Source organism: Microbacterium sp. MMO-20 (assembly GCF_037147735.1).
In the GTDB taxonomy this organism is placed as follows: domain Bacteria; phylum Actinomycetota; class Actinomycetes; order Actinomycetales; family Microbacteriaceae; genus Microbacterium.
In genome coordinates this window covers 56,283-170,104 of sequence record NZ_JBBCUU010000003.1, presented here as the reverse complement: position 1 = coordinate 170,104, position 113,822 = coordinate 56,283, and the positions used below count along the sequence as shown (strand labels likewise).

At 69.6% G+C, this 113,822-nt stretch carries 110 protein-coding genes and 2 tRNA genes (2 of these 112 cut by a window edge); 62 read left to right on the top strand and 50 right to left on the bottom strand.

All coding sequences use genetic code 11. The features are described 5' to 3' along the window. From WFI52_RS14185 to WFI52_RS06710, 16 genes are all read left to right on the top strand, one after another. Positions 1-268 carry the 3' portion of a hypothetical protein gene (locus WFI52_RS14185; RefSeq protein ID WP_442927714.1) on the top strand. It extends 140 nt beyond the left edge of the window, so only the last 268 of its 408 coding nucleotides appear in the window; its start codon lies beyond the left edge, outside the window; the stop codon is at positions 266-268. Between the two features lie 190 nt (positions 269-458). Continuing rightward, positions 459-3,557: a type I restriction endonuclease subunit R gene (locus WFI52_RS06780; protein WP_336626246.1), complete on the top strand. Its 3,099-nt coding sequence runs from the start codon at positions 459-461 to the stop codon at positions 3,555-3,557. Positions 3,558-3,564: 7 nt separating this feature from the next. Next, positions 3,565-3,951, top strand: coding sequence for a hypothetical protein (locus WFI52_RS06775; RefSeq protein WP_336626245.1), 387 nt, complete (start codon positions 3,565-3,567; stop codon positions 3,949-3,951). 63 nt (positions 3,952-4,014) lie between these two features. Continuing rightward, on the top strand, positions 4,015-4,557 hold the full coding sequence (gene pyrR, locus WFI52_RS06770; RefSeq protein ID WP_336626244.1) for a bifunctional pyr operon transcriptional regulator/uracil phosphoribosyltransferase PyrR: 543 nt from the start codon (positions 4,015-4,017) through the stop codon (positions 4,555-4,557). Further along, positions 4,554-5,534 carry an aspartate carbamoyltransferase catalytic subunit gene (locus tag WFI52_RS06765; protein WP_336626243.1) on the top strand — a complete coding sequence of 327 codons (981 nt, stop codon included), beginning with the start codon at positions 4,554-4,556 and terminating at the stop codon, positions 5,532-5,534. Before pyrR ends, WFI52_RS06765 begins: the two co-directional genes overlap by 4 nt. After that, positions 5,531-6,838 (top strand): dihydroorotase, encoded by a 1,308-nt coding sequence (locus WFI52_RS06760; RefSeq protein ID WP_336626242.1) that lies wholly within the window; start codon positions 5,531-5,533, stop codon positions 6,836-6,838. The genes WFI52_RS06765 and WFI52_RS06760 overlap by 4 nt, the downstream gene beginning before the upstream one ends. Then, a complete protein-coding gene (locus tag WFI52_RS06755) occupies positions 6,835-7,392 on the top strand; it encodes a PH-like domain-containing protein (RefSeq protein WP_336626241.1) in 558 nt (185 codons plus the stop codon). The genes WFI52_RS06760 and WFI52_RS06755 overlap by 4 nt, the downstream gene beginning before the upstream one ends. Next, the gene (gene carA, locus WFI52_RS06750) at positions 7,389-8,546 is read left to right on the top strand and encodes a glutamine-hydrolyzing carbamoyl-phosphate synthase small subunit (RefSeq protein ID WP_336626240.1); all 1,158 of its coding nucleotides are present in this window, start codon (positions 7,389-7,391) and stop codon (positions 8,544-8,546) included. Before WFI52_RS06755 ends, carA begins: the two co-directional genes overlap by 4 nt. Further along, entirely contained in the window at positions 8,546-11,848 is a 3,303-nt protein-coding gene (gene carB, locus WFI52_RS06745; RefSeq protein WP_336626239.1) for a carbamoyl-phosphate synthase large subunit, read from the top strand. Before carA ends, carB begins: the two co-directional genes overlap by 1 nt. After that, the gene (gene pyrF, locus WFI52_RS06740; RefSeq protein WP_336626238.1) at positions 11,845-12,672 is read left to right on the top strand and encodes an orotidine-5'-phosphate decarboxylase; all 828 of its coding nucleotides are present in this window, start codon (positions 11,845-11,847) and stop codon (positions 12,670-12,672) included. Before carB ends, pyrF begins: the two co-directional genes overlap by 4 nt. Then, the gene (gene gmk / locus WFI52_RS06735; protein WP_336626237.1) at positions 12,672-13,568 is read left to right on the top strand and encodes a guanylate kinase; all 897 of its coding nucleotides are present in this window, start codon (positions 12,672-12,674) and stop codon (positions 13,566-13,568) included. The genes pyrF and gmk overlap by 1 nt, the downstream gene beginning before the upstream one ends. Before the next feature lie 85 nt (positions 13,569-13,653). After that, positions 13,654-13,908, top strand: coding sequence for a DNA-directed RNA polymerase subunit omega (gene rpoZ, locus WFI52_RS06730; RefSeq protein WP_292861607.1), 255 nt, complete (start codon positions 13,654-13,656; stop codon positions 13,906-13,908). 134 nt (positions 13,909-14,042) lie between these two features. After that, a complete protein-coding gene (metK, locus tag WFI52_RS06725; RefSeq protein ID WP_336626236.1) occupies positions 14,043-15,233 on the top strand; it encodes a methionine adenosyltransferase in 1,191 nt (396 codons plus the stop codon). A 16-nt stretch (positions 15,234-15,249) separates the two neighbouring features. Beyond that, positions 15,250-17,259 carry a primosomal protein N' gene (locus WFI52_RS06720; RefSeq protein WP_336626235.1) on the top strand — a complete coding sequence of 670 codons (2,010 nt, stop codon included), beginning with the start codon at positions 15,250-15,252 and terminating at the stop codon, positions 17,257-17,259. A gap of 40 nt (positions 17,260-17,299) precedes the next feature. Beyond that, positions 17,300-18,232, top strand: coding sequence for a methionyl-tRNA formyltransferase (gene fmt, locus WFI52_RS06715; protein ID WP_336626234.1), 933 nt, complete (start codon positions 17,300-17,302; stop codon positions 18,230-18,232). Further along, positions 18,229-19,626, top strand: a complete 1,398-nt coding sequence (locus WFI52_RS06710) for an RsmB/NOP family class I SAM-dependent RNA methyltransferase (protein WP_336626233.1) — start codon at positions 18,229-18,231, stop codon at positions 19,624-19,626. Before fmt ends, WFI52_RS06710 begins: the two co-directional genes overlap by 4 nt. A gap of 58 nt (positions 19,627-19,684) precedes the next feature. On the opposite strand, the gene WFI52_RS06705 is transcribed toward WFI52_RS06710, so the two are convergent. Continuing rightward, a complete protein-coding gene (locus WFI52_RS06705; RefSeq protein WP_336626232.1) occupies positions 19,685-20,962 on the bottom strand; it encodes a hypothetical protein in 1,278 nt (425 codons plus the stop codon). A gap of 120 nt (positions 20,963-21,082) precedes the next feature. Here WFI52_RS06705 and rpe point away from each other — a divergent pair, with 120 nt between their 5' ends. Further along, on the top strand, positions 21,083-21,742 hold the full coding sequence (rpe, locus tag WFI52_RS06700) for a ribulose-phosphate 3-epimerase (RefSeq protein ID WP_336626231.1): 660 nt from the start codon (positions 21,083-21,085) through the stop codon (positions 21,740-21,742). A 41-nt stretch (positions 21,743-21,783) separates the two neighbouring features. On the opposite strand, the gene glsA is transcribed toward rpe, so the two are convergent. Beyond that, a complete protein-coding gene (gene glsA, locus WFI52_RS06695; RefSeq protein WP_336626230.1) occupies positions 21,784-22,956 on the bottom strand; it encodes a glutaminase A in 1,173 nt (390 codons plus the stop codon). Between the two features lie 56 nt (positions 22,957-23,012). On the opposite strand from glsA, the gene WFI52_RS06690 reads away from it, so the two are divergent. The 13 genes from WFI52_RS06690 (at position 23,013) to pyk (ending at position 37,644) form a co-directional block, all read left to right on the top strand. Beyond that, positions 23,013-23,276: a phosphoribosyl-ATP diphosphatase gene (locus tag WFI52_RS06690; RefSeq protein ID WP_336626229.1), complete on the top strand. Its 264-nt coding sequence runs from the start codon at positions 23,013-23,015 to the stop codon at positions 23,274-23,276. Positions 23,277-23,326: 50 nt separating this feature from the next. Next, positions 23,327-24,169 carry an ATP phosphoribosyltransferase gene (gene hisG / locus WFI52_RS06685; protein ID WP_336626228.1) on the top strand — a complete coding sequence of 281 codons (843 nt, stop codon included), beginning with the start codon at positions 23,327-23,329 and terminating at the stop codon, positions 24,167-24,169. Then, positions 24,169-24,933, top strand: a complete 765-nt coding sequence (hisF, locus tag WFI52_RS06680) for an imidazole glycerol phosphate synthase subunit HisF (protein WP_336626227.1) — start codon at positions 24,169-24,171, stop codon at positions 24,931-24,933. Before hisG ends, hisF begins: the two co-directional genes overlap by 1 nt. Further along, a complete protein-coding gene (gene hisI / locus WFI52_RS06675) occupies positions 24,930-25,283 on the top strand; it encodes a phosphoribosyl-AMP cyclohydrolase (RefSeq protein ID WP_336626226.1) in 354 nt (117 codons plus the stop codon). The genes hisF and hisI overlap by 4 nt, the downstream gene beginning before the upstream one ends. After that, complete coding sequence (locus tag WFI52_RS06670) at positions 25,280-25,876, top strand: Trp biosynthesis-associated membrane protein (protein WP_336637401.1); 597 nt, start codon at positions 25,280-25,282, stop codon at positions 25,874-25,876. Before hisI ends, WFI52_RS06670 begins: the two co-directional genes overlap by 4 nt. A gap of 76 nt (positions 25,877-25,952) precedes the next feature. Continuing rightward, positions 25,953-26,180 carry a DUF6704 family protein gene (locus WFI52_RS06665; protein ID WP_442927712.1) on the top strand — a complete coding sequence of 76 codons (228 nt, stop codon included), beginning with the start codon at positions 25,953-25,955 and terminating at the stop codon, positions 26,178-26,180. 2 nt (positions 26,181-26,182) lie between these two features. Next, positions 26,183-26,959 carry an indole-3-glycerol phosphate synthase TrpC gene (gene trpC, locus WFI52_RS06660; protein ID WP_336626224.1) on the top strand — a complete coding sequence of 259 codons (777 nt, stop codon included), beginning with the start codon at positions 26,183-26,185 and terminating at the stop codon, positions 26,957-26,959. After that, positions 26,956-28,218: a tryptophan synthase subunit beta gene (gene trpB / locus WFI52_RS06655; protein WP_336626223.1), complete on the top strand. Its 1,263-nt coding sequence runs from the start codon at positions 26,956-26,958 to the stop codon at positions 28,216-28,218. Before trpC ends, trpB begins: the two co-directional genes overlap by 4 nt. Further along, positions 28,215-28,997 carry a tryptophan synthase subunit alpha gene (gene trpA, locus WFI52_RS06650; RefSeq protein ID WP_336626222.1) on the top strand — a complete coding sequence of 261 codons (783 nt, stop codon included), beginning with the start codon at positions 28,215-28,217 and terminating at the stop codon, positions 28,995-28,997. Before trpB ends, trpA begins: the two co-directional genes overlap by 4 nt. Before the next feature lie 43 nt (positions 28,998-29,040). Beyond that, on the top strand, positions 29,041-30,009 hold the full coding sequence (lgt, locus tag WFI52_RS06645) for a prolipoprotein diacylglyceryl transferase (protein WP_336626221.1): 969 nt from the start codon (positions 29,041-29,043) through the stop codon (positions 30,007-30,009). A 91-nt stretch (positions 30,010-30,100) separates the two neighbouring features. Further along, the gene (gene gltB, locus WFI52_RS06640; protein WP_336626220.1) at positions 30,101-34,687 is read left to right on the top strand and encodes a glutamate synthase large subunit; all 4,587 of its coding nucleotides are present in this window, start codon (positions 30,101-30,103) and stop codon (positions 34,685-34,687) included. Beyond that, positions 34,680-36,149, top strand: coding sequence for a glutamate synthase subunit beta (locus WFI52_RS06635; RefSeq protein WP_336626219.1), 1,470 nt, complete (start codon positions 34,680-34,682; stop codon positions 36,147-36,149). The genes gltB and WFI52_RS06635 overlap by 8 nt, the downstream gene beginning before the upstream one ends. A 46-nt stretch (positions 36,150-36,195) precedes the next feature. Next, positions 36,196-37,644 carry a pyruvate kinase gene (pyk, locus tag WFI52_RS06630; protein WP_336626218.1) on the top strand — a complete coding sequence of 483 codons (1,449 nt, stop codon included), beginning with the start codon at positions 36,196-36,198 and terminating at the stop codon, positions 37,642-37,644. A 60-nt stretch (positions 37,645-37,704) separates the two neighbouring features. On the opposite strand, the gene WFI52_RS06625 is transcribed toward pyk, so the two are convergent. Beyond that, positions 37,705-37,785 (bottom strand) — tRNA-Leu (locus WFI52_RS06625). Between the two features lie 57 nt (positions 37,786-37,842). Here WFI52_RS06625 and WFI52_RS06620 point away from each other — a divergent pair. Continuing rightward, entirely contained in the window at positions 37,843-38,463 is a 621-nt protein-coding gene (locus WFI52_RS06620) for an ANTAR domain-containing response regulator (protein WP_336626217.1), read from the top strand. Positions 38,464-38,514: 51 nt separating this feature from the next. Here the strand turns inward: WFI52_RS06620 and WFI52_RS06615 are convergent, their stop codons facing one another. Continuing rightward, the gene (locus WFI52_RS06615; RefSeq protein WP_336626302.1) at positions 38,515-38,880 is read right to left on the bottom strand and encodes a hotdog fold thioesterase; all 366 of its coding nucleotides are present in this window, start codon (positions 38,878-38,880) and stop codon (positions 38,515-38,517) included. Between the two features lie 180 nt (positions 38,881-39,060). Between WFI52_RS06615 and polA the strand changes: the two genes are divergently transcribed. From polA to WFI52_RS06585, 6 genes are all read left to right on the top strand, one after another. After that, on the top strand, positions 39,061-41,700 hold the full coding sequence (gene polA, locus WFI52_RS06610) for a DNA polymerase I (protein ID WP_336626216.1): 2,640 nt from the start codon (positions 39,061-39,063) through the stop codon (positions 41,698-41,700). A 56-nt stretch (positions 41,701-41,756) separates the two neighbouring features. Next, complete coding sequence (locus WFI52_RS06605) at positions 41,757-43,430, top strand: DUF885 domain-containing protein (protein WP_336626215.1); 1,674 nt, start codon at positions 41,757-41,759, stop codon at positions 43,428-43,430. Positions 43,431-43,478: 48 nt separating this feature from the next. Next, a complete protein-coding gene (locus WFI52_RS06600) occupies positions 43,479-44,516 on the top strand; it encodes an LLM class flavin-dependent oxidoreductase (RefSeq protein ID WP_336626214.1) in 1,038 nt (345 codons plus the stop codon). 9 nt (positions 44,517-44,525) lie between these two features. After that, complete coding sequence (locus WFI52_RS06595) at positions 44,526-45,929, top strand: MFS transporter (protein ID WP_336626213.1); 1,404 nt, start codon at positions 44,526-44,528, stop codon at positions 45,927-45,929. A 43-nt stretch (positions 45,930-45,972) separates the two neighbouring features. After that, entirely contained in the window at positions 45,973-46,734 is a 762-nt protein-coding gene (locus tag WFI52_RS06590) for an SGNH/GDSL hydrolase family protein (RefSeq protein ID WP_336626212.1), read from the top strand. Positions 46,735-46,841: 107 nt separating this feature from the next. Continuing rightward, the gene (locus WFI52_RS06585; RefSeq protein ID WP_336626211.1) at positions 46,842-47,102 is read left to right on the top strand and encodes a DUF6458 family protein; all 261 of its coding nucleotides are present in this window, start codon (positions 46,842-46,844) and stop codon (positions 47,100-47,102) included. Between the two features lie 14 nt (positions 47,103-47,116). Here WFI52_RS06585 and WFI52_RS06580 read toward each other — a convergent pair whose 3' ends face one another. After that, positions 47,117-48,364, bottom strand: coding sequence for an MFS transporter (locus tag WFI52_RS06580; protein ID WP_336626301.1), 1,248 nt, complete (start codon positions 48,362-48,364; stop codon positions 47,117-47,119). 144 nt (positions 48,365-48,508) lie between these two features. Between WFI52_RS06580 and WFI52_RS06575 the strand changes: the two genes are divergently transcribed. Beyond that, positions 48,509-49,171 (top strand): dihydrofolate reductase family protein, encoded by a 663-nt coding sequence (locus WFI52_RS06575; RefSeq protein ID WP_336626210.1) that lies wholly within the window; start codon positions 48,509-48,511, stop codon positions 49,169-49,171. Positions 49,172-49,182: 11 nt separating this feature from the next. Here WFI52_RS06575 and WFI52_RS06570 read toward each other — a convergent pair whose 3' ends face one another. After that, a complete protein-coding gene (locus WFI52_RS06570) occupies positions 49,183-49,674 on the bottom strand; it encodes a DUF2087 domain-containing protein (RefSeq protein WP_336626209.1) in 492 nt (163 codons plus the stop codon). Positions 49,675-49,792: 118 nt separating this feature from the next. On the opposite strand from WFI52_RS06570, the gene WFI52_RS06565 reads away from it, so the two are divergent. Then, on the top strand, positions 49,793-50,713 hold the full coding sequence (locus WFI52_RS06565; RefSeq protein WP_336626208.1) for an AEC family transporter: 921 nt from the start codon (positions 49,793-49,795) through the stop codon (positions 50,711-50,713). Positions 50,714-50,813: 100 nt separating this feature from the next. Further along, positions 50,814-51,365, top strand: coding sequence for an HdeD family acid-resistance protein (locus WFI52_RS06560; RefSeq protein WP_336626207.1), 552 nt, complete (start codon positions 50,814-50,816; stop codon positions 51,363-51,365). Between the two features lie 83 nt (positions 51,366-51,448). On the opposite strand, the gene WFI52_RS06555 is transcribed toward WFI52_RS06560, so the two are convergent. Next, positions 51,449-52,213: an SDR family oxidoreductase gene (locus tag WFI52_RS06555; RefSeq protein ID WP_336626206.1), complete on the bottom strand. Its 765-nt coding sequence runs from the start codon at positions 52,211-52,213 to the stop codon at positions 51,449-51,451. 120 nt (positions 52,214-52,333) lie between these two features. On the opposite strand from WFI52_RS06555, the gene WFI52_RS06550 reads away from it, so the two are divergent. From WFI52_RS06550 to WFI52_RS06535, 4 genes are all read left to right on the top strand, one after another. After that, positions 52,334-52,831, top strand: coding sequence for an NfeD family protein (locus WFI52_RS06550; RefSeq protein ID WP_336626205.1), 498 nt, complete (start codon positions 52,334-52,336; stop codon positions 52,829-52,831). After that, on the top strand, positions 52,831-53,820 hold the full coding sequence (locus tag WFI52_RS06545; protein ID WP_336626204.1) for an SPFH domain-containing protein: 990 nt from the start codon (positions 52,831-52,833) through the stop codon (positions 53,818-53,820). The genes WFI52_RS06550 and WFI52_RS06545 overlap by 1 nt, the downstream gene beginning before the upstream one ends. Then, positions 53,817-54,593 (top strand): glycerophosphodiester phosphodiesterase family protein, encoded by a 777-nt coding sequence (locus tag WFI52_RS06540; protein WP_336626203.1) that lies wholly within the window; start codon positions 53,817-53,819, stop codon positions 54,591-54,593. The genes WFI52_RS06545 and WFI52_RS06540 overlap by 4 nt, the downstream gene beginning before the upstream one ends. Before the next feature lie 131 nt (positions 54,594-54,724). Next, positions 54,725-55,099 carry an RNA polymerase-binding protein RbpA gene (locus WFI52_RS06535; protein WP_336626202.1) on the top strand — a complete coding sequence of 125 codons (375 nt, stop codon included), beginning with the start codon at positions 54,725-54,727 and terminating at the stop codon, positions 55,097-55,099. Here the strand turns inward: WFI52_RS06535 and lnt are convergent. The 9 genes from lnt to WFI52_RS06490 form a co-directional block, all read right to left on the bottom strand. Beyond that, positions 55,089-56,741: an apolipoprotein N-acyltransferase gene (lnt, locus tag WFI52_RS06530; RefSeq protein ID WP_336626201.1), complete on the bottom strand. Its 1,653-nt coding sequence runs from the start codon at positions 56,739-56,741 to the stop codon at positions 55,089-55,091. The two genes, WFI52_RS06535 and lnt, sit on opposite strands and share 11 nt — an antisense overlap. Continuing rightward, positions 56,738-59,224: a DEAD/DEAH box helicase gene (locus WFI52_RS06525; RefSeq protein WP_336626200.1), complete on the bottom strand. Its 2,487-nt coding sequence runs from the start codon at positions 59,222-59,224 to the stop codon at positions 56,738-56,740. The genes lnt and WFI52_RS06525 overlap by 4 nt, the downstream gene beginning before the upstream one ends. Further along, positions 59,221-59,970, bottom strand: a complete 750-nt coding sequence (gene tatC, locus WFI52_RS06520; RefSeq protein ID WP_336626199.1) for a twin-arginine translocase subunit TatC — start codon at positions 59,968-59,970, stop codon at positions 59,221-59,223. The genes WFI52_RS06525 and tatC overlap by 4 nt, the downstream gene beginning before the upstream one ends. A 68-nt stretch (positions 59,971-60,038) precedes the next feature. Next, positions 60,039-60,320 (bottom strand): Sec-independent protein translocase subunit TatA, encoded by a 282-nt coding sequence (gene tatA / locus WFI52_RS06515; protein WP_336626198.1) that lies wholly within the window; start codon positions 60,318-60,320, stop codon positions 60,039-60,041. Positions 60,321-60,383: 63 nt separating this feature from the next. Then, positions 60,384-61,352, bottom strand: coding sequence for a helix-turn-helix transcriptional regulator (locus WFI52_RS06510; protein ID WP_336626197.1), 969 nt, complete (start codon positions 61,350-61,352; stop codon positions 60,384-60,386). Further along, a complete protein-coding gene (locus tag WFI52_RS06505) occupies positions 61,349-62,353 on the bottom strand; it encodes a helix-turn-helix transcriptional regulator (RefSeq protein ID WP_336626196.1) in 1,005 nt (334 codons plus the stop codon). The genes WFI52_RS06510 and WFI52_RS06505 overlap by 4 nt, the downstream gene beginning before the upstream one ends. Before the next feature lie 58 nt (positions 62,354-62,411). After that, positions 62,412-63,329, bottom strand: a complete 918-nt coding sequence (locus tag WFI52_RS06500) for a peptidylprolyl isomerase (RefSeq protein ID WP_336626195.1) — start codon at positions 63,327-63,329, stop codon at positions 62,412-62,414. 4 nt (positions 63,330-63,333) lie between these two features. Then, entirely contained in the window at positions 63,334-64,392 is a 1,059-nt protein-coding gene (locus WFI52_RS06495) for a tRNA (adenine-N1)-methyltransferase (protein ID WP_336626194.1), read from the bottom strand. Then, positions 64,389-65,117 carry an HAD family hydrolase gene (locus WFI52_RS06490; protein ID WP_336626193.1) on the bottom strand — a complete coding sequence of 243 codons (729 nt, stop codon included), beginning with the start codon at positions 65,115-65,117 and terminating at the stop codon, positions 64,389-64,391. Before WFI52_RS06490 ends, WFI52_RS06495 begins: the two co-directional genes overlap by 4 nt. A gap of 84 nt (positions 65,118-65,201) precedes the next feature. Here WFI52_RS06490 and WFI52_RS06485 point away from each other — a divergent pair, with 84 nt between their 5' ends. Continuing rightward, positions 65,202-66,104, top strand: a complete 903-nt coding sequence (locus WFI52_RS06485; RefSeq protein ID WP_336626192.1) for a proteasome assembly chaperone family protein — start codon at positions 65,202-65,204, stop codon at positions 66,102-66,104. On the opposite strand, the gene WFI52_RS06480 is transcribed toward WFI52_RS06485, so the two are convergent. The 6 genes from WFI52_RS06480 to WFI52_RS06455 form a co-directional block, all read right to left on the bottom strand. Continuing rightward, complete coding sequence (locus WFI52_RS06480; RefSeq protein WP_336626191.1) at positions 66,098-66,928, bottom strand: undecaprenyl-diphosphate phosphatase; 831 nt, start codon at positions 66,926-66,928, stop codon at positions 66,098-66,100. The genes WFI52_RS06485 and WFI52_RS06480 overlap by 7 nt on opposite strands. Before the next feature lie 44 nt (positions 66,929-66,972). Then, a complete protein-coding gene (locus WFI52_RS06475) occupies positions 66,973-68,292 on the bottom strand; it encodes a M20/M25/M40 family metallo-hydrolase (protein WP_336626190.1) in 1,320 nt (439 codons plus the stop codon). A gap of 106 nt (positions 68,293-68,398) precedes the next feature. Further along, positions 68,399-68,483, bottom strand: a tRNA-Leu gene (locus WFI52_RS06470). An 86-nt stretch (positions 68,484-68,569) separates the two neighbouring features. Then, positions 68,570-69,658 carry a VIT1/CCC1 transporter family protein gene (locus tag WFI52_RS06465; RefSeq protein ID WP_336626189.1) on the bottom strand — a complete coding sequence of 363 codons (1,089 nt, stop codon included), beginning with the start codon at positions 69,656-69,658 and terminating at the stop codon, positions 68,570-68,572. An 82-nt stretch (positions 69,659-69,740) separates the two neighbouring features. Further along, on the bottom strand, positions 69,741-70,193 hold the full coding sequence (locus WFI52_RS06460) for an SRPBCC family protein (RefSeq protein WP_336626188.1): 453 nt from the start codon (positions 70,191-70,193) through the stop codon (positions 69,741-69,743). A 53-nt stretch (positions 70,194-70,246) separates the two neighbouring features. Beyond that, positions 70,247-72,112, bottom strand: a complete 1,866-nt coding sequence (locus WFI52_RS06455) for a DEAD/DEAH box helicase (RefSeq protein WP_336626187.1) — start codon at positions 72,110-72,112, stop codon at positions 70,247-70,249. Between the two features lie 75 nt (positions 72,113-72,187). Between WFI52_RS06455 and WFI52_RS06450 the strand changes: the two genes are divergently transcribed. Next, positions 72,188-73,057: an SGNH/GDSL hydrolase family protein gene (locus WFI52_RS06450; protein ID WP_336626186.1), complete on the top strand. Its 870-nt coding sequence runs from the start codon at positions 72,188-72,190 to the stop codon at positions 73,055-73,057. A 29-nt stretch (positions 73,058-73,086) separates the two neighbouring features. Here WFI52_RS06450 and WFI52_RS06445 read toward each other — a convergent pair whose 3' ends face one another. Then, positions 73,087-73,893 (bottom strand): TrmH family RNA methyltransferase, encoded by an 807-nt coding sequence (locus WFI52_RS06445; protein ID WP_336626185.1) that lies wholly within the window; start codon positions 73,891-73,893, stop codon positions 73,087-73,089. A gap of 83 nt (positions 73,894-73,976) precedes the next feature. On the opposite strand from WFI52_RS06445, the gene WFI52_RS06440 reads away from it, so the two are divergent. Both WFI52_RS06440 and WFI52_RS06435 read left to right on the top strand, forming a co-directional pair. Further along, positions 73,977-74,843, top strand: a complete 867-nt coding sequence (locus tag WFI52_RS06440) for a Sir2 family NAD-dependent protein deacetylase (protein WP_336626184.1) — start codon at positions 73,977-73,979, stop codon at positions 74,841-74,843. A 63-nt stretch (positions 74,844-74,906) separates the two neighbouring features. Then, the gene (locus WFI52_RS06435) at positions 74,907-75,524 is read left to right on the top strand and encodes a histidine phosphatase family protein (RefSeq protein ID WP_336626183.1); all 618 of its coding nucleotides are present in this window, start codon (positions 74,907-74,909) and stop codon (positions 75,522-75,524) included. Between the two features lie 2 nt (positions 75,525-75,526). Here WFI52_RS06435 and WFI52_RS06430 read toward each other — a convergent pair whose 3' ends face one another. Further along, entirely contained in the window at positions 75,527-76,708 is a 1,182-nt protein-coding gene (locus WFI52_RS06430; protein ID WP_336626182.1) for an acyl-CoA dehydrogenase family protein, read from the bottom strand. A 126-nt stretch (positions 76,709-76,834) separates the two neighbouring features. Between WFI52_RS06430 and WFI52_RS06425 the strand changes: the two genes are divergently transcribed. Further along, entirely contained in the window at positions 76,835-77,449 is a 615-nt protein-coding gene (locus WFI52_RS06425) for a TetR/AcrR family transcriptional regulator (protein WP_336626181.1), read from the top strand. A gap of 24 nt (positions 77,450-77,473) precedes the next feature. On the opposite strand, the gene WFI52_RS06420 is transcribed toward WFI52_RS06425, so the two are convergent. The 3 genes from WFI52_RS06420 to pdhA are packed head-to-tail and all read right to left on the bottom strand — an operon-like array spanning position 77,474 to position 81,019. Continuing rightward, complete coding sequence (locus tag WFI52_RS06420; protein WP_336626180.1) at positions 77,474-78,895, bottom strand: dihydrolipoamide acetyltransferase family protein; 1,422 nt, start codon at positions 78,893-78,895, stop codon at positions 77,474-77,476. Beyond that, the gene (locus WFI52_RS06415; RefSeq protein WP_336626179.1) at positions 78,892-79,902 is read right to left on the bottom strand and encodes an alpha-ketoacid dehydrogenase subunit beta; all 1,011 of its coding nucleotides are present in this window, start codon (positions 79,900-79,902) and stop codon (positions 78,892-78,894) included. The genes WFI52_RS06420 and WFI52_RS06415 overlap by 4 nt, the downstream gene beginning before the upstream one ends. Position 79,903: 1 nt before the next feature. Next, complete coding sequence (pdhA, locus tag WFI52_RS06410) at positions 79,904-81,019, bottom strand: pyruvate dehydrogenase (acetyl-transferring) E1 component subunit alpha (protein ID WP_336626178.1); 1,116 nt, start codon at positions 81,017-81,019, stop codon at positions 79,904-79,906. Positions 81,020-81,195: 176 nt separating this feature from the next. On the opposite strand from pdhA, the gene WFI52_RS06405 reads away from it, so the two are divergent. Continuing rightward, positions 81,196-81,699 (top strand): Lrp/AsnC family transcriptional regulator, encoded by a 504-nt coding sequence (locus WFI52_RS06405; RefSeq protein WP_336626177.1) that lies wholly within the window; start codon positions 81,196-81,198, stop codon positions 81,697-81,699. On the opposite strand, the gene WFI52_RS06400 is transcribed toward WFI52_RS06405, so the two are convergent. Then, entirely contained in the window at positions 81,617-82,738 is a 1,122-nt protein-coding gene (locus WFI52_RS06400) for an EamA family transporter (RefSeq protein ID WP_336626176.1), read from the bottom strand. The genes WFI52_RS06405 and WFI52_RS06400 overlap by 83 nt on opposite strands. A gap of 55 nt (positions 82,739-82,793) precedes the next feature. On the opposite strand from WFI52_RS06400, the gene WFI52_RS06395 reads away from it, so the two are divergent. Next, positions 82,794-83,354 (top strand): CGNR zinc finger domain-containing protein, encoded by a 561-nt coding sequence (locus WFI52_RS06395; protein WP_336626175.1) that lies wholly within the window; start codon positions 82,794-82,796, stop codon positions 83,352-83,354. Here WFI52_RS06395 and WFI52_RS06390 read toward each other — a convergent pair. Continuing rightward, positions 83,314-84,216, bottom strand: coding sequence for an alpha/beta fold hydrolase (locus tag WFI52_RS06390; protein WP_336626174.1), 903 nt, complete (start codon positions 84,214-84,216; stop codon positions 83,314-83,316). The genes WFI52_RS06395 and WFI52_RS06390 overlap by 41 nt on opposite strands. Before the next feature lie 66 nt (positions 84,217-84,282). On the opposite strand from WFI52_RS06390, the gene WFI52_RS06385 reads away from it, so the two are divergent. Further along, positions 84,283-85,077 (top strand): exonuclease domain-containing protein, encoded by a 795-nt coding sequence (locus tag WFI52_RS06385; protein ID WP_442927711.1) that lies wholly within the window; start codon positions 84,283-84,285, stop codon positions 85,075-85,077. A gap of 71 nt (positions 85,078-85,148) precedes the next feature. Here the strand turns inward: WFI52_RS06385 and WFI52_RS06380 are convergent, their stop codons facing one another. The 3 genes from WFI52_RS06380 to glgA form a co-directional block, all read right to left on the bottom strand. After that, positions 85,149-85,400, bottom strand: coding sequence for a type B 50S ribosomal protein L31 (locus WFI52_RS06380; RefSeq protein ID WP_336626172.1), 252 nt, complete (start codon positions 85,398-85,400; stop codon positions 85,149-85,151). Between the two features lie 96 nt (positions 85,401-85,496). Further along, positions 85,497-86,288 (bottom strand): ABC transporter ATP-binding protein, encoded by a 792-nt coding sequence (locus WFI52_RS06375; RefSeq protein WP_336626171.1) that lies wholly within the window; start codon positions 86,286-86,288, stop codon positions 85,497-85,499. Between the two features lie 10 nt (positions 86,289-86,298). Beyond that, on the bottom strand, positions 86,299-87,492 hold the full coding sequence (gene glgA / locus WFI52_RS06370; RefSeq protein WP_336626170.1) for a glycogen synthase: 1,194 nt from the start codon (positions 87,490-87,492) through the stop codon (positions 86,299-86,301). 46 nt (positions 87,493-87,538) lie between these two features. Between glgA and glgC the strand changes: the two genes are divergently transcribed. The 3 genes from glgC to WFI52_RS06355 are packed head-to-tail and all read left to right on the top strand — an operon-like array spanning position 87,539 to position 90,203. Then, positions 87,539-88,783 carry a glucose-1-phosphate adenylyltransferase gene (gene glgC / locus WFI52_RS06365; RefSeq protein ID WP_336626169.1) on the top strand — a complete coding sequence of 415 codons (1,245 nt, stop codon included), beginning with the start codon at positions 87,539-87,541 and terminating at the stop codon, positions 88,781-88,783. 30 nt (positions 88,784-88,813) lie between these two features. Continuing rightward, positions 88,814-89,449, top strand: a complete 636-nt coding sequence (gene serB / locus WFI52_RS06360) for a phosphoserine phosphatase SerB (protein ID WP_336626168.1) — start codon at positions 88,814-88,816, stop codon at positions 89,447-89,449. 58 nt (positions 89,450-89,507) lie between these two features. Continuing rightward, on the top strand, positions 89,508-90,203 hold the full coding sequence (locus tag WFI52_RS06355; protein ID WP_336626167.1) for an alpha/beta fold hydrolase: 696 nt from the start codon (positions 89,508-89,510) through the stop codon (positions 90,201-90,203). A 12-nt stretch (positions 90,204-90,215) separates the two neighbouring features. Here WFI52_RS06355 and fabG read toward each other — a convergent pair whose 3' ends face one another. Beyond that, entirely contained in the window at positions 90,216-90,926 is a 711-nt protein-coding gene (gene fabG, locus WFI52_RS06350; protein ID WP_336626166.1) for a 3-oxoacyl-ACP reductase FabG, read from the bottom strand. A 104-nt stretch (positions 90,927-91,030) separates the two neighbouring features. On the opposite strand from fabG, the gene WFI52_RS06345 reads away from it, so the two are divergent. From WFI52_RS06345 to WFI52_RS06330, 4 genes are read left to right on the top strand one after another with little or no spacing between them, the layout of a single operon-like run. After that, positions 91,031-91,669, top strand: coding sequence for a DUF4190 domain-containing protein (locus WFI52_RS06345; protein ID WP_336626165.1), 639 nt, complete (start codon positions 91,031-91,033; stop codon positions 91,667-91,669). Positions 91,670-91,724: 55 nt separating this feature from the next. Further along, complete coding sequence (locus WFI52_RS06340; RefSeq protein ID WP_336626164.1) at positions 91,725-92,096, top strand: DUF3099 domain-containing protein; 372 nt, start codon at positions 91,725-91,727, stop codon at positions 92,094-92,096. Then, positions 92,093-92,353 carry a hypothetical protein gene (locus WFI52_RS06335; RefSeq protein ID WP_336626163.1) on the top strand — a complete coding sequence of 87 codons (261 nt, stop codon included), beginning with the start codon at positions 92,093-92,095 and terminating at the stop codon, positions 92,351-92,353. Before WFI52_RS06340 ends, WFI52_RS06335 begins: the two co-directional genes overlap by 4 nt. Beyond that, the gene (locus WFI52_RS06330; protein ID WP_336626162.1) at positions 92,350-93,258 is read left to right on the top strand and encodes an SURF1 family cytochrome oxidase biogenesis protein; all 909 of its coding nucleotides are present in this window, start codon (positions 92,350-92,352) and stop codon (positions 93,256-93,258) included. Before WFI52_RS06335 ends, WFI52_RS06330 begins: the two co-directional genes overlap by 4 nt. 38 nt (positions 93,259-93,296) lie before the next feature. On the opposite strand, the gene abc-f is transcribed toward WFI52_RS06330, so the two are convergent. Continuing rightward, positions 93,297-94,895: a ribosomal protection-like ABC-F family protein gene (gene abc-f, locus WFI52_RS06325; RefSeq protein ID WP_336626161.1), complete on the bottom strand. Its 1,599-nt coding sequence runs from the start codon at positions 94,893-94,895 to the stop codon at positions 93,297-93,299. Positions 94,896-95,130: 235 nt separating this feature from the next. Between abc-f and WFI52_RS06320 the strand changes: the two genes are divergently transcribed. After that, the gene (locus WFI52_RS06320) at positions 95,131-95,763 is read left to right on the top strand and encodes a biotin transporter BioY (protein WP_336626160.1); all 633 of its coding nucleotides are present in this window, start codon (positions 95,131-95,133) and stop codon (positions 95,761-95,763) included. 72 nt (positions 95,764-95,835) lie between these two features. On the opposite strand, the gene WFI52_RS06315 is transcribed toward WFI52_RS06320, so the two are convergent. Genes WFI52_RS06315 through sufB form a run of 12 tightly spaced genes read right to left on the bottom strand, consistent with a single transcriptional unit; the run spans position 95,836 to position 107,501 of the window. Beyond that, entirely contained in the window at positions 95,836-96,891 is a 1,056-nt protein-coding gene (locus tag WFI52_RS06315; protein WP_336626159.1) for an ABC transporter substrate-binding protein, read from the bottom strand. Next, positions 96,888-97,757 (bottom strand): ABC transporter ATP-binding protein, encoded by an 870-nt coding sequence (locus WFI52_RS06310; protein WP_336626158.1) that lies wholly within the window; start codon positions 97,755-97,757, stop codon positions 96,888-96,890. The genes WFI52_RS06315 and WFI52_RS06310 overlap by 4 nt, the downstream gene beginning before the upstream one ends. Beyond that, positions 97,754-98,770 carry a FecCD family ABC transporter permease gene (locus WFI52_RS06305; RefSeq protein ID WP_336626157.1) on the bottom strand — a complete coding sequence of 339 codons (1,017 nt, stop codon included), beginning with the start codon at positions 98,768-98,770 and terminating at the stop codon, positions 97,754-97,756. Before WFI52_RS06305 ends, WFI52_RS06310 begins: the two co-directional genes overlap by 4 nt. Further along, positions 98,767-99,804 (bottom strand): FecCD family ABC transporter permease, encoded by a 1,038-nt coding sequence (locus tag WFI52_RS06300; protein WP_336626156.1) that lies wholly within the window; start codon positions 99,802-99,804, stop codon positions 98,767-98,769. Before WFI52_RS06300 ends, WFI52_RS06305 begins: the two co-directional genes overlap by 4 nt. After that, positions 99,801-100,736, bottom strand: a complete 936-nt coding sequence (locus tag WFI52_RS06295) for a siderophore-interacting protein (protein WP_336626155.1) — start codon at positions 100,734-100,736, stop codon at positions 99,801-99,803. Before WFI52_RS06295 ends, WFI52_RS06300 begins: the two co-directional genes overlap by 4 nt. Before the next feature lie 39 nt (positions 100,737-100,775). Next, entirely contained in the window at positions 100,776-102,146 is a 1,371-nt protein-coding gene (locus WFI52_RS06290; RefSeq protein WP_336626154.1) for an MFS transporter, read from the bottom strand. Then, positions 102,143-103,315 carry a MalY/PatB family protein gene (locus WFI52_RS06285; protein ID WP_336626153.1) on the bottom strand — a complete coding sequence of 391 codons (1,173 nt, stop codon included), beginning with the start codon at positions 103,313-103,315 and terminating at the stop codon, positions 102,143-102,145. The genes WFI52_RS06290 and WFI52_RS06285 overlap by 4 nt, the downstream gene beginning before the upstream one ends. 56 nt (positions 103,316-103,371) lie before the next feature. Then, positions 103,372-103,701, bottom strand: coding sequence for a metal-sulfur cluster assembly factor (locus WFI52_RS06280; RefSeq protein ID WP_336626152.1), 330 nt, complete (start codon positions 103,699-103,701; stop codon positions 103,372-103,374). Between the two features lie 9 nt (positions 103,702-103,710). Beyond that, entirely contained in the window at positions 103,711-104,481 is a 771-nt protein-coding gene (sufC, locus tag WFI52_RS06275; protein WP_336626151.1) for a Fe-S cluster assembly ATPase SufC, read from the bottom strand. Between the two features lie 13 nt (positions 104,482-104,494). After that, entirely contained in the window at positions 104,495-104,824 is a 330-nt protein-coding gene (locus WFI52_RS06270) for a non-heme iron oxygenase ferredoxin subunit (RefSeq protein WP_336626150.1), read from the bottom strand. Next, positions 104,821-106,083, bottom strand: a complete 1,263-nt coding sequence (sufD, locus tag WFI52_RS06265) for a Fe-S cluster assembly protein SufD (RefSeq protein ID WP_336626149.1) — start codon at positions 106,081-106,083, stop codon at positions 104,821-104,823. The genes WFI52_RS06270 and sufD overlap by 4 nt, the downstream gene beginning before the upstream one ends. Next, on the bottom strand, positions 106,083-107,501 hold the full coding sequence (sufB, locus tag WFI52_RS06260) for a Fe-S cluster assembly protein SufB (protein WP_336626148.1): 1,419 nt from the start codon (positions 107,499-107,501) through the stop codon (positions 106,083-106,085). Before sufB ends, sufD begins: the two co-directional genes overlap by 1 nt. A 255-nt stretch (positions 107,502-107,756) precedes the next feature. On the opposite strand from sufB, the gene WFI52_RS06255 reads away from it, so the two are divergent. Together WFI52_RS06255 and WFI52_RS06250 are read left to right on the top strand one after the other, a co-directional pair. Continuing rightward, positions 107,757-108,725 carry a COX15/CtaA family protein gene (locus WFI52_RS06255; RefSeq protein WP_336626147.1) on the top strand — a complete coding sequence of 323 codons (969 nt, stop codon included), beginning with the start codon at positions 107,757-107,759 and terminating at the stop codon, positions 108,723-108,725. An 84-nt stretch (positions 108,726-108,809) separates the two neighbouring features. Further along, positions 108,810-109,289: a dinucleotide-utilizing enzyme gene (locus tag WFI52_RS06250; RefSeq protein ID WP_336626146.1), complete on the top strand. Its 480-nt coding sequence runs from the start codon at positions 108,810-108,812 to the stop codon at positions 109,287-109,289. Positions 109,290-109,354: 65 nt separating this feature from the next. On the opposite strand, the gene holA is transcribed toward WFI52_RS06250, so the two are convergent. The 4 genes from holA to leuS all read right to left on the bottom strand — a co-directional run. Further along, a complete protein-coding gene (holA, locus tag WFI52_RS06245) occupies positions 109,355-110,389 on the bottom strand; it encodes a DNA polymerase III subunit delta (protein ID WP_336626145.1) in 1,035 nt (344 codons plus the stop codon). 9 nt (positions 110,390-110,398) lie between these two features. Continuing rightward, complete coding sequence (locus WFI52_RS06240) at positions 110,399-112,783, bottom strand: ComEC/Rec2 family competence protein (protein WP_336626144.1); 2,385 nt, start codon at positions 112,781-112,783, stop codon at positions 110,399-110,401. Beyond that, the gene (locus WFI52_RS06235; RefSeq protein WP_336626143.1) at positions 112,780-113,376 is read right to left on the bottom strand and encodes a ComEA family DNA-binding protein; all 597 of its coding nucleotides are present in this window, start codon (positions 113,374-113,376) and stop codon (positions 112,780-112,782) included. Before WFI52_RS06235 ends, WFI52_RS06240 begins: the two co-directional genes overlap by 4 nt. Positions 113,377-113,475: 99 nt before the next feature. Further along, positions 113,476-113,822, bottom strand: partial view of a leucine--tRNA ligase gene (gene leuS, locus WFI52_RS06230; RefSeq protein ID WP_336626142.1) — the end only. Its footprint extends 2,239 nt past the window's final position; the window shows 347 of its 2,586 coding nt (coding positions 2,240-2,586); its start codon lies off the right edge, out of view — the gene reads right to left on this strand; its stop codon occupies positions 113,476-113,478.

The following is a 113,822-nucleotide window of genomic DNA, read 5'->3' as shown; positions in this document are numbered from 1 at the left end:
GTGGATCAGTGAAGGAACACAGCGCGGGTTCGTGCTCATGGCTAAGGATCACCGCGTTGCCAGCCGTCCCCTTGAGGCGAGAGCGATTTATATGAGCGACGCGCGGGTCGTCGCATACGCGCGCGGCGATCTCACTGCAGATCAAATGGGGGACCCATGCATGAAATACTCAACCGGGATTCACCGGCTGGCGGCGGTTCAGGCGCCTTTCGTCTTCTCGTTAGCGCAGCACGGTCTCCGACGAAAGCGGTTGAACTGGCCGATCTGACGGGGGGGCGGGGCTCGCCATGCCGATAGCGTGAGGGCATGCTGGGCAGGATCGACGTCAGTGGTTTCGATACGCGCGCTGCGCGCGCTACTCAACCACCGGAGGGTGGCGCGACGCGCGCTACTCAGTTGCCGGAGGGTCGGGCTGGGCGCGCTCCTCAGCGACCGGCGCAGACGAGCGAGGAGTCGCGATGAGCACGCAGTACGCCGAGACCGAGTTTCAGAAGCTCATCGTCGCCCACCTCGCGGCGCACAGGTGGGCGGTCGGTACGTCCGATCGCTACGACCGCGAGCGTGCGCTCTACCCCGATGATGTCTTCGCGTGGCTCGCGCTCGACGACGAGAAGAACCTGCGCAAGATCGTCGCCGGCGACGACGACGCGAGAGGCCGTACGCGCGTGCTGGATCGGCTGGCGGCGTCCCTCGCGGCCAAGGAGAGCGACGGCGGCGGCACCCTCACCGTCCTGCGGAAGGGCTTCGACGTCGTGGGCGCCAAGCGCTTCCGCATGATCCAGCTGCCGCCCGCCGACGACCGCAACCCCGCGATGACGGCCCTATACGCGCAGACGATCCTGCGGGTCGTGCCCGAGCTGCGCTACTCGACCAAGAAGGGCGACCGTCTTGACCTCGCGTTCTTCGTCAACGGCATCCCCGTTGCGACCGTCGAGATCAAGACCAACTTCGCGCAGAGCCTCAGCGCCGCGATTGCGCAGTACAAGCACGACCGCCATCCACAGGGCGAGCCGCTGCTCACCGCCGGGCGCGGAGCCCTCGTGCACTTCGCGCTCACCCAGGACAAGATCGCGATGACCACCAAGCTGCAGGGCGAGGCGACCTCGTTTCTGCCGTTCAACCGTGGACACGACGGTGGGGCCGGCAACCCCCCGAACGGTGACAAGCCGCGCACGGCGTACTTCTGGGAAGACGTGCTCGACCGTGACGCGTGGCTGCAGATCCTTACCAAGTTCGTCTACACGAACCACGAGAAGCAGACCGACCCGCTCACCGGAAAGGTCACGACGCGCACGCAGATCCGCTTCCCTCGGTTCCACCAGTGGCGCGCCGTCACGGCCCTCACCGCCGCCGCGCGCGCCGACGGATCCGGCCTGAAGTACCTGATCCAGCACTCTGCCGGGTCGGGCAAGACCGACTCGATCGCATGGACGGCGCATCGCCTGGCATCGCTCCACACACCCGCGGGGGAGAAGGTCTTCGATTCGGTCATCGTCATCGCGGACCGGCAGGTGCTCGACCGGCAATTGCAGGATGCGGTCGACCAGCTTGTGACCGTCACCGGCACCTTCCAGGCGATCACGCGCGGCTCGGAAGGCTCGAAGACCACCCAACTTGCCACAGCGCTGGCCTCCGGCGTGCCGATCATCGGCGTGACGCTGCAGACCTTTCCGCACGCGCTGAAGCAGATCCGCGAGAAGGGGGGCGTGCTCGCGGGCAAGCGGTTCGCGGTCATCGCTGACGAGGCGCACTCGTCGCAGACCGGCGCTGCCGCGAAGGCGGTCAAAGACCTGCTCTACCTCGGGGAATCCGTCGACGTCGACGACGAACCCGGCGCCGACCAGGATGCCCTCGTCGCGATGGCGTCGCACGCCGACGACGACCGGCGCATCAGCTTCTTCGCCTTCACGGCAACACCGAAAGCGAAGACCCTTGAGCTCTTCGGCACGCCGGGCTCTGACAGCAAGCCGCACCCCTTCGACCTGTACTCGATGAAACAGGCGATCGAGGAGGGATTCATCCTCGACGTGCTGCGCAACTACACGACGTACGACATGGCAGCCCGCATCGCGAAGCGCGCTGCGAAAGGCACCGACGAGGCCAACGGCGACGAGATCGACGTGCGCACCGGCACCCGCGCGCTCATAGGCATGGTCGAACTGCACCCCACCAACGTCGCCTCGAAGGTGTCGGAGATCATCACGCACTTCCGTGAGGTTGTGCAGCCGCAACTCGGCGGGCGCGCGAAGGCGATGATCGTCACCTCGTCGCGTGCGGCGGCGGTGCGCTATGCGCGTGCGTTCGAGAAGCTCGCCGCGGAGCGAAACCTGCCACTCCGGGCTCTCGTCGCCTTCTCGGGTGAGGTGCCCGACCCCGACGTCACCGCTCTGCCCGGAGTCGCCCAAAAGGTCGTGACCGAGGCATCCCTGAACCCCTCCCTCAAGGGACGCGACCTCGCCGACGTCTTCGCCCAGCCCGACCACCACGTGCTGATCGTCGCGAACAAATACCAGACCGGGTTCGATCAGCCGCTGCTCGTCGCGATGTACGTCGACAAGCAGCTGTCGGGCATTGCAGCCGTCCAGACCCTGTCGCGCCTGAACCGCACGACTCTCGGCAAGACCGAGACCTACGTGCTCGACTTCGTCAACGACCCGGCGATCATCCAGGCCGCGTTCCAGGAGTACTACGAAGAGGCGCGCATCGAGACCGCGTCCGACCCCGACCTCGTCCTGAACCTCGTGAACAAGCTCGACGCGATCGGTGTCTTCACGTGGGCCGAGGTCAATCAGGTCTGGGCCGACTGGACGACTCTCTCGGGTGCCGCAGGTGCGGCGCACAACGCACTGTCGGCGCACCTCGATCCGGCGGTCGATCGCTTCTCCGCACGCTGGCTCGCGGCGAGCGACGACGAGGAGCGCGAGCGCCTCATCGACTTCCGTGCGACCCTCTCGCAGTACGTCACCCTGTACGCGTTCTTCTCCCAGGTGCTCCACTTCGGCGACCCGCGCTACGAAAAGCTCTCCGTCTTCGCCGACCTCCTCGCTCGGCGCCTCCGGGCCCTCGATGACGGAGGGAGCAGCGAGGTCGTCGACGTCTCGGACGTTGTGCTTACGCACTACAAGCTCGAGAAGCTCAAGCAGGAAGACATCGCGCTGACCGCCGGCGATGCCGAAGGACTGCGAGGTATCACCGAGGCCGGCATGGCGGCGCTCCGCGAAAAGGAACGAGCTTCGACATCCGAGCTCATTGAGAAGGTCAACAGATACCTCGGCGACCTCGACGCGAAAGACGAGTACAAGGTCGGACTCATCGAGACGCTCCTCGCCGAGGCAGCGGAAGACGCCGGGCTCGCCGAGCAGGCGAAGAACAACACCGTCGTTGACTTCGCGAATTCTCCCGCCCTGCGCATCGTGCTCTCCGATGCGCTCTGGCAGCACGAGAATGCCAGCGCTGAGGTGATCGCGGCGGCGCGGAGGATGAGCGAGGCTGACCTCGTGCAGATGATGATCGAATGCGGCCTGTACGAGCGGCTCCGCGCTCGGCCGGCGAGTTGAGCACGCCATGAAGATCACCCCTCTGGATCTCGCCGACATCTTCGTCTACGTCGTCGTCTTGAACCTCGTGGCGCAGTTCTTCCCGGGCGTCGTGAGCGAGAGCTTCGCCACGTCGCTGCTGACCGCGATCATGCTCAAGGGCGTGCTCGAGGTCGTGCTCCTGGTCAAGAAGTCGGTGCTCTCGCGTCTGCGCGCGGCATCCCGGCCGCTCCAGCGAGCGACCTCGATCGCGATGCTCGTGCTGATCCTGCCCGGCAGCAAATTCGTCCTCCTCTGGCTCGAAGACCTCCTGTTCGGCGACGCCGTCAGCCTCGGCGGCTTCTGGTCGGTCACCCTCCTCGTCTTCGCGTTGACCGGTGCGCGCGCGGGTGTGCGGGCGCTCTTCGTCCGGTAGGCTGGAATGCGATACACCCGCAACCTTTAACCCCGTCCCGTGAGGCGGAGAAGGGAGCAGCGCATGGTCACGCCCGACTCCGTTCGGACGGTGATGCACGCCGCCGACATCGCCCGTGCCCTGACTCGGATCTCGCACGAGATCGTCGAGTCCAACAAGGGCCCCGACGACCTCGTACTCCTCGGCATCCCGACCCGTGGCGTCACGCTCGCGGATCGTATCGGCGGTCTCCTCGCCGACATCTCGGGAACCACCGTGCCGGTCGGAGCGCTCGACGTCACGATGTACCGCGACGATCTGCACCGCAACCCGACGCGCGCGCCGCATCCGACGTCCATTCCCGCGGGCGGAATCGACGGAAAGACGGTCGTGCTCGTCGACGACGTGCTGTTCTCCGGCCGGTCGATCCGCGCCGCGTTGGACGCGCTCGGTGACATCGGCCGCCCGGCCGCCGTGCGCCTCGCGATCCTCGTCGACCGCGGGCACCGGGAGCTCCCGATCCGCCCCGACTTCGTCGGAAAGAACCTGCCCAGCGCCCGCAGCGAGCGTGTCAACGTGCACCTCGCCGAGACCGACGGCATCGAAGAGGTGACGATCGCATCATGAGGCACCTCCTCGACACCAAGACGCTCAGCCGCGCGTCCGCGCTGCAGATCCTCGACGTCGCCGAAGACATGCGCGACACGCAGTCGCGCGAGGTCAAGAAGCTGCCGACGCTGCGCGGCAAGACGGTGGTCAACCTCTTCTTCGAAGACTCCACGCGAACGCGGATCTCCTTCGAGGCCGCCGCCAAGCGCCTCTCCGCAGACGTCATCAACTTCTCCGCGAAGGGTTCGTCGGTCAGCAAGGGGGAGTCCCTCAAGGACACGGCCCAGACGCTGCAGGCGATGGGTGCGGATGCCGTCGTCATCCGCCACGGCGCGTCAGGGGCTCCGCGCACGCTCGCCACCAGCGGCTGGATCACCGCCGGCGTCGTCAACGCCGGCGACGGCACCCACGAGCATCCGACGCAGGCTCTTCTCGACGCGTTCACCATCCGCAAGCGCACGTTCGGCGACGACAGTCGGGGGCGGGATCTCAGCGGCATCCGGGTCGCGATCGTCGGCGACATCCTGCACTCGCGCGTCGCGCGCTCGAACGTGTGGCTCCTCGCGACGCTCGGTGCGCATATGACGATCGTCGCGCCGCCCACCCTCGTGCCGCAGGACATCTCGGCGTGGCCGGTCGAGGTGTCCTACGACCTCGACGACGCGATCGGCGCCGGCCCCGATGCGATCATGATGCTCCGCATCCAGCTCGAGCGGATGAGCGCCGCCTACTTCCCCACGGAGCGCGAGTATGCGCGTCGCTGGGGGCTCGACCGGGCGCGCCTCCAGGCACTGCCGGAAGGTAGCATCGTCATGCACCCCGGACCCATGAACCGCGGGCTGGAGATCTCCGCCGACGCCGCCGATTCGCCGCGTTCGACCGTGCTGGAGCAGGTCGCGAACGGCGTCTCGGTGCGCATGGCGGCGCTCTACCTGCTGCTGGCCGGCGAACGGAACGAACAGCGCGACACGACGACGCAGGAGGACGCCCGATGACGTACCTGATCAAGGGAGCCCGCCTGAGCGGCGGGGATGCCGCGGACCTGCTCATCACGGACGGCGTGATCGTCGAGGTCGGCGCCGGCCTCTCGCGCGCGGGTGCGACCGTGATCGACGCCGACGGGCTCATCGCCCTGCCGGGGCTCGTCGACCTGCACACGCATCTGCGCGAGCCCGGCTACGAGGCATCCGAGACGATCCTTTCGGGGTCGCGCGCCGCTGCGGCGGGCGGGTACACGACCGTGTTCGCGATGCCGAACACCTCTCCCGTCGCCGACACGGCCGGTGTCGTCGAGCAGGAGCTCGCTCTCGGCGAGGCCGCCGGCTACGTCCACGTCCAGCCGATCGGCGCCGTGACGGTCGGACAGAAGGGCGAGCGCCTCGCGGAGCTCGGAGCGATGGCGTCGTCCCGCGCGCGTGTGCGCGTCTTCAGTGACGACGGATTCTGCGTCTTCGACCCGCTCATCATGCGACGCGCGCTGGAATACGTGAAGGCGTTCGACGGCGTCGTCGCGCAGCACGCGCAGGACCCCCGCCTGACCGAGGGCGCTCAGATGAACGAGGGGACCGTCTCGGCCGAGCTGGGGCTTGCGGGCTGGCCCGCCGTCGCCGAGGAGGCGATCATCGCGCGGGACGTGCTGCTCGCCGAGCACGTCGGCTCGCGCCTGCACGTGTGCCACCTCTCCACCGCCGGATCGGTCGACATCATCCGGTGGGCGAAGAAGCGCGGTGTGAACGTCACTGCCGAGGTCACGCCCCACCATCTGCTCCTCACCGAGGAGCTGGTGCGCGGGTATGATGCGCGCTTCAAGGTCAACCCGCCGCTCCGCCGCGACGAAGACGTGCGGGCCGTCCGGGAGGGCCTGGCCGACGGCACGATCGACATCGTCGCGACCGACCACGCGCCGCACCCCGACGAGTCCAAGTCGTGCGAGTGGCAGGCGGCCGCGAACGGCATGGTCGGCCTCGAGTCGGCGCTCCGTGTCGTGCACGAGGCGATGGTCGCCACGGGCCTGCTCGACTGGGCCGGCGTTGCCCGCGTCATGTCGGCCGCGCCCGCGCGCATCGGTCGCCTCGCCGACGCCGGAACGCCGCTCGAGGCCGGTGCACCCGCGTCCCTCACGCTCTACGACCCGTCGCCGGCCCGCGTCTTCTCGAGGAACGATCTGCGGGGGAGCAGCGTCAACTCTCCGTACCTGGGCCGGGAGCTTCCCGGTGACGTGCGCTGGACGCTCTTCCGCGGCGCGGTGACGGTCGCCGACGGCGCCGTGGCCGAGTCGATGACGGCGGTCGACGCGTGACCCGCGAGGGCGCACTCCTCGTGATCCTCGCGGTCGTCGTGGTGCTGATCGCGCTCGGCGTGCTCGCCTGGCGACGCCGCACTCGACGTGACGGCGACCTCCGGGCCCCCGTCGGTGAGATCCCGACCGGCGCACGGGCGACATCGGCCGCTTCCGGCTTCTACGTCGCCACGACGCCCCACGACGAGCCGCTCGAGCGCCTCGCGATCGCCGGGCTCGCCTTCCGGTCGCGGGCCGACGTGACGGTGACCGATCACGGGATCGCGTTGGAGCTCCCGGGCGCCGCTCCGCTCTTCATCCCGGTCGCTCAGATCGCCGGCGTCGACCTCGCGCGGGTCGCGATCGACCGCGTCGTGGAGCCCGGCGGCCTCGTCCGCCTCACCTGGCGGGCGCAGCACGGCGAACACGACAGCCGGCTCGTCGACACCTACCTCCGGCCCCAGGATGCCTCGGCGCGCGCGCTCGCGGACGCGATCGCCGCGACGTTGCCGCTCGCCGCGGCATCCGACCCCCACACTTCACCCACCGACACTTCGACGGGAACCGACGCATGACCCCCATCGCCTCCTTCATCACCGACCCCGCCGTCCTCGTGCTCGAGGACGGGTCGCGTCACCCCGGCCGTGCCTATGGTGCGCGCGGCGTGACCCTCGGCGAGGTCGTCTTCGCGACCGGCATGACCGGCTACCAGGAGACCCTCACCGACCCCTCCTACGCCGGCCAGATCGTGCTTCAGACTGCTCCGCACATCGGCAACACCGGGATGAACGGCGAAGACCCCGAGTCGCGCCGCATCTGGGTCGCCGGCTACATCGTGCGCGATCCCTCGCGCGTCGTGTCCAACTGGCGCGCCGACGAGTCGCTCGATGATGCGCTCGTCCGCGACGGCATCGTCGGCATCTCGGGGGTCGACACGCGCGCCATCACGCGTGTCCTGCGCTCGGCGGGCTCGATGCGCGGCGGGGTGTTCTCCGGCAAGGCCGCCGCGCTGGATGCCGAGGAGCAGCTGCGCCTCGTCCGCGAAGCCCCGGAGATGTCGGGCCAGAACCTCTCCGCCGAGGTGTCCGTCGCCGCCGCCGAGGTCACGCCGGCGACGGCCGAGCGGATCGGTAACCTCGCCGTGCTCGATCTGGGCGTCAAGCAGGCCACGATCGACAACCTCGCCGCGCGCGGCTTCGACGTGCACGTGCTGCCGCAGTCGGTGACGATCGACGAGATCCGCGCGATCGATCCGGTCGCGGTGTTCTACTCCAACGGTCCCGGCGACCCCGCGGCGTCCGACGACCACGTCGCGCTCCTGCGCGCGGTGCTGGATGAGCGCCTGCCGTTCTTCGGGATCTGCTTCGGCAACCAGTTGCTCGGTCGTGCCCTCGGATTCGGCACCTACAAGCTGCCGTTCGGTCACCGCGGCATCAACCAGCCCGTCCTCGACAAGCAGACCGGGCGCGTGGAGATCACGGCGCACAACCACGGTTTCGCCGTCGATGCGCCGCTCGAGGGCGAGGTGGACTCGCCGAACGGCTACGGCCGCGTCGAGGTGAGCCACATCGGCCTCAACGACAACGTCGTGGAGGGTCTGCGTGCCCTCGACATCCCCGCGTTCAGCGTGCAGTACCACCCCGAGGCCGCCGCCGGACCGCACGACGCCAACTACCTGTTCGATCGCTTCGCCGATCTCGTTCGCTCGACCCTGGAGGCCAGCAAGTAATGCCCAAGCGCGACGACATCAAGAGCGTCCTCGTCATCGGGTCGGGCCCGATCGTCATCGGCCAGGCCTGCGAGTTCGACTACTCCGGCACCCAGGCGTGCCGCGTGCTCCGCGAGGAGGGCGTGCGCGTCATCCTCGTGAACTCGAACCCGGCCACGATCATGACCGACCCCGACTTCGCCGACGCGACGTACATCGAGCCGATCACCCCGGCGGTCATCGAGACGATCATCCAGAAGGAGAAGCCCGACGCGATCCTGCCGACTCTCGGCGGCCAGACGGCCCTCAACGCCGCGATGGCCCTGCACGAGCAGGGGATCCTGGAGAAGTACGGCGTCGAGCTCATCGGAGCGAAGGTCGACGCGATCCGCAAGGGCGAGGACCGTCAGATCTTCAAGCAGCTGGTGCTGGATGCCGGGGCGGACGTCGCCCGCTCGGTCATCGCCCACACGATGGACGACCTGCTCGCCGGCGCTGCCGAGCTCGGCTATCCGCTCGTCGTCCGGCCGTCCTTCACGATGGGCGGGCTCGGTTCGGGCTTCGCGTACGACGAGGACGACCTCCGCCGCATCGGCGGTGCGGGCCTGCGCGACTCGCCGACCACCGAAGTGCTCCTCGAGGAGTCGATCCTCGGCTGGAAGGAGTACGAGCTCGAGCTCATGCGGGACACCGCCGACAACACGGTCGTCGTCTGCTCGATCGAGAACGTCGACCCCGTCGGCGTGCACACGGGCGACTCGATCACCGTCGCACCCGCCCTCACCCTCACCGACCGCGAGTATCAGAAGCTCCGCGATATCGGCATCGACATCATCCGCGCCGTCGGCGTCGACACGGGCGGCTGCAACATCCAGTTCGCCGTCGACCCGGCGACCGGCCGCATCATCGTCATCGAGATGAACCCGCGCGTGTCGCGCTCGTCAGCGCTGGCGTCGAAGGCCACCGGGTTCCCGATCGCGAAACTCGCCGCGAAGCTCGCGATCGGCTACCGCCTCGACGAGGTCCCGAACGACATCACGCAGGCGACGCCGGCGAGCTTCGAGCCGACGCTCGACTACGTCGTCGTGAAGGTGCCGCGGTTCAACTTCGAGAAGTTCCCGAACGCCGACACCACGCTGACGACCACCATGAAGTCGGTCGGCGAGGCGATGGCGATCGGTCGCAACTACACGACCGCGCTGCAGAAGGCGCTGCGCTCGCTCGAGAAGCGCGGATCGAGCTTCCACTGGGGTCCGGAGTCGCGCAGCGTCGAGGAACTGCTCGAGATCGCGAAGAAGCCGACCGACGGCCGCATCGTCGTGCTGCAGCAGGCCATGCGGCTCGGCGCCACGGTCGAGCAGGCCTTCGAGGCGACGAAGATCGACCCGTGGTTCCTCGACCAGATGGCCCTCATCAACGAGGTCGCCGCGTTCGTGCAGAAGGCTCCTGAGCTGGATGCCGCGACCCTCCGCCTCGCGAAGGAGCACGGCTTCTCGGATGCGCAGCTCGCCGAGCTCCGCGGGGTCTCGGAGTCCGAGATCCGCGGCATCCGCCACAGCCTCGGCATCCGGCCCGTCTACAAGACCGTCGACACCTGCGCGGGGGAGTTCCCGGCGCTGACCCCGTACCACTACTCGAGCTACGACTACGAGACCGAGGTCACGCCCTCCGAGCGGCAGAAGGTCGTCATCATCGGCTCGGGGCCGAACCGCATCGGGCAGGGCGTCGAGTTCGACTACTCGTGCGTGCACGCGTCGTTCGCCCTCGCCGACGCGGGGTTCGAGACCATCATGGTCAACTGCAACCCCGAGACCGTCTCGACCGACTACGACACCTCCGATCGCCTCTACTTCGAGCCGCTGACCCTCGAGGACGTGCTCGAGGTTCTGCACGCGGAGAGCGCATCGGGTGAGATCGTGGGTGTCGTCTGCCAGCTCGGCGGCCAGACGCCGCTCGGCCTCGCGAAGGGGATCGAGGAGGCGGGCTACACGATCCTCGGCACCTCGCCCGCCGCGATCGACATCGCGGAGGAGCGCGAACTCTTCTCGCAGCTACTCGACCGCGCGGGGCTCATCGCCCCGCGCCACGGCACGGCCACGGACGAGGCGGGTGCCATCGCGATCGCCGAGGAGATCGGGTACCCGGTGCTCGTGCGCCCGAGCTTCGTGCTCGGCGGCCGCGGCATGGAGATCGTGTACGACACCGAGAGCCTGCGCGACTACTTCGTGCGCACGGCCGGCGAGGTCGTCATCGAAGAGGGCAAACCGCTTCTCGTCGACCGGTTCCTCGACGACGCCGTGGAGCTCGACGTCGACGCGCTCTACGACGGACACGAGCTCTACATCGGCGGCGTCATGGAGCACCTCGAAGAGGCCGGCATCCACTCGGGTGACTCGTCGTGCACCCTGCCGCCCGTCTCGCTCGGCCGCACCGAGATCGACCGCGTGCGCACCGCGACCCTTGCGATCGCCGAGGGCGTCGGTGTGCGTGGCCTGCTGAACGTGCAGTTCGCGGTCTCGGCGGGCGTGCTCTACGTCATCGAGGCGAACCCGCGCGCGAGCCGCACGGTCCCGTTCGTCTCGAAGGCCCTCGGCATCCCCCTTGCGAAGGCAGCGAGCCGCATCATGGCGGGCGCGACGATCGCAGAGCTCAAGGACGAGGGTCTCCTGCCGGCACAGGACGGGTCGCGTGTTCCGCTCGACGCGCCCGTCGCCGTCAAGGAGGCGGTGCTGCCGTTCAAGCGGTTCCGCACCGCCGACGGTCACACCGTCGACTCCGTCCTCGGCCCCGAGATGCGCTCGACCGGCGAGGTCATGGGAATCGACCGCGACTTCCCGACGGCGTTCGCGAAGAGCCAGGCGGGCGCGTACGGCGGGCTCCCGACCTCGGGCACCGTCTTCCTCTCCGTCGCGGACGACGACAAGCGTGCCGTGATCCTGCCGGCGCACCGGCTGCAGGAGCTCGGCTTCCGCCTGACCGCGACGGAAGGCACCGCCGAGATCCTCGCGCGCAACGGCATCCGCGTCGACGTCGTGAGCAAGTACTCCGACACGCAGGAGTCGGGGGAGCGCAACGTCGTCGACCTCATCAACGCGGGCGAGATCGACATCGTCGTGAACACGCCCTCGGGGGGAATCGCGCGCGCCGACGGCTACGAGATCCGCGCGGCGGCGGTCGCGGCCGACAAGGCGCTCTTCACGACGATGGCGGTGCTGGGCGCCGCGGTGAGCGCCCTGCCGGTGCTGCGGGAGGGCTTCGACGTGAAGAGCCTGCAGGAGTACGCGCAGGATCGCGCCGAGCGCCTCGCGGAGGTCGGTCGGTGAGCTTCGGCGCGCGGCTGCGGGTCGCGCTCGACACGCACGGACCCCTGTGCGTCGGGATCGACCCGCACGAGGCGCTGCTGCGCGCGTGGGGGCTGGATGCCTCGGCATCCGGGGCCCGCGAGTTCGGCCTGCGCACGGTCGAGGCCGCAGCGGGTCGGGTGGGCATCGTGAAGCCGCAGGTCGCCTTCTACGAACGCTACGGCTCGGCCGGGTTCGCGGCGCTCGAGGACGTGATGGCAGCCGCGCGCACGGCGGGGCTCCTCGTCATCGCCGACGCCAAGCGCGGCGACATCGGCACGACGATGGACGGCTACGCCGCGGCGTGGCTCGTCCCCGGTGCTCCGCTCGAGTGCGACGCGGTGACCCTCAGCCCCTACCTCGGCACGGATGCTCTGCACGGGGCGCTCTCCACGGCGCTCGAGCACGACAAGGGCGCGTTCGTCCTCGCCGCGACGAGCAATCCCGAAGCCGCGGCCGGTCAACAGGCACGGATCGACGACGAGGAGACGGTCGCCGAGCGCGTCGCGCACGATGTCGCGGCGCGCAACATCGGGGCCCCCGGTTCGCTCGGCTCGGTCGGACTCGTCGTCGGTGCCACCGTCGATCGGCGTGCTTTCGGCCTCACCGACATCGTGCTCGCCGGCACGCCGATCCTCGCGCCGGGGTTCGGCGCGCAGGGTGCCGAGCCCGCCGACCTCGGCCGCCTGTTCGGCTACGTCGCGTCGCAGGTGGTCGCGAGCGAGAGCCGGAGCGTCTTGTCCGCCGGGCCGGAGCGCCTCGCGGCGCGCATCGAGGAGCGCGTCGCGCTGTACCGTAGAGGGTGATGATCCAGACGCGCCGCCCACCCGAGGTCGACCGCGCCGCGGCATCCCGACGTGCCGTTGCGGCGCGCCGGGAAAGAGCGGCCCTGAAGAAGGACGTCGCGATGCGCGTCCTGTCGGCACAAGAGTTGCTGCGTCGCGCCCAGGAGCACCCCGATACGCCCGCCGGCGCCATGCGCGTCACCGAGTTCCTCACCGCGCTTCCGGCGATCGGCGAGGGCAAGCGCGACCGGATCCTCGCGGAACTCGGCATCGCCCCCGTCAAGCGGCTCGGTGGCCTGGGGCCGCGCCAGCGTGTCGCGCTCGCGCACTGGCTCGACGAGCGCTTCCCCGTTCCGGCTCCGCGTGCGGGTCGCAGCCGCCTCGTCGTCCTCGCCGGCCCGACGGCCGTGGGCAAGGGGACCGTCGCCGCCCACATCAAGGAGCATCACCCCGAGATCCTCCTCTCGGTCTCCGCGACGACCCGCGCTCCGCGTCCGGGCGAAGTGGACGGCGAGCACTACTTCTTCGTCGACGACGCGGAGTTCGACCGCCTCGTCGCGAGCGGCGAGCTGCTCGAATGGGCCACGGTGCACAACGCGTACCGGTACGGCACGCCGAAGGCCCCCATCGAGAAGGCCCTCGCCGAGGGGCGTACCGTCCTCCTCGAGATCGACCTCCAGGGGGCTCGTCAGGTGCGCGCCGCCGCGCCCGACGCGGCTCTCGTCTTCCTGCTCCCGCCGACCTGGGACGAGCTCGTCCAGCGGCTCGTGGGCCGTGGGACCGAAGACGAGGAGGAGCGCGCGCGGCGTCTGCGCACAGCCAAGACCGAGCTCGCCTCGCAGGGCGAGTTCGACTACGTCGTCGTCAACGACGACGTGGCCCGTGCCGCCGCAGAGGTCGCCGCGCTCGCGCGCTGATAGAATGGTCGGATGCCGCGGCATCCTGCGGCTCGCGAGTTTTCCACCGCACGCTTTCACCGCCATCCGATCCTGGAGGTTCATCATGGCCGGACGTGACAAGGGCATCATCGACCCGCCCATCGACGCTCTCCTCGAGAAGGTCGACTCGAAGTACCAGCTCGTCATCTACGCGTCCAAGCGCGCGCGTCAGATCAACGACTACTACTCGGACCTGCACGAGGGCAACCTCTTCGACAACGTCGGACCGCTCGTCGACTCGTCGGTCGAGGACAAGCCGCTGACCATCGCGCTGCACGAGATCCACGAGGACAAGCTGCGCCTTCGTCAGGCCGAGTGATCCGGATGCCGCGGAGCCGCTGACGCTCCGCGGTGTCTGCCATGCCCGCGTGTCCCCGGATGTCGTGCGTTCGCACCGATGTCGGGGACCGCGGGCATGATGGTGTCCGTGCCCGCTGAATCCTGGAGATCCCGATGAGTCTGCGCCTGTTCACCTCCGAATCCGTCACCGAGGGGCACCCCGACAAGATCTGCGACCAGATCTCCGATTCGATCCTCGACGCCCTTCTCGCGGAGGACACGGGGAGCCGTGTCGCCGTGGAGACCCTCGTCACGACAGGCCTCGTGCACGTCGCCGGCGAAGTGCGCACCGACGGCTACGTCGACATCCCGGGCATCGTGCGCCGAGTCGTCAACCGCATCGGGTACACCTCGAGCGAGACCGGATTCGACGGCGACTCGTGCGGCGTCACGGTATCGATCGGCGAACAGTCGAGCGACATCGCCGCCGGCGTCGACACTGCGATCGAGCATCGTGAGGGCGGTTCGGACGACCCCGTCGATGCGCTCGGCGCGGGTGATCAGGGCATCATGTTCGGGTACGCGACGACCGAGACGCCGCAGCTCATGCCGATGGCGATCTGGACGGCGCACCGCCTCGCGGAGCGCCTCACCGACGCCCGCCGGTCGGGTGCGCTCGGCTTCCTCCGCCCCGACGGCAAGACCCAGGTCACCCTCGGGTACGACGGTGCCGTGCCGCGCACCGTCGACACGGTGGTCCTCTCGACGCAGCACAATCCCGACATCTCGCTCGCGGCGCTCCGCGCCGCCGTGCAGGCCGAGGTCATCGACCCGGTGCTCGCGACGACGGGGCTCGACCTGTCGAACGTGCGCTACGTCATCAACCCCGCGGGGCCTTTCGTCACCGGCGGCCCGAAGGGCGATGCGGGTCTCACCGGGAGGAAGATCATCATCGACACGTACGGAGGCGCGGCCCGCCACGGCGGTGGCGCCTTCAGCGGTAAGGACCCGTCGAAAGTCGATCGCTCCGCTGCCTACGCGATGAGGTGGGTCGCGAAGAACGCTGTGGCCGCGGGCCTTGCCGAGCGGCTGGAGGTGCAGATCGCCTACGCCATCGGCCGCGCTGAGCCGGTGGGGCTGTACGTCGAGACGTTCGGCACAGGCGCCGTCGACGACGAGACGATCACGAGGGCGATCCGCGACGTCTTCGACCTGCGACCCCAGGCGATCATCGACGACCTCGACCTCCTGCGCCCCATCTATGCGCAGACTGCGGCGTACGGCCACTTCGGCCGGGAGCTCTCCGACTTCACGTGGGAGCAGACGACGCGCGTCGACGAGCTGCGCGCGGCTGCCCGGCTCTGACCGCGCGGTACGCGCCATGCCCCTCGTCGCGCGCGTCCTGATCGACTCGCCGCTTCCGCAGCTCGATCGGCTGTTCGACTACGCGGTTCCCGCCGCGCTCGAAGCCGATGCGGTGCCGGGCGTCCGCGTCAAAGTCCCACTTCGGACCGCCGGGCGCGTCGTCGAAGGGTACCTCGTCGAGACGGTGGATGCCGCAGACGCCACCCGTACGGCGAAGCCCCTCTCCGAGGTCGAGGCGATCGTCTCACCGGTCGCCGTGCTGCCGCCCGCGCTCTACGCGCTCGCGCGGCGGGCCGCCGACCGTGCGGCGGGATCAGCGAGCGACGTCCTGCGGCTCGTGATCCCGAAGCGCATGGTGCGCGCGGAGAAGGCATGGCTCGCGGCCCGCGACGCGGGGGAGGGCGCAACCGCCGCCGAGGTCGACGAGGCCGCGACGGCGTGGGCCGACGGGATCCTCTCGGGGTATCCCGACCTGCTCCCGGCCCTGTCCGCCCGGGCGCGCATCGCGCTCGACGCGCCACCGCGGCCGGCAGCAGCAGGCGCCACCCCCGTGGGGGCCTGGTCGGAGGTCGTGGCAGCGATCGCCCTCCATACGCTCGGGCGCGGTCAAAGCACGCTCATCGTCGTCCCGGACCAGCGCGACGAGGATCAGGTGCTCGCGGTCCTCGCCGCGCGACTTTCGGGCGATGCGATCGTCCGCGATGATGCCCGACGCCCCGGACCCGAGCGTTACGCCACGTACCTGCGCCTTCTCGGGGGAGCACCCGCGGTCGTGGTCGGCAATCGGTCGACGGTGTATGCGCCGGCACCGGACGTCGGTGCGGTGATCGTCTGGGACGACGGCGATCCGCATCTCGCCGAACCGTTGAGCCCCGGCATCCACGCGCGCGATGCGGCGCTCGTGCGACAGGAGCTCGAAGAGTCGGCGCTTGTCTTCGCGGGGCACACCCGCACGAGCGATGTCGAGAGACTCGTCCAGATCGGGTGGGTCCGCGATGTCCCCGCGCACCGGCGCGAGAGCCCGAGTGTCGTTCTCTCCGCAACGCGCGAGGGTGAGTCCCGAGGTCAGCGCGTGCCGTCGGCGGCCTTCGCGTCCGCGCGCGCCGCGCTCGAGACCGGCCCGGTGCTCGTCCAGGTCGCTCGCCCCGGCTACGCGCCCGTGCTCGTGTGCGCCCAGTGCCGTACGCCGGCGCGTTGTCCGCACTGCACCGGTCCGCTACGCGCCCGCCGTCCTGGCGCGGCGCCGGACTGCACATGGTGCGGTCGCACCATCTCGTCGTGGTCCTGCGCACACTGTCAGTCGACGACGCTGCGTATGGCCTCGTCGGGGAGCGAGCGCACGGCGGACGAGCTGGGCCGGGCGTTTCCGAACACCCGGGTCATCCTCGCCGACGGCGATCATCCGGTGATCTCCGTCGATGCACGACCCGCGCTCGTCGTTGCGACGCGAGGCGCCGAGCCGCACGCCGACGGCGGGTATCACGCCGTGATCCTCCTCGACGGCGACCGGATGCTGCTCGCCGAGCAGCTGCGCATCGGCGAGTCGGCGCTGCGCTGGTGGTCCAACGCCGCGGCGCTCGCGCGTCCCGGGGCTCCCGTGCATCTCGTGGGTGTGACGGGGCCGGTCGCGCGGGCGCTTGCAACGTGGACCCAGCCGGCCTACGCCCGTGCCGAGCTCGTCGACCGCGCGCCGCTGCATATGCCGCCGACCGTGCGGGTCGCTGCGGTCGAGGGGTCGCCGGTGGCGGTGCAGTCGGCGCTGCACGCGCTCCGCGAAGCGGTGCCCGCACTGGATGCCACGGCGATCCTCGGGCCGGTAGCGCAAGAGGCCGATCCGAGAAATGACGGGGGTGTCCGCGCGCTGGTGCGCTTCGACTACGCGCTCGGCCGCGTCGTTGCGGAAAGCCTGCGCGCGTCGGTCGTCGCCGACGCGCTGCGGGGCCGCCGAGCGCGGGCTCGAGGAGACCGCTCTGCGGCGCGGACTACCCTGAGAGTGCGACTCGACGTCCCCGAGCTCGATCTCTGACCCGCGGACGACGTCCCTTCCGACCCCCTTCAGGAGACCCATGCGCATCGTCTTCGCCGGCACGCCGGCGCCCGCGGTTCCCTCGCTGCGCGCTCTCGCCGCATCGGCCCACGAGGTCGTCGGTGTCGTGACGCGTGCCGACGCGCCGATCGGCCGCAAGCGCGTGCTCACGCCGTCGCCCGTCGCGCAGGCCGCCGGGGAGCTCGGTCTGCCGATCATCAAGGCGGACCGCCTCGACGCCGCCGCCACGGAGGAGATCACTGCCCTCGGCGCCGATCTCGGCGTGATCGTGGCGTACGGCGGACTCGTGCGCGAGCCGCTCCTGTCGACGCCGACGCACGGCTGGATCAATCTGCACTTCTCGTTGCTGCCGCGCTGGCGTGGTGCGGCACCCGTGCAGCGGGCGCTCATCGCGGGCGACCGCACGACGGGCGCGGCCGTCTTCCAGCTCGTACCGCAGCTCGACGCCGGCGATGTGTACGCGCAGCTGCGCTACGACATCCCGCGGGGCGCCACGGCGGGCGAGGTGCTCGATGCCCTCGCCGAGCGCGGAGCCGCCCTCATCGCGGGTGTCGTCGACGACATCGCGTCCGGTGGCGCTCACGCGCTGCCGCAGACGGGAGAGCCGACGCTGGCGCCCAAGCTCACGCTCGCCGACGGCGCGCTCGACCTCGAAGACCCCGCCGACGCGGTCCTCGATCGCTATCGTGGCACGACGCCCGAACCGGGCGCCCACGTCGTCGTTGATGGGCAACGCCTCAAGGTGCTCGCGGCGCTGCGCGGCCCCGACGAGCCGCTCGATCCTGGCGCCTTCGCTGCCGTCGGCAGAGACATCCTCCTCGGTACGGGGGAGGGGACGCTCCTCGTGAAAACGGTCCAGCCCGCGGGAAAGGGTCCCATGGCCGCGGCGGACTGGTGGCGCGGGCTCCGCGGCGGGACGCCGCGCGCTGAGCTCGGGGCGCAGCGCCGATGAGCTCGCGCGGCGGCGCCGATGAGCGCGCACGGCCGGCGACCGGGCGTACCCCGCGGTGGGTCGCCTACGACGTGCTGCGCGCTGTGCACACGTCCGACGCCTACGCGAACCTTCTCCTGCCGCGTGCGATCGCGCGCGCCGGGCTGTCCGGCGCAGACGCCGCTCTCGCCACCGAGCTCGCGTACGGCACGCTTCGACGCGAGGGAACGTACGACGCGATCATCGCGGATGCCGCCGGTCGACCCGTCTCGGCGGTCGAGCCTGCCGTGCTCGACGCGCTGCGGCTCGGTGCGCACCAGCTGCTCGCGATGCGCACCCCGTCACACGCCGCGGTGAACGAGACCGTTCGACAGGTGCGCCAGGCAGCTGGATCCTCCGCATCGGGGTTCGCCAACGCGGTCCTGCGTCGCATCTCCGAGCGCAGCCGAGAGGAATGGCTCGAACGGTTGGATGCCGCGGCGCGCTCCGACGACGAACGGCTCTCGGTGCGCTACGCCCACCCCGTGTGGGTCATCCGCGCGTTCCGTCGCGCGTTGGCCGCGGAAGGCCGCGCAGACGAACTCGAAGCCCTCCTCGACGCCGACAACGCCTCGCCGACCGTGACGCTCGCGGCTCTTCCCGGTCTGGCCGAACGTCCGGCCGACGCGACTCCCACGCCGTACTCGCCGATCGGATTCCGCTCGGCCGGGGGAGACCCCGGCGCGGTCGTCGCGGCATCCGACGGTCGCGTCCGCGTGCAGGACGAAGGCTCCCAGTTGGCGGCCCTCGCCCTCGCCCGCGCCGTTCCGGTTACGCCGGGAGAGGTGTGGCTCGACCTCTGCGCCGCCCCGGGCGGGAAGACCGCGGTGCTGGCCGCAGAGGCCCTCGCACACGGTGCCCGTCTCGAGGCCAACGAGCTCTCGCCCGCACGAGCCGGGCTCGTCCGAGACTCCGTCGCGGGCGTGCCGCTCGACGTCCGGGTGTCGGAGGAGGACGGCCGCGTCCGTGCGGGGCGCGGGCGGTACGACCGCATCCTCGTGGACGCGCCGTGTACGGGTCTCGGCGCCCTGAGGCGCCGGCCGGAAGCGCGGTGGCGCAAGCAACCTGCGGACGTTCCCGCGCTCGCATCACTCCAGACCGCGCTCCTGGACGCGGCCGTCGGCGCGCTCAAGCCGGGAGGCATCGTTGCGTACGTCACGTGCTCACCGCACCTCGCAGAGACCGCGGGCATTGTGGCGGAGGTGCTTCGCACGCACGCGGACACGCTGGATGAACTGGACGCCCGCGCGGTCGTCGCCGCCATCTCGAACGCGGAGATCGATCTCGCGGATGCCGGAGCATCGCGTCGCGCACAGCTCTGGCCGCACCGGCACGGAACCGATGCGATGTCGATCTCGCTGCTGCGACGCCGCTGAAACCGTCGGGACGGAACTCACCGAGGTCGGGCGGACACACCTCATTCCCGCGTCGGCATCAATCCCAGCGGACGACGGGCGGCTCTGTCGCCATGTCGACGAGCGGCGATCCCAGCGTGGGCAGGAAGAGGAACGTGCACCCCGTCTGGCGCTGCCCGTTCACTTCGCAGTCGGCGGTCACGTCGAGTCCACCCAGGTACGGCGCCCGCACCTGAGTCGGGTCGCCGAAGATCTCCTCGGGCTCGAGGTTCGCGAGGGTCGCCTGCGTCTCGGCGCGGAGCGTGCGTGTGACGGTGCCATCGATGATCTTCGTGCCGTCGCTGAGGACGTCCGGCAGGTCGATGCCGCAGCCGGCGACGAGGCTCTTGGAGGCGATGCACGTGGTGACCGCGTCGTTCACGGCGCCACGGAAGGTCGTCAGACCTGCGTCGCTGAGCTCGACATCCGCGTCGAACTCGGCGGAGTAGTCATCCGGGTCGCTGACGATCGTGGTGGTCGTCCCGGTGAGTGCGTAGTTCGCGTTGTCGATCGCGAGTTCCACGACGCCGGGGAAGACCGTGATCGTGTCGGAGTCAATCGCGACACCGTTGACCGTGGGGTTGAGCCCGGAGAAGTCGTCGCCCACGTAGATGTCGATCGTGCCGCGACCGAGCGTCCACGAGCCATCGCGCTCGAAGTCGACGGCCTCGAACTGTCCGCTGACCTGCTCCCCGCCGATCGTGTACTCGACGGTGACGGGGACGGAGTACGCCGTGCGGGATGCCTCGGATGCCGTGACGACGACGTCCGCGATCGGACCGGCCGCGGCAGAAGCGGCGAGCGCCTCATCGGTCAGGAGGGTCGTGTCCGCCGGCTTCGCATCGAGGTACGACAATGCCTTTTTGCTGTCGCCCGCCGTGAGGGCGGCGAAGTAGTCCGACACGACCTCCTGGGGGCCGGCGGTCGATCGTCCCGGACCCACCGCGCGGACGGCGAAGACGATGCCCAGGACCACCGCGAGGACGACCACGAGGCCGCCGGCGATGATCCCGATCAGTGCGCCCGTCGGGAGCTTCTTTCCCGGTGGCGGCGTGCCCGTGCCGGGGAGCGGCTGCGGCGAGGCCGCGTACGGCGCCTGCGGTGAGGTCGCGTACGGTGCCTGCGGCGAGGTCGCGTACGGCGTCTGCGGCGCGGAAACGTCGTTCGTCTGCGGAGCGGCGGGGACGTAGGGCTGCTGCGGAGTCGTTTCGCGCAGCACCCACTGGCCGGCCGGCGCATCCCAGCGGTACGCGCCGGACACCCATTCGCCGCGTGCCGCGTCCCACTCGGGCTTCGGCCCGCCTGTGCTCTCACTCATCCGTCGTCCCCCGTGTGCATTCATGTAATCTCGCGTAGGTCGCAGCCGCGACGGTATGAACATACCGGCCCGACCACTCGTCGTGGCGCAGGGCCCCCGGTGACTGTGGATAATGGGCGCGTGGCACGCATCAACCCCAGCATCCTGTCCGCCGACTTCGTCAACATGCAGGCTGACCTCGAACGGATCGGGGATGCCGACTTCGTCCACGTCGACGTCATGGACAACCACTTCGTGCCGAACCTCACGTTCGGCCCCCAGATGGTCGAACGGATCCAGGCCACGAGTCCCGTGCCCCTGGATGTTCATCTGATGATCACGGACCCCGACCGCTGGGCGCCGGGGTACGCGGAGATCGGTGCGGCATCGGTGACGTTCCATCTGGAGGCCGCTGCCGATCCCGTCACTCTCGCCCGGCGCCTCCGAGGCATCGGTGCGCGCGCCGGGGTTGCGGTGAAGCCCGCGACCCCGGTCGAAGGGCTCTACGACGTGCTCGACGAGTTCGATCAGATCCTCGTGATGACTGTCGAGCCGGGCTTCGGGGGCCAGTCGTTCATGCCCGACCAGATGCCCAAGCTCGCCCGTCTGCGTGACGAAGCCCGCCGGCGGGGATCCGAGGTCTGGCTCCAGGTCGACGGCGGCATCTCCGAGTCGACGATCGCGCAGGCGGCCGAAGCCGGTGCGGACACGTTCGTGGCCGGCTCCGCCGTCTTCGGCGCAGCCGATCCTGCGCTGGCGATCGCAGCGCTGCGCTCCACGGCTTCCGCCCATACTCACTGAGGCCGACGCGCACCTCACCCTCTCGCCGACGCGACGGCGGTTCAGTCCTCGATCTCCACGGTCCCGCCGAGCGCGGCGACCTGCTGGCGGACGACAGCGAGCGCGGCGGGGTGCATCTGCGTCACCCCGCGAAGGTCGACGGTGAGGGGAATCGCATCGATGTCGACGTGGATGCCGCGCAGCTGAGCGAGCACCCGCTCCGCACCGCTGAAGGAGAGCTCGCCGTCAAGCGTCACGCGGACCCCGCCGGTGTTGTCGCGCACGATGGCGACGCGCGGCGCCGCGATGGCCTCGTGCTCGTCGAAGACATGCATCCCGAGACCGTCGGAGAGCCTTTCCAGGGTGGCGCTCGCGCGCGTGCTGTTCCCGTGGGCATCCAGACGCGGACTCATGACGCCGACGCCGAATTGGGAGGGCGCGACGGCGATGATGCCACCCGACACTCCGCTCTTGGCGGGAAGCCCGACGCGGAGCAGCCACGATCCGGACCCGTCGTACATCCCGCAGCTGGTCATCACCGAGACGACATCGCGCGCGGTGCGCGCGGTGATGACGCGCTCACCGGTCACCGGGTTCCGCCCGCCGAACGCCAGTGTCGCCGCCATCACCGCGAGATCCGCGACGGTCACGAGCAGTGAGCACTGCCGGAAGTACGCCTCCACCACGTCGTGCGGGTCGCCGTCGATGAGGCGATACGAGCGCAGCAGGTGCGCGAGCGCGCGATTGCGGTGGCCGGTGGCCGACTCAGAGGCGTAAACGGCCTCGTCGGTGGTCAACTCGCGGCCAGCGAACCGCGACAGACCCGCGACGATGGCCGCCACTCGCGCCGAAGGATCCGCCCGAGCGACGAGGGCCGTCGTGGCGATCGCGCCGGCGTTGATCAGGGGGTTGGCCGGGCGCCCCGTGCTCGGCTCCAGGCTGATCGCGTTGAACGGCTCACCGCTCGGCTCGACCCCGACGTGACGGATCACCTCGTCCCGGCCGAGCTCGTCGAGGGCCAGCGCGAAGACGAACGGCTTCGAGATCGATTGGATGGTGAAGGCGAGCTCGGCATCTCCGGCGGCGACGACGCCGCCGGCAGGTCCGGCCACCGCGACGGCCAGTCGATCCGGCGCTGCGCGGGCGAGTTCGGGAATGTAGTCGGCGACCTGCCCGGCATCCAAGCCGCGGACATCGTCCAGGACTCCTTCGAGCAATCGTCGGACCGGTTCCATGCGTTGACGATATCGCTGCGAGAGCGTGACCCCTCCGGGACCGGTAGCCTGTCAGGGTGAAGACGTTCGACGGCCTGTTCGCGGAGCTGACCGCCACGGCGGCCTCCCGCCCCGAAGGATCCGGCACGGTTGCGCAGCTCGATCGCGGTGTCCACGCGATCGGCAAGAAGATCGTCGAAGAGGCCGCCGAGGTCTGGATGGCCGCCGAGTTCCAGTCAGACGCCGAGACGGCCGAAGAGATTTCGCAGCTGCTGTATCACCTGCAGGTGCTGATGCTCGCGAAGGGCCTCACGCTCGAAGACGTCTACCGACATCTCTGAGCGCGCTCCCTTCCTCTCTACAGCCGCCCTGAACCGAAAGCTCACTCGACATGCTGCGAATCGCCGTGCCGAACAAGGGGTCGCTTGCCGACACCGCCGCCGAGATGCTCGCCGAGGCCGGATACACCGGCCGTCGCGACCCCAAGGATCTCCACGTCATCGACCCCGTCAACGAGGTCGAGTTCTTCTACCTGCGGCCGAAGGACATCGCGACCTACGTCGGGTCGGGCGCGCTCGACGTCGGCATCACCGGTCGTGATCTTTTGCTGGACGCCCGGATGCCGGGTGCTCGCGAGATCGAACAACTCGGCTTCGGCGGCTCGACGTTCCGCTTCGCCGGCCCTCCCGGCCGCTTCCACGACATCAGCGATCTCGAGGGCCTCCGGGTCGCGACCGCCTACCCGGGGCTCGTCGACGGATTCCTCGACGAACAGGGCGTCGCGGTCGATCTCGTGCCGCTCGACGGTGCCGTGGAGTCCGCCGTGCAGCTGGGCGTCGCGGATGCCGTGGCGGATGTCGTCTCGACCGGCACGACGCTGCGCCAGGCCGGGCTGGAGATCTTCGGACCCGTGCTTCTGGAGTCGGAGGCCGTCCTCATCGGCGCTCCCGTGGAGGCGGACGGCACGGAGACCCTGCTGCGACGCCTCCGCGGAGTCATGGTCGCGCGTCGCTACGTGCTGATCGACTACGATCTGCCGGCCGACCTCGTCGACACGGCCGTCGCGCTCGCACCCGGGATCGAGTCGCCGACGATCTCGCCGCTGCGCGACCCCGCGTGGGTCGCGGTGCGCGTCATGAGCCCGCGGAAGACGGTGAACCAGGTGATGGACGCTTTGTATGCCATCGGCGCGCGCGCGATCCTCGTCACCGCCATCCACAACGCGAGGCTCTGATGTCGCTCGCGTGTCGTGTCATCCCGTGTCTCGACGTCGCCGCCGGCCGCGTCGTCAAGGGCGTGAACTTCGAGAACCTGCGCGACATGGGCGACCCCGTCGAGCTCGCCGCCCTGTACTTCGCTCAGGGAGCCGATGAACTGACCTTCCTCGATGTGACGGCGACGGTGGATGACCGTGCGACGACATACGACGTCGTGCGCCGGACGGCCGAAGAGGTCTTCATCCCGTTGACAGTCGGCGGGGGAGTGCGCTCTGCCGACGACGTCGCGCGACTCCTCGGTGTCGGCGCCGACAAGGTCGGGGTGAACTCGGCCGCGATCGCACGTCCCGATCTCATCGGAGAGATCGCCGACCGGTTCGGCGCGCAGGTGCTCGTCCTCTCTCTCGACGTCAAGCGCGCTCCCGGCACCCGATCCGGGTTCGTCGTCACGACGCACGGAGGTCGCACGCTCACCGAGCTCGACGCCCTCGACTGGGCGCGCGAGGCGATCGACCGCGGTGCGGGGGAGCTCCTCGTCAACTCGATCGACGCCGACGGCACGAAGGACGGGTTCGACCTCGAGCTCGTCGCCCTCATGCGGGAGATCTCGTCGGTCCCGGTGATCGCCTCGGGTGGCGCCGGGGCCGCACGCGACTTCGCCCCCGCCATCCACGCGGGAGCTGACGCGGTGCTCGCGGCATCCGTCTTCCATTCCGGTGAACTCTCCATCGGCGACGTGAAGGATGCTCTGGCATCCGGCGGAATCGAGGTGCGGCGATGACCGACGACATCCGGATCGACCGCGTCGCCTGGAACGCCGATGGGCTGGCCCCTGCGATCATCCAGCAGTACGACACCCGCGAGGTGCTGATGCTCGGTTGGATGGATGCCGAGGCTCTGCGCCGCACCCTGACCGAGGGCCGCGTCACGTTCTGGTCGCGCTCGCGGCAGGAGTACTGGCGGAAGGGCGACACTTCCGGCCACGCGCAGTACGTGAAGGGCGCACGCCTGGATTGTGACGGCGATGCGCTCCTCATCTCCGTCGAGCAGGTCGGCGCCGCGTGCCACACCGGCGACCACACCTGCTTCGATGCCGACGACCTTGCGCCCATCACGGGCACCGCGCCGTGATCGCCCGCGCGCGATTGACCAGCGTGCTCGCGATCGTCGTCGGCGGCGCGATCGCGATCATCTCCTCGACGCAGACGTGGCTGGAGGTCACGCTGCGCGCGGGAGCGAATGAGCCCCTGCCCGTGCCCGGCGCATCGGCGATGCCGGTGCTCGCGCCCCTCAGCCTCGCCGCGCTCGCTCTGGGACTCGCGTTGACGGTCGTCGGCCGGGCGCTCCGCTACGTCTTCGGCGTGCTCGGCGTCGTCATCGGTGGGGCAGTCCTCATCGCCGCCGCCCGCATCGCGCTGGAGCACCCGACCGATGCCGTGGCCACCGTCGTGACGGCGTCGACGGGGCTTTCCGGGGCCGATGCCGTCGCCGATCTCGTCGACGTCGTCACCGGCACGTTCTGGCCCTTCGCCGCTGCGGTGGCGGGGCTTCTGATCCTCGTCGGCGGCGCTTTCACGCTCGCGACGGCGCACCGGTGGCGCTCGGGCGGCCGTCGCTACCAGCGCGAGCCGGTCACGGGGCACGCCGACTCCGGGTCGCGCCCGCAGGACGCGATCGACGCGTGGGACGACCTGTCGCACGGCGACGATCCGACCGCCCGCTAGACTCGGAGACGAGCCGCCCGCGTCAGAACGGCGCCACAACAGTGCCACCGCAGTGCCTCACGGCAGAAGGAGAATCATGAGCAGCATCGACGACCCCGGCCACGGACACTCCCCGGCCGCTTGGACCGCCGTTGTGATCATGCTCGTCGCCGTGACCCTGGGCACCGTGTTCTTCTTCTTCGACATGCCGGTCCTCGTGTGGGCGTCGTTCGGCCTCCTCGTGGCGGGCGCGATCGTCGGCTGGGCGCTGGCCAAGGCCGGTTACGGCGCGCGCGGCCCGAAGTACTCGCCGAAGCAGCACTGATCATGCTGGCAGACCTCACCGCGGGTGCGGTGGAGGATGCCGAGGCCCGCGCCGCGCTCAGGCCGCTCGCCGAGGTGGAGCGCGCCGCGCTCGCTCAGGGACCGGCGCTCGACGCCCTCGCCGCCCTCGCTCCCGCCGACCGCGTCAAGATCATCGCCGAGGTCAAGCGCGCGAGCCCGTCGCGCGGCGACCTGGCATCCATCCCCGACCCGGCCCTCCAAGCCGCGCGCTACGAGCAGGGGGGCGCCTCGGCGATCTCCGTGCTCACCGAGGGACGGAAGTTCAAGGGTTCGCTCGCCGACCTCGAAGCGGTGAAGAGCCGCGTGCGCCTGCCGGTCCTCCGCAAGGACTTCATCGCGACCCCGTACCAGATCCTCGAGGCGCGGGCCTCCGGTGCCGATCTCGTGCTGCTCATCGTGGCCGCCCTCGAGCAGCCGCTCCTGCGGGAACTGCATTCCCTCGTGACCGAGCTCGGCATGACGCCTCTCGTCGAGACCCACTCGCGGGAGGAGCTCGAGCGTGCGGCCGACCTGGGCGCCCGACTCATCGGCGTGAACGCGCGGGACCTCTCGACCTTCGAGCTCGACCGCGACCTGTTCGGCTCGCTTGTCGAGCGCTTTCCCGCGGATGCCGTGAAGATCGCCGAGTCCGCGGTGCTCTCTCCCTCCGACGTCGCGCACTACCGGGAGGCGGGCGCCGACGTCGTCCTCGTGGGTGAGGCGCTCGTCACCAACGATCCGGTATCCACTCTGCACGCATTCCTCGAGGCGGGATCATGACCAGCTTGCGCGACCAGCACGGTCCGTTCTTCGGCGACTTCGGCGGGCGCTACATGCCCGAGTCGCTCATCGCCGCGATCGATGAGCTGACGGCGGAATACGAGGCTGCGAAGGCCGACCCCGCCTTCGAGGCCGAGTTCGAAGCGCTCCTGCACTCCTACGCCGGGCGACCTTCGGCGCTGACCGAGGTGCCGAGGTTCGCGCAGCACGCGGGCGGGGCGCGCATCTTCCTCAAGCGCGAGGACCTCAACCACACGGGCTCCCACAAGATCAACAACGTGATCGGGCAGGCGCTCCTCACGAAGCGTCTCGGCAAGACCCGCGTCATCGCCGAGACCGGCGCCGGCCAGCACGGTGTCGCGACCGCGACGGCGGCGGCTCTGTTCGGCTTCGACTGTACGGTCTACATGGGCGAGGTCGACACCGAGCGGCAGGCGCTCAACGTCGCACGCATGCGTCTGCTCGGCGCCGAGGTCGTGCCCGTGACGACCGGGTCGCGAACGCTCAAGGACGCGATCAACGAGGCGTACCGCGACTGGGTTGCCTCGGTCGAGACGACGAACTACATCTTCGGCACGGCGGCCGGGCCGCATCCGTTCCCTGCGATGGTGCGCGACTTCCAGAAGATCATCTCCGAGGAGGCACGCGCGCAGCTTCTCGACGAGACGGGGCGACTGCCGGATGCCGTCGTCGCCTGTGTCGGCGGCGGCTCCAATGCGATCGGCATGTTCGACGCCTTCCTCGATGACGCCAACGTGCGTCTGTACGGGGTGGAAGCGGCCGGCGACGGCGTGGATACGGAGAAGCACGCGGCTTCCATCGAACGCGGGCGACCAGGCGTGCTGCACGGGGCTCGAACGTTCGTCCTGCAGGACGAGGACGGGCAGACGGTCGAGTCGCATTCGATCTCGGCCGGTCTCGACTATCCGGGCGTCGGTCCCGAGCACTCCTGGCTCGCCTCCATCGGTCGCGCCGACTACATCCCCGCGACCGACACCGAGGCGATGGAGGCGCTCCGTCTGCTCAGCCGCACGGAGGGCATCATCCCCGCGATCGAGTCGGCGCATGCCCTCGCGGGTGCGCTGCGGCTCGGGCGGGAGCTCGGGCCGGACGCGATCATCGCCGTGAGCCTCTCCGGACGGGGCGACAAGGACATGGACACCGCGGCCCGTTGGTTCGGACTGTACGACGAGGGCGCCAGCCCGGTCGAAGAGCCCGCCGCCACCGACGGCGCCAAGGGGGAGGGGACCGAACTGTGAGTCGGGTCACGGATGCCATCGACGCGGCTCACGCGGATGGACGCGGCGCCTTCGTCGGGTACCTCCCGATCGGCTACCCCGACCTCGATACCTCGGTCGAGGCGGCCGTCGCTCTCGCAGAGGCCGGCGCCGACATCCTCGAGCTGGGACCGCCGTACTCCGACCCGGTCATGGACGGTCCCGTCATCCAGGAAGCGACCGGTGCTGCCCTGGCCGCCGGGTTCCGGCTGCGCGACACCTTCACCGCGGTGCGCGCGATCGCCGAGCGCACCGACGTGCCGATCCTCGTCATGACGTACTGGAATCCCGTCGTGCAGTACGGCGTCGACCGCTACGCCGACGATCTCGCCGCCGCTGGCGGCGCGGGACTGATCACTCCCGACATCACCCCGGATGCCGCCGCCGACTGGATCGCCGCGTCCGAGCGCACGGGACTCGATCGTGTCTTCCTGGCCGCGCCCACCTCCACCGACGAACGGCTCGACCTCATCGTCCGCTCGTCGACGGGCTTCGTCTACACGGTCTCGACGATGGGGATCACGGGGGAGCGGGCGGAACTGGATGCCGCGGCGCGGACCCTCGTCGCACGCCTGCGCGACCACGGCGCGGAGCGTGCGTGCGTCGGCATCGGCATCTCGACGCCCGACCAGGTCGCCGGGGTCATGGAGTATGCCGACGGCGCGATCGTCGGTACAGCGCTCGTGCGAGCGCTGCGCGACGGGGGCGTCGACGGGCTCTCCGCCGAGGCGCGCGCTCTCGCATCCGGCACCCGCCGCTGACGCGGCGCGGGGGAGGCGCGACGGGCGAAGTAGACTTCCCCTCGTGCTTTCCACCGCCTCCGTCGCCGCGTCGATTCCGAGCCCCTCGATCAGCTCGTTCCAGATCGGCCCGCTGACGATCCACTTCTACGCCCTCTGCATCCTCACGGGGATCGTCGTCGCTGCGATCATGACCAATCGCCGCCTGACCAGACGCGGAGCCGAGCCGTGGGTCGTGATCGACATCTGCCTGATCGCCGTCCCCCTCGCGATCATCGGCGCCCGCATCTTCCACGTCGTCACCCACTGGGGCTTCTATTTCGGCGACGGTAAGGACATCTGGGCGATCTTCCGCATCTGGGAGGGTGGCATCGCGATCTTCGGTGCCCTCATCGGCGGCGCGATCGGCGCCTGGCTCGGCTGCAAGTGGACCGGCATCCGGTTCTGGACTTTCGCGGACGCCCTTGCACCGGGGCTTCTCCTCGCGCAAGCGCTCGGACGTTTCGGCAACTGGTTCAACCAGGAGCTCTACGGCCTCCCCACCGACCTCCCCTGGGGCCTTGAGATCGACTATCCGAACGCGGCGTGGCCCGCGGGGCTTCCCGAGGGCACCCTCTTCCACCCCACGTTCCTCTACGAGGTGATCTGGAACACGCTCGGTGTCATCTTCCTCCTGTGGGCGGGAAAGCGGTTCACGCTGCAGTGGGGACGCCTGTTCGCCCTCTACCTCGTCTGGTACAGCGCGGGCCGCGTCGTCTGGGAGAACATCCGCATCGACCCGAGCGAGGTCTTCTTCGGTCTGCGCACCAACGTCTGGGCGGCGATCTTCGGCGTCGTGATCGGAATCGTCATCTTCTTCGTGCAGAAGCGCCGCCACCCGGGACGGGAGCCCTCGCCGTACCAGCCGGGACGCGAAGGCAGCCGCAGAGGGAATGTACAATCGCAGAACACCGACGAATTCGTCGACGTCAGCGCACCCCCGACGTCCGATACCGTCGCGGACACTGCCACAAGCGCCGTCGCCTCGAAGTAGCACCCCGCTACACACTCTGCTTGACACACACCCTGCTTGACACCGGGCCGACGTCGTCCCCACGGCAGCAAGATCATTGAGGACGGTAGGTATGGCACCGAGCCCCCGTCGTGAATCGACGTCCACGTCGCCCGGAAGCTTTCCCGCAAAGCAGGGCATGTACAACCCCGCTTTCGAGAAGGATGCGTGCGGACTGGCGATGGTCGCCACGCTCCGCGGCGAGCCCGGGCACGACATCGTGTCTCTCGCCCTGGAGGCGCTGCGCAATCTCGAGCACCGCGGCGCGATCGGTTCGGACGCGGGTACCGGCGACGGCGCCGGCATCCTCACGCAGATGCCGGATGCCTTCCTGCGTGCGGTCGTGGACTTCGACCTCCCGCCCGTCTGCGAGTACGCGGCGGGCCTGGCGTTCCTTCCGGTGGACGAGGAGGCCCGCGCGGCCGTCAAGGCCGGGGTCGCGCACATCGCGGCCTCCGAAGGTCTGACCGTCCTGGGCTGGCGCGTCGTGCCGACCGATGACACGCACCTCGGCAAGCTCGCGCATGCCGCTCAGCCGGCCTTCGAGCAGCTTTTCGTCTCACGTCCCGCCGTCGGCGATGCGCCCGCACTGTCGGGGATCGACCTCGATCGTCGGGTCTTCCGACTGCGCAAGCGCGCCCGCCGCGAGCACGACGCGTACTTCGTGTCGCTGAGCTCGCGGACGCTCGGCTACAAGGGCATGGTCACGACGCTTCAGCTGGAGCCGTTCTACCCCGACCTCTCCGACGAGCGCTTCGCTTCGGAACTCGCCGTCGTGCACTCGCGGTACTCGACCAACACGTTCCCGTCGTGGCCGCTCGCGCAGCCCCTGCGCATGCTCGCGCACAACGGTGAGATCAACACCGTCGGCGCGAACCGCAACTGGATGCGCGCGCGGCAGTCGCAGCTCGAGTCCGAGCTCATCGGCGACATCCGTCCGCTCCTGCCGATCTGCACCGAGGGAGCGAGCGACTCGGCATCCTTCGACGAGGTCCTCGAGCTTCTCACCCTCACCGGCCGCAGCCTCCCGCACGCCATCATGATGATGGTCCCGGAGGCGTACGAGAAGCAGGCCGACATCGCGCCGGACCTGCGCGCGTTCTACGAATACCACTCGATGCAGATGGAGCCGTGGGACGGCCCCGCCGCGCTCATCTTCACGGACGGCACGCTCGTCGGTGCGACGCTCGACCGCAACGGACTGCGCCCTGGGCGCTGGACCGAGACGACCGACGGCATCGTCGTCATCGGCTCGGAGACGGGCGTGCTCGACTTCGCTCCGGAGCGCATCAAGCGCCGCGGGCGGCTGCGCCCGGGGCGCATGTTCCTCGTCGACACGGCGCAGCGTCGGATCATCGAGGACGACGAGGTCAAGCGCGACCTCGCGACCCTCGAGCCCTGGCAGGAGTGGCTGGATGCCGGTCGCGTGCGCCTCAAGGATCTTCCCGAGCGCGAGCACATCGTGCACCCGATCGCGTCGATCACGCGTCGCCAGCGCACCTTCGGGTACACGGAGGAGGAGGTCCGCATCCTCCTCACCCCGATGGGACAGAACGGCGCCGAGCCCCTCGGTGCGATGGGCTCGGACGCGCCGATCGCCGTCCTGAGCGAGCGCCCGCGCCTCCTGTTCGACTACTTCGTGCAGCAGTTCGCGCAGGTGACCAACCCGCCGCTCGACTCGATCCGCGAAGAAGTCGTGACATCCCTGGCCCTCGGCCTGGGCCCGGAGCGGAACCTGCTGGAATGGGGACCGGAGCACACCCGCACGATCACACTCGACTTCCCCGTGATCGACAACGACGAGCTCGCGAAGCTCCAGAACATCGACAAGGCGCTGCCGGGTCGTCGCTCCGTCACGGTGCGGGGGCTCTACCACTTCGACAAGGGCCCCGACGCCCTCGAGAATCGCCTCGACGAGATGTGCGCCGAAGTGGATGCCGCGATCGCGCAGGGCGCCGAGTTCATCATCCTGAGCGATCGTGACTCGAACAAGGACCTCGTCCCGATTCCGTCCCTGCTCATGCTCTCCGCGGTGCACCACCACCTCATCCGCCAGGAGAACCGGATGAAGGTCGGACTCGTGGTCGAGGCGGGCGACGTGCGCGAAGTGCACCACGTCGCGACCCTCATCGGCTACGGCGCCTCGGCGATCAACCCGTACCTCGCGATGGAGACCGTCGAGTACCTCGTGCGCGCGGGCTTCATCACCGGTGTGACACCCGAGAAGGCGGTGCGCAACCTCATCTACGCGCTCGGCAAGGGCGTGCTCAAGATCATGTCGAAGATGGGCATCTCGACGGTGTCGTCGTACGCGGGCTCGCAGGTGTTCGAGGCGGTCGGCCTGTCCGACGCATTCGTCGAGAAGTACTTCACGGGCACCGAGACGAAGCTCGGCGGCATCGGCATCCGTGAGATCGCCGCGGAGAACCAGGCGCGCCACGATTACGCCTATCCCGAGGACGGTGCCGCGCGCGCCCACGAGCGTCTCTGGACCGGCGGCGAGTACCAGTGGCGTCGTGACGGTGCGCCGCACCTGTTCACGCCCGACACGGTGTTCCGCCTGCAGCACGCCACGCGCGCCCGCCGGTACGACATCTTCCGCGAGTACACGAAGCTCATCGACGACCAGGCGGCGGAGCTGAAGACGCTCCGCGGCATGTTCCGACTCAAGACCGGCGAGCGCCCGCCCGTGCCGATCGACGAGGTCGAGCCGGTCGAGTCGATCGTGAAGCGATTCTCGACGGGTGCGATGAGTTACGGCTCGATCTCGAAGGAGGCGCACGAGACCCTCGCGATCGCCATGAACTCGATCGGCGCGAAGTCGAACACGGGCGAGGGCGGCGAGGACGTAGAGCGGTTGCTCGACCCCGAGCGACGCAGCGCCATCAAGCAGGTGGCATCCGGCCGCTTTGGCGTGACGAGCATGTACCTGACGCACGCGGACGACATCCAGATCAAGCTCGCCCAGGGCGCGAAGCCCGGCGAGGGCGGACAGCTGCCTCCCGGCAAGGTGTACCCCTGGATCGCACGGACGCGCGGCGGCACGCCCGGCGTCGGCCTCATCTCGCCGCCGCCGCACCACGACATCTATTCGATCGAGGACCTCAAGCAGCTGATCTTCGATCTGAAGCGCGCGAACCCGGCGGCCCGCGTGCACGTGAAGCTCGTCAGTCAGTCGGGCATCGGTGCGGTCGCCGCGGGGACGGCGAAGGCCCTCGCCGACGTCATCCTCGTCTCCGGCCATGACGGCGGCACGGGGGCGAGCCCTCTGAACTCGCTCAAGCACGCCGGCACGCCGTGGGAGCTGGGGCTTGCCGAGACGCAGCAGACGCTCATGCTCAACGACATGCGCGACCGCGTCGTCGTGCAGGCCGACGGCCAGCTCAAGACGGGGCGTGACGTCATCGTCGCGGCGCTGCTCGGAGCCGAGGAGTTCGGTTTCGCGACGACCGCGCTCGTCGTCGAGGGCTGCATCATGATGCGCGTCTGCCACCTCGACACGTGCCCGGTGGGCGTTGCGACCCAGAACCCCGTTCTGCGCAGCCGCTTCACCGGCAAGCCGGAGTTCGTCGTCAACTTCATGCAGTTCCTCGCACAGGAGGTGCGCGAGTACCTCGCCGAGCTCGGCTTCCGCTCGCTCGACGAGGCGATCGGTCGCAACGATCTGCTCGACGTGAACGGCGCGATCGAGCACTGGAAGGCATCCGGCCTCGACCTCACACCGATCCTCGATGGGCCCGCGTTCGCCGAGGACGCCCCGCGTCGTCACGCACGCGAGCAGGACCACGAGCTCGAGAAGCACTTCGACGTACAGCTGATCGAGCAGGCTCAGGACGTCATCGCCCACGGCGGTCACTTCGAGATCTCCCTGCCCATTCGCAACACCGAGCGCGCCGTCGGCACCATGCTCGGCAACCGCGTCACCCTCGCGCACGGCGAGCACGGGCTGCCCGCCGGGACGATCGAAGTCAACCTCGCCGGTTCGGCGGGGCAGTCGTTCGGCGCGTTCCTTCCGGCCGGGATCACGCTGCGGCTGGAAGGAGACTCGAACGACTATGTCGGCAAGGGTCTCTCCGGCGGACAGATCGTCGTCCGGCCGCCGCGGGATGCCTCCTTCGATGCCTCCCGCAACGTCATCGCCGGAAACGTGATCGGCTACGGCGCGACCCAGGGCACCCTGTTCCTGCGCGGCGTCGTGGGGGAGCGGTTCCTCGTGCGCAACTCCGGTGCAACGGCGGTCGTGGAGGGTGTAGGCGACCACGCACTCGAGTACATGACCGGCGGTCTCGCTGTGATCCTCGGGCCCACGGGGCGCAACCTCGGCGCGGGCATGTCCGGCGGCGCAGCCTACGTCTACAAGCTCGATCGCGACCTCGTCAACCGCGAGGCCCTCGCCTCGGGAGAGCTCGAGCTGCTCGAACTCGGCTCCGGCGACGTCGAGATGCTGCGCGACCTTCTCGAGCGCCACGTCGCCGAGACCGGATCGACGCTCGCCGCGTCCCTGCTGGACGACTTCGAGGCGGAAGCCGACAACTTCGTCCGCGTGATGCCGCGCGACTACGCCGCGGTGCTCAAGACCCGTACCGATGCCGTCGCCGAGGGGCTCGACCCCGACGGCGACGTCGTCTGGACCCGCATCCTGGAGGTGACCGGTGGCTGACCCGAAGGGCTTCCTGAAGAACACCGAGCGTGAGCTCCCGGCGCGCCGGCCGGTTCCCGTGCGCATCATGGACTGGAAAGAGGTGTACGAGCCGGGCGACTCGGCCGTACTCCGTCGTCAGGCAGGACGCTGCATGGACTGCGGCATCCCGTTCTGTCACCAGGGATGCCCCCTGGGCAACCTCATCCCGGAGTGGAACGACCTCATGTGGCGCGGCGAGGGTCGCGCCGCGATCGAACGCCTGCACGCGACGAACAACTTCCCCGAGTTCACGGGGCGGCTGTGCCCCGCGCCCTGCGAGTCGTCGTGCGTGCTGGGGATCAACCAGCCCGCCGTCACGATCAAGCAGATCGAGGTCACGACGATCGATGACGCCTTCGCGAACGGCTGGGTCGAGGCGGAGCCGCCGGCGCGTCTGACCGGCAAGACCGTCGCGGTCGTGGGATCGGGTCCCGCCGGCCTCGCCGCCGCACAGCAGCTGACGCGCGCGGGCCACACGGTCGCCGTCTTCGAGCGCGACGACCGCATCGGGGGACTTCTGCGTTACGGGATCCCCGACTTCAAGATGGAGAAGCGCCACCTCGAGGCACGACTGCGCCAGATGCAGGACGAAGGCACGCGCTTCCGCGCGGGCGTGGAGATCGGAGTCGACATCACGTGGGCGGACCTGCGCGCGCGGTACGACGCCGTGGTGATCGCCACCGGCGCCACGGTGCCCCGCGAGCTCGCCATCCCGGGCCGCGACCTCGAGGGCGTGCACTTCGCGATGGAGTACCTCATCGAGTCGAACAAGGCTGTCGCGGGTGACCAGGTGCCGCAGCAGATCCACGCCGAGGGCAAGCACGTCATCGTCATCGGCGGCGGCGACACCGGCGCCGACTGCATCGGCACGGCGCACCGACAGGGCGCGCTGAGCGTGACCAACCTCGCGATCGGCAAGCAGCCGCCTGCGGCGCGGCCCGACCACCAGCCGTGGCCCACCATGCCGACCCTCTTCGAGGTGTCCTCGGCGCACGAGGAGGGCGGCGAGCGGACATACCTCGCATCGACCGTCGAGTTCCTCGGCAACGAGGCGGGCGAAGTCCGGGCGCTCCGGCTCGCGGAGACGGAGTATCTGGCGGACGGCCGACGCGTGCCGAAGAGCGGCACCGAGCGGGAGATCCCCGCCGATCTCGTCCTCATCGCGATGGGGTTCACCGGCCCGGAGCGCAGCGCGCTCGAGGACCAGCTGGGTACCGTGTTCACGGGCCGCGGCAACGTCGAGCGCGGTGACGACTACCAGTCGACCGCACCCGGCGTGTTCGTGGCCGGCGACGCCGGTCGCGGCCAGTCCCTGATCGTCTGGGCGATCGCCGAGGGACGGGCCGCGGCGGCCGCCGTGGACGAGTACCTCATGGGGCGGACGGCCCTGCCGTCTCCGGTGCGCCCGACCGACGTCGCCATCGGCCTGCAGCCCGCGTAGGCTGAGGTCAACCCCCGAAAACCGAAGACAGACCGGAGATCAGTCAGTGAGACGCGCGAAGATCGTCGCCACCCTGGGCCCCGCCACCGAGTCGTACGAGATGATCCGCGCGATCATCGATGCCGGCGTCGACGTGGCCCGCATGAACCTGAGCCACGGCTCCTACGCCGAGCACGAGGTCCGCTTCGCCAATGTGCGCAAGGCCGCGGAGGACGCCGGCCGCGCCGTCGCGATCCTCGTCGACCTGCAGGGTCCGAAGATTCGCCTCGGAAAGTTCAGCGACGGCCCGCACGACCTCGCCGTGGGCGACATCCTGCGGATCACCACCGACGACGTCGTGGGCACGCGCGACCTCGTGGGCACGACGTTCAAGGGCCTCGCCGACGACGTCAAGCCCGGCGATTTCCTCCTGATCGACGACGGCAAGGTGCGCGTCCAGGTCGAGAGCGTGGACGGGCCGGTCGTCACGACCCGCACCGTCGTCGCCGGCACGGTGTCCAACAACAAGGGCATCAACCTGCCCGGTGTCGCCGTGAGCGTCCCCGCCCTCTCCGAGAAGGACGAGGAGGACCTCCGCTGGGGTCTGAAGGCCGGCGCCGACCTCATCGCCCTCTCGTTCGTCCGGGATGCCGCGGACATCAGCCGCGTGCACGAGATCATGGCGGAGGAGGGGCGCAAGATCCCCGTCATCGCGAAGATCGAGAAGCCGCAGGCCGTCGACAACCTCGAGGAGATCATCGACGCGTTCGACGGCATCATGGTCGCGCGCGGCGACCTCGCTGTCGAGCTGCCCCTCGAGGCGGTTCCCGTGGTGCAGAAGCGCGCTGTCGAGATGTGCCGACGCATGGCCAAGCCCGTCATCGTCGCGACGCAGATGCTCGAGTCGATGACCCACGCCCCGGTGCCCACGCGCGCCGAGGCATCCGACGTCGCCAACGCCGTTCTCGACGGCGCCGACGCGGTCATGCTGTCCGGGGAGACGAGCGTCGGCGACTACCCGGTCGTCACGGTGCAGACGATGGCGCGCATCGTCGAGTCGACCGAGGAGCACGGCCTCGAGCGCATTCGTCCGTTCAACGCCAAGCCGCGCACCCAGGGCGGTGTCATGACCCTCGCGGCCAACGAGGTCGCGGAGTTCATCGAGGCGAAGTACATCGCGATCTTCACCGAGTCGGGCGACACGGCGCGACGCATGTCGCGGCTTCGCCCGGGGATCCCCATGATGGCATTCGCCGTCGACCCGGCGATCCGTCGCCGGATGGCGCTCACATGGGGCGTGCAGTCGACCCTGGTCGAGCACGTCGCCCACACCGACCTCATGTTCATCCAGGTGGACGAGTTCTTCCTCGGCAAGGGTCTCGCGAAAGAAGGGGACAAGGTCGTGGTCATCTCCGGGTCCCCTCCCGGCATCATCGGCGGCACGAACGACATCCGGGTCCACCGGATCGGCGACGCTGTGCACGGCAACGCGCCGATCTACCAGGCCGAGAAGTAGGCCGGAGGCGCGGAGAGGGCGGATGCCCGGGGGAGAGCCCCGGGCATCCGCCCTTCGTCGTGCCGGTGGTGGGAGTCGAACCCACACGTCCGAAGACAACCGAGTTTGAGTCGGTCGCGTCTGCCATTCCGCCACACCGGCGCACGCGCATTCGACACTATCGCAGGTGCGCCCTTCTCCTGGCTCTAGGATGGACGAGTGACTGAGCAGGAATTGACCCCCGCCTCGAACCCGACCTCCCCGCGCCGCGTCGTCGTCGCCGAGGACGAGTCGCTGATCCGCCTCGACATCGTGGAGATCCTCCGCGACAACGGCTTCGATGTGGTCGGTGAGGCTGGCGACGGCGAGACCGCTGTTCAGCTCGCCACGGAGCTGCGCCCCGACCTGGTCATCATGGACGTGAAGATGCCCGTCCTCGACGGCATCTCCGCCGCGGAGAAGCTCAGCAAGAATCACGTCGCGCCTGTCGTGCTCCTGACTGCGTTCAGTCAGAAGGAACTCGTGGAGCGCGCGAGTGAGGCCGGCGCCCTCGCGTACGTCGTCAAGCCGTTCACGCCCAACGATCTGCTGCCCGCGATCGAGATCGCTCTCGCCCGCTACGAGCAGATCATCACGCTCGAGGCCGAGGTCGCCGATATGGTCGAGCGCTTCGAGACCCGCAAGCTCGTGGACCGCGCGAAGGGCCTCCTCAACGAGAAGATGGGCCTGTCCGAGCCCGAGGCGTTCCGGTGGATCCAGAAGGCATCCATGGATCGCCGTCTGACGATGCAGGACGTCGCCAAGGCGATCATCGAGCAGCTGTCGCCGAAGAAGGCCTGACCACCGCTCGGAGGATGCCGAGCAGGGGATGCCGAGCGGGGGGATGCCGCGTCAGAGGTCCTTGATCATGTTCGTGATCCGGATCGTCGAGCAGCGGCGTCCCTGATCGTCCGTCACGACGATTTCGTGCACCGTCAGCGAGCGGCCGAGGTGGATGGGCGTGCAGACGCCCGTCACGATGCCGCTCGTCGCCGAACGGGTATGGGTGGCGTTGATGTCGATGCCCACAGCGAGGCGGTCGGGCCCCGCGTGCAGGTTCGCCGCCATCGACCCGAGCGATTCGCCGAGGACGACGTACGCGCCGCCGTGCACGAGCCCCACGGGCTGCGTGTTGCCCTCCACCGGCATCGTCGCCACGGCGCGCTCGATCGAGAACTCGACGAACTCTATCCCCATCCTCTCGGCCAACGCGCCCATTCCGCGTCTGCTCACCCATTCGAGGCCGTCGGGGCATTCGAGGCCATCGGGGCATTCGAGGCCGTCGGGGCATTCGAGGCCATCGGGGGTCTGCGGCGTACGCTCAGCGGTCATCGTCCACCTTCGGATGCGATCGGATGCGGAGAAGTCGGTGTCGCACCCCGCGTCTAGGCTGGCAGGGTGACGGACTCCTCGAAGCCTACTCTTCTCGTCGTCGACGGCCATTCGCTCGCGTACCGCGCCTTCTTCGCACTCCCGGTCGACAACTTCTCCACGAAGGACGGGCAGCACACGAACGGGATCTACGGCTTCCTGTCGATGTTCGTGAACCTCGTGAAGGCGGAGCAGCCGACGCATCTCGCGGTCGCGTTCGACACATCGCGGCATTCTTTCCGCACCGACGAGTACCCCGAGTACAAGGCCAACCGCTCGGAGTCGCCGGCCGAGTTCAAGGGCCAGATCCCGCTCCTGCAGGAGTGCCTTGCTGCGATGAACGTCCCCGTCCTCACGAAGGACGGCATCGAGGCTGACGACATCCTCGCCACCCTTGCGACCGAGGGCGCCGCGCAGGGGTTCGAGGTTCTCGTCTGCTCCGGCGATCGCGACACCATCCAGCTCGTCACCGACGACGTGACGCTGCTCTACCCGAGCGTGCAGGGCGTCTCGCAACTCAAGCGGTACACGCCGGACGCGGTCGTCGAGAAGTACGGCCTGGCCCCCGCGAACTATCCCGACATCGCGGCTCTCGTCGGCGAGACGAGCGACAACCTGCCGGGTGTGCCCAAGGTGGGGGAGAAGACCGCCGTCAAGTGGCTCACGCAGTGGGGAAGCCTCGATGCGCTCCTTGCGAACGCCGACAAGATCACGGGCGTCGTCGGTGGCAACCTTCGGGACCACCTCGACGACGTGCGCCGCAACCGGCAGCTCAACGCGCTCCTGCGCGATGTCGAACTGCCCGTGGGGCCGGCCGACCTCGCACTGCAGCCGATCGATGCGCAGGCGGTGCGCGACATCTTCGCCCGGCTCGAGTTCCGTACGCTGCTGCCGCGCGTGTTCGAGGCCATGGCGACGGATGCCGAGGACATCGCCGCGGCATCCGCTCCCGCGGTCGTGGCTCCGGTGCCCGCCGAACTCGACGGCCCGGCCTTGGCCGCATGGCTCGACGCGCACACCGGCGAGCTGGCCCTGCACCTGACGGTCGAGGGCGGGCTGCCCGCCCGCATCGGCGTGGCCGGGACCACGGAAGCCGCGGAGGCCAGCTGGACGGACGATGTCGCTGCGAGCCTACGACCGTGGCTCGAAGGCGACAGCGCCAAGATCGTCACCGACGCGAAGCCGCAGATCAAGGCCCTGCGCCGCGCGGGGGTGCGCCTCGGTGGTCTCGCTTTCGATCCGATCCTCGCCGGTTGGCTGCTGCGCCCGAGCTTCCCCGACAAGGGCCTCGGTGATCTCGTCGATCGCTACCTCGACGAGAAGCTGCCCGAGGCCGACCCCACCCAGCTCGTCCCCGAGACCGAGGGCGCGACGCCCGCTCAGCTCGCGTGGTTCGCGGTGCGGGTGAGCGCGCGGATCCGTGAGGAGATGCCCGCCTCCGTGGCATCCGTGCTCACCGACATCGAGCTGCCGACGCTCGACACTCTCGCCGACATGGAGCTCGCGGGCGTCGCGATCTCGCACGCGAAGCTCTCCGAGTTCTCCGGCGAACTCGCCGCCCGCGCCGACGACATCGCGCAGCGCGCCTACGCCGAGATCGATCGCGAGGTGAACCTCGGCTCGCCCAAGCAGTTGCAGGAGGTGCTCTTCGAGCAGCTCCAGCTGCCGAAGACGCGGAAGACGAAGACCGGCTACTCGACGGATGCCGCCGTGCTCGCGGACCTGCAGGAGTCGAACCCCCACCCCTTCCTCGACCTCCTCCTGCAACATCGCGAGGCGACGAAGCTGCGCCAGATCATCGAATCGCTCGACGTGTCGATCGGTCCCGACGGACGCACGCGCACGACGTACCTGCAGACGGGCAGCCAGACGGGGCGCCTGTCGAGCACCGACCCCAACCTGCAGAACATCCCCATCCGCAATGAGGAGTCGCACCGCATCCGCGCGGCGTTCGAAGTGGGCTCGGGGTACGACACGCTCCTCACGGCCGACTACTCGCAGATCGAAATGCGCATCATGGCGCACCTCTCCGGCGACGCCGGCCTCGTCGAAGCCTTCAACTCGGGAGAGGACCTGCACCGATTCGTCGGCGCGCGGGTCTTCGGCGTCGAGCCCGCCGACGTGACCCCCGCGATGCGCACCAAGGTCAAGGCGATGAGCTACGGGCTCGTCTACGGGCTCTCCGCTTTCGGGCTGTCGAAGCAGTTGCGCATCGACCAGTCCGAGGCCAAGCAGCTCATGATGGAGTATTTCGCGCGGTTCGGAGCCGTTCGCGACTACCTGCGCGAGTCGGTGCAGCAGGCGCGGGTCGACGGCTACACCGAGACGATCTTCGGTCGCCGGCGACCGTTCCCCGACCTTGCCAGTCCGAACCGCGTCTTGCGCGAGAACGCGGAACGTGCGGCGCTGAATGCCCCGATCCAGGGGTCGGCGGCCGACATCATGAAGATCGCCCTGTTCCACATCCACGATCAGCTGCGCGCAGAGGGGCTGCGTTCGCGCGTGCTGCTGCAGATCCACGATGAGCTCGTCGTCGAGGTGGCGCCGGGGGAGTGGGACGCCGTCGAAGAGATCGTCACGCAGCGGATGGGGGATGCCGCGGACCTCACCGTGCCGCTCGATGTGCAGATCGGGCGTGGGCCCGATTGGGACGTCGCCGGGCATTGATGGCAGCCGCGCGTCCGGGAACCCGGTCCCGCGGCCCGTGGGATTAGGCTCGAGGGATGACTGACGCACAGCGAACCCCGTCGCCGATCGATCAGATCGCAGAGGCATGGGTCGACACGATCGCCGAGCTCTCTCCATCGACGGCGACGTACATCGGCCGCAGCGAGCACAACCGACGCCTGGACGATCTCTCGCTCGCTGGCCACGAGGCCCGGCGCGCCGCCGCGGCGGCGACGCTGGAGGCCATCGAGGCGACCGAGGCGATCGACGATGTGGACACCGTCACTCGCGCCGACCTCTCCGCGGAGCTTCGTCTGCAGCTGGCCCTCCACGAGGCCGGCGCGCACCTGCGCGACGTCAACGTGATCGCGTCCCCGGCGCAGGACGTCCGAAGCGTCTTCGACCTCATGCCCACGGACACGGTGGAGGACTGGGACGTCATCTCCGACCGCCTCCGTGGTGTGCCGGTCGCGCTCAGCGGCTACGTGCAGACGCTGCGCGAGGGCATCCGGACGGGTGTCGTGCCCGCGCGTCGACAGGTGCGCGAAGTCATCACGCAGATTGCGCGCTACACGGCCGACAACGGCTTCTTCGCGGAGTTCGCGCACGAGGCTGCGCCCGCCGAGGGGCATCTGCCGGCATCCCTCGCCCGCGCGCTGTCCGAGCATGCCGGGGCCGCGCGTGTCGCCTACGACGAGCTGGCCGGGTTCTTCCGTGACGAGTTGCTGCCTGCCGCAAGCGAGGAGGACGCCGTCGGCCGCGAACTCTATGCGCTGCATTCCCGCCGCTTCCTGGGAGCGGAGATCGACCTCGACGAGACGTACGAGTGGGGCGTCGCGGAGCTCGCTCGCATGGTCGCCGAGCAGGAGGCGATCGCGGGCGAGATCCTTCCCGGCGCGAGCGTCGAAGAGGCGGTGGCGTTCTTGGAGCAGGACGAGTCCCGCAAGCTCCGCGGTACCGCCGCGCTGCAGGAGTGGATGCAGGCGACGAGCGACCGTGCGGTCGCCGAGCTCGGCGAGACGCACTTCGACATCCCACAGGAGATCCGGCGCCTGGAGTGCATGATCGCCCCGACCAACGAGGGCGGCATCTACTACACGGGACCGACCGACGACTTCTCCCGCCCGGGCCGCATGTGGTGGTCTGTGCCCGAGGGCGTCGATTCCTTCGACACGTGGCGTGAACTCACGACCGTCTATCATGAGGGCGTCCCGGGTCACCACCTGCAGATCGCGCAGGCCGTCTACAACCGCGCTGAGCTCAACTCGTGGCGGCGCCTGCTCGCCGGATCGAGCGGGCATGCCGAGGGGTGGGCGCTGTATGCGGAGCGCCTCATGGAGCAGCTCGGCTATCTCGACGACCCCGCCGATCGGCTCGGCATGCTGGACGGCCAGCGGATGCGCGCTGCGCGCGTCGTCCTCGATATCGGCGTGCACCTGGGCAAGCCGCGACTCGATGGCGAAGGCACGTGGGACGCGGAGTACGCGCTCGAGTTCATGCGGCGAAACGTCAACATGTCGGACGAGTTCATCCGGTTCGAAGTGAACCGCTACCTCGGCTGGCCGGGTCAGGCGCCGTCATACAAGGTCGGCCAGCGCATCTGGGAGCAGATCCGCGACGATGCCGCGGCCCGCGAGGGCGACGACTTCGACATCAAGCGCTTCCACATGCGCGCGCTGCGCCTCGGTGGCGTGGGCCTCGACACGCTGCGGATGGCGCTGGCCGAGTGACGCGAGGACGCCGGGAATGCGGCATCCTCTCTCGTCGTTCCCATTCACATGCATGAAGTGAAACTGGGTCTGCACACGTTCGGTGACGTCACTCTGAATGACGACGGCACCCGCACCAGCGACGCGCAGACGATTCGCAACATCGTCGACCAGGCCGTGCTGGGTGATGAGCTCGGCCTCGCCTACTTCGGTGTGGGGGAGCATCACCGGCACGAGTTCGCGGTGTCGAGCCCTGAGATCGTGCTCGCTGCCGCCGCGGCACGCACGTCGCAGATCCACCTCGGCACCGCTGTCACCGTCCTCTCCAGCGATGATCCGGTCCGCGCGTACGAGCGTTTTGCAACGCTGGATGCCGTGTCGGGGGGACGCGCGGAGGCCATCGTCGGGCGCGGATCGTTCACGGAGTCGTTCCCGCTGTTCGGCTACGACCTGCGTGACTACGAGGTGCTCTTCGACGAGAAGCTCGACCTCTTCGCGCGGCTGCGCGACGAGCAGCCTGTGACGTGGGAGGGGACGACACGCGCTGCGCTCGAGGGCGCCGACGTCTACCCGAAGACGGAGAGCGGCTTCCCTGTGTGGGTGGGAGTCGGCGGCACGCCGTCCTCGGTCGTGCGCACCGCGCGATACGGATTCAACCTCATGCTCGCGATCATCGGCGGTGCCCCGGCGCGATTCCGGCCGTTCGTCGACCTCTACCACCGCTCGCTGGAGCAGTTCGGCCGTGACCGGCTGCCGATCGGCGTGCACTCACCCGGGCACATCGCCGACAGTGACGAGCAGGCGTGGGAGGAGCTCTACCCGGCGATGGAGGAGAACCGCAACGCGATCGGTGCCGAACGAGGCTGGCCGCCGTACAGCCGCCTGCAGTTCCAGCACGACGTCGGTCCCGACGGCGCTCTGTTCGCCGGATCTCCTGAAACGGTGGCGCGCAAGATCGCCGCGGCCGTTCGCGCGCTGGGCGTCGATCGGTTCGACCTGAAGTACGCCAACGGCACCATGCCCCACGCGACCCTGATGCGCTCGATCGAGCTCTACGGAACGAGAGTGGCGCCGATGGTGCAGGAGCTGCTGGCGAAGCCTGAGTAGCATTCCCTCATGACGGATGCGAGAGCGCCTGAGCGCGGGAGTGCCCGTGCCGACGCATCGATCGGTAGGCGACTGGACGCGCTTCCCTTCACGCGCGCGCACGTGAAGGTGCTCACCGGCTCCGGGCTCGGCTGGGCACTCGACGCCATGGACGTCGGGCTCATCTCGTTCGTCATCACGGCGCTTATCGCACAGTGGTCCTTGACCGGGGAACAGGCTTCCTGGATCGCATCAGCGGGCTTCGTCGGCATGGCCGTCGGTGCCGGTGTCGGCGGGCTCCTCGCCGACAGGTTCGGACGGCGCTCGGTGTTTGCTGTGACGCTGCTCGTGTACGGCGTCGCGACGGGGGCGAGCGCCCTCGTCGGCGGGTTGGCCGTGCTCATCGCGCTCCGCGTTGTCGTGGGACTGGGACTCGGTGCCGAGCTGCCCGTCGCGAGCACGTACGTCAGCGAACTGGCGCCGGCCCGCATTCGCGGTCGGGTGATCGTCGTCCTCGAGGCGTTCTGGGCCGTGGGTTGGACGGCAGCCGCGCTCATAGGGTATCTCGTCATCCCCGCCGCAGCAGACGGCTGGCGGTGGGCGTTCGCGCTCGGCGCGATCCCCGCGTTCTACGCCCTCATCGTGCGGTGGGGACTGCCGGAATCGCCCCGGTGGCTCGCGCGACGGGGACGCCTCGCGGAGGCCGACCAGGTCGTGGCGCGGTTCGAGGCGAACGCGCTGGGCGCACCCGCACCCGTCACACCGCCGCCGTCACTCCGCCCCGCCGTCTCGGCGGCATCGGCTGAGCGCGAAGAAGCCGCGATGCCGTCGTCCGCTCGGCGACTCGCCGGGCTCTGGACGCGGGAGTTCCGCGTGCGCACGGCTGCGCTCTGGGTCGTCTGGTTCTGCGTCAACTTCGCGTACTACGGCGCCTTCATCTGGATCCCGTCGATCCTCTTCGCGCAGGGGTACGACCTCGTGAAATCCTTCGGCTTCACGCTTGTCATCACGCTCGCGCAGTTGCCCGGATACGCCATCGCAGCGTGGCTCATCGAGGTGTGGGGACGCCGAACGACGCTCTCGACGTTCCTCGCGGGGGCGACGGTGTCCGCTGTGCTCTTCGGCACGGCGTCAGGGGAGGGCGCGATCATCGGCGCCGGCATGGCGCTCTCGTTCTTCACGCTCGGTGCGTGGGGCGCGCTCTACGCCGTGACCCCCGAGAACTATCCGACCTCCATGCGCGCGACGGGGGCCGGGTGGGCCGCGGGTGTCGGACGCATCGCCTCGATCATCGCCCCCCTCACGGTGCCGGGTCTGCTCGCGCTCGGTGGAACCCCGCTGCTGTTCGCGGTGTTCGCCGTGTTCTTCCTCGTTGCGGCGGGAGCGGTATGGGGTCTCGCCGACCCGCGTGGGGCGGCGCTCGACGAGCGGTGACGACGTGACCGTCGACACAGGGCGCGGCGCGTAGGCTCGACAGGTGGCATCCATTCGCTTCGTCGCCATCGGCGACTCGTTCACCGAGGGCGTCGGCGACGAACTCCCCGACGGCACCGTCCGTGGCTGGGCCGATCTCGCCGCCCAGGGCTGGGCGGCCTCGCGCGGAGAGGCGATCGACTACGCCAACCTCGCGATCCGCGGGAAACTCGTCTGGCCGATCGTCGAGCAGCAGCTGGAGCGCGCGCTCGCCCTCCGGCCCACGCACCTGTCCTTCAACGGGGGAGGCAACGACATGCTGCGCCCGCGAACGTCGATCGCTCACATCGCGGACGCGTTCAGCCAAGTGCTGCGCCGGTGCGACGAGGAGGGCGTGCGCCTCATCCTCCTCTCCGGCGCGAACCCGGCGGCGCAGCTGCCGCTGAGCCGCGTCATCCAGCGCCGCGGCGATCTCATGTCGGCGGCCGTCGTGGCACGAATGGGAACGCGACGGGATATCGTCCAGGCGCTGAACTGGCCGGATGCCGAGCTGTCGGACCCGTCGTTCTGGTCGGAGGACCGCCTGCACATGAACAGTCGTGGCCATCATCGGGTGGCCGCGCGGGTGCTGACGGCGCTCGGGGAACGCGTTCCGGATGGGTGGTGGTCGCTCCCGCCGCTTCCCGACGCCGTCCGTCTCGCGCAACGCGACTACGTCCGCGAGCATCTCGGACCGTGGGTGCGCCGCCGACTCACGGGCACATCTTCCGGCGACGGGCGGCAGCCCAAGTTCGGCGGCGAGTGGACCGAGGTCCTGCCCGGCTGAGCTCTGCCACGCTGGCGGCCGCACTGTCAACCCCTTCGCCGAGACCCGAATCCGCCGGCATCATGGTGCGGTACCCCCCCCCCGGGCCATCCATAAGGAGCGTTCTCATGAGCATCGGAGCAGGCATCGCCCTCTTCGTGATCGGCGCGATTCTCGTTTTCGCCGTCAATGTCGACACCACGCAGTTCATCGATCTCGATCTGATCGGCTACATCCTGATGGGCGCGGGAGTGCTGGTCTTCCTCTTGGGGCTGGTGTTCGCCTTCCGTCGCCGCTCCACGGCGCAGGTCACCCGGACGGTCGACCCGGTCGCGGGGGAGCGCGTCACCCGCACCGAGTCCCGTACCTCCGGCGACGCCGAGGTCTGACGCAGGACTCCTTCTCAGCGGGAGCGGCGCGGCGTGTCGATCCCGAGCAGGACGCGGGTCTTGCGGCGCTCGATGACGATGAACGCCCACCCCAGCGCCCACAGCGGGAACTGGGTGAGGAACGCGAGGCGGAACGCGTCGAGGCGATAGGTGTCGGGTGTGCCCGCGCCTTGCAGATCGAGCGCGAGCCCGATCGCGAAGATCGCGACGAGGGCAGCGAGGAAGCCTCCGACGTTCGTGATGCCGGTCGCGGTCGAGAGGCGATGCGCCGGGTTGTGCGTGCGGGCGTGGTCGAACGCGATCATCGACGCCGGGCCACCCATTGCGAGCGCGAAGGCGAGCACGTAGAGCAGCCACAGCGGAGCGGGGCCCGGCCAGAGCAGAACGGCCGTCCACCCCACGGCCTGCGTGGCGACCGCCGGGAGTACGAGTGCGCGGGATCGGCGATGCGGGATGCGTCGTGATAGGTCGCCCATGATGGGCCCGAGGGCCATGCCGATGAGGACGTACACCGACAGCACGCCGGCCGCTTGCGTCTTCGTGAGTCCCTCCCCGGCCGTGAGGAAAGGCATGCCCCAGAGGAGCACGAACGCGGTCCCTGCGAAGGGAGTCGTGAAGTGCGACCAGAATGCGAGACGGGTGCCGGGATGCGCCCACGCCGCGCGGATGCCGACCCCCGTGTCCATCGCGGAACGGACGACGCGGATCGCGCCGGTGTCGGTATCGACCGAGACATCCGCGGGCAGTTCCGGCGGATGATTGCGGATGCACGCGTAGACGAGCACGGCGAAGAGCACGCAGAGCGCGGCGATGCCACCGAAGACGATCTCCCAGCTCGTGGCGTGGAGGAGCGCCGCCAGCGGAGCGAGCGCGAGAAGCTGCCCGGATTGTCCGACGAGCCCCGTGAGTTGACTCATCAGCGGGCCGCGCTGCGCGGGGAACCACGTCGCAATCAGTCGCAGCACGCCGGGGAATACGGCAGCATCGCCCGCCCCGAGTAGGACGCGGGCGAAGATCGCGACGCCGACGCTGGGGGAGAAGGCGAGGGTGAGCTGACCGACAGCCATGAGCAGCATGCCGATCGCCATGATCGGGCGCGCGCCGTACCGGTCGAGGAGCAGGCCGACAGGGATCTGCATGCCGCCGTACACCGCGAGCTGCACGACGGCGAACATCGACAGCGTCGCGGCATCCGCTCCGAAGCGCTCGGCGGTGTCGATGCCGACGGCCGACAGCGAGGAGCGGTTGACCACGGCGAGCATGTACGCGGTGACGCCGACGCCCCAGATGAACCAGCCGCGCCATCCCGGCGTCGCAGAGGCGGCGCGAAGATGATCGAGTGGCACCCGTCCACGCTACTCCTGCGCGGGTAGCCGAGTGCCCGGTGGCTCGGGGATCATGGCCGTATGAGCAGACTCCGAGTACACAACCTCGCCGTGTCCCTGGACGGGTTCGCCACGGGGGAGGGGCAGTCACTCGACGCTCCGTTCGGACACGCTGGCGGCAGGCTCATGCAGTGGTTCTTTCCGACGCACACGTTCGTGTCGACGTCGGGGCACGAATCCGAGGCGGTCGGTGAGGGCAGGCGTGGCGTCGACGATGCGTTCGCCGCGGCATCCTGGGACGGCATCGGCGCCGAGATCATGGGCCGGCGCAAGTTCGGTCCGCAGCAGGGGGAATGGGAGGACGAGTCCTGGCGGGGATGGTGGGGTGAGGAGCCGCCGTTCCACACGCCCGTCGTCGTGCTGACGCACCACCCGCGTCCGGATCTGCGCGTGGGGGAGACGACCTTCCTCTTCCGTGATCTGTCGCCGACCGAAGCGCTCGCGCTCGCAACGAGGGAGGCTCGCGGTGCCGACGTGCGCCTGGGTGGTGGTCCGAGCGTCGTCCGCTCGTTCCTCGAGGCGGACCTCGTGGACCACCTGCATGTCGTCGTGGTCCCGATCCTGCTCGGGCGCGGCGTGCGGCTCTGGGACGGCCTCGAGGGGATCGAGGAACGCTTCGACACCGAGGCGACGGCGTCGCCGTCGGGCGTCGTGCATCACGTCTGGACGCGGAAGCGGCGTTGACCGCAGCGGCGTCAGGATGCCGGGTCGACGCGCGCGTACTCCGAACCCGAGCGCGTGCGCTCGAGCAGTTCGTGGTCGACGAGGTAGCGCCGTAGGACCGCGACGTCACCCCCCGGTGCGTACGGTTCGAGGGTGTCGTTGACCTCGCCCTCGGTGTACGTGCGTTCGGGGGAGAATGCCCGTTCGGTAACCCAGCGCAGCAGTTCCTCGCGGTCCGACGCCCTGACCGGGTAGCGGTCGATGCGTCCGCGGCCGTCGAGGAACCGTTCGGGGCCTTTCGCTCGCGGAGTGGATGCCAGGAGCTCGCGCACGACGTCGGAGCGGAATTCCGCTGTACCCGCGCGGCGATCGAGGAGACCGGCGGGCTCGAGGCGTGCGATCGCGCGCTCGCGTCGCCGACCCGTGGCGGGAGCGGCCGTTTCGGAGAGCACCGCGCGGGCGTCGTCGTCGAGCAGCGCAGCGAGCATCGCGCGCCATCGCGGATCGGTGCCGTCAGCGTTCATGCCTCCACGCTACGCCGCGCGGTGCGCGGATGAGGTCACACCGGAAAGGAAGCTGACATAATGTGCATTATCGGTGAATCGGCGATCACGGAGCAGCGCCGCACAATAGCATCGAAGGATGCTGGAGACGCTCACCGGATTCGCCGTCGTGGGCGTCGCGATCCTTGTCGGCTTCGTGCTCGGCCGGATCGACCTGCTCGGCGCGGACGCGCGTACCTTGCTCAGCAGGCTGACGTTCTTCGTGCTCTCGCCGTTCCTGTTGTTCGTCGTGCTCTCTCAGGCCGACGTCCACACGCTGTTCAGTGCTCTCCTGCCGGTCTCCGCGGTCGCGGCACTGGTCGTGTTCGCCGTGTACGCCGTCGTGGCGCGATTCGTGTGGCGCCGTGATGTCGCGGAGACGCTCGTGGGCACGCTGGCTGCGGGTCAGGTCAACTCCAACAACATCGGCATTCCGCTGTCGCTCTATCTGCTCGGCAGCGCTGCATACCCGGCGCCGGTGATCCTGCTGCAGCTGCTGGTGTTCACGCCGATCACGATGGCGATCTTCGAGGCGGTCACGACCGGGCAACGCCGCCCCTTTCCGATCCTGCGGCGCACACTCACGAATCCGATCGTCGTCGGCTCCGTGCTGGGCGTCGCGGTATCGCTGTCCGGGTGGAAGCTTCCGCCGATCCTCCTCGACCCGGCACAGCTGATCGCGAACGCCTGCGTGCCGATCCTGCTCATCAGTTACGGGATCTCCCTGTACGGCCAGCGCGTGCTCGGACCGTCGGGGCGCCGCCGCGCCATCGTCCTCGCTTCTGCGCTCAAGCTCGTCGTGATGCCGTTCATCGCGTGGGCGGTGGCTCGCTTTCTCTTCCAGCTGCCGGCGCACGACGTGCTGATCGTCACGGTGCTCGCCGCCCTCCCGACAGCGCAGAACGTGTTCAACTACGCCCAGCGCTTCGACGTCGGTGAGACGATCGCGCGTGACACCGTCTTCGTGACGACGCTCGGGTGCGTGCCGATCCTGCTCGGGATCACGTTCCTTCTCGCGTGAGAGCGCTCCCCCGCACCCGCGCGTCATGAGCGTGAAGTGGGAAAGGCGCGATAGTCTGACCACATCTCCACCTTCAGGAGATTCTCAGAAAGGGGTTGTCATGACCGCTGAACCGTCCCTCGAGAAGACCGCGACCAACGGCATCCGCACCGCTCTCGGTGTCGGGGGCGTTCTGTCGCTCATCCTCGGCATCCTGATCCTCGTGTGGCCCGGCAAGACCGCCATGGTCGTCGCCGCCATCATCGCGATCTACGCGATCGCGGCCGGACTGGTATATGCCGGTCTCGGCATCTTCGCAGCGGGCAAGGGCGGATGGTCCCGCATCGGCCATGTCCTGCTCGGTGTGCTGTTCATCATCGCCGGTATCGTCGCTTTCACGAACCTCGGCGCGACGGCCGTCTGGCTCGCCGCATTCCTCGGCATCCTCGTCGGCATCATGTGGATCATCGAGGGCGTCGTCTCGCTGTCGACGCTCGATCTGGCCCCATCGCGCGGCTGGACGATCTTCTACGCGATCATTTCGCTGATCGCGGGTGTCACGCTGCTCTTCTCGCCCATCTGGGGTGCGCTGGTGCTGTGGTGGCTGCTCGGAATCTCGGCAGTCGTGATGGGCATCATCCAGATCTTCCGCGCGTTCTCGTTCGGCAAGTAGGACGACCCCGCAACATCTCTACGACGAAGCTCCCCGCGACCGGTTCGGCCACGGGGAGCTTCTTCGTTGCGGGATGCCGAGGCTCACTCGCCGCCGAACGAACTCACATCTCCGACGAGGCGCGTGTTGTCCTGCGGGATCGGCTCGACGGCGGCGAGGGCGACCTCGGCGGCGAACTCCGCGACGTTGTACAGCTTGCCCGCCGATTCGCGGCGCTCGGAGATCGCACCGGGGTTGGCGCGCTCCAGCAGCGTCGCCGTGATCGTGCCTTCGATCATGTCGCCGGAGACGACGACGAAGTCGATGCCCTCCTCCGTGAGCGCGGGGATGCGCTCACGGAGCGCGTCTTCACCGGCGCGCTTGGAGAGGGCGACGGGCTCGTACTCGGGCATCGTCGGCGTCGTGCGGATGAAGTGCGCCTGATGGCTCGTCACGAACACGACCCGCGAGCCGTCATGGAGGAGCGGCAGCGCGGCATCCAGGACGTTCAACTGCGCGTCGCGGTTGAGGACGAGCGCGTAGTCCTCCCCCATGCCGCTCTCCATGCCGCCGGAAGCATTGAGCACCAGAAGATCGAGCGTGCCGAACGTGTCCTTCACCTGCGCCATCATGTCAGCGACGGATGCGGGGTCGGTGAGATCCGCGCCGACGACGAGCACCTCGACGCCGAGCTCGCGCAGCTGCGTCGCGAGCTTCTCGGCGCGCGGAGCCTTGTTGCGGTAGTTGATGACCACGTTGGCGCCGGCCTGCGCGAGATAAGAGGCGGTGTCGGCGCCGATGCCGCGGGACGATCCCGTGACGAGGGCGGTCCGCCCGGTGAGAGAGCCGGAGGGAATGGGCTGGGACATGAGACTCCTGCGGTGAATCGGGGGCCGGGCGCGGCGCTCGGCGGCGCTTCGACCCTACAGCCAGGCCCCGTGTCCGCCGGGAATGTTAGGGTGCAGACAGGGCGCCGAAGGAGCAGAGCGATGTTGCCGGATCTGACGCAGTACATGTGGATCGTCTGGCTCGTGCTCGCCCTCGTGTTCGTGATCGTCGAGCTGCTGACGCTCGAGTTCACCTTCTTGATGCTCGCCGGAGGCACCCTCATCGGCGGTCTGGGTGTGAACCTCCTCGGCGGTGCCTGGTGGCTCCAGGTGCTCGCAGCCGCAGCGATCTCGGCTCTCCTCCTCTTCACGATCAGGCCGCTTCTGCTGCGCGCGCTGCATCGATCGAGCGTCCTGCATCCGACCAACGTCGATGCGATCCAGGGACTCGGCGGACGGCTCACCGCGCCCTTCACGGGAGACGTCGCCGCAGCCCGCCTCGACAACGGCGAACTCTGGTCCGTCGCGCGCGGCCCGGGCAGCGACGCTCTCACCGTCGGCGACCGCATCGTCGTCACCGCCGTGCGCGGCGCCATGGTCGAGGTGGCCCTCGCCGCGGCATCCGAGTCCGCACTCCCCACCGACAGGAGCTCCGACTGATGGTCGACATCGGCGCCTTCGCGGGACAGATCTTCGTGATCGTCCTGCTCGTAGTCATCGCGATCTTCGTGATCGTCGTCCTCTTCCGCTCGATCCGGATCATCCCGCAGGCGTATTCGGGCGTCGTCGAGCGCTTGGGTCGCTACCAGCGCACCCTCTCCCCCGGCTTGAACCTGCTGGTCCCGTTCATCGATCGGCTGCGACCGCTCGTCGACATGCGCGAACAGGTGGTCTCGTTTCCCCCTCAGCCCGTGATCACCGAGGACAACCTGGTCGTCTCGATCGACACGGTGGTCTACTTCCAGGTCACCGACGCCCGCGCCGCGACGTACGAGATCGCCAACTACCTCTCGGCCGTCGAGCAGCTCACGACGACGACGCTGCGCAACGTGGTCGGCGGGCTCAACCTCGAAGAAGCGCTGACGAGCCGTGACAACATCAACGGTCAGTTGCGAGTGGTCCTCGACGAGGCGACCGGCAAGTGGGGGCTGCGCGTCTCGCGCGTCGAGCTCAAGGCGATCGACCCGCCGCACTCGATCCAGGACTCGATGGAGAAGCAGATGAGAGCCGAGCGTGACCGCCGCGCCGCGATCCTCACCGCCGAGGGCTCCAAGCAGTCGCAGATCCTCGAAGCCGAGGGCCGTCGTCAGGCGGCGATCCTGAATGCGGAGGGTGAGAAGCAGGCTGCGATCCTCCGAGCCGAGGGTGAAGCGACCGCAATCCAGAACGTCTTCGAGGCGATTCACGCCGGACGGCCCGACGACAAACTCCTCGCCTACCAGTACCTTCAGACCCTGCCGAAGATCGGTGACGGCGCCGCGAACAAGCTCTGGATCATTCCGAGCGAGTTCACCGAGGCGATGAAGGGCATCGGCACGGCCTTCGCTGCCGGCGCCGGCGGGGTGGCTACGGCGACGCCGAAGGCCGCCGACGGCGCAGCGGAGCCCGAGGCAGCACCACCCGTCGAGGGCGCGGCCACCACCCCGTGACGCATCCGTGGTTCGTCGGCGCCCGCGCGCCCCGCGTCCTCGCACATCGCGGATTCGTGCCCCCCGACGTGGACGGCTTCGTCGAGAATACGTTCGCCGCCTTCGCAGCGGCGCACGCGGTCGGCGCCGAGTATGTCGAATCCGACTGCCACCTCACGAGCGACGGCATCGTCGTGCTCTTCCACGATGCGGACCTCACGCGCGTCGCGGGAGATCCGCGGGCGGTGGCGGACGTGCGGCATGCCGATCTCGCTGCGATGATGGCCGATCGCGGCGGACTCGTGACCGCCGCCGAGGCGCTCGATGCTTTCCCGACGCTGCGGTTCAACCTGGACGTGAAGGCGGCGGATGCCGCGCTGCCACTCGGCCGCATCATCGCCCCTCACGCGGATCGCGTCCTCATCACGAGCTTCTCTGACCGTCGTCGACAGCGTGCTCTGCAGGCCGCACATGCCGCCGGCGGCGATCCGGCGACGTCAGCCGGCCAGGCGACGATCGCGCGCCTCCTCGCCGCGGCCGCAACGGGCTCCCGAGGCCTCGTCGCTCGCGCGCTCGCGGGTGTGCAGGCGATTCAAGTGCCCGAGCGGGCGGGGGTCGTGCGGATCGTGACGCCCCGTCTCGTGCGCGCCGTGCACGCCGTCGATGTCGAGGTGCATGTCTGGACCGTCAACGATGCCGAACGCATGCGAGCGCTGTTGGATGCCGGCGTCGACGGCCTCGTCACCGATCGCGCGGACATCGCGCTCGCGACGGTGCGCGCACGCCAGATCTGACCTTTCGCGCTATCTCAGGCGGCCACGGCGAGCGGCCTGAGCATCGGCTGTGAAAGGGCGTCGTCAGGCGCTCGTTCGGATGATGCACACAGCTGAGCGCGTTATACCTGACAAGACGAGAGGACCACACAATGGCAGATCGCAGCCTGCGCGGCATCCGACTCGGCGCTTCCAGCCTACAGAGCGAGGAAGGCGTCGTGTTCCATGAGCGCGCCAACCACACGTACGTCTGCACGCAGTGCGCGCGCGAGACGGTTCTGACCTTCGCGGCCGACGCCGAGGTTCCCGAGGCATGGGAGTGCCGCACCTGTGGCGCGGAAGCCGTGCTCCGGGTCGGCGACACCGTCGTCGAGGTCGATCACTCGGGAGACAAGGTCGCCCGCACCCACTGGGACATGCTGATGGAGCGCCGCACCATCCCCGAGCTCGAGGAGCTCCTCGAAGAGCGCCTCGCGCTGCTGCGTGCGCGCCGGGGCGCGACGGACTCGGCGCGACTCAGCGCCTGAGTCCGCGCTTCGCTTCGACGATCCCCGGACGTCGGCCTCCGAGCTCTTCGGAGGCCGACGTCTTCGTCGTACCCGCGTGCGGTGTGTCTGCGCGGCGTGAGCGCAACCGTCCCCAGACGCCGATCAGTACGAGAGCGACGACGCTCCCCCACCCGAGACCCGTCTGGATGGCGTCCCCCGCTACGACAGCCGGTGTGAGGCCGGTGCGCAGTTCCACCGTCGTCACCATGGCGCCCGGCTCATCGGCCGGCAGGCTGTCGATCGTGTGACCGTCGGGGGCGATGACCTGGCTCGTGCCGACCGTCGAGAGGTTGACGACCGAGCGGCCCGCCTCGATCGCGCGCATGCGCGCGAAGGCGAGCTGCTGCAGGTTCTCGTCGGTGCCGCGGAAGTCGGCATTGTTCGTCTGGAACATGAAGACCTGAGCGCCGGCCTGTGCGCCATCACGGATGACATCGTCGTAGATGACGTCGAAGCAGATCGCGAGGCCCACCGGAACCCCGCCCACGTCAACGGCCGGCGTCGCCGTGCCGGGCGTGTACTCGCGCTGGATGAGGTCGATGAGGTCGGGAGCGAACAGCCGCCAGAACGAGCGGTCGGGCACGAACTCGCCGAACGGCACCGGATGCCGCTTGTCGTACGTCGCGACGGGATTGTCGGCGCCCTGCTCCCAGACGAGCGCGGAGTTGAAGTACTCGTCACCTCGCTGTGTGACCGCCCCGATCAGCAAGGGCGTGTCGAGGCGCTCGCCCAGGGCATCGAGCTCCCGGGCCACCGAGGCGTTCTGGGTGGGGTCGGCGTCGACGCCGCCCTCGGGCCAGAGGAGCACGTCGAGGTCTTCGCCCTCGAGCGGGCGTGTCGCCGCGAGTTGCGCGCGGAAGACGTCGTACGGCTGTCGCGCGTCGAAGTAGCCGGCGGGGCCGTTGCCCTGCACGGATCCGACCCGCATCGTCCCGGCATCCGTCGTGGGGAACTGCGGAGTCAGAAGCAGGACGGCAAGGGCAACGGCGGTGGGAAGGAGCCCGCGGAGATCGCCCGCGAACCGGAGCCTGGCGCGGCGCCCGTACTCGATCGCCGCGGCACAGGCGAAGACGATCAGAAACGACAGTCCGCTCATCCCCGTCCACGACGCGACCTCGGCGAGCGGGGAGGATGCCTGTGTGACGCCCAGTCGTGCCCACGGGAACCCGCCATAGGGGAACGTGCCCAGGAGCTCCTCCCGCGCGACCCAGAGCCCAGCCACGAGCGCGGGAAGCGCCACGAGGCGCGCCCAGGGGCCCGGAGCGATGCGAGGCATCCACCGATACGCCCAGGCGATGGGCGCCGCCATGACCGCCGCGAGTGACGCCTCGAGCGTCGACAGCGCGATCCAGGGGATCGGCCCGAGATAGCGCGCCGTGAACGAGAGGTTCACGAAGAACAGCGCCGCCCCGAAAAGGAACCCGACGAGCACGGCGGACCAGGCGCGCCGGCCGATGAGGGCGATCAGCGCGAGTGGCACGGCGACGAACACGGCCGGCCACCAGGAGAGCCCGGGGAATGCCGTCGTGAGCACGAGCCCGCCCAACGCCGCGACGGGCAGCGCGAGCCACAGCGGCAGGACAGGGCGCACGGGTGCCTTGCCCGGGACGGTGCCGCTCACAGCGACCCGTAGACGACGATGCCGCGACGGACAGACTCGAGCGCGCGGCGCGCGGTGACTGCCACCGGGCCCTCGGCGACCATAGACAGCTGGTCGAGCAGGTCGATGGTCTGCTTGCACCAGCGCACGAAGTCACCCGCGGCGAGGTCTGCCTCGTCGAGCACGCGGTCGAGGCTCGCGCCGCGGGCCCACGAGTGCATCGCGGTTGCGAGCCCTGTCGCAACGGGCTCGGTACCCGGCAGACGGTGGTCCTGCTCGAGATCGTCGAGGCGCGCCCAGAGGGTCTGCGTCTCGCCGAGGGCCTGCCGAAAGGCGCCGCGGGGCAGCCCGTGCTCTCCGGGTCCGGCCTCGTCGCGGCGCGGTTCGTAGACGAGACAGCACGCGAGCGCGGCGAGGCCCGGGGCATCCAGCGAGGTCCACAGCCCCTGACGCAGGGCTTCCGCGACGAGGAGGTCGCGTTCGCCGTAGATGCGCTTCATCGTCGCTCCGGCCGCGCTGAGGGTTGTGCGCCCCTCGGCGTCGACGTGCACATAGTCGAGCGCGGTCAGGACGTCCACGACACGGTCGAACACCCGCGCGACCGTGCCGGTGCGCGCCTCGATCTGGCGTCGGTTCTTCTCGACTCGGCGTTCGAGCTTGGCGTACCGCTCGCCCCACCGTGCGTGCGCCTCGCGATCGGGGCAGGAGTGACAGGGATGCCGCTGCAGACGTGTTCGCAGCGACTGAATCTCACGCGAGCGCCCATCGCGGATCCGCGCGGGGGCCGCGCGGTCGGCGCGGCCCAGCTTCTCGAGGTCGCTCAGTTCCCGGCGCAGGCCCGCGTAGGCGACGAAGTCGCCGCGATCGCACGTCATGGCCTTCGCGTAGCCGGCGAGCGACTCCTCGGCATCCTTCACCTCGCGCGCGAGGCCCACGACGGCGCGGTCGGCCTGGAACTGCGCGAAGGAGGATTCCAGGACCTCTCGCGCGCGCTCGCGCCCGACCTGGTCGATGAGGTTGACGGCCATGTTGTAGGTCGGGCGGAAGCTGGAATTGAGCGGGTACGTACGACGCGACGCGAGCGCGGCCACCGCCTGCGGGTCGAGGGCCTCCGTCCATTGAATGACGGCGTGCCCCTCCACGTCGATGCCGCGGCGTCCGGCGCGTCCGGTGAGCTGCGTGTACTCCCCCGAGGTAATCGCAACACGCGCCTCGCCGTTGAACTTCTCGAGCTTCTCGAGCACGACGGTGCGTGCGGGCATGTTGATGCCGAGCGCGAGAGTCTCGGTCGCGAAGACGACCTTGACTAGCTTGCGTCGGAAGAGCTCCTCCACGACCTCTTTGAACGCGGGCAGAAGTCCCGCGTGATGCGCGGCGATCCCTCGTTCGAGGTTCTCGCGCCACTCCCAATAGCCGAGTACGTGCAGATCGTCTTCGGCCAGCGTACGGGTGCGCTCGTCGACGACGCGGCGGATCTCGTCGCGTTCCTCGCGCGTTGTGAGGCGCAGCCCCGATCGCCGCACCTGCTGCACGGCGCCATCGCACCCTGCGCGGCTGAAGATGAAGAAGATCGCCGGCAAGAGGTTCGCTCGCTCCAGCAGTTGTACGACCTCGGGGCGGTCCATCCGTTCGATGCGCTGCACGTTCGCCGTGCGCACCGGGCGTCTGCCGCCGCGCGGGGGGCGTCTGCCGCTTTCCCGTCCCCCGGTAGAGCGATACTGCTGGGCCTGCCGATTGTTCTCGTACCGCGCACCGCTGCCGCCGCGGAGGCGCATGAGCTCTTGGTTGACGAGCGCTGTCGCGATTCCCGCACGATCGTCGAACAGCGGCAGGAGATCACCGCGCACGAGCACGTGCTGCTCGAGGGGGACCGGCCGTGTCTCCGAGACGATCACCTCGGTGTCGCCGCGGACGGTGCCGAGCCAATCGCCGAACTCCTCCGCGTTGGACACGGTCGCCGAAAGTGACACGAGACGGACGTCCGGCGGCAGGTGGATGATGACCTCTTCCCAGACCGCTCCGCGGAACCGGTCGGCGAGGTAGTGCACCTCGTCCATGACGACGTAGCGGAGGCCCCGCAGTGCCAAGGAATCCGCGTACAGCATGTTGCGGAGCACCTCGGTGGTCATGACGACGATGCGTGCGCCGCCGTTGATGTTCGTGTCGCCCGTGAGGAGACCGACCTCGTCCTCGCCGTAGACCCCTTGGAGCTCGCGGAACTTCTGATTCGACAGTGCCTTCATGGGCGTCGTGTAAAACGCCTTCTCCGCCGCAGCGAGCATCGCAAGATGAATCGCGAACTCGCCGACGATCGTCTTTCCGGCGCCCGTGGGCGCCGCGACGAGCACGCTGCGCCCGTCTTCGAGCGCGTGACAACCCGCGATCTGGAAGGGGTCGAGGTCGAAGCGCTGGGCAGCGGCGAACGCCGCGGTGATCGGGTGCGCGCGCTGCGCCTGCGCCTGCGCGTATCGGGTGGCGGGGTCGGTCGGCTGCGACGCGGTCATGCGAGGGGCCCGAGTTCGGCCCGGGCGCGCTTGGCGCGACGGCGGTCGAAGAGCATCGACAGCCCGGCCGCGGCGAAGAAGAGGACGACGAGGATGCCGGCCAGAAGGAGCATGCTCACGATGTCGGCCGCCGGCGTCGCGAGCCCCGCGAATCCGACCGCGATGAGCACAGCGACCCGCCACGCCTTGAGGATCGCACGGCCGCTCATGATGCCGGCGAGATTGAGAGCGACGAGGAAGACCGGCACGACGAACGAGACGCCGACGACGATCACGAGCTTGAACACGAAGTCGTAGTAGTACTTCGCCTGGAACCAGTTGGCCGCGCCGTCGGGGGTGAACGAGGCCATGATCTCGACGATGTGCGGCATGACCCACCATCCGACGAAGCATCCCGCGAAGAAGAGTGGGATCGCGGCGGCCACGAAGCCGATGGTGTAGCGGATCTCTTTGCGAGTGAGACCCGGCATCAGGAATGCCCAGAGCTGCCACAGCCAGACGGGAGCCGAGATGATGATGCCGACGGCGAACGATATCCGCAGACGAAGATCGAACGCGCCCGTGACGGTGTCGATCATGAGGCCGACATCCTCACCGCGCTGCTCCGCGACCACGCGGATGGGCTCCGTCATCGCCCAGATGATCCAGTCGGTGAGGAAGTACGCTGCGACCATCCCGACCACGAGCGCGGCGAGGCCGATGATGAAGCGCTTGCGCAGTTCGGTGAGATGCTGCCCGAGCGACATGCGCCTATCGCGGCGCGGGGCGTCGTCCGTTCCGAGCGGGGGGTGTTCGGCCGTGGCCACGGCTGCGGTCAGGGGGTGGTGTCCGGCGAAGCCGGCTTCGCCGGCTCAGCCGTCGGCGTGGGCGCCTGAGCCACGTTCTGCGCGACGCCGGGTGCGGGCGGCGTCACGGACTCGCCCGCTGCGGCGGCATCCGCGTCGTCACTCTTCATCGCCTTCATCTCGCCCTTGAAGATGCGGGCCGACTGCCCCATGCTCTTGGCGAGCGCGGGGAGCTTGGCCGCACCGAACAGCAGCAGGATCACGATCAGGAGGATCCACAGGTGCGGACCGGCGAACAGGTTTCCCATCATGTCCCCTTTTCGGAAGCTTTCGGTCAGTCTACCCGCCGATGCGATGAGTGCGCCCAGCGCCGCTCATCGATACTGCTCGAGTCCCTCTCGCGCCCACTGCGCCGTCGCGTCTCGGACGTCCGGCGGCCCGAGAATCTCGAGCTCCCCACCCAGGCGCGCCGCGAGTCGCTTGAGGCTGCGGGCATCGCCCAGCCGTATGCGCGCCGTCCGTGCGCCGTCGGCCCCGGGCGGCGGCGACGAACGCTGCTCGACGACGAAATCGTGCAGCAGCGGCTCGGCGCCGGGACGATAACGCACGTCGACGGCGACATCCGTCTCGGTGGGCTCGAACAGCGCGGGAACCCTATCCGCCCCGTGGGTGACGGGGATCTCGGTCAACCGCACGTCGGAGACGCGGTCGAGGTGGAAGGTGCGCATCGCCTGCCGCAGGTGGCACCAGCCCTGCAGGTACCACTGGCCGTTCGCGATGTGCACCTTGACGGGATCGACCGTGCGGATCGTCTCCGGAGCATCCGGAGCGCGATACCCGAACGAGACCGCGACACCGCGCCGGACCGCCTCCGCGACGGCGATCCGCACATCGTCGACGGCCTCGGGGGCGACGATGACCTCGGCTGGTCTCGTCGCGGCACCGCGCGCGAGCTTGGCGAGGAGGCCCTGCACGACGCCGGAGTCGCCGACACCGGGCAGGGATGCCGCGAGCTGGAGCCCCGCGAGGAGCGCCGCCGCTTCGCGGGCGCTGAGGCGCGGCGTGCGCTCGAGACCGACCGAATTGGTGATCACGATGACGTCCTGCTGGTCGAGAAGATCCCAGTCGATGTCGAACAGGTCGTTCGCCATCTGCCAGAAACCGCCGTCCCCGGGCAGGCCGATGACCGTGAGCTTCTCGACCATGGCCCGCATCTGCGGCACCGTCACGTCGAAGTCCTCCGCCGCCTCGGCGAGAGTGACCTCGCCCTTGCCGATGAGGTAGGGAACGAGCTGCAGGATGAGAGCCGCACGGTCGGTCGCGAGGAGCGGACGCGCGTTCACGCGACGGCTCCGCTCGAGCTGTGGCGCGCGAGGACGCGCTCCAGGCGTGCGACGACTTCGGCGCGCAGAGTCTCGGGCTCCACGACCCGCACCTCGGGGCCGTAGGAGGCGAGCTCGTCGGCGAGGATGTGGACGTCGACGTAGGGCACGTGGAAGCCCTGTTCCGCAGGCAGGGCGCGACGACTGAGCCGCAGCGCGGCTTCGGACCCCGGCGCGATCTCGACGAGGGCGCGCTGGCGCTCCGCGAGGGCGGAAAGGCCCGCGAGGGCCCGGTCGCCGGCGCCGTCGCGCTCGGCGAGATCGAACGAGGTCTTCGTGATCTCCACGTCCGACGTGATGCGGGCGAGCAGGAACGTCCGCGCCTCACTCTGGTCGAGGTCGAACCCGTACACGTGCCAGCGCGCTTCGTACTCGACGAGGGCGAGCGGGCGGATGCGGCGACGGTGCGCGACATCCTCCCCTGCTTTGAGATACGAGAACTGCACGACGCGCCCCTGCTCGATCGCGCTTTGCAGTGGGGAGAAAGCCGCTTCGCGGAGGCTGATGCGCGGCGAGTAGCCGATGATGGGCGCATCGACGTCGCCGCCGAGCGCGCGGATCTTGCGCAGGCCGCTGCGGGCGTCCGCCGACATGGAGCTCTCACTCCACACGCCCCCCGCGAGATTCAGGACGGCGATCTCCGCCGGGCTGAACTCGATGTCTGCGGGGAGCTCGTACTCCGCGGTGGGGATCCGGTAACGGGCCTCACGCAGATCGTCGGGGTCGGCGTAGTCGCCGATCGTCTCCACCTGGATGCCGAGGCCCCGAAGGGTCTGCTTGTCGCGCTCGAACATCTTCTCCAGCGCATCCTTCGACGCGCCGGCGCTCGACTGCTCGCGGTACCCTGCGACAGAGGCGAGGATCGTCTCCTTCGTGAGCCCCGACTCGGTCGCCATGAGCGCGACGACGAGGTTCACCAGGCGCTCTTCGGGCGCGGTGCGGGACGGACTTTCGGTGGGCACCCGCCCATCCTAGGCGTCGCCTGTGCGCCCAGGTCTGCGCCCGGACGCCGTGTCCGCGTCAGCGCGCGGCTGTCGCCGGATCGATGCCGAGGATGTCGATGACGTATGCCGTCGCCGACGAACCGGCGGATGCCCCGGGAACCACGACGAGCAGCTGCGAGCCCACCGTCGCGCCGAGCAGCTGGGATGCGAACGGGATGTCCGCACCGGTCGTGACGGCCCGCGATGCCCCGTCTTCCCACGTCGACGAGGTCACCTTCCGCGTTCCCCAGTCCACCGCGGTGTACTGGACGCGCGCAGTGTCCTGAGCGGTGATCTCCGCCCCGGCACCCTTCTTGAGTGTCTCGGTGGTCAGGTCCGTCGGCGCAGCGGCGTCGGGAATGATGATCCCCGGGCGGCCATTCGGCGCGAGCACGACCGAGGGCATGCCGCGGCGATCGTTGTACTGCGATGCGCCATCGGCGGCGGCGAGGTACACCTTGGTCAGGTCGAGGGTCACAACGATCGACTGTTCCGCGGCGACGCCCCAGCTCTCGGCCGCCTGCGCGGAGAGCCCGGATGCCGGGATCGCCGCGACGATGCGCGATCCCTCCGTGGCGCACATCATCGCGTCAGCGAGACCTGCGTAGTTCTCGCGCCACGCCGACAGCGACTGGATCTGACCGCTTCCGGCTGCGACCGCCTTACCCGACGCCCCGTCGACGATCGAGACGCTGAAGAACACGTCCTGGTCATCTGACGTGACGCGCAGACCGTCGCCGGCAGTCTCATCCCGCACGGTCGTCGCGTCGACGTTCACGGGAGCGTCCAGAGTGGTCTCGGGCGTTCCGAATTCGCCGGACGAGTGCACGACGTCGAAGATCGACGAGTCCGAGTCGACGCGGTCGCACGAGGCGGAACCCGGTGCGGACGCGCACGCGGCGAGGGTCAGAGCGGAAAGGCCGAGGACGGCGATGACGGCAGGGATCCGAAGCACCGGATCAGTCTACGTCGGGCGCGGCATCCGCTCCGTCGTCGGGAGCCGCGTCGGCGCTGCCGCGGGTTGCGGCACCTCCCGCGGCCATGCGTGCGCCGTCGAGGGCGCGCTGCGCCTCGCGCACACGCTTGCGGAGGTTCTTGTCGGTGATCTCCCGGTCTCCCACCGCGCCCGGCGTCCATGCTTCGACATCGTCGTCCGCGTAGCTCGGCTTCTTGAGGGCGCGCTTGCGGACGTCCGGTGGCACCGCGCCCGGAGCGAGGCGACGAGCCGTGATGAGGAAGCCGGTGTGCGCGACCATGCGGTGGTCGGGACGCACGGCGAGGCCCTCGACGTGCCATCCGCGGACCATCGTCTCGGTGGCCTCCGACTCGGTGAACAGCCCCGTCCCGCGGATGTACTCCGCGACGCGGCTCAGCTGCGTCGCCGTCGCGACATAGCAGAGCACGACGCCGCCCGGTGTCAGTGCGTCGGCGACGGCGTCGATGCACTCCCACGGTGCGAGCATGTCGAGCACGACGCGGTCGACCGAGCCCGGTGCGACAGTCGACGGCAGCTCTTCGACGAGATCTCCGACGACGACGCGCCAGGTGTCCGGCGTAGATCCGAGGAACGTCTCCACATTGGCCTGGGCCACATCGGCGAACTCCTCGCGGCGCTCGAACGAGACGAGGCGACCTTCCGCGCCGATCGCGCGAAGCAGCCACAGCGACAGGGCGCCCGAGCCCACACCCGCCTCCACGACGGTCGCGCCCGGGAAGATGTCGGCGGATGCCAGGATCTGCGCGGCGTCCTTCGGGTAGACGATCGCCGCGCCCCGCGGCATCGACATGACGAAGTCGCGCAGGAGCGGCCGCAGTGCGAGGTACTCGTGACCGCCCGAGTTCGTCACGACCGAGCCGTCCGGCTGGCCGACGATCTGCTCGTGCTTCAGAACACCGTGGTGCGTGTGCAGCTCGCCGCGTTCGCGGAGAGTCACAGTGTGCAGGCGCCCTTTGGGGCCGGTGAGCTGGACGCGGTCGCCGAGGCGGAACGGGCCGCTCGGGCGGAGGTCGGCGTTCACGCGGACACCTCGTCGCGGCTCGTGCGTCGTGCGGCGTGGACCGCGCGGAGATCGTCGGTCGTGCGTCCTTCGAGCGTCGGCCACAGGACGTGCGCCCCGGCCCCGTCGAGCGGAACCATCAACGGCACGCCGATCGTCGTCACCCCGGCGGATGCCGCCGCGCGCACGCCGGTCGGAGAATCCTCGATCGCAACCGCGTCGGCCGGGTCGACGCCGAGCGTCGTGCACGCCTGGAGGTAGGGATCGGGGAACGGCTTCGGGCGCGTGACGTCGTCGCCCGCGACGACGAGGTCGAACGCATCGAACCCCATCTGGCCGGCGACCGTGAGTGCCATTTCGCGCAGCGACATCGTGACGAGGGCCGTCCGCACGCCCTGCGCGCGCAGCGCGCGCAGGAGTTCGACGGCGCCGGGACGGAAAGGGTTGCCGTCGGTGGCCAGGCGCTCGGACACCACGCGGGTCAGATGCGCGACGATGTCGGGCACCGTCATGCGTACACCCGCGTCCTGCAGGATCTCTCCGGAGCGATCGAGACCGCTGCCGACGAGGGTGAGTGCCTGCTCATGCGTCCACGTGCCGCCGAAGCTCTCGACGAGGGCGGTCTCGGCATCCATCCAGTAGCCCTCGGTGTCGACGAGCGTGCCGTCCATGTCCCACAGCACCGCTGCGGGCAGGGGTGGAGAGACGGGCGGCGCGGAAGCGGAGGCGAGGCCGGGAGAGGACATCGTTCCATGCTACGGCGTCGCCACCCGCTCCCCGCGGCCCGCGCGTATCGTAGGGTGATCGGTTCACGGACGATGAGGAGCGGTGTGGACGAACTGGGTCAGCGAGTTCTCGTGGTCGCATTCGACGGATGGAACGACGCGGGCGAAGCCGCGTCGGCAGCGATCGCGCACATCCGCGAGTCGAGCGCCTACCGCGAGGTGTTCGCGGTCGACCCCGAGCTCTACTTCGACTACCAGTACACGCGGCCCCAGGTGCGGCTGGATGCCGACGGCTCCCGCAGCCTCGTCTGGCCCGACGCGACCCTCTGGCGTCCGCTCCCCGACGGCGAAGACGGCGACCACTCGGACGGCGCTCGGCTTTGGCTTCTGAGCGGCTACGAGCCTGCGCGCGCCTGGCAGGGGTTCGTCGCCGAGCTCATCGATGCGGCGCTGCGCGAGGACATCACGGGCATCATCGCCCTCGGTTCGATGATGTCGGATGTCCCGCACACGCGGCCGATTTCGGTGTTCGCCGGGAGCGAGAACGAGGCGCTGCGCAGCGCGCTCGGGCTCGAGAAGCCGACGTACGAAGGACCCGCCGGCATCCTCACCGTGCTCTCGACCGCCGCCGAGGCAGCCGGCATCCCGTGTGCCGCTCTGTGGGCGAGCGTGCCACACTACGTCGCCGGCCACACGCCCTCCCCCAAGGCGACGCTCGCCCTTCTCGACCGCCTCGGCGAGCTCACGGGCGCGGTCATCCCACGCGGCGAGCTCCCCGCACAGTCCCTCGCGTGGGAGGCGTCGATCGACGCCGCGGCATCGGATGACGAGGAGATGACCGAGTACATCCACCAGCTCGAACAGACGCGCGACACGTGGGATTCGCCGGAGGCCTCCGGCGACGCGATCGCGCAGGAGTTCGAGCGCTATCTCCGCCGCGGCGGCGACGGGCCCGGCAAGGGACCCGGCGCGCCGGGCCGCGATTCCGATGGGCCCCGGCGTCAGTAGGCCTGGAGTACGCCCAGGCTCAGCAGGATGATCAGGACGATGCCGAGCACCACGCGGTAGATCACGAACGGCAGGAAGCTGCCGCGCTTGAGGTACTGCATGAGGAAGGCGATGACGGCGAGGCCGACGACGAACGCGATGACGGTCGCGACGGCGGTCTCGGCGCCGCTGAACACGGACGATCCGGGTTCCTTGATCGAGTGGTACAGCTCGTACACGCCGCTGCCGAACACCGCCGGCACGGCGAGCAGGAACGCGACCTCGGCGGCGACCGGGCGCGTGTACCCGAGGGCGAGCCCCATTGTCGTCGTCGCGCCCGAGCGGGAGACGCCGGGGATGAGCGCGAGTGACTGCGCGAGCCCGAGCGCGAGGCCGTGCGGGTAGGTCAGGTCCTGCTCGTTGCGGGTGCGACGCCCGAGCGCATCGGCGGCACCGAGGATGAGACCGAAGACGATCAGGACGATCGCGACGAGCCAGAGGTTTCGGAAAGTGTCGCGGATGACGTCCTGGAAGAGGAATCCGAGGATGCCGATCGGGATCGTGCCGATGATGACGATCCAGCCCATGCGCGCGTCCGGATCATTGCGGGGCACGCGACCGGTGAGGGACCCGAACCAGCGCCCGATGATGCGGACGATCTTCTTCCAGAAGTAGACGAGCACCGCGAGCTCCGTGCCGAGTTGGGTGATCGCGGTGAAGGTTGCGCCCGGATCGACGGCGGAAGGCAGGAACTCGCCGATGATGCGCAGGTGCGCGCTCGAGGAGATCGGCAGGAACTCGGTGAGCCCCTGCACGATTCCGAGGATGATCGCGTCGAACAGCATGGATGCCTCTCCGGATGGGCGGGTCGGTGTCGGGAACCGGGACGTCAGTACGAGCGGAGGAGATCGACCAGCACGCGCTGGCCGAACACCAGCGCGTCGATCGGGACGCGCTCATCCACTCCATGGAACATACCCGTGAAGTCGAGGTCGCGCGGAAGGCGCAGCGGGGCGAAGCCATAGCCGGCGATGCCGAGCTCCGCGAGAGCCTTGTTGTCCGTGCCGCCACCCATGAGATACGGAACGACCGGGATGCCGGGGTCGTGGCGTCCGAGCGCGTCCACCATCGCCTCCACGAGATCCCCCGCGAACGGCACCTCGAGCCCGATGTCGCGGTGCACGACCTCGATCACGATGTCGTCGCCGACGATGCGCTGGATCTCGGCGAGGACGGCGTCTTCCTGCCCCGGCAGGGTTCGGACGTCGACCGCGGCGGTCGCTACATCCGGGATCACATTGTGCTTGTACCCCGCGGTGAGTCCGGTCGGGTTGGCGGTCGTGCGGAACGTGGAGCGGAGGAATCCCGCCGCCGGCCCCGTGGCGTCCGCGACGGCGTCGGGATCCGTGGTGTCGACATCCGGCGCGTCTCCGTTGCCGTCGCCGCCGCAGAGCGCTGCGAGGCCCGCGACGGTCTGGCGCGTCGTGTCGGTGAGTTCGATCGGCCAAGCCGTGCGGCCGAGGCTTGCGACCGCGTCAGCGAGACGCGTCACGGCGTTGTCGGGGTGGAACCGGCTGCCATGACCGGCGGTGCCGCGTGCACGCAGACGCATCCAGATGAGCGCCTTCTCCCCCACCTGCAGCAGATAGGCGCGCCCCTCTCCCACGCCGATCGAGTAGCCACCCACCTCGCTGATGGCCTCGGTCGCTCCGGCGAACCACTCCGGCCGATCGCGCACGACGAGCTGCGAGCCCTCCACGCCGCCGTTCTCCTCGTCCGCGAAGAACACGACGACGAGGTCTCGCGCCGGCAGCTCCCCTGCGCGGAGGAGCTCTGCGACTGAGGCGAGGATCATGGCATCCATGTCCTTCATGTCGACAGCGCCGCGACCCCAGAGCATGCCGTCCTTGACGACGCCGGCGAAGGGGTCGACGCTCCAGTCCGCGGCGACCGCGGGAACGACGTCGAGGTGGCCATGCAGGACGAGAGCGGGCTTCTCACGATCGCGGCCCGCGATCCGCGCGACGACGTTGGTGCGCCGCGGGATGGGCTCGTAGTACTCGACCTCGAGACCGAGTGTCTCGAGATAGGCGCCGACGTACTCCGCCGCCTCACGTTCGCCGTGCGCGCGCCCTTCGCCGTAGTTCGTCGTGTCGAAGCGGATGAGGTCGCGTGCGAGACGTGCCACTTCGGGGAGGTCGTCGGTCATGACGATCACGCTACCCCGCCCGCCTGGACGCCGGTGCGTTCGTCCCGGACATGCGAAGACCCCCGATCCGGAAAGAAAATCCTGATCGGGGGTCTTTTCACTGCTGTGCGCGAGGGGGGACTTGAACCCCCACGCCCTATACGGGCACTAGCACCTCAAGCTAGCGCGTCTACCTATTCCGCCACCCGCGCGAGGTGGTTTCGGTGCTTTCGCAACCGAGGATCGACATTACCACGTCCCGCGGCGAACCTGGAATCCGGCCGCGCACCCGGGCGCGTCACCCGGCCGAGACGCCGAAGAGGAGCCCCAGGAGGTACGTCACGGCGGCAGCGCCGAAGCCGATTGCGAGTTGACGCAGACCGCGGCGGAGCGGCGGGGCTCCCGAGAGGAGACCCACCATCGCGCCCGTCGCTACGAGGGCGACGCCCACGAGGGCGAGGGCGACGGCGACGGCGGCGAACCCGCTGAGGCCGAAGAGCCAGGGCAGCACGGGGATGATGGCACCCGAGGCGAAGAAGGCGAAACTGGATGCCGCCGCACCGAGCGCGCTCCCCACGACCTCGTGATCGCCGCCGATGCCGATCGGCCCCGTCGCGGGTGGCGCTTCGGGCGTGCGCGCCGCCTCGAGGACACGCCGTGCGCGCGCTTCGGCCTCCGCCTCCGGCATGCCGCGCGTGCGGAAGACGAGAGCGAGCTCGTTCGCGTCGAGGTCGAGGTGCGGGAACGACGCATCGGCGTAGTCGCTCGGCTCGGTGGCATCCAGGAGCTCGCGCTGCGAACGCACCGAGACGTACTCCCCCGCGCCCATCGACAGGGCACCGGCGAGGAGGCCCGCGATGCCGCTGAACAGCACGAACTGCGGCGCGACGCCGGTCGCTCCGATGCCCAGCACGAGAGCGAGATTGGAGACGAGGCCGTCGTTCGCGCCGAAGACGGCGGCGCGGAAAGTGCCGGAGAGGCGTCTGCGCCCCCGCGCGGCGAGGCCGCGGACGACTTCGCGATGCACCCTCTCGTCGGCGGCCATCTGGGCCGTGGCGTAGGGTTCGGTGTCGTACGGAGAGCGATCCTCGGCGTTCTGGGCGAGCGCGAGCACGAAGATCGACCCGAAGCGGCGGGCCATCCAGCCGAGGCTCCGCGAGGACAGGCTCGGCGCGGGCAAGCGCGCCGGCTCTTCACCGAGCAGATCGAGCCAGTGCTGCTCGTGGCGGCCCTCGGCGTCGGCGAGGGCGAGAAGGATCTCGCGCTCCTCACCGTCGCGGCGGCGTGCGAGATCGCGGTAGACCTGGGCTTCGGCACGTTCATCGGAAAGGTAGCGGGCCCAGCGTCGCCGGTCGGCGTTCGTCGGGGTGGGGGGCGCTGCGGTCACCCGTCCACGGTAACGAGCCGGCGCGCGGCGGTCGGCCTTCAGCGCGACATTGCCAGCATTTCGGGACTCCGAACCGCGCGCGTCAGCGGACCGTATCACGGAAGCCGCGTTCGCCCCGCCGCATCACGAGTGTGTGCGCCAGGACGAAGACGGGCCGAAGGAGGGGTCCCGTGATCCGCATCCATGGCCTGTGGGTCTCGACCTCCCATGTCCACGTGAGCGCGGATCCCGGGCCGTCTTCCGTGACGTCGAGCGACCCGCGCCCCACGAGGTCACCGGTGCTCTCGGCGACGAGTCGCCGCGGCGCCTCCACCTCCACGATCGTCAAGTCGATACCGAGTCGGTATCGGAACACGCTCCGGACGTCCAGCGCGACGTGCGCGCCCGGTCGCGGGCGGTCCGGCGCCTGCACGACGGAGACGAACGGCCACCAGGTGAGCGGCCCCGGCACGAGCGATCGCTCGAGGGCCTCCCACACGGCCCCGCGCGACGCCGGGACCCGCCACAGCGACACGAAACGGTAGTCGTTCCGCATGGGGCGAGTGTACGCGCGCTCACACCGGCAGTGCCGTGTTCAGGCGGACATGCTCAGGAGTGAACGCGGCGGCGAAGCACCTCGATGCGGGACTGCAGCTGGGCGACCGTCGCTCGCGCGACCTCCGGGCCGCCGCAGATGCGGCGGAGTTCGGCATGGACCTGACCGTGGGCCTCCCCGCTCTGGCGAGCGTAGAGGCCGACGAGACTGTTGAGCAGCTGGCGCTGCTCACGCAGCGTGCGGTGGAGAGCCGGCGGCAGTCCCGCGTCGACGGCAGACCCCTCGGCCGCCGTTGCGCCTTCGGCTGGGGACGTCCCGGCACCTTCGCGCGCTTCTCGGACGCGCCGATGGCGACTCTGCCGCGCTTGCCGCTGCATCAGCAGTTCATGCACATGCTCGGGCTCGAGGAGGCCGGGCAGACCCAGGAACTCCTCCTCCTCCGGAGTTCCGGGCACCGCGAGCTGACCGAACTCGCGCCCGTCGAACAGCACACGGTCGAAATGCGCGACGGATCCGAGCGCTTGATAGCTGAACTCCTGCTCGAGCTCGTCGGAGGCCTTGTCCTCGCGCTCCGCGTCGGCCAGGAGCGTGTCCTCCAGCCCGTCGTCGTCTCCCGATTCGCGGTCGAGCGCGTGATCGCGTTCGCGCTCCATCTCGCCGGCCAGGCCCAAGAGGACAGGCACATTCGGCAGGAAGACCGAAGCGGACTCGCCGCGGCGGCGCGCTCGCACGAAGCGGCCGATGGCCTGCGCGAAGAAGAGCGGTGTCGATGCGCTCGTCGCGTACACGCCGACGGCGAGGCGAGGCACGTCCACGCCCTCCGAGACCATGCGCACGGCGACCATCCAGCGTGTCGTGGCATTCGCGAACTGCTCGATCCGCCCCGACGCCGCCTTATCGTCGGAGAGGACGACCGTCGGCGCCTCGCCCGTGATCCGATGCAGGATCGCGGCGTACGCACGTGCCGCGGTCTGATCCGTCGCGATGACGAGGCCACCGGCATCCGGAACGTCCTGACGCACCTCGGTGAGGCGGCGGTCGGCGCTCGAGAGCACCGCCGGTATCCAGTCACCCTCGGGGTCGAGCGCTGTACGCCACGCCTGCGCCGTGACATCTTTCGTGTTGTCCTGCCCGAGATGCGCTTCGAGCTCGTCGCCCGTCTTCGTGCGCCAGCGCATCTTGCCGGCATAGACGAGGAAAAGGACCGGACGCACGACACCGTCGGCGAGGGCGCGCCCGTAGCCGTAGTTGTAGTCGGTGCGCGAGAGGCGGATGCCCTTCTCGTTCGGGTGGTACTCGACGAAGGGAATGGGCGCCGTGTCGCTGCGGAAGGGCGTGCCCGACAGCAGCAGACGCCGCGTCGCACGCCCGAACGCCTCTCGGAGCGCCTCGCCCCAACTGAGCGCATCGCCGCCGTGGTGCACCTCGTCGAGGACGACCAGTGTGCGCTTCTCATCGGTGAGGAATCGATGGACGGATGCCTTGACCGCCACCTGCGCGTAGGTCACCGCGACCCCGTGGAACTGCCGCGCGTGCGTGCGCTGACGGTTGCTGAAGCGCGGGTCGAGCCGGATGCCGACGCGGGCCGCGGCATCCGCCCACTGCGTCTTCAGATGCTCCGTGGGGGCGACGACGATGATGCGCTCGACGACGCCGCGGCGCAGCAGTTCGGACGCGAGACGCAGGGCGAATGTCGTCTTGCCGGCGCCGGGCGTCGCCGCGGCGAGGAAATCGCGCGGCCCTCGGCCGGCGCCCTCCGGGCCGTCGGCGCCGAAGTAGGTCTCGAGGGCTTCGGCCTGCCAGGCGCGGAGGTTCTGCGCCGTTCCCCACGGGGCGCGCTGCGGGAATGCGGGCGACAGGTGCTCGGCCGCGAAGCTGCCGAAGTGCTCCTCCGTCGCCGCCCGTTCATCCTCCGTCACGAGTGACCACCCTAAACGACCCCGCCGACGGGACGAGGCCGGTAGCCTCGGTGGGGACCACGAGTCAGGAGAGCCATGCGCAAGAACGAGACGAGCCCCGACGAGCACCGCTCGCCGTATGTGCCGAACGAGAGCGCGCACCCGTGGCGGCGCATGGTGTCGATCGGCGACTCGTTCACGGAGGGCATCGGCGACCCGATCCCCGGCAGCGACGACCACCGCGGCTGGGCGGACCGCGTCGCGGAGGTCCTCGGGGCGCAGGTCGACGATTTCGCGTACGCGAACCTCGCCGTCCGCGGCAAGCTCATCGGTCAGATCGTCGCCGACCAGATCGAGCCGGCCCTCGCGCTCGCGCCCGACCTCGTGACCTTCTCCGCGGGCGGGAATGACGTGATCCGCCCCGGTGGCGATCCGGATGCCGTGGCAGTGCAGTTCGAGGACGCCGTCGCCCGGCTGAGCTCGCAGGGCGCGACCGTCGTGGTGTTCACGGGGATCGACACCGAGTTCACGCCGGTGTTCCGGGGCATACGCGGCCGCGTCGCGATCTACAACGAGAACATCCGCGCCATCGCGGACCGGTACGACTGCATCGTGGCTGATCAGTGGGCGCTCAAAGAGGTGCAGGACGCGCGGTTCTTCGATGACGATCGGCTGCACTTCAACGCCCTCGGCCACCACGAGATCGCGCGGATGGTGCTGCGCGCGCTCAATGTTCCGAATGATCTGCAGCCGATGCAGCCCGACCCGCTGCCGACGCTCACGTGGCGCGAGGCGCGCACGAATGATCTCGTCTGGGCGCGGACGCATTTCGTGCCGTGGGTGCTGCGGCGCCTGCGCCATCAGTCGTCGGGCGACCATGTCACGGCCAAGCGCCCGGACGCTCTGCCCGTCGTCACCGAGGCCCCCGCCCGGGATCGCGGCGCCGAGCCCGGTCAGCCGGCCTGAACGCGCCTTTATCCGGCCGATTCAGCTCGTCAGCGCAGGGCCCACAGCGCCACCGCCGCTGCGGAGGCGACGTTGAGCGAGTCCACTCCCCCGGCCATCGGGATCGTGACGACGGTGTCGGCGGCGGCGATCGCCCGCGTCGACAGCCCGTCCCCTTCCGTGCCGAGGACCAGCGCGACACGCTCCGGGCGCGCTGCGGCGAACTCGTCGAGGGGAACAGCCCCGTCGGCGAGTGCGAGAGCCGCCAGATGGATGCCGGCATCCCGGAACACGTCGCGCCCTGCAGCCCACGGTCCGCCGCGCCCCTCCGGCAGGCGCGTCCACGGCACCTGGAAGACGGTGCCCATGCTCACCCGCACGCTCCGGCGGTACAGCGGGTCGGCGCAGCGCGGAGTCACGACCACCGCATCGGCCCCGAGCCCCGCCGCCGCGCGGAACGCGGCGCCGACGTTGGTGTGATCGACGATGTCCTCGAGGACGAGCACGAGGCGGGCGCCCGCGATCACGTCGGCGACGGCGCGCAGCGCGGGGCGATGCATCGCCGCCAGCGCACCGCGGTGGATCGCGTAGCCGGTGAGCTCCTCCGCGACCGTGTCGGACACGACGAAGACGGGAGCGTCGGGCGCGAGCGCCTCGGCATCCGCGAGCCATTTCTCCTGCACGAGGAGCGAACGCGGGTGGTGGCCGGCGGCGATCGCGCGCCCGATGACCTTCGCGGACTCCGCGATGTAGAGACCTTGCGCCGGTTCGGTGACCCGACGCAGGGCCACATCGGTGAGGTCGCGGTAGTCGGACAACCGCGGATCGGCCGGGTCGTCGATGCGGATCGCGGGCATGTCTCCATGCTGACACGCCGCGGCGCCGCCACGGCGCCGCGGGCGCCGCGTAACCTGCCGGAAAAGCGCGAGGCGTACGCTCGATGACGGAGGCACTCATGACGACCGTGCTGGACTTCGATACGCCGACCGCGGCGGCGGTGGGTCGCGCCGTCGACGCTCTCGCGGGACGGCGCATCGCGGTTCTGACCGGCGCCGGGGTGTCGACCGACTCGGGCATCCCCGACTACCGCGGCAAGGGCGCGCCGGTGCGCACTCCGATGACCGTGCAGCAGTTCCTCTCCAGCGAGGCGGCACGGCGGCGGTACTGGGTCGGCAGTCACTTGGGATGGCGGGCGTTCGCGGCATCCCACCCCAACGGCGGGCACGAAGCGCTCGCGGCACTCGAGCGCGCCGGCGTCGTCACGGGTGTCATCACGCAGAATGTCGACGGTTTGCACGTACGGGCCGGCAGCCTGCGTGTCGTCGAGCTGCACGGCACGATGCGTCGTGTGCTCTGCACGCATTGCGGTCAGATCTTCGATCGCCGCGACCTTGCGGTGCGCGTTGAGCACGATAATCCGTGGATCACCATTCCGGATGCCGTCGAGCTGGGCCCGGACGGCGACGTGCTGCCGTCCTCCAGCGACAGCTTCGTGATCCCTGTCTGCAGCGTGTGCGATGGCATGCTCAAGCCGGATGTCGTGTTCTTCGGTGAGTACATCCCCGCCCTCAAGTTCACCGAGGCCGAGCAACTCGTCGCGGCGAGCGATGCTCTCCTCATCGCCGGTTCCTCGCTGGTCGTGAACTCCGGCATCCGTCTCCTCGAGCGCGCGCGGCGCCGCAAGCTCCCGATTGTGATCGTCAACCGCGGCGAGACGCGCGGCGACAATCGGGCGACGGTGAAGGTCGACGCAGGCACGACGGAAGTGCTGCGGGCGCTGGCCCGCGCGCTTCCCGCCGCGGAGTGAACGGCGCCGAAACCCCCACCTTCGGCGGCAACCTCTCAGTCAGAGGACCGTAGGCTCGAGAGCGTGACGACACTTCTTCTCGTACGCCACGGCGAGACCGACTGGAACGCCGCCCGCCGCATCCAGGGGTCGACCGACATCCCGCTCAACGACACGGGGCGCGCACAGGCGCGCGCGACGGCGACCGGCCTCGCGGAGCGGATGGCCGAGCAGTACGGGGGCGTTCGCCCGATCGTGGTGTCGAGCGACCTCTCGCGCGCGCGCGAGACGGCGCAGATCATCGCCGCGGAGCTCGGCACGGACGTGGCGCACGCCTACCCGCAGCTTCGTGAGCGCTCGTACGGCGTCGCCGAGGGGCTCACCGTCGACGAGTACCGTGCCCGGTTCGGCGAGTTCAACCGCGACAACGTTCCCGAGGCGGAGAGCGACGATGCCCTGCGCATCCGCGCGGTGGACGCCCTCCGCCGCATCGCGCGCGATGTGCGCCGCAGCCACGCTCCAGCGGACGTCCCCGTGATCGCGGTCTCGCACGGCGCGTTCATCGCCCAGCTCATCCGTCATGCGAGTGCGGGTCAGTTCCCGCTCGCCGGAGAGAGGCTCGCAAACGCGTCGACCCATGCGTTCCGTGTCGAGCGCGACCGGTTGAGCGTCCTGTCCTACATGGCCGTCCCCGTCGGCTGAACTCACGCGGCTCTGTCGCCGGTGAGGCCGAGCGCGCGGGCGAGCACGAGCAGCTGCACCTCGGTCGTCCCTTCGCCGATCTCGAGGATCTTGGAGTCGCGGAAGTGCCGCGCGACGGGATACTCGTTCATGAATCCGTTGCCGCCGAAGATCTGCGTAGCATCCCGCGCGTTGTCCATCGCCGCGTCGGATGCCGTGAGCTTCGCGATCGCCGCCTCAGGGCCGAACGGGCGCCCCTCGTCGCGCAGACGTGCGGCATGCAGCCACGCGAGACGCGCCGTGTGCACGCGCGCCTGCATGCGCGCGATCATGAACTGGATCGACTGCCGCGACCCGAGGCGCTCGCCGAACACCTGCCGGCTCTGCGCGTAGTCGAGGGCGGCGTCGAGGCATCCCTCCGCCGCCCCCGTCGCGAGCGCGGCGATGGCGACGCGCCCCTCGTCGAGAATGCTGAGGAAGTTCGCGAATCCCCGTCCGCGCTCGCCGAGGAGATTCGCCTCCGGCACACGCGCCCCCGTGAAGGTCAGCGGGTGAGTATCGGACGCGTGCCAGCCGGCCTTGTCGTAGGCGGGGCCGACCTCGAACCCCGCGGTCCCGTTCGGCACGATGATCGTCGAAATCTCCTTGCGGTCACCGCGGTGCCCCGTGACGGCCGTCACCGTGACGAACTGCGTGATCGCCGTGCCGGAGTTGGTGATGAACTGCTTCGCGCCGTCGATCACCCACTCGGCGCCCTCCAGGCGCGCCGTCGTGCGCGTGCTCCCGGCATCCGATCCTGCTTCGGGTTCGGTGAGGCCGAAGCCTGCGAGGGCGCGCCCAGCGAGGAGGTCCGGCAGGAACTGCGCGCGCTGCGCGTCGGTGCCGAATCGGAAGATCGGCATGGCACCGAGGCTCACTCCCGCCTCGAGGGTGATGGCGATCGACTGGTCGACACGTCCGAGGGCTTCGATCGCCAGTCCCAGAGGGACGTAATCGCCGCCCTGTCCGCCGACCTCCTCGGGGAACGGAAGACCGAACAACCCCATCTCCCCCATCGCCGCCACGACGTCCAGCGGGAGGGTCTTCGTGCGATCGGCCTCATAGGCGCGCGGCGCGACCTGCTCATCTGCGAAGGCGCGCACCATGTCGGCGAGCTCGCGTTCCTCGTCGCTCAGCCCGTAGGCCGCGACATCCAATACGCCCATGCCATCTCCTTCGATGCGCTCCGCGTCACGATCAGATCACAGCGCCCCAGCCCGCTGGCACCGCCACGGCGAATCGGGTTAGTGTGCCTTAACCGAACGACTCCAGGTTAGCGAGGATTAACTGGGATGGCAACGCAGACCCCCACAGAGCCGTCGAAGGGGCGCGATCGCGCGAAGGCCGAACGCTACGATGCCCTCCTCCAGGAGGCCGCGCGGCTCTTCGCCGCCCGCGGCTTCGACGGCGTGAGCCTGGAAGACCTCGGCGCTGCTGTCGGGATCACGGGCCCCGCGGTCTACCGGCACTTCTCCAACAAGCGGGCGCTCCTCGGAGCCGTGCTGCGCCGCGCGAGCGAGAGGCTGCTCACGGGTGGGCGTCGCGTCACCGCCGTCGGCGGCGAGCCGGAAGCCCAGCTGCGCGAGCTCATCGACTTCCACGTCGAGTTCGCACTGAACGATGCTGACGTGATCCGCGTGCACGACCGTGACCTCGCGCGGCTCAGCGACGATGACCGTCATGACGTCCGCCGCCTTCAGCGCGAGTACGTGGAACTGTGGACGGATGTGCTCGAGCGCCTTCACCCCGACCGACCCTCCGCCGATCTCCGCATCCGCGCCCACGCGGGGTTCGGTCTGATCAACTCCACGCCGTACTCGGTACGAGGACTGCGCGACGTGCCCGGCGATGACGAAGTGCACGACATCCTTGCCGACATGGCCTTCGCCGCTCTCGCTGCGCACTGACGGCGCCACGCAGCGCTCGCGCGATCAGACGAGCAGCATCACGCGCCCCGGTTCTCGCAGGACGTCGCCGACGGCGGCGAGGAAGCGCGCGCCCTGCTCGCCGTCGACGAGGCGATGATCGAAAGACAGGCTGAGCGTCATGACTTCGCGCAGCGCGATCTCACCCTCGTGCTCCCACGGACGGCGACGCACCGCACCGACGCCGAGGATTCCGGCCTCCGGCGGGTTCAGGATGGGGGTGCCGGCATCGACCCCGAACGTCCCGAAGTTCGTGATCGAGAACGTGCCCCCGCTCAAGGCGGAGGGAGCCGCGCGCCCCGCGCGCGCCGTCTGGGTCAGCTCGCGGATCGCGTCGGCGAGCGCGGCGAGCCCGAGCGTGTGCGCGTCGGGGATGTGCGGCACGATGAGTCCGCGCTCGGTCGCTGCGGCGATGCCGAGGTTGACGTAGTGGTACTGCACGATTTCGCCCGCCTCGTCGTCCCAGCGTGAGTTGAGCGACGGCTCCGCACGCAGCGCCAGGCACACCGCCTTGGCGACGACTGCGAGGATGCCGATGCGGTGATCCGCGAGCCGCGCGTCGGCGCGCAGGTTCGCGACGAGTCGCGCGGTCTCCGTGACGTCCACCTCGAGGAAGCATGTGACGTGCGGAGCCGTGAAGGCGCTGCGCACCATCGCTGACGCTGTCGCCTTGCGTACGCCGCGAATCGGCAGGCGCGTCTCGCGCTCGGCGACGGCCGGCTCCGTGTCGGTGGGCACGGTCGCGGACGCCGGGGTGCTCGCGCCTGCCTGATCCGGCCGCTGCGCGGCGAAGCGCTCGACGTCCTCGCGGCGAATGACGCCTTCGACGCCGGACGCCTCCACGAGAGCGAGGTCGACCCCTAGCTGCTTCGCGAGCTGACGCACGGGTGGCGTCGAGCGCGGGCGTTCGTGCCGCACATCGATCGGGGGCGCCTCGGCGACGACGTCGTGGGGAGCAGCCTCGAGGACGGACGTGTCGGATGCCGTGGCGGTGCGCCCCGCGCGGGCGCGGCGCTGGGGGCGTTGCGACGTCCGGGGAGCGGCGCCGTAGCCGACGAGGTTCGGGACGGCGCGCTCCGGTCCCTCCTCCGCGGTGTCCGCGGGAGGGGCTGCTGCGGCGGCGGGGGCTGCGGAAGCCGGCTCATCCGCTGTACCGGTCGACGCCACGGTGGGCTTGTCGCTGCCGGCTCCGGGCACCTCGATCGCGATCAGAGGACTCCCCACCTCGACGACGGCGCCGGTCTCGGCGTGGAGCTGACGGACCGTGCCGGCGAACGGTGAGGGTAGTTCGACGATCGCTTTCGCGGTCTCGACTTCGGCGATCGGCTGATTGAGCGTGACGGTATCGCCTTCTGCGACGAGCCACTGAACGATCTCCGCTTCGGGTAGTCCCTCGCCGAGGTCGGGAAGGCGGAACTCCGAGATCACAGGGTCACCCCCGACAGGCTGTTCGGCCGATCCAGCACACGGTCGACCGCGTCGAGAATGCGATCGAGGTCCGGCACGTGATGCCGCTCGAGCTTCGCCGGGGGGTACGGGATGTCGTGCCCCGTGACCCGAGCGGGGGCCGCTTCGAGGTAATGGAAGCACTGCTCGGTGACACTCGCGATCAGCTCGGCCCCGACGCCCGCCTCACCCGCCGCCTCGTGCGTGACGACGACGCGTCCGGTCTTTCGCACCGAAGCGGTGACGGTCCGATAGTCGACGGGTGAGAGGGAGCGCAGATCGATGACCTCGATAGAGATCCCCTCGTCGTCGGCGGCGGCTGCGGCATCCAGTGCCGTCACCGTCTGCGCACCGTACGTCAGGAGCGTCACATCCGTGCCTTCGCGTGCGACACGCGCGAGTCCCATCGGGGGCGCGTCGGCGATATCAGCGTCCGTGTCGACCTCTCCCTTGGTGTGATAGAGCCGCTTCGGCTCGAAGAAGACGACGGGATCGTCGCAGGCGATCGCCTGCTGCAGCATCGTGTACGCGTCCTGCGGGTTCGACACCGCGACCACGCGCAGGCCGGCGGTGTGCACGAAATAGGCTTCGGGCGACTCGGAATGGTGCTCGGCTGCGCCGACACCGCCGGCCCACGGAATCCGGATCGTGATCGGCATGTTGATGCGCCCACGGGTGCGGTAGTGCAGCTTCGCCACCTGGCAGACGATCTGATCGAAGGCGGGGTAGACGAATCCGTCGAACTGGATCTCCACGACGGGGCGGAACCCGCGATAGGCGAGCCCGATCGCCGTGCCGACGATGCCGGACTCCGCGAGCGGAGTGTCGATGACGCGCTGCGGCCCGAACTCGTCGAGCAGTCCGTCGGTGATGCGGAACACTCCGCCGAGCTTGCCGATGTCCTCCCCCATGACGAGCACGCGGTCGTCGCGCGCCATCGCGTTGCGCAGGCCCGCGCCGATCGCCTTCCCCATGGTCAGCTGGGCCATCTCAGGCCTCCTCGTCCGCGAAGCCGTCGAGGTACGCGGCGAAGCGCTCGCGCTGGCGCGTGAGGCCCGAGTGCGGTTCGGCGTAGACATCGTCGAGCACCTCGATCGCGGGCCGGGTCTTCGCGGTGAGGACAGCGTCGCGCATCTCGGCTGCGAAGGCGTCGGCGGCCGCGGCGACCTCGGCGTCGAACGCGTCGTCGAACGCTCCGATGCGGCGCAGGTGCGCCTCGAGTCGCAGCAGCGGATCACGGGCACGCCAGCGCTCCACCTCTTCCTTGTCGCGGTAGCGCGTGGGGTCGTCGGACGTCGTGTGGGGGCCCATCCGGTACGTCACGGCCTCGATGAAGACGGGACCGCCGCCGCGGCGCGCGTGATCGAGCGCCCATCGCATCGCGGCCGTGCACGCGACGACGTCGTTGCCGTCGACGCGCAGGCTCGGGATGCCGAAACCCGGCGCGCGCCCCGCGATGGGGAACCGGGACTGCACCGTGACGGGTTCGGAGATCGCCCACTGGTTGTTGGAGCAGACGAAGACGACGGGCGCCTGGAAGGAGGAGGCGAACACCATCGCCTCGTTGACGTCGCCCTGGCTCGTCGCGCCATCGCCGAAGTAGGCGACGGCGACCTGGTCGCCGCCGTCGCGTTGGACACCCATCCCGTACCCGACTGCGTGCAGCGAGTGCGCACCGATGATGATCTGCTGCGGGGCGAGGTGGAGCTCGCGCGGGTCGTAGGTCGAGTGCACCTCGCCGCGCCACGCGAGGACGAGGTCGGCGGCCAGCGCGCCGCGACTGAGGAGCACTCCCACTTCGCGGTACGACGGGAAGAGGAAGTCGTCCGCGCGGCAGGCGCGCGCGCTCCCGATCTGGATCGCCTCCTGGCCCTGCGCGGGCGCCCAGAGCCCCAGGTGCCCCTGCCGCTGCAGCGCGACGCCCTCGACGTCCGCACGCCGGGCGATCGCCATGCGGCGGTGCAGGTCGCGAAGCTCGTCGACATCGATCTCCTCCGCCCAGCGGTCGAGGCGGGCGTCGTGGACCCGTTCGCCGTCGGGCGTCAGCAGCTGGGCGAGCTTGTCGGTGTCCTGCGCGAGCGCGGGCTCTGTGATCAGGGTGTGCATCGTCGTCATCCCTTCGGGGCGCGCCCGAGGCTTCGTGGGCCCCGGCACTTCCGGACGCCGGCACCGTCGCCGACTGGCTCGAGAGTACGTCCGACTCGCACCTCGCTCAAGCATTCGAAGAGGGGCTGAGCATGTTGCACGGTCCGGTAGTAAGGACGCTGCTAGGATTCAGCACTATGGGTTCTCTCGATCGCGTCGACCTCGAGCTGCTGAGCGCGCTCGCCGATGATCACCGCGCCACCGTCGTCGCCCTCGCCGACCGCCTCGGACTGTCGCGCAACACTGTGCAGGCGCGCATGCTGCGGCTGGAGCGATCCGGCGTCTTCCACTCCTACGAGCGCGCCATGTCGACCCAGGCGCTGGGGCTCCCGATCGAAGCCATGGTGAGCGTCATGGTGCGCCAGGCCGACCTCCCGCGCATCACGACCGCGATCGCCGAGATCCCCGAGGTCGTCCAAGCGCACGGGATGAGCGGTCAGGTGGATCTGCTCGTCCGCGTCGTCGCCCGCGACACCCAGCATCTCTTCGACGTGGATGCGCGGATCCTCGCGATCGAAGGCGTCGAGCGCACGGAGACCTCCCTCGTGATGGGCGAGGTCATCGGCTATCGCGTGCGGCCGCTTCTCGAGGCATCGAGCCGGGAGCCGGGGCTGCGGGAATCGGCTCGACGGGAATCGTAGCCGCGCGATCGAGTTCGGCGTCCGCGCCGTCGCCGGCATCCATTCGCACCAGCACGACGCCCACGAGGAGCACGGCGCCGCCGACGAACTGGATCGGCCCGGGCCTCTCGCCGAGGAGCAGCCACGCGAACCCGAGGGCGAAGAGGACCTCGCTCAAGCCGATGAAGGAGGCGAGGCGAGATCCGACGCGCGGAACGGCCATGACGCCGAGCGCGTAGCCGAGGGTCGTCCCCACCGCGCCCACCCAGAGGATCGGAAGGATGCCGGGGACCTCGACGCCGCGGAACGCGACCGTCACAGCGGGGGCAGCAATCGGCAGCGCGCCCGTCGCCGCGAGCAGGGCCATGAACGCGGCGCCGAGGAGCAGACCCCCGGATGCGAGGGCGAGGGGAGGCAGATCGTCGCCGGTGCGTTCGCTCATCACGAAGTACACGCAGACCGTGACCGCAGCACCGAGCGCGAGGAGCGTGCCGACGAGGTCGAAACGCGCTCCGGAGATGTCGACGACGAGAACGAGACCCACGATCGCGATGATCGACCCGAGGATGACGAGCCGCGACGGCGCGCGCCTCGTACGCAGCCAGACGAATCCGACGAGGAGGACGGGGGCAAGGTACTGGATGAGCAACGCGACCGCGACCGGCATCCGCTGCATTGCGGAGAAGAACAGCAGTTGGCATCCTGCGACGGGAACGAGCCCGAACGCGACGAGCGAGCGCCAGTGCCGGCGCAGAAACGATCGTTCCCGGCACATCGCCCGCACGAGAGCGGGTGACAGGATGAGGCCGGCGAGCCCCATGCGCACCACCAGGGCGGCGGACAGGGACCACCCGGCCTCCAGCAGCGGTTTGACGAGTGGACCGCTCGACGAGAAGGCGAGCGCCGAGGTGACGGCCATGACGATGCCGACGGTGCGCTTCCGCGCGTGTGGGCCCGCACCGACGGGGCGAGTGGCGCCACGGTGCGCCGTGGTCGGGGCGAGCGCAGCGGGTGCGATGATCTCGAGCGGAGCGGTGTGCGTCACCGGCGGTCCTGTCATGAGTGTTGGGTCTTTACACTGGTGACAGTACTGCCACGATCAGTCAGGAGTCAATGTGGTATTCATCCATGACACCGAGCAGTCGCTGCGCGCGGCCGCCGCACTCGTGAACACGCTCCCGCACGTGGGGACGGAAGCGGTCGATCAGCTCGAGACACAGGCCGATTTCGACGCGTACCTCGACGAGTACGCCTACACCGGGACGTTCCATCGCGACGACGCGGAACTCGAGGCGGTGCGGGCTAATCGCGGTCGTCTCCGTGGGCTCTGGGACGTCGATCGCGACGCGGCCGTTCCGATCGTCAACGCGATGCTGCGCGACGGGAGCGCGCTCCCCCAGCTCGTCATCCACGACGGATTCGACTGGCACATCCACGCAACCGAGTCGGATGCCCCGCTATCGGTGCGCATGCTCGTCGAAGCGGCGATGGCATTCGTCGACGTCATCCGCGCCGACCAATGGGACCGGGTGCGCATCTGCGAGGCGGATGACTGCGACGCCGTCTACGTCGACTTCTCGAAGAACGGGTCGAAGCGCTACTGCGACACCGGCAACTGCGGCAATCGCATGAACGTCATCGCGTATCGCCGGCGGAAGGCCGAAGAAAGCGCCTGATCGCCGCCGCCGCCTGCTGCGGCGTCTCGTAATGGATGAGGTGGCCGACGTCAGGGATCTCGACGAGCTCAGCTCGCGGGAAGAGCGTCTGGAGGTGCCGTTCCGCCTCGATCGGCGTGATGTCATCCTTCTCTGCGGCGATGAGCAGCGTCGGTTGGGCGATGCCGGGCGCGAAGCGACGCACGTCGTTGGAGACAGAGGCGACGAAGCCCTCGTGCAGCACGTCGCGATCACCGAACAGCGAGAAATACGCGTCGTGCTGATCGTGGATGAAAGCGCGTAGCCGCGGATCGCGGGTCTTCGCCATCGAGACGCTCATGACGCGGACGATGAGGCGATTGCGCAAGAGCGCGTCGCCGAGGGGGCGCGGCAGTTTGGCGCCTGCCCAGTAGTAGAAGACCGCAAGGCGAGTGAGGATGCCGCGCGGTCCCTCGAGCGCCGGTGCACCGATCGGGTTCACAAGGATCACTCGCGGTGCGTCGAGGCCCCCCGCGACGGCGGCGGCGACGACGATCGAGCCGAACGAGTGCCCGAGGACGGGGGCCCCGGGCGCGACGGCCGCGGCGAACTCGGCGAGCCAGTCCGCATACGCCTCGATGTCGTGGGCGACGCCGCCGAGCGGCGGCGTCTCACCGAAGCCCGGGAGGTCGGGAGAGATGACGCGGACGCCCTCGAGGAACGCGATGACGGGCTCGAGGCCGTGATGATCGCCGCGGTAGCCGTGCACGACGAGAAGCGTCTCGGTCGACGCGTCCGCGTCGCCGTACTCCCAGTACGCCGTCGTGCCGCGGCTGAGCTCGACCGTGCGGCGGACGATCGGGATCGTGGCGAGCCGGTCGGCGTAGGGCGAGCGCACGGTCATCCTCCGAGTCTACGAGTCCCGCGAGCCTGCGCCGGGATGTCCGACGCCTCGCATACCGTCGGTGGCATGAGTCAGTGGCAGCTCCCGCTCCCCCTCTGGGGCGACGACGCCCTCGACCTCGTCCCGCGTACCGCAGATGGGACAGGCGAGGCAGGCGGAAACGCGACGACGTCCTCGCGCGGCTGGGCCGACGCCGTGGGCGTGTTCGATCTCGAGACGACCGGTATCGACGTCACCCACGATCGCATCGTGACCGCGCACGTGGGACTGCTCGATGCGTCGGGCACCGCGCTGCGCTCGCGCTCCTGGATCGCCGATCCGGGTGTGGCGATCCCGGAGGGCGCGACGGCTGTCCACGGGATCACGACCGCGCATGCGCGCGCGCACGGGCGCCCCGCAGCCGAGGTCGTCGCAGAGGTCACGGCTGAGCTGCGCGATCTTTTCGCCGGCGGCATCCCGGTCGTCGCCTACAACGCGCCGTACGACTTCTCCCTGCTGAAGTACGAGGCTCTCCGCCACGGGATCCCGCCCATCGACGCACCTGCGCCGGTCGTCGACCCGCTCGTCCTGGACAAGGCGCACGACCGGTTCCGGAAGGGCAAGCGCACCCTCGAGGTCGTGGCGGCGCACTACGAGGTCGCGCTCGTGGGCGCGCACGACGCTGCCGCCGATGCCATCGCGGCCGGTCGGGTCGCTCAGGCGCTCGCCCGACGCTTCGCGCTCACCGGGCCCGTCGAGGAGCTGCACACGCAGCAGATCGCGTGGGCGCGTGCGCAGGCCGAGAGCCTCACGGAGTACTTCGTCCGCATGGGCCGCATCGATCCCGATTCCCGCGTCGACGGAGCCTGGCCGATCCGCTGACCTGCGACGCCGCGGCGGGTCGCCGAACGACGAATGCCCCGCCGAAGCGGGGCATTCGTCGGACTCGGAGATTACTTGGAGCCGAAATTCTTGAAGCGCTGGTTGAACTTCTCGACGCGGCCGGCCGAGTCCATGATGCGCTGCTTGCCCGTGTAGAACGGGTGCGAGGCCGAGGAGATCTCGACGTCGATGACGGGATAGGTCGCACCGTCGAGCTCGATCGTCTTGTCGCTCGTGACCGTCGAACGGGTCAGGAAGGTCTCGCCGGAGCCGAGGTCGCGGAACACGACCGCCTGGTACTCGGGGTGGATGTCAGTCTTCATGGGGTTCCTTACGTGGTGCCCTGGATTTTGCCAGAGCGAGGGAAGTCTGCGGTGCCGATTGCACCAAGGATCGATTCTACCAGGGGATGCCGGGGTTCAGGAAACCGCGCTTGCGCGCGCCGCGAACCGACCGTCGGCGCTCGAGAGCGTGATCGGCAGATCGAACGTCGCAGAGAGATTCTCGGCCGTGAGGGCCTCGGCGATCGGACCCGCGGCGACGACCCCGCCCTCCCGCAGGAGCAGCACGTGGGTGAACCCGACGGGGATCTCCTCCACATGGTGGGTGACCATCACCATCGCGGGTGTCGTGGGCGCCTGTGCGTAGCCGCCGAGCAGGGCGAGGAGCTCCTCGCGTGCCCCCAGATCCAGGCTCGCGGTCGGCTCGTCGAGGAGGAGGAGCTCCGGGTCGGTCATGACCGCACGCGCGATCTGCACGCGCTTCTGCTCCCCGTCCGAGAGTGTGCCGAAGGTGCGCTCGGCGAGGTGCGCGAGCTTCCACTCGCCGAGCACGCGGTGCGCGCGCTTCTCGTCGATCGCCTCGTATTGCTCGTTCCACCGTCCCATCACCGAGAACGCCGCCGTCATGACAGCATCCAGCACGGTTTCCTCCGGCGGCATCCGGCGTGCCATCGCCGACGAGGCGAAACCGATGCGCGGACGCAACTCGAAGACGTCTGCGCGGCCGAGCGTCTCGTCGAGGATCGACACGCGACCGGAGGTGGGGTGCAGGAGCGTCGCGGCGAGTTGGAGGATCGTGGTCTTCCCCGCGCCGTTGGGCCCGAGGATCACCCAGCGTTCGTCGTCGTTCACGCTCCAGTCGACGTGATCGACGATGTTGCGGGCGTTGCGACGGACGACGACATCGGCGAATTCGAGGACCTGGGGCATGTCCCCCAGCCTATCGGGACGCTTCGGACACCTCGCGATAGAGCGCCGCCGTGGCGTCGGCGATCGCGCGCCAGCTGAACGACGATGCGGCGCGCTCCCGGCCTGCCGCGCCGTACGCTTTCGCGCGCTCGGGGTCGGAGACGACCTCGGTGAGGGTCGCGGCCAGGTCCGCGACGAACCGATCGGGGTCGGTCGGCGTGCCCGTGCCGTCCTGCACCTGGTCGATCGGTACGAGGCGGCCTGTGACGCCGTCGACGACGACCTCCGGGATCCCTCCGGTCGCGGTGCCGACGACCGCCGCGCCGCAGGCCATGGCCTCCAGGTTCACGATTCCGAGCGGCTCGTAGATGCTCGGGCAGACGAACGTCGTCGCGGAGGTGAGGATCGCGCAGAGTTCGTCGCGCTGCAGGAACTCGTCGATCCAGACGACGCCGTCACGGCTCTGCTGCAGCTCGCGCACGAGGCCTTCCACCTCGGCCATGATCTGCGGCGTGTCCGGCGCTCCGGCGCACAGCACGATCTGCACGTTCTTCGGCAGAAGCGCCGCGGCGCGCAGGAAGTACGGCAGTCCCTTCTGCCGCGTGATGCGGCCCACGAACACGACCGAGGGAGCGTTCGGGTCGATGCCGTGACGCTCGAGGAGCGCGTGGTCGGTGCGCGGCTGCCACGCCTCGACGTCGATGCCGTTGTAGATCACACGGACCTTGCCCGGGTCGAGATCGGGATAGCTCCGGAGGATGTCGCGACGCATGCCGTCGCTTACGGCGACGACGGCCGCGGCGCTCTCGTAAGCGGTCTTCTCGATGTAGCTCGACACGGCGTACCCGCCGCCGAGCTGCTCCGCCTTCCACGGGCGCAGCGGCTCGAGCGAGTGCGCCGTCACGACGTGCGGGATCCCGTGCAGGAGCGATGCCACGTGTCCGGCGAAGTTCGCGTACCACGTGTGCGAGTGCACGACGTCGGCTCCGGCGACGTCCCCCACGATCTCGAGATCGACGCCGAGGGTCTGCACCGCGGGGTTCGCGGACTGCAGCTCGACCGGGACGGAATAGGACGCCGTGTCGACCTCGTCGCGATCCGCGCCGAAGGCGTGGACGCGCACATCGATGCTCTCGCGCAGGGCGCGGACGAGCTCGGTGACATGGACTCCCGCCCCGCCGTAGATCTCGGGCGGGTACTCCTTCGTGACGATGTCGACGCGCATGTGAGGAACGGTAGTACAACCGCGGATGAGGCCATAGTGTGGTCCCATGCCTGCAGCGCCGAAGGTCTTCGGAATCATTCTCGCCGGCGGCGAGGGTAAGCGCCTGATGCCACTCACCGTGGACAGGGCCAAGCCCGCCGTACCGTTCGGGGGCCAGTACCGCTTGATCGACTTCGCGATCTCCAACCTCGTGAACTCGGGCCTCAGACAGATCGTCGTGCTGACGCAGTACAAGTCGCACAGTCTCGACCGGCACGTCTCGCAGACGTGGCGGATGTCAGCGCTGCTGAACGCGTACGTGGCATCCGTGCCCGCCCAGCAGCGTCTCGGCAAGCGCTGGTTCTCCGGCTCGGCCGACGCGATCCTGCAGTCGCTCAACCTCATCCACGACGAGAAGCCCGACATCGTCGTCGTCATCGGTGCCGATCACGTCTACCGCATGGATTTCGAGCAGATGATCGACGCGCACATCGCCTCGGGGGCAAAGGCGACGGTCGCCGGCATCCGCCAGCCCATCGAACTGGCGAATCAGTTCGGCGTCATCGATCTCGATCCCTCCGACAACCTCACGATCCGCGAGTTCCTCGAGAAGCCGCAGAACCCGGCAGGTCTCGTCGACGACCCGTCGCAGGTGCTGGCCTCGATGGGCAACTACATCTTCGACGCGGACGCACTGATCGCGGCGGTCGAGGAGGACGGTGAGCTGCCGACCTCGGGACACGACATGGGCGGCGACATCATCCCCTACTTCGTGAGTCGCGGAGAGGCAGCGGTCTACGACTTCAAGCGCAACGACGTCCCCGGATCGACGGATCGTGACCGCGACTACTGGCGCGACGTGGGAACGATCGACTCCTTCTTCGACGCGCACATGGATCTCATCTCGACGCTGCCGATCTTCAACCTGTACAACACCGACTGGCCGATCCACTCGCAGGCGGTGAACTCGCCGCCCGCGAAGTTCGTGCGTGACGGCGTGGGACGGATGGGCAATGCGATCGACTCGATCGTGTCGCTCGGATCGGTGCTCTCGGGAACCCACCTGGAGCGCTCGGTCGTGGGGCCGTGGACGCTGTCGGCGGGAGGAGCGACGATCACCGATTCGGTCCTGTTCGACCACGTCGACGTCGGCGCGGGGGCGCGCGTGCATCGCGCGATCCTCGATAAGAACGTCGTCCTCGAACCGGGCGCGACCGTGGGTGTCGACCGTTCCCTCGACATCGCCCGCGGTTTCACCGTGACCGACAGCGGCATCACGGTGGTCGGCAAGAACGCGCGCATCACGCGCTGAGGGGCGCGCGCCTCCCGCTAGGTTTGTCGGGTGCCTGATGTTCGCTTCCTCGTCGTTTTCGACGCCGATTCCACCCTGCTGCGCAATGAAGTCATCGAGCTCATCGCCGACGAGGCGGGGCGCGGCGCCGAGGTCGCTGCGGCGACGGAGGCCGCGATGCGCGGCGAGGTCGACTTCGCGACGAGTCTGCGCTCTCGCGTGCGGGCGCTGCAGGGTGTGCCGCTCAGCGCCTTCCAGCGCGTGCGAGCGCGCGTCGAGCCGACACCCGGGGCCGCCGAGCTCATCGCCGCCATCCACGCGCGGGGCGGGATCGCCGCGGTCGTCTCCGGGGGCTTCCACGAGATCCTCGACACGATCGCTCCCACCCTCGGCGTCGACACGTGGCGCGCCAACCGTCTCGCGTCGGACGGCGCCGTGTTGACCGGCCTCGTCGACGGCGAGATCGTGGATGCCGAGGGCAAGGCGGCCGCGCTGCGCGAGTGGGCTCTCGACGCAGGCCTGCCGCTCGTCCGCACGATCGCGGTGGGCGACGGCGCGAACGATCTCGGGATGATGGCTGCGGCCGGTCTCGGCGTCGCATTCAACGCGAAGCCCGCCGTGCGCGCTCAGGCGGACCTCGTGATCGGTCCGGTGGACCTTCGCGAGCTGATCCCGCTCCTGCCCTGACGCGTCGTGTTGGCGGGGACGCTACCGGATGTCGGCGGCCCCCGATAGCGTGCCACGCATGGACGTTCTGCTGATCCCCGGCCTCTGGCTCGACGCTTCCTCCTGGGAGGACGTGCTGCCCTCCCTCGGCGCGCAGGGCCTTCGAGCGCGGCCCTTGACCATGCCCGGAGTCGGCCGGCCGGCGGCGGAGAGCGCCGACGTCGGGATCTCCGACTGGGTTGACTCCGTGGTCGCCGAGATCGATCGCGCGGACGGTGAGGTCGTCGTCGTCGGGCACTCCGGCGGCGGCAACGTCGCATGGGGTGCTGTCGACCGCCGCCCCGATCGCGTGGCACGCGTCATTCTCGTCGACACGATCCCGCCCTTCCCCGGTGCAGACATTTCGGAGTTCCCCGTCGTGGACGGCGTCGTGCCGTTCCCCGGCTGGGATTTCTTCGACACGGATGACACCTTCGATCTCGACGAGGCGACACGTCGACGCACGCTCCCCCTCACCCGCAGTGTTCCGGGCCGGGTGCCGACCGATCCGATCGAACTCAGGGACGTGCGTCGTTTCGGTGTGCCGACGACGCTCCTGATGGGGAGTCTCGATGAGCCGACGTTCCGTCGCCTCGTCGCGGGATGGGGGCCGCACGGTGATGAGTTCGCGGCCATCGCGGATGCCGAGGTCGTGAAGCTCGGCACGGCGCACTGGCCGCAGTTCTCCGCGCCCGATCGCCTCGGTCTTGCGATCGTCGACGCGATCACGCGCTGATTCGCCGGCGGGTCAGTGGCCCATGCCGAGACCGCCGTCGACGGGGATGACGGCGCCGGAGATGTACGCGGCGTCCTCCGACGCAAGCCATGTGACGACGCCCGCCACCTCGTCGGCGGTGGCGAATCGACCCGCCGGAATGTTCCGCCGGTACTCGGCCTGCGTCTCGGCGGGGAGCTCCGCCGTCATGTCCGTCTCGATGAAGCCGGGTGCGACCACGTTCGCCGTGATGCCGCGCCCGCCGAGTTCGCGCGTGAGGGAACGGGCGAAGCCGACGAGGGCTGCCTTCGAGGACGAGTAGTTGATCTGGCCCGCGGAGCCGTACAGGCCGACCACGCTCGAGATGAGGATGACGCGACCCCACTTGGCCCGCAGCATCCCCTTGGATGCGCGCTTGACGACGCGGAACGTGCCACCGAGGTTGGTAGCGACGACCGAATCGAAGTCCTCCTCCGTCATGCGCAGGAGCAGCGTGTCCTTCGTGATGCCCGCGTTCGCGACGACGATCTCGACGGGGCCGAGCTGCTGCTCCACCTCGGTGAACGCAGCGTCCAGCGACGCGGCATCCGTGACGTCGGCGCGGACGGTGAGCGTGCCCGCCGGTCCTTCGCCCGAACGTGCCGTGACGGCCGTTTGGTACCCGGCGGCGACGAAGCGTTCGGCGATCGCGCGGCCGATGCCGCGGTTCCCCCCTGTGACGAGGACGACTCTCTCGGTGGACATGGGACTCCCATCGCTCGAGGACCGCACCAGCCTAGTGCGAACCGGCATCCACGTTCGTTCGCACCGCCTCGACGCTAGGCTGGTTTTCGGCGAGAGGAGCCCCCGTGACCGATCCGAACAGCCCGCAGCCCGAGAGCGCCGAGCCCCGCAACGACCTGCCCACCGCACCGCCCGTGCCGCCCGTGCCTCCCGCCGGGACAGTGCCGGAGGCTCCCGCCGACTCGGCGCCCACGTACGACGGCGCCCCGTATGTCCCGCCGACGGCGCCGTCGTACGACACGAGTGGATACGGCACGGATGCGTACGGCACACCGCCCGCGCCTCCCGCGTATGCACCGCCGACGTACGCCCCGCCCGCTTATCCGACCTCGCCGTACGGCGCTGCACCCGCCGGCGCTCCCGCCTCTCCGGTGCAGACCGCGCCGGGCGCGGCGCCCGCTCTGCCCTACGGATACGGCGGCTACGCGCCGGCCCGTAAGACGAACGGTCTCGCTGTGGCCTCGATGATTCTGTCGATCGTCGGCTTCCTGTGGATCCTGCCGTTCGTCGGATCGCTCGCCGGCGCGATCATGGGGCACATCTCGCTCAATCAGATCAAGCGCTCGGGCGAGGGTGGCCGCGGCATGGCGCTCGCGGGCATCATCGTGGGATGGGCGGGCCTCGCGCTGCTCGTGATCGGTGTGCTGTTCTTCGTCTTCGTGATCGCGTTGGGAGCGTCGTCGGGCGCGCGCTACGGGGCCTGATCGCACGGCCCGCTCCGTGTGCGAGCCCTTCGGGGCGGCGTAGGCTGGTGGCACCGTGAAGAACTCCCCGACTCAGTCTGCGACCTCGCTGCCGCGCGCCCCGCGGGACGACGCGCACAGCCGCATGACGAAGTACTTCACGATGATGGCGATCAGAGTGGCGTGCTTCGTACTGATGGTCGTCGTCCAGCCCTACAGCTGGTACACGTGGCTGTTCGCGGTCGGCGCGATCTTCCTGCCGTATGTCGCTGTCGTCGTCGCGAACGTCGCCGCGGCTCCTGCGGAGCGGGCGGTGCCGCCGGAGCGTGCACTGGAGGCCCCCCGCGTCGAGCCCGTCGATACCGGCCTCTCCCCCGCGGTACCCGACGTCATCCGACTGCAGGAGAGCCCTCCGCGCCCCGCGGCCGGGGAAGGTGAGCGGCGATGATCCCCGAGCACGTCGATATCGTCTGCTCCCGCGCAGGATGCCGCGACGGCGCGCATTGGCAGGTCGTCTGGCGCAACCCGCGCATCCACTCGGCTGACCGTCGCAAGGTCTGGGCGGCGTGCGATGCGCACGTCGACTTCCTGCGCGACTACCTCGCCGCCCGCGAGTTCCCCGTCGTCGTCGAGCCGCTCACGGGCGCGCCGCTCACGGGCGCGGAGGGCAACGTGACCGGTGCGCCCGCCGGGACCAAGCTGTGAATCGCACGGCGCTGCGCTGGACGGGCTATGTCGCGATCGCCGTCCTGTTCGCGATCGCCTGCGCCTTCCTCTCGAACTGGCAGTTCTCGCGCAACGAGGAGCGGGAACGCCAGCTCTCGCTGATCGCCGCGAACTACGACGCGACGCCGTCCGCGCTCGGCGACCTCATCGGAGCGGACGGCGCCTTCAACCCCGAGGACCAGTGGCATCCCGTCGAGGTCCGCGGCGAGTACCTCGTCGATCACACCCTCCTCGCACGGAACCGCGCGCACGGCGGCACTGCCGCGTTCGAGGTGCTTGTGCCGCTGCGCACCGACACCGGACAGATCCTCATCATCGATCGCGGGTGGCTCGCCCCGGGCAATGATCAGCCCGAGCCGGATGAGGTGCCCGCCCCGCCCACCGGCACCGTGACCGTCGTCGCGCGTCTCATGCCCGGCGAGCCCCTGCGCAACGCCACGCAGTCGGCGCCGGATGGACAGGTGCCGACGATCAATCTGCCGCTCATCGCCGAGCAGACCGGCCTCAGCGGTGTGGTCACGGCTGCCTACGGCCTCATGGCCTCGGAGGATCCCGCGCCCGCCACCGTCCCGAACGCGCTCGAGTCGCCGTCCGAAGACCCCGGTCCGCACCTCTCGTATGCGATCCAGTGGATCCTGTTCGCGGTGATGGGGTTCGTCTTCATCTGGTACATGATCCGCACCGAGCTCCGTCATCGGCGCGAGGACGCGCAGGATGCCGCGGAGGCCGCCGCGGTCTCGGCCGGCGATCCGAGCGCGGCCCCGCCCGCGGCATCCGCCGCACGAGAATCCGCGCCGCGACGCCGCCGCCGCGGGGAACCGCGCCCGAAGGACCGCGACATGGCCGAGGAGGATGCCCTCCTCGACGAGGTCAGTCCGCGCTGAGCCGCCGACACGGCTCTCTCCGAGTCCGCGGCAGCGCGTCACGCCAGTTCGATGAGATCGACGTAGTCGCGGCCCCAGATGTCCTCGACACCGTCGGGCAGAATGAGCACGCGCTCGGGGTTCAACGCCTGCACGGCACCCGAGTCGTGCGAGACGAGAACCACCGCACCCTCGTAGTGCGCGAGTGCGCCCAGGATCTCTTCGCGCGATGCCGGGTCGAGGTTGTTCGTCGGCTCATCGAGGAGCAGCATGTTGGCGCTCGAGACGACGAGCGTCGCGAGCGAGAGTCGCGTCTTCTCCCCGCCGGAGAGGACTCCTGCGGGCTTCAGCACGTCGTCGCCCGTGAACAGGAACGAGCCCAGCACCTTGCGCGCTTCGGTCGCGTTGATGTCGGGAGCCGCCGACATCATGTTCTCCAGCACCGATCGGTTGACGTCGAGGTTTTCGTGCTCCTGCGCGTAGTAGCCGATCTTCAGACCGTGGCCCGGCTCGAGCTCTCCGGTGTCGGGCTTGTCGACGCCGGCGAGAATGCGCAGGAGTGTCGTCTTGCCGGCGCCGTTGAGACCGAGCACGACGACCTTCGAGCCGCGATCGATCGCGAGGTCGACGTCGGTGAAGATCTCCAGCGATCCGTACGACTTGGAGAGATTCTTCGCCATGAGCGGCGTCTTGCCGCAGGGCGCCGGCTTGGGGAAGCGGAGCTTCGCGACGCGGTCCTCCTGACGCACCTCCTCGAGGCCCGAAAGCATCTTCTCGGCGCGCGCCACCATCTGGTGTGCGGCGGCAGCCTTGGATGCCTTGGCCCCGAACCGCGCGGCTTGCAGCTGCAGTGCGGTGGCCTTCTTCTCGATGTTGGCGCGCTCCTTCTTGCGACGCTCCTCATCGGCCACCCGCTGGCGCAGGTAGTTCTTCCAGTTCATGTTGTAGGTGTCGATGACCTGTCGCATCGCGTCGAGGTAGAAGACGCGATTGACGGTCTCGCCGACGAGTTCCACATCGTGGCTGATCACGATCAGCCCGCCCTTGTAGTTCTTCAGGAACTCGCGCAGCCACACGACGCTGTCCGCGTCGAGGTGGTTCGTCGGCTCGTCGAGGATCATCGTCTGCGCGTCGGAGAAGAGGATCCGCGCGAGCTCGATGCGTCGGCGCTGACCGCCCGAGAGCGTCTTCAGCGGCTGGTCGAGGATGCGGTCGGGAAGCGACAGGTTGTGGGCGATGGATGCCGCCTCCGCCTCCGCCGCGTAGCCGCCGAGCGCCTCGAATCGCTCCGTGAGGTTGCCGTAGCGGCGCATCGCCTTCGCGGCGACCTTCTCATCGGCATCCCCCATCTGCAGTGACGCCTCGTGCATCTGCAGCGCGAGAGTGCCGAGCCCGCGGGCGTCGAGGATCCGGGTGCGGGCGAGCATTTCGGGGTCACCCGACCGGGGGTCCTGCGGGAGGTAGCCGAGTTCCCCGGAGCGCTCCACCTTGCCGTCGGCGGGAATGAGGTCGCCCGCCAGGACCTTGGTCAGCGTCGTCTTGCCCGCGCCGTTGCGCCCGACGAGACCGATCTTGTCGCCGTCGGAGACGCGGAACGACACCTCCGACATGAGGGTGCGCGCGCCCACGCGGATTTCGAGGTCGTGCACGGCGAGCACAGCAGACGTCCATTCTTCGGCGGGAGGGTGTGGCCGCGAAGCGGGCCAGCCTCTCAGTCTACCGGGGTCGACGAGCCCACAGTCGCCGGCCGTGCCGTGCAGGTGAGTCCACAAGACCGTGCGGCAACTTCAGTGCACGGCGTCCAAAAGTTGCGGCGGCTGCGCCCCTAGGCTGAATCGCAACCCGGCCGCGTGTGCCGAAGCCGACGCAGAGTCCCCTCCCCAAGGAGCCCCCATGTCCCTCGCCGTTCCCGCCCGCCGCCCCGTGCTGGCCGATCTCATCGCCCGCCCCTCCGACCGTGCTCGCGCCGTCGCGCTCGACGCCGGCCTCGTCGTCGCCGGTGCGGCGGTCGTCGCCGCTCTCGCCCAGGTCGAAGTGCCGCTGTGGCCGGTTCCGGTCACGGGGCAGACTCTTGCTGTCGTCGTGGTGGGTGCCGCGCTCGGCGCGCGCCGTGGCGCCGCCGCGCTCGCCACCTATCTCTTCGCGGGTCTGGCCGGCCTTCCCGTCTTCGCCGGCTTCACCGGCGGGTTCCTCGCCGTCGCCAAACCGAGCTTCGGCTACATCATTGGGTTCGTCGTCGCCGCGTCCGTGGCGGGCTGGTTCGCGGAGCGCGCATGGGACCGCAAGCCCCTCCTCGCCTTCGCCGGATTCATCCTCGCCAGCGCGATCCCATTCGTCTTCGGCATCCCGTACATGGCTTTCATTCTCAACGTCGTCGGCGCTGGCTCGTTCGGCGTCGGCGAGATTCTGCAGTTCGGCCTGTGGCCCTTCGTCGTCGGCGGACTCGTGAAGGCCGCGATCGCCGCCGTCGCGATCCCCGCCGCGTGGGCCGCCGTCCGCGCCGTGGACACGCGCAAGAACGCCTGACCTCCAGTTCTGCGAAGACGGCCCCCGCCCGGATGATCCGGGCGGGGGCCGTCTGGCGTGCGTGCGAGAAGTTCAGCCCTTCGCCGTCGCGACGGCCGCGGCGAGCTTGTCGGTGAGCGTCGGCAGGATCCAGGGCAGCGTCAGCGCCGTCGGCGAGACGGCCGAAGCGTTCTGCGCCCCCACCATCGCCGCGACGGCGCTCTTCGCCACCGCGGGGATCAGCTTGCCGCGGTCGGAGGTCAGGAACTCGTCGAGCGTCGCCTGGTCCTCGGCCTGCGTGAGGACGACCTGCGCGTCGATCTTGTCGAGGTTCTCGTAGCTGACGGTCGTGTAGAACGTGCCCTCGCCGGTGTCGAGCGACGTGACGCTCGGGGGCGTGACGAAGCCGAGGTCCTCGAGGATCTCGACGCGCGCGTCGGCCGGGAGGTACAGGTAGAACGTGTCGACGTCGTCGTCCACGTACGCGATCGTCGTGCCCGCGAACTCGGGGTGCGCTGCCGCGGCGTCGGCGACGCGAGCGTCCAGACTCTGCAAGAGCGCGTCGGCCTCGGTCGGCAGACCGAGAGCCTTTCCGGTGATCGTGATGACATCGCGCCACGGCGTCGTCCAGGGAGCATCGGGGTACGCGACGACGGGGATGCCGGCAGCAGACACCGCATCGAACTCCTTCTGCGTCAGTCCCGAGTAGGGTGCGAGCAGAACGTCGGGATTCGTCTTCAGGAGGGCCTCGAGCGGGATCTCCTCGGCACTCGAGTCGAGGATCGTGGGCGCCTCTCCCCCGACCCTGTCGACGGCCTCAGCGATCCAGTCGGGCATCTTGTCGTCGCCGCCGGAGTAGTCGTCGGCGGGGATGGCGACCGGCTGGATGCCGAGAGCGAGAACCGCGTCCGTCGCACCCCAGCCCCACGTGGCGATGCGCTCCGGCTTGCTCTCGATGGTCGTGTCGCCGAGGGCAGACGTGATCGTCACCGGAAAGGCTCCGTCGGCCGATCCCGCGGGAGCGCCGGAGCTCCCAGCGCCCGCACCACCCGAGCATGCGGTGAGGATGAGGACAGCTGCCGCACCGAGGGCGGCGACGCCGGTCGCGCGGCCGCGCGCCTTTCCGAGGGCCTCGCGCAGTGATGTCATGAATCGTTCCTTTCGATGGGGGCACGGGCAGCCGACACGGGGTCCGCGTCGGTCGGGATGGGGACGACCAGCGGCGTGCCGGTCAGGGGGTCGGGCATGACGAGAGCGTGCAGGCCGAAGGCATCGGCGACGACCTGCTCGGTGAGGACCTCGGCAGGTGTCCCGTGGGCGACGACCGCACCGTCGCACATGACGACGAGCTGATCCGCGTACCGCGCGGCCAGGTTGAGGTCGTGGAGCACGGCGACGACAGTCGTGCCGCGGCTGCGGTTCAGCGCGCGCAGCAGGTCCAGCACTTCGATCTGGTGGGTGAGGTCGAGAAACGTCGTCGGTTCGTCGAGAAGGAGGATGCGGGGGTCTTGCGCGAGGGCCATGGCGATCCATACGCGCTGACGCTGGCCGCCGGAGAGGTCGCCGACGGGACGGTCGGCGATGTCGGTGATGCCCGTCAAGGCCATGGCCTCGTCCACGTGCGCCGCGTCGTCGACGCTCCATCGCTGGAAGAGACCCCGATGCGGGTGACGCCCCCGACCGACGAGTTCCGCGACGCTGACGCCGTCGGGGGCACTGGGGTGCTGCGGCAGCAGACCGACCGTCTGCGCGAAGCGGCGCCGTGGGATGCCGACGACATCCTCGCCGTCGAGTTCGACGCGTCCGCTGAGCGGCGCCCGCAGCCGGGCGAATGTTCCGAGGAGCGTCGACTTTCCCGACGCGTTCGCGCCGATGATCATCGTCACCTTCCCGGGCGCGAGGTCGAGGTCGAGCCCGTCGATCACGCGGCGGCCCGGATAGCCGGCGGCGAGATCGCGGGCCGTGAGGCGCGGAGCGGGAGAGGGTGCCGCGTACGAGGAGGATGCCGAGGTCACAGCTGTCGTCCTTTCGAGGTCGCCAGGAGCCAGAGGAGGAAGACCGCACCGACCGCGCCCGTCACGACACCGACGGGCATCGACAGCCCCGGGATGGCGAACTGGGCGAGGAGATCCGCGACGAGCAGCAGGACGGCGCCCAGCGCACCGCTCGTCGCCACGCCGACGGCGCCGTGCCCGAGGAGGGGGCGAGCGATCGCCGGGGCGCAGAGCGCGATGAACCCGATCGGACCGACGAAGGCGCATGTCGCGGCGGTGAGCAGCACGGCGACGCCGACGATGACCCAGCGCACACGCTCGGAGCGCACGCCCAGACCGCTTGCCGTCTCGGGACCGAGCTGGGTGATCGGGAGCCAGCGCGTTGCGGCGACGAGTGCGGGGATGCTCGCGATCAGCACCGCGAGCACAGTGAGCACCTGCCACCACGGCGTGGAGGAGAGGCTGCCCGTGAGCCAGAGGAGGGCGGTCCGCGCCTCTTCGACCTTCGCGCGCACCATGAGGAAGTCGATGGCGGATGCCGTGAGGAAGGAGATTCCGATACCGGCGAGGATGAGCCGGAATCCCCCGTCGCGGAGCGCGCGACCCGCGATCATGAGGATGATGGCCACGACAGCGCCCCCGACGAATGCGCTCAGGGCGAGGACGGGCCCCGTCGTGCCCAGGGCGAGGATCGTGAAGACCGCGGCGAACCCGCTCCCGCCGGAGATACCGAGGAGATCGGGGCTCGCGAGGGGGTTGCCGAGGTACGACTGCAGCAGCGCGCCGGCGATGCCGAGCGCTGCACCGGTCACGAGCGCCATGGCGGTGCGCGGCGCCCGCACCTGGAAGACGACGTACTGCTCGATGCGGGTTCCCGAGCCGGTGAGCGTCTGCCACAGCCGGTCGGGCGAGAGCGCATAGTCGCCGATCGACAGTGCGACGCCGGCCGCAACGACGGCGAGAACGAGGGTGATGGTGACGACGCGCATGCGGCGCCGGGCGGCTCCGGCGCGGATGTTCAGGGAGATGCTCACAGCGCCACCCGCCTCGGCTGCAGCACGAGCGCGACGAGCAACGGCGCACCGAGGAACGCGACGACGATGCCGGCCTGCACCTCGCCGGGGAGGGCGACGACGCGGCCCAGCACGTCGGCGAGGAGGAGCAGCGCGGCGCCCAGCGGCATCCCGATCCAGAAGAGCCGCCCGTAACTGCCCCCGACCAGCGGGCGGAGAACGTGCGGGACGAGGAGCCCGAGGAACACGATGGGCCCTGCGATCGCCGTCGCGCCGCCGCAGAGCAGGATGGCTGCGGTGATCCCCAGTGCGCGGCTGCGGGCGACGTCATGCCCGAGCCCCGTCGCCGTCGCCGCGCCCAGCGCGATGAGATCAAGGCCCCGCGCCGAGGCGAGGGCGAGAATCGCGCCGACAGCGAGGGCCGGCAGCACGAGCGCGACAGCGTCGAGGCCCCGCGCGGTGAGGCCGCCGACGGACCAGTATCGGTAGACGTCGAGGGCGTGGATGTCGGTTGTGAGGATGAGGAACGTCGCCGCCATGAGTCCCGCGGTCACCGCGGCACCCGTGAGCGCGAGTTTTGCGGGATCCGCGCCGTTCGGCCCGCGGCCGCCGATGAGGGCGACCAGGACCGCCGCTGCCGCGGCGCCGACGAAGGCGAACCAGATGAAGCCCGTCGGGGTGACGAGGCCGAACAGCGTGATCGCGACGAGCACAGCGACCGAGGCACCCGCGTTGACGCCCAACAGCCCCGGGTCGGCGAAAGGATTGCGCGTGAGTCCCTGCATGACGGTGCCGGCGAGGGCGAGCGCCGCGCCCGCGCACAGGCCGATCACGGTGCGCGGAACGCGCTGGGTGAGGACGACGACGTGGTCGGGGTTCGTGGCATCCGGCGCGATGAGCGCGCGCCAGACATCTGCGAGCGCGATGTCACGCGCTCCGATGGTGAGAGAGAGGACGACGGCGGCGAGGAGCACGACTGCGGCGGACGCCGCGACGAGCGTCGTGCCCCGATGCGTGCGCGTGCTCGCGCGCGGGGTCGTCCGGTGCGCGCTCACTCCGCTCGCTCAGCCTGTCCGAGCCGCCAGTAGCCCATGAAGGCGACACGGCGCCGATCGACGCCGCAGTCGCTGACGAGGTGGCGGCGGAGCGTCTTGATCGTCGCGGCCTCCCCCGCGATCCACGCGTAGAACTCCCCCTCACCGGCGGCAGGGCTGTCCCACAGCAGGTCGCGGTCGACATCCACGTCTTCGAGATGCTGCTCGCGCGGAGCCGCGGCTCGCTCGAGCACCGCGCGGTTCTCGGTTGTCCAGGCCGCCACGGCGGAGATCAGCTGCGCCCCGTGATCGGCGTCGCCCCGCGCGAGCCAGCGCACCCGTGCGCCCGCGGGAGCCGCGATCTCCACGGCGTCGAGCGCCGTCGGAACCTCGACGAAGACGTCGGCGTCGGAGCGCGCGTCGAGGGACGCGAGGATGCCGCTGATCGCGGGCACGGCCGTCTCGTCACCGACGAGCAGCAGTCGGCGCGCGGTGCCCGGATGCCAGTCGAGGCCGATGCGAGACTGCGCGCTGCGCTCATCGGGCCCGACGACGATGACGCGGTCACCGACGGTCGCGGCCTCGGCCCATGCCCCTGCCGGGCCGGGGTCGCGATGCGTCACGAAGTCGACGTCGAGCTCGCGTGCCACGGGATCGATGCGGCGCACGGTGTACGTGCGGAACGGGCTGCGCTCACTCTCCGGCAGTCCACGCCAGCGCTCGTACCAGTCTCCTGCCTCCTCGTCCTGACCGAAGTCGGCGTATCCGCCCACGAGGTGCGCCAGCGGCAGGACGACCTTGATCCGCTGATCAAGCCCCGCCGTGCCGAAATGGACGAGGTCATCGCCGACGAACGTCACCCGGATGAAGTGCGGGCTGAGCCTGCGCACAGCGCCGACGCTGACCGCGTACGGGCGGTAGGCAGGCCGAACGGCGGTGTCGAGATGGGGCATGCCATTAGGGTAGCCTTACCTCACGTCAGACCCAAACCGTCACCGTCGCAGGCCCTCACTTTCGGCGACGTGCCCCATCCGCAGTCCCGGCAGCACCGCGATGACGGCGAGTGCCGTGGCGATGAGGAAGACGGCGGGGAATGCGGCATTCGATGCGCTGAGCGCCACGAACGTGAGTCCCATGACGGCGATGGATGCCGAGGCGCCCACCGAATCCGAAATCGACAGCGCCGAGGAGTTGAAGCCCTGGTTCTGCGGCGTCGAGTACGCCAGCGTCAGAACCGTCAGACGCGGGTACATGAGCCCCATTCCCGCTCCCGCGAGCGCCCAGCCCGCGATGAGCACCCAGGGCGGCAGGTGCCACGCGGCGGTGGCTGCTGCGGCGAGCGTCGCCGCGATGAGCAGCGACGCTCCGACGAGGGTGATGCGCGCGTTGCCGAGGCGGTCGCCGACGCGTCCCTGAACGTCCGCTCCCACCGCCCACAGGAGAGCCGCGCTCGTGAGGCCGAGCCCGGCCGTCGTAGCGGAGAACCCGTAGTCGTCGATGAGGAGGTACGGCACGTAGATCTCGGCGCCGAACAGCGCGCCCGCGATGAGAGCGCGCATGAGGACGACGCTCGGAAGTCCGCGTCGAGCGATCAGGGTGCCCGCAGGCAACAGCGGACGGATCGCCACGACGATGAGGACGAGCGCCGCGGCGATGACCGCGGGCGCGGCGGCGCCCGTCTCCCCCGCGAGGCTCAGCCCGAGTGCGCCGGCCGCGACGACGCACGCGAGAGCCAGTCGCCGGGCAACCGGCTCGCGTGAGGGTTCCGCGGTACCGAGCGGCAGCGCGTGGAGACGGAGATAGACCACGGTGAAGGCGATGAGGGTGAGGACGGCCACACCGAGGAACACCCAGCGCCAGTGGGCCTGTTCCGCGACGAACCCCGCGAGGAAGGGCCCGACGATCGACGGGATGACCCACGCCGCGGAGAACGCGGCGAAGACGCGCCCGTGGAGGGCCGCGGGGAACACGCGCGCCACGACGACGTACAGCGCGACGGTCTGCCCACCCGTGCCGAGGCCCTGCAGCAGACGTCCGAGCACGAGGACGGGCATGGAAGGCGCGAAACCGGCCACGAGCAGCCCCGCGATGAACAGCGCGACCGCTGTCGTGAGCGGCAGCACGGGATCCTTGCGGTCGCACCACGCCCCGACAGCAACCATGCCGATCACGCTCGTGGCGAGCGTGCCGGCGAAGGCGACGGCATAGAGCTCCGCGCCGCCGAGGTCGGCGCTCACGAGCGGCATCACGGTCGTCACCGCCAGCGCCTGAGTTGCGGCGAGGAAGATCATCGCAACCGCGCCCAGCGTCACCCAGACGTAGCGCGGGTTCCAGATCGTGACTGCCGGCGCGTCGTCGTTCACGCCCGCCACTCGGAGTCCGCGAACGCGGCGATGCGCTCGACGGCCTCGGTCAGCAGCTCCGGCGAACATCCGAAGTTCAGCCGCACGTACCCGGCGCCGGGCGCGCCGAACTCCGGTCCGTGGTGCAGGGCCACCTTCGCCCTGTGCCGCAGCAGCGTCGCAGGGTCGTCGCCCCAGCCGTACGCCGATACGTCGATCCAAGCCAGGTAGCCTGCGTCCGGCTCCCGATACACCGCGCGCGGGAGCTTCTCGGCGAGCAGACGCGTCAGCAGCGCGCGATTGTGCGCGAGGGCCGCGCGCAGGGCGTCCAGCCAGGCATCCGATGCCTCGTCGAACGCCGCGACGCCGGCGAGAGCACCGAACAGACCCGTGCGCCACTCGACCTCCGGGTTGAGCCCTCGGACGACGCCCGTCGTCGCGTCGTCCGCGGTGACCATGAGGGCGCACTTCAGCCCGGCGAGGTTGTACGCCTTCGATGCGCTCGTCACGGTGAAACCGACGCGAGCCGCAGACGCGCCGGCCGTGAGGAAGGGGGTGTAGTTCACGCCCTCCGCGACGAGCGGAGCGTGGATCTCGTCGCTGATGACGACGGCGCCGTGACGCTCGGCGACCTCGGCGAGAGCGGCGAGGGCGTCGGCGGAATGCGCCGTGCCGGTCGGGTTGTGCGGATTGCACAGGAGCACAGCCCTCGCGCCGGCCTCCAGCGCCGCCTCGATGCCGACGAGATCCATCTCCCATGCCGATCCCGTATCGCGCAGCGGAACGGGGACGGTGACGCAGCCCGCCTCCGCCGTGCAGATGGCGAACGGCGGGTACACCGGCGGCATGATGACGACCCCGTCGCCGGGCTCGGTGGTCGCGCGCAGGATCTCGACGACCCCCATCATGACGTCGGCCGTCGTTCGCACGCGTGCCGGGTCGACTACCCAGCCGAATCGACGCGCTGCGAACCCCGCGAACGCGGTGCGGATACCGGGATCGGGCGGCGTGTAGCCCGTGTCGCCGCTCGCGACAGCCTCCGCGAGCACCGCTGTGATCGCGGGCGCAAGCGCGAAGTCCGTCTCCGCAACGAACATCGGCAGCACGTCCTCGGGATACGTCCGCCACTTCGTACTCGAACGGCGGCGCAGGGTCTCCAGGGGCAGTGCTTCCAATGGGGTGATGCTCACCACACCGAGCCTACCGGCGCTGTGCGCCCCTCTTCCCGCCGGACGGCGGGCCGACGTCAGATGGCGAAACCGAGAGCCCGCATCATGTCGCGGCCGTCGTCGGTGATGCGCTCGGGGCCCCACGGCGGCATCCAGACCCAGTTGATGCGGAAGCGCTCCACGACGTCGTCGAGAGCCTGAGCGGTCTGCTCCTCGAGGACATCGGTGAGCGGGCATCCGGCGGACGTCAGGGTCATGTGGATGACGAGGGCATCGTTCTCCTCGTCCCACGAGAGGTCGTAGATGAGACCGAGGTCGACGACGTTGATCCCGAGTTCGGGATCCATGACGTCCTTGAGAGCCTCGGTGACGTCGTCGTACTTCTCGGGACTGAGAGTCGCGGTCATGCGTCGATCCTAGGCTTCGACCACGTCGGACGGCTCGAGATAGCGGTCGTAACCTTCGTTCTCAAGGCGCTCGGCCAGCTCCGGGCCGCCCTCTTCCGCGACGCGCCCCTTGACGAGCACGTGCACGAAGTCGGGCTTGATGTAGCGGAGGATGCGTGTGTAGTGGGTGATCAGCAGCACGCCGAGGTCGGTCGACTCCTTCGCGCGGTTGACACCCTCGGACACGATCTTCAACGCGTCGACGTCGAGGCCCGAGTCGGTTTCGTCGAGCACCGCGATGGCGGGCTTGAGAAGCTCGAGCTGCAGGATCTCGTGACGCTTCTTCTCGCCGCCCGAGAAGCCTTCGTTGACGTTGCGGGCGGCGAACTTCGGGTCCATGCGGAGGTTCTTCATGGCCTCCTTGACGTCCTTCGTCCACGCGCGGATCGCGGGGGCTTCGCCTTCGATCGCGGTCTTCGCGGTGCGGAGGAAGTTCGTGACCGTCACACCCGGGATCTCTACCGGGTACTGCATCGCGAGGAAAAGGCCCGCGCGGGCGCGCTCGTCGACCGACATCGCGAGGACGTCCTCGCCGTCGAGAGTGATCGTGCCCTGTGTCACCGTGTACTTCGGGTGACCGGCGATCGTGTACGCCAAGGTGGACTTGCCCGAGCCGTTGGGGCCCATGATCGCGTGGGTCTCGCCCGTGCGGACCGTGAGGTCGACACCGTTGAGGATGGGGGTGGTCCCCTCGTCGGTCTCAACCGTCACGTGCAGGTCGCGGATCTCGAGAACAGCCATGTCAGTTCCTTCTTCAGTTCACATCTTTGGTGACGGCGGGGTCGATGAGGATGTCGTCCCCATCGATCGTCACTTCGTACACGGGCACCGGCTCGTACGCCGGCAGGTTGAGGGGGCGGCCGGTGCGCAGCGAGAACGCCGAACCATGCGCCCAGCACTCGAGCGTGTCGCCTTCGACGAAGCCGTCCGAGAGCGAGATGTCGCCGTGCGTGCAGGTGTCGCCGATCGCGTGGACCTCGCCGTTCCCGTCGAGCACGACCGCCATCGGAACACCGTCGACCTCGACGCGCACCGCGGTGTCCTGCTCGAGATCGCTGAGGTTCAGCACCTTCTGCGCGCTCATGCAGACGCCTCGGTGGATGCCGCGGCTGATGTCGAGAGCGCGAGCTCGGCCTCGATGGCCTCGATGAGCTCGTCCTGGATCTCGTCGATGCCGATCTTCTGCACGATCTCCGCGAGGAAGCCGAGCACGACGAGGCGACGCGCCTCGTCTTCGGCGATGCCGCGGGCCTGCAGGTAGAACAGCTGCTCGTCGTCGAAGCGTCCGGTGGCGCTCGCGTGTCCGGCGCCGAGGATGTCTCCGGTCTCGATCTCGAGATTCGGGATGGAGTCCGCGCGCGCGCCCTCCGTGAGGACGAGGTTGCGGTTCGCCTCGTAGGAGTCGGTGCCCGTGGCATCCGGTCCGATGAGTACGTCGCCGATCCATACCGTGCGTGCACCGGCGCCCTGCAAGGCGGCCTTGTAGAGCACGTCGCCGGTCGTGTGCGGACCCTTGTGGTGCAGGTACACCTGGCTTTCGAGGTGCTGGCCGGCGTCCGAGAAGGCGAGGCCGTAGAGCTTGCCGTCGGCGCCCGCTCCCGCGAGTTCGACGGAGGGGTTGACCCGAACGATGCCACCGCCGAGGCTCACGACGACGTGGGTGAGTGAGGCGTCGCGGTCCACGCGGGCTTGGTGGGCGGCGAGATGGACGGCGTCGTCGTCCCAGCGCTGCAGGGAGACGAGCGTCAGCGCGGCGCCGTCACGGACGATGACCTCGACGTTCTGCGCCTGCTGGGCGGTGCCCTCGTGACGGAGGATGACGGTCGCACGCGAGTGCTGCTGCGCCTCGATGACGACGTGTGCGTGCGCGACACCGCCGCGGCCGGTGAGACGGACGACGACGGGCTCGTCGAGCTCGACGTCCTGCGGGATGCGGATCAGCGGCGCGAGCTCCTCCTGGTGCCAGGCGATCGCACTCGGCAGGTCTTCGGGGCGGAAGACCTCCCCGCGCGGAGCCTCACCGATCGCGAGGCTGCGCTGCTCGACGGCAGCCGGCGCGCTGACCTCGACGCCGATGACGTCGTGCGCCGCCGGCTCGTCGCGCAGAAGAGCCGCGAGCGGCTTGAGCGGAGTGTGCTTCCAGTTGACCTCTGTACCGACCGGCGTGCCGAAATCGGCGGGATCGAACGATGTCGGTCGCTCGGAGCGTGTCTGCACGGGCACGAACGTGTCGGATTCGGGGATGCCGGGCTGGCGGCCGTTCACCAGGCGCGCGGCAGGGTCGAGGTGACCCTCCACGTGCTCCTGTCCGGAAGCGGCGGGGGTCTGAGTCGCTGTCGTCATCAGCCGACGGATCCTTCCATGCCCATCTCGATGAGCTTGTTGAGTTCGAGCGCGTACTCCATCGGCAGCTCGCGAGCGATCGGCTCGATGAAGCCGCGCACGATCATCGCCATCGCCTCGTCCTCGGGCATGCCGCGGCTCATGAGGTAGAAGAGCTGCTCTTCGCTGACCTTCGACACGGTCGCCTCGTGGCCGAGCTGCACGTCGTCGACGCGGATGTCGATCGCCGGATACGTGTCCGAGCGCGACTTCGTGTCGACCAGCAGCGCGTCGCAGCGGACGGTGTTCGCCGAGTGATGCGCCTTCTCGTCGACGCGGACTTCACCGCGGTAGCCGGCGCGGCCCCCGCCGCGCGCGATCGACTTCGAGACGATCGACGACTGCGTGTAGGGCGCCATGTGGATCATCTTCGCGCCGGCGTCCTGGTGCTGACCAGGACCGGCGAACGCGACCGACAGCGTCTCACCCTTGGCGTGCTCGCCCATGAGGTAGATCGACGGGTACTTCATCGTCACCTTCGAGCCGATGTTGCCGTCGATCCACTCCATCGTCGCGCCTTCGTGGGCGACGGCCCGCTTCGTGACGAGGTTGTACACGTTGTTCGACCAGTTCTGAATCGTCGTGTAGCGCACGCGGGCGTTCTTCTTGACGATGATCTCGACGACAGCGGAGTGCAGGGAGTCGGACTTGTAGATCGGTGCCGTGCAGCCCTCGATGTAGTGCACGTAGCTGCCCTCGTCGGCGATGATGAGCGTTCGCTCGAACTGGCCCATGTTCTCCGTGTTGATGCGGAAGTAGGCCTGCAGCGGGATCTCGACGTGGACGCCGGGGGGCACGTAGACGAACGAGCCGCCCGACCAGACGGCGGTGTTCAGCGCCGCGAATTTGTTGTCGCCCGCGGGGATCACCGTCCCGAAGTACTCCTCGAAGAACTCCGGGTGCTCACGGAGGGCCGTGTCGGTGTCCATGAAGATGACGCCCTGGCGCTCGAGCTCTTCGTTGATCTGGTGGTAGACCACTTCGGACTCGTACTGCGCAGCGACACCGGCGACGAGGCGCGCGCGCTCCGCCTCGGGGATGCCGAGCTTCTCGTACGTGTTGCGGATATCCTCCGGGAGGTCCTCCCAGGACTGCGCCTGCTTCTCGGTCGAGCGCACGAAGTACTTGATGTTGTCGAAGTCGATCTCGCTGAGGTCCGCGCCCCACGTCGGCATCGGCTTGCGGTCGAACAGCTGCAGCCCCTTCAGCCGCGTCTTCAGCATCCATTCCGGCTCGGACTTGAGCGCGGAGATGTCCTTGACGACGGCGTCGCTGAGGCCGCGCTTCGCGCTCGCCCCCGCGGCATCCGGGTCATGCCATCCGAACTCGTAGACGCCGAGTCCGTCGAGCTCCGGTCGGTCGATGAGCACATCCGACATCGCTTTCCTCCTTCGTTCCCGACGGTGTCATCCGTCCCGGCATTCCGGCTCCCCCGGGAGTGTGCGAGGGTCGGATGCCGCTGTCAGGGCCGTTGCGTCGTGCGTTGCGGCGCGTCCTGCGCGCCTAGACTGTGGGTGGGCTTCCGGCGCAGTCACCATCGTGACGCGTCGCCGTTCCCACAGATCAAGTCTATAGGCAACGCCCCCGATCGGGCGCGGCCGCGCCCACCCGAGGCGCATCCCTGGAGGCGACCCATGTCCCACGCGCCCGCCACGGCGGCATCCCGCCCGTCCGCCGTCCAGGCTCTGCTCCCCGATCGCATCACCCGCTATACACGCGTGCTCGCCTGGCTGGTGCTCGTCACCAACATCGTGATCGTCGGAACCGGTGGACTCGTGCGCCTCACGGGCTCGGGCATGGGCTGCGAGACGTGGCCCTATTGCACGTCGGATTCGCTCGTGCCCACACCGGAACTCGGCGTTCACGGCCTCATCGAGTTCGGCAATCGTACGCTGACCGGAGTCCTCGTGATCGTGGCGCTGCTGGCATTCCTCTCTGTCGTTCGACTGTGGAACGCGCGGCCCGAGCTGCCCAAGCTGACGCTCGCCGTCGGGATCGGCATCATCCTGCAGGCCGTCATCGGCGGCATCACGGTCTGGCTGCACCTGCATCCCGCGATCGTCGGCCTCCACTTCCTGATTTCCGCGGCGCTCGTCGCCGTCGCCGCGGCGTATGTCGTGCGGGTCTACGCGGCGCCGGGGCCCCGCCGGCTCGCGGTGCCCGGACGGTACGCGGCTCTTGTCCACGTGACGAGCGTGTTCGTTCTGATCACCGTCGTCATCGGCATCCTGCTCACCGGATCCGGCCCGCACGCGGGCGACGACGCCGCCGCGCGCAACGGGCTCGACCCGATCCTCTGGCAGCACGTGCACAGTTGGCCGGCCTATATCCTGCTCGCGCTCACGCTCGTCGTCTTCGCGGGGTCCTTCCGGATGCCGAGCGTGCTGCGTCTGCCGCTGTGGAGCGGCTTGCTGCTCGCCGTGGAGGGCCTGCAGATCGTCGTCGGGCTGTGGCAGGCGCGCACGGGACTGCCGATCGCGCTCGTCAATATCCACATGGTCCTCGCAGTCTCGCTCGTCGCGGCGATGACCTCTCTCGTCCTGCACCTGAAGGCGCCGCTGGGCGTCCTGACTTTCGCAGACGGCTCCACAGCGGGATCATAGGTGGTGCATCGCTCGCACTCGGGCGGTTCGCAGATAGTCGAAGAGCCGCATCGGATGACGCGGCACGACATGAAGGAGTCCCGCATGCCCACCACCCGCCTCAGCCGCAGCATCCCGTTCTGGGTGCTCGTGGCGGGATCCGTCGTCGCGATCGCCGGCGGCGCCTACTTGCTCATCACGAAGCTCGCGGTGATGGCCTCCACCTTGACCGACGGGAGCGCCACCGGTGTCGAGGTCTACGCCGGCCAGACGTGGGCCGTGATCGGCGGCATCCTCGTGGGAGCCGGCCTGGTCGGCCTCGCCCTCGCGTTGACCCTCGCGGCGCTGCGCGCCGTCGTGGCGCCGCGTGCGATCGAGGTCGAAGCCGTCGAGGTCATCTCCGCCCCCGCGTGGGAGGACGAGGTCGTGGAGACCGTTCCCGCATCCCGCGCCGAGGCCCGCACCGCCGCCGCTCCGGTGACGGCCGCCGCTCCGGCGACCGCTGCCTCAGACCCCGAGGTTGCGTTCGCAGCCGAGGAGCCCGACGCGACGTCCCCGACCGACGCGGAGACGCCCCGCGCCTGACCGCGCGCGAAGAACGACCCCGGTGCCGCCGCGCGGACCGGGGTTGTTCTTCGTCCGGCGCCGGTTCAGGCGCCGAAGGGCGCGCGCGTGGCGATGACGGTGACAAGTCGCTCCACGGCGAAGACGGGGTCGCGCGACGCGCCCTTGACCTCGGCATCTGCGCGCGCCGCCGCCTGGATCGCCATGCCGAGCGATGTCTCGTTCCAGCCGGTGAGATCACGGCGGGCGCGGTCGACCTGCCAATCCTTCATGCCGAGCCGCGCCGCCAGGGCGCGCGCGGGCTCACGGCTGCCGGCGACACGAGCCATCGTGCGCAGCTTGGAGGCGATCGCGGCGACCAGCGGAACCGGGTCGGCTCCGCTCGCGAGAGCGTGACGCAGCGCGACGAGCGCATCGCCGTACCGCCCCGCGATCGCCGTGTCGGCGACGGTGAACGCCGAGGTCTCGACCCGCCCGCCGTAGTAACGCTCGACGATCTGTTCTGTGATGTCGCCGGGAACGTCGGCGATGAGCTGCTGACACGCCGCGGCGAGTTCGGTGAGATCGTCGGCGAACGCGCCGACGAGACCACGCAGCGCGAGGGGTGCGATCTTCCGGTGCGCCGACTGGAACTCGCCCGCGGCGAAGTCGAAGCGATCGGAATCCCGCTTGACCGCGGGGCAAGCGATCTCGATACCGCTCCCCTGTCCGGCCCTGATGGCGTCGAGCAGCTTCTTGCCTCGCACGCTCGACCCCGTGTGCCGCAGGACGACGGTGGCGCCGTCCTGCGGTGCGTCGAGGTAGGCGAGAGCCTCGGTGAGGAACGAGTCGGAACACTTCTCGACGCCCGAAACCCGCACGAGTCGCGGTTCGCCGAAAAGGGACGGTGAGGTGAGAGCGAGCAGGCTCCCGGACGCGTAATCGTCGGCGCGGAGGTCGGAGACTTCGAGGCTTGCGTCCTCTGCGCGGAGGAAATCGCGGATGCCTGCGATCGCGCGCTCGGCGCACACTTCCTCGGGCCCGGAGACGAGCACGATGGGTGCGGGCTGCGGCTGGCGCCACGAGATCTGCGGGATCGCCGACGCTGCGCGGGTGGGTGCTCGACGCGGCGCGGGGCTCATGGCATCAGCCTACCCATCGGGTGCGACAGCAGCCGGGGCGCGCTGACGCCAGGCGCGCAGTCCCGTATCGTCCTTCCAGACGGCGAGAAGTCCGCTCTGATCGGTTCGCAAGGCGAAAGTTCCGACGGTGGCGAGCATGGCGAGCGTCTCGGCGCGCGGGTGACCATAAGTGTTCGGGCCGACGCTGACGAGCGCGATGGCCGCGCCGATTCGCGCGTACAGGGCCGGGTCCTGATCTGCGCTGCCGTGGTGCGCGACCTTCACGACGTCGTACGCGGTGAGGAGCGCGGCACCAGTTGCCATGGCCCGCTGCCCCGCAGCGGAGAGGTCACCGAGGAAGAGCGACGACGGCACCGTTCCCCCGCTGAACTCGACGGTCACGCTGCCGTCGTTGCCGCCAGGCGTGTCGGGGCGGGGCCAGAGTATTCGCCACCGCGCTTCTCCGAGTACTCCCGTCATCCCCCGGGTCGCGGAGGTCAGCGCGGCGCCATCGTCCTGGAGGGAGCGCAGGGTACGTTCGTCGTCCGCCTCGGCGACGGGCCCGTGGAGGACACGGTCGACCCGCCCGACCACTGCGGCGACTCCGCCGCTGTGGTCGTGATCGAAGTGGGTCAGAACGAGCAGATCGAGCCGCGCGATCCCCAGCACATCGAGACAGCGGGCAAGAGGCTCCGGGTCGGGACCCGTGTCGACGAGGGCCGTGGCGCCCTGGGATCGCACCAGCACCGCGTCGCCTTGTCCGACATCGCAGGCCGCGATCGACCACTGTGTGGGCAATGCCGCGCGGTCGACGACGTCGGCGACAGGACCGAGCGCGAGTCCGACGCCGATCGCGGCGGAGATCGTCCATGCCGCGGCGACTCGCGCTGCGGGCCGTGCCGGAAGGACCAGCCCGCAGACGGCGACGCCGAGGACGCTCAGCGCGACGAGGCCGCCCCATCCCTCCGGCCAGGGCAGGACGCTCCCCGGGAGGCTCGCGAATGTCGTCGCCGTCGCCGCGATCCACGTGGCCGGCAGCCACGCAAGTGCCGCGAGACCGCTCCCGAGCAGCGGGATGCCGGCGCACAGGCACGCGGCGAGTCCCAGGATCGTCCCCAGCGGCGCCGCGGGAGCGGCGAGCATGTTCGCGACGACGCCGTACACGGAGAGTTGAGGGGCGATCAGGACGATGAGAGGACCGCAGGCGATCTGAGCTGCGAGCGGTACCGAGATCGCGAGAGCGAGCGGCTGCGGCATCCACCGCGACAGGCCGTCGGCGAGGGGGCCGGCCCCGACCAGGAGCGCGCCGGTCGCCGCCGACGACAGCGCGAATCCGAGCGACAGCCCGAGCCACGGGTCGCTGACGAGGAGGACGGCGATCGCGGTCGCGAGAAGCGAGAGTCCCCCGCCGGGGCGACCGAGCACGATGCCGAGCATCGCGATCGCCGCCATCGCCGCGGCGCGCACGACGCTCGGTTCCGGCGAGACGAGGACGACGAACGAGCCGAGCGCGACGAGACCTGCGCCGACGCGCACGCCTCGGCGGGCGCGGCACAGTGCGGCGAGCCCGAATGCTCCCGCCACGATCAGCGCGCAGTTCGCGCCGGAAACCGCGGTGAGGTGGGACAGCGAGGACGCCTTCATCGCGGCATCCAGCTCGCGGCTCACGCCGCTGGTGTCGCCGACGGCGAGTCCGGCGATGAGTCCGGCCCCCGGCGGGGGCAGTCCGGAACTCACGTCAGCGAGCCCAAGGCGGAGCGCCGCGGCGACCGCGAGGGGCCCGGCCGCCTGCGCGTCCACGCGGGGCGCGCCGTTCGCGTCGATGACGAGGACGGCGCGCTCGCCCGGGTCGGTGCGCCACGCGGTGCCGGTGATCGTGACGAGGGCGCCGAGGTCGAGCCCGGCCGGTCGCTCCTTCGTCCGCACGAGGACGGGGACGCCGGGGATGGCCACCGCACCGTCCACGTCGTCCCCGCGCTGGAGGCGGTCGAGCATGCCGTCGAAACGCCATCCGTCGGAGCTGGGTTCGATCTTGCCGACGGCCCGCACCTGGGCGGTGAGGACACGACCGCCCTCCACCTCGGCGCGCGCGACCTCATCGCGCGCCGGCTGCGCCAGTGCGACATGCGTACCGACGGCCGCGGCCGCCGCGAGGATCACGGCCCCGAGCGCACACCACGTACGCGCGCGTTGCCACCGTCGTCGCCCGGCGACGACGAGAAGAACCAACGCCCCACCCCAACACGCGAGAGCGGTCGCGCGCGCGGACTCCGGGAAGAGTGTCGTGAGCGCCGCAGCAAGCCACGCGGATGCCGCGACGGGCACCATTCGCGCGTCGCGCCGCCGCAGTCGTCGGAGCGAGTGCGACGGCGGCGGTGGCGGTGGCGTCGGCTCGCGCGCGACCGTGCTCGTCACACCGTCACCAGATCGCGCAGCGATGCCAGCATCTTGTCGCCGATGCCCGGCACGGAGAGAAGATCGTCGACGCTCGTGAACGGCCCGTTGTCTTCGCGCCACTGAATGATCCGCTCGGCGATCGCCGGGCCGACACGAGGCAGCGTGTCGAGAGCCGAGACATCCGCTGTGTTGAGGTTGACGCGCCCGTCGCTCGCGACGCCCGGTGCTGCTTCACCGGTGGCACGCGCCTCGCCGACGACGGGAACGCGCAGCTGCTCGCCGTCCGAGACGCGCCGTGCGAGGTTGACAGCGCTCTCGTCGGCGTCCGGCGCGAGTCCGCCCGCCGAGGCGATGACGTCGACGACACGGGCACCGTCGTCGAGCCGGTAGAGACCGGGACGGACGACGGCACCGAACACGTGCACGTAAACGCTCGCGGGCGCGGGTGCCGCGGCGGACACGGCAACCTGCTCCCCCACCGCGTCCGACGTGGCGGAGGTGCGGACGATCCCCACCACGACCGATGTCGCCGCGGCCGCCAGCACGAGCACGATCGCCGCACCGACGCCCAGGCTGCGCCTCGCGGGTCTCTCGAGCGTCGCGCCGGTCACTCGGTCACTGTGGCAGTGCTCCGACCGTCACGGCCGCCGTGACCCCCGATCGGTGGAGAACTCAGCGGCATCGCCTCCTGTGGAGGAGGCGATGAGGTCTCACGCGGTTGTGAAGCTCACGACCTTCGGCGCACGGACGACGGCGCGGGTGATCTCGCGCCCTGCCAGCGCGCGCACGACCTTCTCATCCGTGCGGGCGAGGGTCTCGAGTTCCTCGGAAGAGATGCGTGCGGGGACAGTGAGCGTGCTGCGCACCTTGCCGTCGATCTGCACGACCGCCGTCACCGACTCCTCGACGAGAAGGGTCGGGTCGGGCTGACGCCAGGTCGCGAGGCCGACGAACGGCGCGTAGCCGAGCAGCGACCACATCTCCTCCGCCGTGTGGGGCGCGAACAGGTCGAGAATCAGCGCGAGCGCCTCGGCAGCCTCGCGGACGGCGGGGTCAG

Coding starts and splice junctions, on each gene's coding strand:
- WFI52_RS06780 (WP_336626246.1), top strand. CDS start 459: ATGAGCACGCAGTACGCCGAGACCGAGTTTCAGAAGCTCATCGTCGCC.
- WFI52_RS06775 (WP_336626245.1), top strand. CDS start 3,565: ATGAAGATCACCCCTCTGGATCTCGCCGACATCTTCGTCTACGTCGTC.
- pyrR (WP_336626244.1), top strand. CDS start 4,015: ATGGTCACGCCCGACTCCGTTCGGACGGTGATGCACGCCGCCGACATC.
- WFI52_RS06765 (WP_336626243.1), top strand. CDS start 4,554: ATGAGGCACCTCCTCGACACCAAGACGCTCAGCCGCGCGTCCGCGCTG.
- WFI52_RS06760 (WP_336626242.1), top strand. CDS start 5,531: ATGACGTACCTGATCAAGGGAGCCCGCCTGAGCGGCGGGGATGCCGCG.
- carA (WP_336626240.1), top strand. CDS start 7,389: ATGACCCCCATCGCCTCCTTCATCACCGACCCCGCCGTCCTCGTGCTC.
- carB (WP_336626239.1), top strand. CDS start 8,546: ATGCCCAAGCGCGACGACATCAAGAGCGTCCTCGTCATCGGGTCGGGC.
- gmk (WP_336626237.1), top strand. CDS start 12,672: ATGATCCAGACGCGCCGCCCACCCGAGGTCGACCGCGCCGCGGCATCC.
- rpoZ (WP_292861607.1), top strand. CDS start 13,654: ATGGCCGGACGTGACAAGGGCATCATCGACCCGCCCATCGACGCTCTC.
- metK (WP_336626236.1), top strand. CDS start 14,043: ATGAGTCTGCGCCTGTTCACCTCCGAATCCGTCACCGAGGGGCACCCC.
- WFI52_RS06720 (WP_336626235.1), top strand. CDS start 15,250: ATGCCCCTCGTCGCGCGCGTCCTGATCGACTCGCCGCTTCCGCAGCTC.
- fmt (WP_336626234.1), top strand. CDS start 17,300: ATGCGCATCGTCTTCGCCGGCACGCCGGCGCCCGCGGTTCCCTCGCTG.
- WFI52_RS06710 (WP_336626233.1), top strand. CDS start 18,229: ATGAGCTCGCGCGGCGGCGCCGATGAGCGCGCACGGCCGGCGACCGGG.
- WFI52_RS06705 (WP_336626232.1), bottom strand. CDS start 20,962: ATGAGTGAGAGCACAGGCGGGCCGAAGCCCGAGTGGGACGCGGCACGC.
- glsA (WP_336626230.1), bottom strand. CDS start 22,956: ATGGAACCGGTCCGACGATTGCTCGAAGGAGTCCTGGACGATGTCCGC.
- hisG (WP_336626228.1), top strand. CDS start 23,327: ATGCTGCGAATCGCCGTGCCGAACAAGGGGTCGCTTGCCGACACCGCC.
- hisF (WP_336626227.1), top strand. CDS start 24,169: ATGTCGCTCGCGTGTCGTGTCATCCCGTGTCTCGACGTCGCCGCCGGC.
- hisI (WP_336626226.1), top strand. CDS start 24,930: ATGACCGACGACATCCGGATCGACCGCGTCGCCTGGAACGCCGATGGG.
- WFI52_RS06665 (WP_442927712.1), top strand. CDS start 25,953: ATGAGCAGCATCGACGACCCCGGCCACGGACACTCCCCGGCCGCTTGG.
- trpC (WP_336626224.1), top strand. CDS start 26,183: ATGCTGGCAGACCTCACCGCGGGTGCGGTGGAGGATGCCGAGGCCCGC.
- trpB (WP_336626223.1), top strand. CDS start 26,956: ATGACCAGCTTGCGCGACCAGCACGGTCCGTTCTTCGGCGACTTCGGC.
- gltB (WP_336626220.1), top strand. CDS start 30,101: ATGGCACCGAGCCCCCGTCGTGAATCGACGTCCACGTCGCCCGGAAGC.
- WFI52_RS06615 (WP_336626302.1), bottom strand. CDS start 38,880: ATGGGCGCGTTGGCCGAGAGGATGGGGATAGAGTTCGTCGAGTTCTCG.
- WFI52_RS06605 (WP_336626215.1), top strand. CDS start 41,757: ATGACTGACGCACAGCGAACCCCGTCGCCGATCGATCAGATCGCAGAG.
- WFI52_RS06600 (WP_336626214.1), top strand. CDS start 43,479: ATGCATGAAGTGAAACTGGGTCTGCACACGTTCGGTGACGTCACTCTG.
- WFI52_RS06595 (WP_336626213.1), top strand. CDS start 44,526: ATGACGGATGCGAGAGCGCCTGAGCGCGGGAGTGCCCGTGCCGACGCA.
- WFI52_RS06585 (WP_336626211.1), top strand. CDS start 46,842: ATGAGCATCGGAGCAGGCATCGCCCTCTTCGTGATCGGCGCGATTCTC.
- WFI52_RS06580 (WP_336626301.1), bottom strand. CDS start 48,364: ATGCTCGCCGTGGTCAACCGCTCCTCGCTGTCGGCCGTCGGCATCGAC.
- WFI52_RS06575 (WP_336626210.1), top strand. CDS start 48,509: ATGAGCAGACTCCGAGTACACAACCTCGCCGTGTCCCTGGACGGGTTC.
- WFI52_RS06570 (WP_336626209.1), bottom strand. CDS start 49,674: ATGAACGCTGACGGCACCGATCCGCGATGGCGCGCGATGCTCGCTGCG.
- WFI52_RS06565 (WP_336626208.1), top strand. CDS start 49,793: ATGCTGGAGACGCTCACCGGATTCGCCGTCGTGGGCGTCGCGATCCTT.
- WFI52_RS06560 (WP_336626207.1), top strand. CDS start 50,814: ATGACCGCTGAACCGTCCCTCGAGAAGACCGCGACCAACGGCATCCGC.
- WFI52_RS06555 (WP_336626206.1), bottom strand. CDS start 52,213: ATGTCCCAGCCCATTCCCTCCGGCTCTCTCACCGGGCGGACCGCCCTC.
- WFI52_RS06550 (WP_336626205.1), top strand. CDS start 52,334: ATGTTGCCGGATCTGACGCAGTACATGTGGATCGTCTGGCTCGTGCTC.
- WFI52_RS06545 (WP_336626204.1), top strand. CDS start 52,831: ATGGTCGACATCGGCGCCTTCGCGGGACAGATCTTCGTGATCGTCCTG.
- WFI52_RS06535 (WP_336626202.1), top strand. CDS start 54,725: ATGGCAGATCGCAGCCTGCGCGGCATCCGACTCGGCGCTTCCAGCCTA.
- WFI52_RS06525 (WP_336626200.1), bottom strand. CDS start 59,224: ATGACCGCGTCGCAGCCGACCGACCCCGCCACCCGATACGCGCAGGCG.
- tatC (WP_336626199.1), bottom strand. CDS start 59,970: ATGTCGCTCGGGCAGCATCTCACCGAACTGCGCAAGCGCTTCATCATC.
- tatA (WP_336626198.1), bottom strand. CDS start 60,320: ATGATGGGAAACCTGTTCGCCGGTCCGCACCTGTGGATCCTCCTGATC.
- WFI52_RS06490 (WP_336626193.1), bottom strand. CDS start 65,117: ATGTCCTCTCCCGGCCTCGCCTCCGCTTCCGCGCCGCCCGTCTCTCCA.
- WFI52_RS06480 (WP_336626191.1), bottom strand. CDS start 66,928: ATGCTGTTCGACGCGATCATCCTCGGAATCGTGCAGGGGCTCACCGAG.
- WFI52_RS06475 (WP_336626190.1), bottom strand. CDS start 68,292: ATGACCGACGACCTCCCCGAAGTGGCACGTCTCGCACGCGACCTCATC.
- WFI52_RS06460 (WP_336626188.1), bottom strand. CDS start 70,193: ATGCGGAACGACTACCGTTTCGTGTCGCTGTGGCGGGTCCCGGCGTCG.
- WFI52_RS06450 (WP_336626186.1), top strand. CDS start 72,188: ATGCGCAAGAACGAGACGAGCCCCGACGAGCACCGCTCGCCGTATGTG.
- WFI52_RS06445 (WP_336626185.1), bottom strand. CDS start 73,893: ATGCCCGCGATCCGCATCGACGACCCGGCCGATCCGCGGTTGTCCGAC.
- WFI52_RS06440 (WP_336626184.1), top strand. CDS start 73,977: ATGACGGAGGCACTCATGACGACCGTGCTGGACTTCGATACGCCGACC.
- WFI52_RS06430 (WP_336626182.1), bottom strand. CDS start 76,708: ATGGGCGTATTGGATGTCGCGGCCTACGGGCTGAGCGACGAGGAACGC.
- WFI52_RS06425 (WP_336626181.1), top strand. CDS start 76,835: ATGGCAACGCAGACCCCCACAGAGCCGTCGAAGGGGCGCGATCGCGCG.
- WFI52_RS06415 (WP_336626179.1), bottom strand. CDS start 79,902: ATGGCCCAGCTGACCATGGGGAAGGCGATCGGCGCGGGCCTGCGCAAC.
- pdhA (WP_336626178.1), bottom strand. CDS start 81,019: ATGCACACCCTGATCACAGAGCCCGCGCTCGCGCAGGACACCGACAAG.
- WFI52_RS06405 (WP_336626177.1), top strand. CDS start 81,196: ATGGGTTCTCTCGATCGCGTCGACCTCGAGCTGCTGAGCGCGCTCGCC.
- WFI52_RS06400 (WP_336626176.1), bottom strand. CDS start 82,738: ATGACAGGACCGCCGGTGACGCACACCGCTCCGCTCGAGATCATCGCA.
- WFI52_RS06390 (WP_336626174.1), bottom strand. CDS start 84,216: ATGACCGTGCGCTCGCCCTACGCCGACCGGCTCGCCACGATCCCGATC.
- WFI52_RS06385 (WP_442927711.1), top strand. CDS start 84,283: ATGAGTCAGTGGCAGCTCCCGCTCCCCCTCTGGGGCGACGACGCCCTC.
- WFI52_RS06380 (WP_336626172.1), bottom strand. CDS start 85,400: ATGAAGACTGACATCCACCCCGAGTACCAGGCGGTCGTGTTCCGCGAC.
- WFI52_RS06375 (WP_336626171.1), bottom strand. CDS start 86,288: ATGCCCCAGGTCCTCGAATTCGCCGATGTCGTCGTCCGTCGCAACGCC.
- glgA (WP_336626170.1), bottom strand. CDS start 87,492: ATGCGCGTCGACATCGTCACGAAGGAGTACCCGCCCGAGATCTACGGC.
- glgC (WP_336626169.1), top strand. CDS start 87,539: ATGCCTGCAGCGCCGAAGGTCTTCGGAATCATTCTCGCCGGCGGCGAG.
- WFI52_RS06355 (WP_336626167.1), top strand. CDS start 89,508: ATGGACGTTCTGCTGATCCCCGGCCTCTGGCTCGACGCTTCCTCCTGG.
- fabG (WP_336626166.1), bottom strand. CDS start 90,926: ATGTCCACCGAGAGAGTCGTCCTCGTCACAGGGGGGAACCGCGGCATC.
- WFI52_RS06335 (WP_336626163.1), top strand. CDS start 92,093: ATGATCCCCGAGCACGTCGATATCGTCTGCTCCCGCGCAGGATGCCGC.
- WFI52_RS06320 (WP_336626160.1), top strand. CDS start 95,131: ATGTCCCTCGCCGTTCCCGCCCGCCGCCCCGTGCTGGCCGATCTCATC.
- WFI52_RS06315 (WP_336626159.1), bottom strand. CDS start 96,891: ATGACATCACTGCGCGAGGCCCTCGGAAAGGCGCGCGGCCGCGCGACC.
- WFI52_RS06295 (WP_336626155.1), bottom strand. CDS start 100,736: ATGCCCCATCTCGACACCGCCGTTCGGCCTGCCTACCGCCCGTACGCG.
- WFI52_RS06280 (WP_336626152.1), bottom strand. CDS start 103,701: ATGACCGCGACTCTCAGTCCCGAGAAGTACGACGACGTCACCGAGGCT.
- sufC (WP_336626151.1), bottom strand. CDS start 104,481: ATGGCTGTTCTCGAGATCCGCGACCTGCACGTGACGGTTGAGACCGAC.
- WFI52_RS06270 (WP_336626150.1), bottom strand. CDS start 104,824: ATGAGCGCGCAGAAGGTGCTGAACCTCAGCGATCTCGAGCAGGACACC.
- sufD (WP_336626149.1), bottom strand. CDS start 106,083: ATGACGACAGCGACTCAGACCCCCGCCGCTTCCGGACAGGAGCACGTG.
- sufB (WP_336626148.1), bottom strand. CDS start 107,501: ATGTCGGATGTGCTCATCGACCGACCGGAGCTCGACGGACTCGGCGTC.
- WFI52_RS06255 (WP_336626147.1), top strand. CDS start 107,757: ATGTCCCACGCGCCCGCCACGGCGGCATCCCGCCCGTCCGCCGTCCAG.
- WFI52_RS06250 (WP_336626146.1), top strand. CDS start 108,810: ATGCCCACCACCCGCCTCAGCCGCAGCATCCCGTTCTGGGTGCTCGTG.
- holA (WP_336626145.1), bottom strand. CDS start 110,389: ATGAGCCCCGCGCCGCGTCGAGCACCCACCCGCGCAGCGTCGGCGATC.